Origin of the sequence: Natronococcus pandeyae, from assembly GCF_008122205.1 — an archaeon.
GTDB lineage: Archaea > Halobacteriota > Halobacteria > Halobacteriales > Natrialbaceae > Natronococcus > Natronococcus pandeyae.
The window spans coordinates 1-115343 of the sequence record NZ_PHNJ01000010.1; the positions used below are offsets into that span (position 1 = coordinate 1).

A 115343-nucleotide genomic window follows, 5' to 3' on the forward strand; every position below is an offset into this window, starting at 1 on the left:
TGAGAATATTGCGTTCGTCCGCTCGATAAATTCCCGTATTCCCACTTTTTAGGCGATAAGAAGGCTTATACTGGCAGAGTTGGATGGTCAAAGTATGCAAGATGGAAACGAACTGACAAATATCGTCACAATCATTGGCAAAGGAGTTCCAGCGAATTACGAAATCAGTGTTGATGGCGACATTGAAATGGTAGACGCTGATCCACTCGAGAAGACAACAATCGTCTCAGAGCATGCCGTAGAGGGAGCGATTGAAACCGGGGTACAACGATTCCGGTTTTCCGGCCAGATGGCGAACGTGCACCTTGTCGATTGGAACGGGGTCGCCGCGCCAGAGTCATCGAGCACACCGGAAGTCCACATCGATTACGGTGTATCTGGCCGGAAGAATAGCCGCTAGACCGGCAACGCGGTCTCGGTTCACTGAACTTCTGCAATCGCGGTGATGAATCAACTGTTATTGTTGGTTTTGAGTTCGAACTGGTTATTTTCAGCAACGGCGTTGAGAACGATGCTCGTATTTGACTGGTTGATGTTGGGGTCGGTGATCAGAGCTTTAATCTGATCGTTCATGTCATCGGTATCTTTGAATTTCCCGATCGCAATTACATCGTAGTCACCAGTCACCTCGTAGACCGAGGTCATCTGCCGGTGATCTTTCAGTGTCTCCGTGATTTCGGGGAGCGCATTCCCTTCGGCTTTGAGTTGTATCACCGCGGTGACATCGTATCCGGCAGCATCGTAGTTGACTACTGGTGTGTATTCTTTGATTACCCCGTCTTCCTCGAGATCAGAGAGGTGGTTTGAGACGGTCGTAACGGAGACATCGAGTTCTTCAGCGAGACTCCGCAGACTCGCACGTCCATCGCCAAGCAGTTCGTTCACTAAGTCTTCGTCCAAGTTCTCGTAGGCCATTATGCGATGTGATAATCTCCGAGTAGATATCATTTGTGGATGTTCAATTTTATCGTTTCGAATAACCCGCTGTGCGGTCTGATACGGCACTGTCTGGTCAAACCGGTATTGCGAGCGGCGACGACGAGGACGCGATCTTCGCGGCCACTCACGAGGTCTTCTTTGTAGAGAAAGCAAACGAGTTCTCGAAGGAGGAATGCCTCTCGTTCGGTGGGGATCTCAAGTGATTGTTCGGCGCTGCCGTGATCCCGCGCTAAAATTGATTCAGCCGAATCAACGAGCTGGTCAAAGTTCGTCCAAACGAGGCGATCAACTCGACGCTGCAAACGACTGCAGCATAGATCAACAACGGCACCAAGAGCAAGTGTCAGCACGAAATTTCCCCGCGTGTGCAATGGGGTTCGGAGCCCTAGCGGAGCGACTCATATGGGTTCCTCGTTCGGGAGTTCGCTTTCGGCGACCTCTCCAGTCAGGGCGTCGTCTGATTTCTCGGCTTCGGCGTTGGCTACGAGTTCCTCGAACTTCTTCGAACGATTCGCGATGAAGTCCATCGTCTCGCTGTCGGGAGTTGCGTCCCTGGATTCGACGAGGAACGTCGTAATCACGACCGTTTTGACCCACGGTCTGAGCACGCCCAGGTAGACCGTCAACGCAATCCCACCGACGACGACCCAGCCGAGCACCTCGAACGTCGGCGAGAAGCCGCCAAAGACGGCTGCCAGCGGGGTCAACGCCAGTAACATCGCGAACGCAACCGCATACATCCCGAGGACGATGATGAGAGTCGACGCCAACACCGGTTTCCAGGTCTTTCCGTAGAGCACCACCCCGTCACGAGCGGCCCGCCAGTTGTTCTGGTCCTCGTTGAGGAAGACGTGTGCGAGGATTGCCTCGTCGATGTAGGAGGCGGCGAGTGCGATCGCTCTGCGAAGAACCGTGAGGATGTTCCCGAGCGTCGGGACGAAACTCACGAGATTCGACAGCGAAATTACCGTACTATTGAACTGCCTGATGACGGATTTCACCAACTGATCGACGACGAACAGCGCGCTCGCACCTGCGAAGTTCTCCTTGACTTTGTTCGTCCCGAACGCGATCTGATTCGATGGCGTCTCGCCGGTATCGACGATATAGGCAATGACGGCGATGTGGCCGGCAGCGACCAGGTAGAGGACGTATCGTCTCGCGAGTCGCATCACACCGAGGAAGATGAGCGTCGCAATAACCAGTCCAACCCCGGCGATTGGCCCGGAGAGGGTCCCCGCCTCGAGCAGCGTGAGCACCAGCCAGCCGATGACCCCGAAGTAGAGGACCGTGAGTATGCCGAATAGTGCCCCGACAGCGATTCGGAGCGCAACGAACGGCAGCGTCCGAAGGAAGACGCCTGTCGCCTTGACGAAGTGTAATTTCATTGGTTTTGTTTAGCCGCAAGTAATGGCGACCAACGTCTCGCCGTAGTCAGTGCTCTCGATGTCGGAGAGATCCAACTCGATGCCGCCGTACCAGGTTCCGTTCTCTCGGATAACGAACGCCGAACGTCCGTCGGCACCCTCTTCGGGTTTGATCGGCCAGAGACTCCGAGGGACTTCGGCCTCCTCGAACTGGCTGTCTTCGTCGGGATTTGGGACCGTGAGGGTGATTGTGTTTCGAATACCATCGGTATCATCGATCCTGCTCAGTTCAACGCCGAACGCCTCGCCGTCCTCGAACTCAAAAAAGCCTTCCGAGCCGCCCTTTTCGGGGTCGTCGGGATCGGACGAGTCCTCGCTACACTCGACGTCTTCGGTATGATACTCGCCGTCGTTCTCGAAGACGACGGTTGCACTCCCCGGCTCCGGAGCGTCGAGGGTTTCGATCGCGTTTTCCAGTTCCTCGCGGAGATATGGGTCGCCGTCCTCGTCGTCGGTGTCGGTTTCCGAGTCCTCTACTGCCGGGGCCTCGTCGTCCCCTGCGTCATCGCTCGCGTCGTCGCCGTTGTTGTCAGCGACATCACCAGTTCCGTTCACACCGTCGTCTCCGTCCAGACAGCCCGCCATCCCGGCGACTCCTGTAACGCAAAGCAGCTGAAGGAGTGTTCGTCGATCGATTCGATTCGTGCGTTTCGTGGGTCGGTTGGTTTCCATTTCGACGTGTTTCCGTTGATCGTGTCTCGTCCGGTCGGTTGCTCTCATGGGCGGTGTTTTCATCTCACCGGAGAGCCGCCGTCTGTAATGCCGTCGGCCGTTTCCTTTCCCACCGTTGTCGCTAATCGACCGCTCAGCGTCTGCGTCGGTTTCCAGAGAGAAGGTCCTCTCGTAGGTGAGGCTCAAGCCACCTGCACCGACGGGGGTTGGATGGCAGTCTCCGTCCTCCGTGATTCGAACAGCAGAACCCATCGTCACCCTCCACCGAGTACGACGGTTGTCTCGGACGGTCCGACATGCTCGTGGGTGACTTCCGTCCGCTCGTAGTCATCGTGACTCACCTCGATGAAGTAGGTGTCCTCACGGACCGTCTCGGTGAAGACCCCCTCAGCGTCGGTCTCGCCGGTCGCTATCGAATCGTACACCGGGTCGTCGTCCGGTCCGATGAGCCTGACCAGTGCACCCTCGATGGGGTCGGTTTCCGAATCCACGACGGTTACCGTGAGATCCGCCCGTTCCCGGAACGGCTCCAACTCGATGGTGAGTTGGGTATCGCGGGGGATATTGATGACCCACCCTTCCGGTTCGTAGTCGGGGTGCTCCACGTGGATCGTATAGTCGATCTCGTCGAGTGACGCCGTAAAGACGCCGTCGACGTTTGTTTCGCCGCTCGCCCCCTCCCCTTCTTCGACGTAGGCCTGAAGCTCGACTGTGGCACCCTCGATCGGGACCCCGTCTTCGTCGGTCACGGTGACCGTGATCGACGGCTCTCCAGCACCAGCCTCGAGTGTGATCGTTATCTCGTCCGGCCCGTTGTGGATGTATTCCCTCCGGTAGTCTCCGTGATCGGGATGAGCCACTTCGAGCATGTAGACTCGTTCCTCGATCGTCTCGGTGTAGACACCGTCCCCGTCAGTTTCACCCTCGATTATCGGGAGATCGGAAACGTAGGGAATGAGGGAGACTGCTGCACCCTCTATCGGGGTGTCCTCGGCGTCGACGACGGTAATCGATACGGACGATGCATCCGTCGTGTCCGGGTCGCCCACGAGCTTCAGCGGAACCGTCACCTCGCCGGGGCCATCGTGGGTGTACTCTCCCACTCTGAACTCGTAGTCGGGATGTTCGACCTCGATCGTGTACACGTGGTGCTCGAGAACGTCGGTGTAGACGCCATCGACGTCGGTTTCTCCGTGTTCTATCGGATGGTCCGGCGCCTCAACTTCCTCGAGATGGGGAACGAGGGTGAGAGATGCCCCATCGACCGGGTTGTCGGCGTCGTCAATGACTCTGACAGTCAGCTCTGCGGTCTCCGGGTCCGAGCGGTCCTGCCCCGCGTCCTCGGTTTCGTCGGCCTCATCGTCACTCGACTCGTCGTCGATCGTGGGAGCGTCGTCAGTGTCCTGCTCACCAGATTCCGTGTCGCTTGGCTCGTCGTCAGTCGTGGAATCGTCTTCGTTCCCAATGTCATCGGTCTCGTCGTCTTGTTCCTCGCTTACGTCGTTCTGGTCACTGTCATTACTCCCGTCGTCTCGTCTCTCGTTCGAGTCGATATCCTCGCCGTCAGCGTCATCACTCTCGTCATCGTCGCCACTGTCGATCTCCTCGAGAGTGCCTGTACAGCCAGCGACCCCTGCAAGGCCGGCAGTAGCCAGGATACGGAGGGTTCGCCTTCTCGTGGGGCCGGATACTCGGCCTATCGTCGACTTCTCCGCAGTCCGTTTCAACATGAGATGTCCCACTCCACCTCGCCGCCGTCGGGGTCGTGTTCCACGTCGTCGTTCATGTGGCTCGATGGATCGAGGTGGAGCGATCCCGACGTGCCGGTCCCGAGTTCGAACTCGACGGCGTCGACCGTCGTTTCCCCGCCGTATGCCTCGATCTCGCCGATCGTTTCGTCCGAGCCGCCGGTCGGGAAACTCAGATTGACTTCGATGGCGTCCGACTCCTCCGGATCGTACCGCTCGACCCAGAATTCGACCCCCTCGTCGACATCGCGATGGCGAATCTGCTCGTTTTCCGGTGGAAACGTCCTGCTTCCCTCACACGAGGCGTCATCGAAAGTGTAGGTTTCACCTAGAAACCTGATCTCAGCGGTCCCGGCGCTCTCGTCGGTATCGCCGCCGTTGCCGTTCTCACTGTCGCCTTCATCGCCACTACCTAGACAGCCAGCACCTCCAAGGACACCCACACCACCCAGCGTCCGAAGAACCCGACGTCGCTCGGTTCGGGTCGTCCGTCCCGTACCGTGATCGTGTTCTCTCACAGTCGCTTCGCCCGTGATTCGGCCAGTTCCGTCCGTTCCACGATCTGTTCTCTCCCGTTCGCTTTGTCGGTCGTTTTCATGGTCTCTCAGCTCCCGTCTTCGTACCGCTCCGTCCATGCGTCATGACAGCGCGCGCCGAACTCGAACTCCCCTATGGGGGCCTCCTCGACCTCGGGATCGATCCCGGATTCGACGCGTTCGAGTTTGCCGACCGCAGTGATCACGCCCGAGGGATCGACCCGGACGAACGGCTCGTCGGCCTCGGTGACCCCGTCGTCCTCGACGAGTTCGGGCTCACCGTCGGCATAAGCCAGAAACTGATAACTTGCACCGCTATCCTCATTGCCCAGCGCGAACTGGTCGAACTCCTCGACCGTCCGCGACCGATCACTGATTCCGGCGATTCGTCCGATTCCGAGGACTCGTGAGATATAGGCGGATAGCTCCCCACCGTCAGTGTGAAATCCGGAGAAAGACGTGAAATGGCCGTGTTCGGCACGCAACTCGCGTTGTTCGTCCTCGTCCTCGGCGTGAACCTCCCCACCCGGGTTACAGCCTCCCTCGAGTTCGAAACGCTCGCCGTCGACCATGAGCACCGCACGTCCCGGCTCATCGGGGATCTCGACACCATCGTGGGGTTCGGCCCACCCGTCTGCGGGGTCGATATCTAGATCAGCGGGATGGACCGCCTCGTCTTCGTCAGCGAGGGTCTCGTCATCCGTTTCCGCTTCGTCGTCTACGTCGTCCGGTTCACCCACCGATTGGTCGCCGGTCTCATCGCCGTTTGGGTCACCTGGACTACATCGTACCTCGAACTCCACCTCGACTCCATCGGGGTTGGCGTCTTCGGCAAGCTCGTTGTTGGGCTCGAGATGAACCATGCCCGAGGTGTGGTTCGGATCGCCCTCGATGTCGAATTCCACCTCGTCGTATCCAACGTCTGCTTGGTAGTGTTCGGAGTCCTCTTCCATGTCATAGTCATCAGCAAAAAAATCTTCGACCTCCTCGATCTCCTTGTGGACATTTATGTCCGCATAGTCGTCGTAGAAAGAAGTGAAAAGACGTAGCCCCACATCGAGGTCCGGTGTTTCGAACGACGCGTCAAAGTGGTGTACGTCTGAAACCCCTGCCCCACCACACATGACTCTCAATCCATCAGCGGTATGGGTCTCACCCTGAAATGTGATCTCCGCTGTGCTGTCATCTCCGTCGCCGTTACCGGCGTCGTCTCCATCCTCGTCGGAATCATCGGTCTCGCCGAGACATCCGGCAATGCCCATAACCCCTGCAGCGCTCAGTCCCTGCACGACCTGCCGCCGGCTAAACCGCTTTTTGCGTTCAACAACCGAATGGTCCCCACTCGTCGTTCTCCGCTCTACTGGACTCGATTCGGATGCATCCACAGCTCTCGAGCCTGCATTCACCGTTTTTTTAGATCGGTCGGCTTCGATTTTCGTGTCTCGTGGTGGCATTTGTATCATCCCCCCAACTATTACTCATCCGCTCTGTATTCGACTAACTCCATCTCGAGGAGGACATCCCCTGTTTCCTCGTCGTAGTAGGCGACGTATGCTGGAAACGCCAACTCGGGAGCGAGACAGCTCTCGTGGACGACCGTGTCGTCGATCTCGGTGACGGCAACGTAGCACTCGCGTCCGACGTAGGATGCAGTGTCCTCGACTGCGTACCGCAGGCTCCCCTCCTCAGTAGCGAAGCGCCACTCGTAGCCGACGTACACGCCCTCGTTGGCCTCGACGTGGGGTGAGTGAAGCCCGGATCCGATGAAGATCGCTGCAGGAGTCGCCATCAGTTCCGAGAACACCTCGTCTTCGGTGCCGGTCACCGTCCGGGCGAACTCCTCACCGTCCTCGAATGCCAGTTCGGTTTCGACGGTAAGACGGCCATCACCGGCGTCTTCGACGGTCCAGAGAAAAACGCCATCCCCATCCTCGTCGCTCTCGATACGATACTCGTAGTACTCGCCTGCTGTGAACTCGTACAGTCGCCACTCATCGTCGTCCGTCTCCGGCGGGTCGTCGGGAATCTCGATATCGACATCGGTCCGGTCACTGAGCTCGTCACCCGCCCGATCCGTGGCTTCTTCTCTGACCCTGTCCGTGATCGCGTCGGTACTGAGACAGCCGCTTAGCGCGGCGAGTCCGCCGACAGCTACAACGACAGACCGGCGTTGCACTCTCATCAGACCCAGCCCTCTGCTATGTTGCCGACGACGGGTAGCCCGTAGCGCTGGCCTCTGTAGGCCTTGATGAGCAAGACGAGCCAGAGGACGAACCCGATTGGCAGTATCAGCAGCGAGAGCAGAGCCAGTCCAAGCGACATCATCCAGCCGACGACAGGAATCATCTCCAGGAAGATCTGCAGAAACGTAACGCCGAAACTGAACGCAATAAGCCCCCCGAAAACGATCATACTCTGGGCGGCATGAAATCGGACAAACTCGTTGTCGTCCTCGACGAGATAAAATATCAACCCGGTCACGAACCCGAAGAGGTACGCCAGCGCTCCGGCGACGTTTTTGTCAAGCCCGCCGACGATCTCCGAGTCCGTGTCCGCTGGGCCTGTCTCTGGCGCCCCCGTCTCCGTCTGTGATTGTTCGGTAGCCAGTTCCGTGTCGACGTTCGTATCTTCAGTTACCATTGGTGTCTCCTCGATGTGGGGGTGGGACGGTCTTGATCGGTGAGAAGCCGCGTATATACTGTAATATGACGCGAAGTGGGGCTCGCTCGCACCCGTACCGTAGACCGCGAGCTCGAGAAGCCCCCTGCTACCGGGGTCGGTACCGTCCGACTGTCTGCTGGCCCCGATTTCACCGATCGTCGGAAACGGGCCGATGCCCCAGATTCACCGGCACAGGATCGGCGTAGCCGACCCCGTTTTCGCAATCGAGCCAGCGACGCGGTAGTGTACCCAATAGACCGATATCTCGGTGGGTAGCTGACCTCCCGTCGAGTTGATAGCGCGGGTTCCGTCGAGTTACGTCCCTTCCCTCCACGTTTCGTTGCTACCCACTCGGCCCATCTCACTGCCGTCGCGTTCGTGGGTGGGACAGTCATGCTGCATTACATTCTCAATCGTGTACTACCAGAAGCTCTACCACTACATATGACGTCTTTCAGCCTCACGAAATATCGGCGAACGCACACGCGGGCTTCCGAGAATCGTCATATGAAGGTATCCCCAGTTACCTGTGAGAATCGGATACTGCTCCTTCCTGACGGATGATTCACTCGGCGTAGAAGCCATCGAACACTTTCTGCTGGGCGGCACGGAGATGCTGGAGGTAGGTCGAGTGGGAGATATCCAACGTCTCAGCGATCTCGCTTGCAGACCGGCGTCGGGGCTGTTCGAAGTACCCATGACGGTAGGCCGCCTCGAGTGCAGTCGCCTGCTTGTCCGTGAGAGTGCTCGTTTCGGCCTCCAGGAGATCCTCCTGGTCGGTCAGATCGCCCTCGACACAGGACAGTACCGCCACGTGGCCGTACTGCTCTTCGAGCGTCCGGACCAATCCGCTGAGCTTCTTCCGCGACGGTAGTTCAATCCGTAGCACCACTCGATCGGCGGTGATACGTGTGGATCGTACGAAGGCGTTGAACGGGGTAAGGGTAGATTCTGGGGTCGGACAGTCGATCGTGAGATGGAACGACGGCTGGTCCGTAGTATGGATCGAAACGATACGCTGGACGGCCGGATGATCCATAGCTCCGTCGCGGAATCGTTCTGCCGACCCTTTCTCGAGGGAGACAAACTGGGTGAGACTGTCCGTACCCGTAGGATACGTACTGTGGACGACTGCTTCCAGTTCGGAGCCACCGGCTTCGGAATCGTTGGCGATCTTGCCCAGGTAATGTGCCTGCCCAGGGAGTTCCAGCCGGGCCTTAACACCGTGATTCGCGGTCAATGCTTTGCGGGCGTCCATATGATGGATCGCATAGCCAACGGTTGCCGCAAGGTCGGTGAGGAACTCGTGTTCGCCATCATCGATCATCCCTGCCTTTCCTCCGTATGCTGCGAGGAGTCCATAGGTGATCTTCCCGTATTGTATTGGAAGCGCAATAGCCGTTCGAAACCCCCAGTTGAGAGCACGATCTCGCCAGGCGGTCGGAAACAGGTCTGCTATATCAGTAAGCATCTGGGGCTTTCCGGTTCGTGCTGCCCAGGCGCTTGGCTCGCCTTCAGACATCGTTTGGTCGATGCTGAGGTCTACGCCATCGAGATACCCGGGGTCGCCTGCGACGACACGTGGCACCACCAGTGCCTCGGAAATGGTCCCGATCCAGACGAGATCGTATCCCTGCTCGGAGAGGGCGGTCACAACTGTCGTTTCGAGGTCGTCCCGGCTCCGTGCCGTCACCAGTGCGCGCTGGACACGCGTGTTGAGACGCCGTTCCCTGCGGAGTCGGTTCTCCCGGATTCGTTTCTCCGTCACATCTCTGATCGAGAGCATCGTGGCGGCACTTCCTTCGTATGTAATCGTTCGTCCCGTGTATTCGCAGTAATGAACTGTCCCATCAGGGGTCCGCAGCCGAACGTCATGAATTCCATCCGCGAGGGCCCCATGCTCGGCTCCATGGATGGTCTCCTCGAACTGGTCGCGGTCAGCGTCATGAACGAGTGTTGTGACGAATCTCGTCTGGGTGAGGTCGTCAATATGTATTCCGGTAAGTGCAGTAAGCTGCTCGTTGCCGAACACGATCCGCCCCTCGCGAAGAATGAGGATGGCATCTCGACTCTGTTCGGTCACTGTCCGATACCGCTGTTCGCCATCCGCAACCGCCTGCCTCAATAGCCGACGCTCAACGACGTTTCGAATCTTGCAAACCAAGTCAGGTATCTGATCGACTTTCGGATCCTTCGCCAAATAATCGGTGACACCAGCATCGATAGCCTGCGCTGCAACGTCTTCGCTTCCTTCACCAGTCACAAGAATACAGGGAAGCTCAGACCGTTCGCTTCGGATCCGTTCTACGAGTTGAACGCCGTTTACTTCTGGCATTTGATAATCCAACACGAGACAATCGGCCCCTGTTTCGGCGAGGACTGACAAAGCCTCGTTCGCACTCGAGGCGATCTCGACCTGTATTGTCGAGTCGTGGCGCTCCAGTTCCTCGGCTACAAACGCGGCCCACCGCTCGTTGTCGTCGACGAGGAGGACGTCTATCGTCTCGAGTTGTCTCTCTCTCTGGCCGGTATTCGGTGTGGTTTCAGTCATCTAGCCACCCGACCACCCAATAAATCCTGCCTGCCGATTGTCGTCGCCCGCTACAGGAATCTCGAACGGTCATGCGTTTCAATCCCACCCGATATCGATCAATCTTCGGTCCGACTATGTCGGGTGTGATCCGACCAATTCCCTCGTTAGGACACGCGTGGTGTGGTCCAGCCGTACTATGAAGCTGAAGAGTTCTCATGATGCGTCGTTGCAGCCTGCTCGGATTGGTTCATGTGAGTGGTGTCGCCGCGCTGAAATCGGACCGTGACGATCGTTCCAGTCGGCTGGTTTTCCGTGACTGAGAGCTCTGCCCCGTATCCGTCTGCTAACGACCGGACAATATAGAGTCCGTATCCAGACTCCCGATACTCCGTCAGCGGGGTTTCTCCAACGAGTAACCGTTTCGCTCGCTCGGGTAGACCGGGACCGTTATCCGCAATGGATACCGCAATCCAGCCAGTGGTTTCTCTCGTCGAGACGCTCACCGCTGGCATCGAATTGTCGTTGTGAACAATGGCGTTCGTCAACAAGTTGTAAAAAAGCGAGGACAACATCTCGTCGGCTCTTATTGTTACAGTGGGAATCTCCGATTTGGTCTCGATCGTTGCATCGTCAAAGGCAGCTGTCACAGCAGCGATTTCGTTCTCGAGAACCGGTACTAGCTCGATCGGGACTGGCTCGTGTTCGCGTTGCGCGATCGTTTGGAGGATTTCGCCGACCGTCTCGGTGAGGTCGACGACGTGCGTGCAGTTTTGTTCGATCCGTTCCGTCGATTTCGCGAGTTGCTCCTCGATATTGGAGTCCCCATTGTGAGGAGCCGCGATCTCGGAGTCGATTCGACGCAGTAGGCCCAGAACGACATCCATCTCGTTTCTGATATCGTGTCGAACGAGCCGGTTCAGTAACTCTCCCTGTTCAGTTCGCAATTCGAGTGATTGCTCGTAGCGCTTTTGGGCTGTGACGTCACGAAGGACGACCACGCGGCCGACCGTCGCCCCCTGGGACCGAAACGGCTGTGAACGCAGATCGAGAACCCGGGTCCCATCTGCAGTCGTGATCTCGATTGTCTGATCGTCCGCAGTCTCAGCGTTCACCTCTGGAAGAACGGAATCGACTGGGTGGCCGATAGAAGGTGAGGACGACCCGAGAAGCCGACGCACGCTCGCGTTCGTCTGCACGATCCGCTCATCAGCATCGAGGACGAGGATGCCGTCCGGCGAATCCCGTATTGCGGTCGTATATGCGAGCAGTGGCAGATCGAGCAATCGATACCGAAACGTCGCAACCCCGAGGGCAGCAACCGAAATCCCTGCCGTAGCAGGCACGAGATTGACGCCTTCCCGTCCGAATGGAGGGAGACCCAGCACTGTAAGAAAACTCGCTGCCATCGGCGCGATGACTGCAACGGTCATGAGAACAGCCTGCATATAATATGCCTTCCCAGTACGCACCGTTTTGTAGAGCACGATGGCAAGGGTGAGAACGGCCATAAGTGCGGCGTAGACGAAGCTAAGCGCGACGCGTGCAGGTCCACGCTCTGCACGGAAAACTACCAATCCGTTCGTTTCGACAACACGTGTCTCCAGGGTCGCAACGTCGTACGGATTCGTAAACAAGAGTATAATGAAAACGAAAGGAACGACGAACACACCGACCGAGACGGAACGGGTGAGCCAGCGGGTCCGATCGGTGTACGCGAGTGCAAAGAGTACCAGCAGAGGACCGACTGCAGCACTCCCGATGTGGAGTAATCGGTAGCTGTGGAACTTGAGAGTAGGATCAGTGCTGAGTAGTTTGAGCGCGGAGAAGGCAGTCCAAATCGCAATAGCCCCCGTCATCGCCGCAAACGTGAGTAGCGTGGTTGAACGTCCACGGCGTCGAATTTGGGCGATCGTATACACCCCCAAGACCAGCGAAAGTGCCGTCGCGAAGAGAATAGGGTACGCGTACGGGGTGTGTTGCCACGCCATATTCGGTCATTGAGAGATGCCGATATAACAATACCGGCGAATTTGAGTCCATCTCATCATATAGGAGATCGATCAATCGAAAGATCTTGAGCCCGACGAGGCTGCGCAAGAGCTGCTGTTGGAGCGCGATTCCGTTCCAGAACGCGGAGTGGTCAAAGCGTATCTGTGCGAGAAAGCGGGATGCGATGACCTCAGCGCTCCGCTCGAAATCGGTCCTGGGTGCAAAAAGCCGATCTATAGCCAACAACTGGAAACCAACCGGATCACGTTGCGCTCGACGAAACTGTGATCCAACTCCCCGATCAGCGCTATTGGCTGTACGCTGCTGTCGATCCCGATACAAACGAATTCCTCCACGTCAGACTCTATCCAACGCGTACAACCGCACTTACCGAGATGTTTCTACGTAAACTCAAAGAGAAACACGACGTCGAAAACGCCGTGTTTCTCGTTGATTCCGCACCCTGGATCAAAACAGCGCTCCATCATCTACGGCTCCGATTTCAATACGAAAAACACAGAAATCGGAACACTGTCGAACGTCTCTTCCAAGAAATAAAACGACGTACCTCACAGTTTGGAAACTGCTTCAGAAACGCCGATCCAGCAACCGCCGAAACATGGCTCCAGAGCTACGCATACTGCTGGAACCAGCTAATCTGAACAATGCCCACGTGTACCCTGTGCGTAGTCAGTCAGATCGAGAGTCGCCGACTGCATACCAGGGAAGTTTGTGATCCATGATAGTCGTAGCTGTGAACAAATAGGCCTCTCACACCAGAATGGGCCCACTGTATACGGACTCAGAGAGAGATGTCTTCCTCAATCGTCGTTTTGTACAGCCTATCGAGGGACCCGACCAGTTCAGGGTTCGAGACAACACCCTCAGTCATGGCACTGGCCAATGCAGCCAGATATGCCTCGAAGAACCCCTCGTGACCGTCACTTTTGATATCATACTCTCCACGGAGGACGTTTGATTTGTTGTCAGTGACGGTAAAGTTCGTTCCGTCTATCGCTGTCTCGATCTCATCCCGGGCGCCGGCAAACCGATCCGCAAAGCCGTTGTAGAAGTCCTTGTATCCGGATGGTGCATTTCTCACGTAGACGACGAGGGTTCGGTCTCGTACGGCCTCTGTCCGATCCCATTCTAACCGATGCAGAAATCCGATCCTCGCGTTCGGTTTCGTCGCATCCGACACTGGACGGTTCTCGTCTACCTTTCGCCACCACTCGCGTGGGAACATCCACGACCAGTCTGACTTTCCTTGCCGGAACGTCCACTCTCGTTGCTCCCCGTTTTTCATTTCTAGTTCGACGGCAGCGTACTCGTCTGGGACGTCCGGATTTTCAACCAATGTTGCAGTATCGAGCGTCTGTGCTAGTCGTGTTCCCCACGTGTCCTCGAGTGTTGACCACTCCTCCTCAAACGTAGCCTCTAAATTGGTGATAACGTCGTAGTTCTCAACGTACAGTTCGACCATCTCGTGCTGGTTCTCCTGATAGTCCGTCATTGTCAGTTCACTTCTGATCGTGTCGACGAAATCTTTCAATTGTGCGGTCGTCCGCGCTGGATATGCGTCATAGCTCTCTGCGAGAAACGTCTGGAGTTCCGAGGCTATCCACTCCCACGAAACCTGCACGAACTCGTCTGCGGCCGGCGGTGACGCATCTTCTGGAGCCAAATAGATGTAGTGCTGGCCATCCTCAGGAATCTCTGATTTCTCCAGCCCAATGCCGTCGAATGAATCCACGTCAACGTACCCGACAGTCTGATCTCGTCCTTCTGACGCGTGTATCTTCAACTCCCAGCAAATGAACCACTCCTCAGACGCCCACAGCACGATGTCCGGAATTCCTGCTGATGTCGATACCTCCTGTTCGATTTGGATATCCCCGATATCGAACCGAGAAAACGAATATTCTAGCTCGTTTCGATCAGCCAAGGCCAGTAGTAGGTGTTCTAGAACTGCATGACCAAGTCCATGTGCTGCGTCGGGTCTCAAGAAATGTACTAGAAACTGTTGCCAGTCCCGTTCCTGCTCGCTCCGGCCGAGCAACTGTAATGTCGTCGGCGGAGGCTCTTCTGACTCCGGAAGCATCTCAAGTCGCTGGCGCACCTCTGCCAGTCGTCCTTCGATACTTTCTGTCATACGTGTCACTCTCATGGAATAGACATCAAAGTATCCCATTTTTAGAGATGATCTGAGGGCAAGTACATCAGGTCGCTCGATGTAGTCCTGATCGAGCTCTTGCCACTGGCTGCGGAGCTTGTGCTTCAGGAACTCCGACCAATCGTACACGAATACTACGAAATCGAGGACTCGGGAGCGTCGCTTGATGCGATTAACATCAGTGACCACAGCATGAGGACGACGCGTGAGGACTCATCACCTCTCCAATACGTATTTATCAGTCTTGTGTACCGAACATTCATTTGAAAGGACACAAATTAGGAACGCATGCCACTAGATAACCGTTTAATTACAACTTCCGTCCAAGAACGAGATATTGACTTGCTATTCACTCAACTAATTGAAACATCATTGGAATTTCGTCAGTGGTTCTATCGGCAATTTTTCGGTAAGATGGGAATCCAGGATCTATTATCAGTGAGCCAGTCTGTTGATACCGGGAACGGAGAGTCTGATATCGAGATCGGGATTGAAACTGATACAGGCGACAAAGTGCTTCTCCTCGTTGAAAACAAGATCAACGCATCGCTCCAAGATAGACAAGCAGAACGTTACTATGAGCGAGGCACCCGGTACGTCGAAAAAGGTACTTGCGACGTATTTGGCGTCGGACTGATAGCCCCAGCCGGCTATATTGATGATAGAGATCGAGACGCATTCGAGAATGTAGTTACCTACGAGTCGATCATTGAGTACATCGACGATCTATCACATGATGCCGCACCATTCGTGTCGGCGTTTCTCAAACAGGCGATTGAAAAGCAAGCTAATAGCCATGACGGCCATTCCCCGGTCACGAAAAAGATACGACAACGCGTAGAAGAGCGGTCCAACGAGTTTCAAGATCTCGTAGCATATGATATCAGTAATAATCTCGTAAGATTCCGATCGACGCATCCTGAACATCCAGAATCAGTACGGTATGTTATCTGGATTATCGGATCTAGCGACGGTCGAGAAGCGATGGTTCGACTCAGCATTGAAAATGATATTCCCGACTCAGAGATAGAAATGATACAGGATTACGTCACAGAGGAGTTTAGGTCATTGAAAGAATTTGAGGTCAGGAACCACGTCACAATGGATACGGTCCGGGCCTATGTTACGACTGGCCGTGATGCTCCACCGACGAACGACGAATACATCGACGATGTCGTTTCCACATTACGACGGCTTGTTTCCTTCTCGCACCCTCGGTTTGTTGAGTCGGAACAGTTCCCTTCGTGAAGTGCTATTGTAACGACTACAGAAGTGATCCAGCAGTCAAGTTGCAGACCTACTGAGCGATTGGTTTTGTACAACACTAGTGAACGAACCTCTTGACGAACTCTACAACGACTCAATAAACCAGGTATACGGCGTGTCGGCCAGTTCGTAGTGAGACGTGCCCGAGGAGTTTCGAGAGTCGACTCAGCAGTTAGTTGTGCTTGGTTTGTAGAATACTATATTTAATATGGCGCTCAACCCAGTGGGTTGGTTTCACACATAGTGCATAACAGCCCTTCACTCGCAGCAACTATCGAATCACAGTTTTCGCTTGAGAACCTGTACTATAGTAGATGTTAAAAATAATTGCTCACTTTTGGGACTGAGATTTGATTAAGAGCGGTATCAGTCTCCGTTGTTAACTCGTCAAGTGAGTGGAAAAACCGATTACTGAGAATTGCTTGTAGCTGCCACCAACACTCTTCGACAGGGTTCAATTCCAGTGAATACGACGGGAACGTGATGACCGCACGGTCGTCACGGGCCGTTAGGACCGTGATGGCTGACGCCTGAAAACACGGCGCTCCAACCAGTACAATGATTAGATCATCACCAAATTCTTTGCATAACGAGAGAATGAAATGTTTCGCGTGCTCGGCGGTAACGTACTCTTCGGATCATGAGAAAAAGCGATCACCGTCTTCGGTGATCGCGCTGAGTAGATATGTCCAGTCACGTTATCCAGAAAGTTCGCCGATCGGCCGTGTGCCGTGCGGAAACCACGCGGTACGCGGCTCAAATTGCGCAGATTTCTTGGTTTGAGCGATACAGACTACTGTGGCGTCCATCTCCCGCCGCTTTTTTTGAGTTCTTTACGGAACGTTTCTTGTTCCTCAGACTCAGATTCGGCGGCTGTGCGGCGTGGTTTTTGATAGCTCAATCCCGCCTCTTTGAGCAACCGCCGGCAACTCGGGATTGAGTACTCGACATCGTAGGTCTCGTCGAGATACTGCTGGACGAGCGCCGGCGTCCACGCCGGTGCGTCTACCCCAACTTCTTCGGGAGATTCGTGGACTGTTTCTTCAAACTTTTGTTGCTCTTTTTCTGAGAGCTTTCGGTTTCTCCCAGATCGGTGATCATCAGTAACGGCCTGCTCAAGCGACTCGTCGGTGTCGAGTCGTTTGAGCCAACTGTAGATTGTTCGTCGGCCGGTGTTGTGCCACTCGGCAAGTTCGGTCTGCGTGACGCCGTTTTTGTACGCAATTGCCGCTAACAGCCGTTGTGTCGGCTTCTTTCCCTCCACATTGTTGAGAGCATCTTGCAATTCCTCGACAGGGATTTCGTCGAGATGATCCACTACATTCAGAAACGGAATATGAGTAGAAAATTCTAACGGTTACTATAATGGTGAACGCTACGAACAAGTTTCCGGCTATTCTATCTGACAACTCTATATTGATTAAGGGGTCAACACGATCTTAAATACTATCTCATGAACAAGGCATTCGCACAGTCCGGAAATGTTGTGAGTACACAATCACTTTTGCTCGAGGCTGCAACAAAAATACCATCAAATGGATATGCGAGTGTGATTGGTCGAATCCTACAGATAAGAGAACAGCCAGTAATATATGATCAAAATATTCTCTGAGGGTCTCAGTAATCGTCGTCCTTATTTGTATCCGAGAAGAACGAAGACTAATGAGCGAGTATGGGTGTAAAGTTTGCCGAGTACTGGATGACTATGGGATGAACCGATACGAGGACCAGTTGGTCGAACAATGGCAGGCAGACGGGGGACAGCGCAAGGGATATCGACAACTTTCCGAGTGGTTCAACGTACTTTTGCTCCGCCGGGAGATGGACCGTGCGGGACTCTCTACGCTCGGCGATGAGGCCGAATCGAAGTATGAACGGCTACGATCAGACGAAGCAATTGCCAAGGAGGTCGCAACCGAGTTAGCAAACGCGGGTCTGCCAATCAATCAGATACGCGATGATTTCGTCTCATATGGTGTTATCAGAACCCATTTAAAAAACTGCCTCGAGAAAGAGGTCTCAACCTCAAGTGGAGAGTGGGAACGTGATGCAATCGAAATCTCAAGAGAGCACGCACGTGGAAAGATCTCAGAAGCGTTTCGATCACTGCAGAACAAGGAAAAGGTAACAGCGGGCGGTGACGTTAGCGTTTCCGTCACCGCTGAGATTGAGTGTGAAAACTGTCATACCCGCGTCCCGATCGACCGTGCGATTCGCCGTGGATACGTTTGTACCTGTAATAAATAATACCATGAAAGGACCAATACATCTCGAACTGGAGAATATTGGAGGTATCGAAGAACGGGAATTAACCATCACTGAGGGGGCAACGCTCATTCAAGGGCCGAATGCGGCAAACAAGAGTTCTTTCCTCAAAGGATTGCTCTTCGTGCTCGGAGCAAGCACAGTTCCAATTCGAAGTGGGGCAGACGAGGCTCGTGTGACGCTTTCGTCGCGTGACCAGCAAATCGTGCGGGTAGCTCGTCGGACCGATACCGGCGTCGAAATGTCCGGTGAAGCGTGGATCGACGAGTCTGACGATGTCAATCTTCTCGAGCGATTCGCAGCCCTGTTGGAGACGAATCCACTTCGAAGTGCGGTTGCACGTAACGAGGACGTTGAGTCATTGCTCAAGGAGCCGATGGATATCGACGCTCTCGAAGAGAAGCGATCCACGAAGATGCGCCGAAAGCGAGAGCTAACGGAGGAAGTTGAGTCCATCGCTGACGTAGACGAGCAGCTGGCGACTCGTGAACGCGAACTCGAAGAGAAACGAAAACGGATTGACTCCCTTGAGGACCAACTCGAGGAATTGTACAACGAACAAGATGACACCATTGTCGACGACGACGTCATCCAGCAACTCCGAGACAACCGAGCCCAACTGCGATCCGAAGAGTCCGAACACGTAAATCAGATCGAACAGCTCGAAGATGCTATCGAACGGCTCGAGACACAGTTGAACGAAATTGACGACGACCTCGAAGAGGCGCGCGACGCTGTCGAGGGGACAGATATCGAGGCAATCAAACGTGAACGAGAAACCGTGCGTTCCGAGCTTGATGACGTGACAAAAAGGCTAGATATTCTGCAGTCAGTCCTGACCGCAAACCGGGAGATGATTAACTCGGAGTACACAGGCGCGCTCGGATATGATTCCGGACTGATGGGTGATGAGGTAACCTGTTGGGCCTGCGGCAACGCAGCGTCAATTGGCGAGTTTGAGGAGACGATTGACGAATTGACGGACCTAGTCGCAGAAGACAAACGCCGAAAGCGCGAACGAAAGCCTGAGATTGAAGAACTCACGGAAAAAATTGAGCGAATCAACCAGTCGAAGACTGAAATTCAGCGACTCGAATCCGAAAAACGAGACATTGAACAGAAACTCACGACTCGTCAGGAGTCGCTTGAGGAACGTCGGGCACAGCTGGAGTCTGCCCGAGAGCAGATTGACGAACTGGACAGTGAGATCACGGACCGTGAAACAGACCATGCCTCCGAGCAATCAGACCTCACGGATGAAATCGAGGAAACGCGGGTTGACATACAAACGCTTAGGCGCGAGGTCGAACGACTTGAAGACGCCTGTGCGTCACTTCGGGAAACTCGTAAAGAACGTGAACGGAAGAAGGAGCAGATTGAAGCTCTTTCTGATGAAATCAACGAATTGACCGATCGGATCGAGAATCTCGAGAGCGAACTTCGGAACGTGTTCAACGGGACAATGGACAACCTCTTAGACGTACTCGAGTTCGAGCGTATCGACCGCGTCTGGCTCGATGGGGAATTTGACGTTGTTATCGCCCGTGAAATCGACGGTCAAACTCGGAGGGACACACTTGAGCACTTAGCCGAGAGTGAGCGAGAAATGATTGGACTCGTTCTCGCATTGGCAGGGTTCGTAACATACGATGTGAACGAAGTAACGCCGGTACTCGTGCTCGACTCCCTCGGTGCCTTTGATGCGGAACGAACACGTCGACTCATCGACTATTTTGCAGACGAGACCAATTATCTTGTCGCCACGGTTCATCCGGAATCCGACGTTGAGGCTGAGTTCGAGACGGTCACGTTCGAGCCACCTGTTGGAAGCTAACGTCGTCGCTCAAACGGTTCTGGACATTTCAGTCCGAAATGGTGCCTTCATACGAGCTAACTCCGTATAGCCGCTGTACCGGATATTGCGAAGATTATTAATACATTGATGTGGTGTGCTATTGTATGGCAAGAGCTAGCGTCGTAGGTACCGGAATGACCGATTTCGGTGTCTACACGAAACCGATAGCCGAACTATTCGCCGATGCGGCGCTTCCGGCGATCGACGACGCCGGGATCGCGAATGACGAGATCGATGCGTTCTACTTCGGTAACGTACTCGGGGGGGCGACAACGAACGAGACTCACCTTGCACCTCAGGTCGCATCATATATTGGTCTTACACCTGAAACATCGGTACAGCGGTACGAAGACGCATGTGCGACCGGCTCACTTGCTCTGAAACACGGCGTTCGCGCTGTCGAGACGGGTGATCACGATGTTGTCCTCGTTGGCGGTGCGGAGCAATGTACGCCGAAGGGTACCGGTATCGAAACATCGGAGATGACTCGAATCTTCGGTAGCGGCGCGCACAAGCAGTACGAACAGGCACCTGGGATGACCACTGCGAGTGTGTTCGCGTTGCATACTCAGCGGCATATGCATGAATACGGAACGACCGAGAAGCATCTCGCGGAGGTCGCCGTAAAGAATCACTATCACGGCTCGATGAACTCGCGAGCGCAGTTTTCCGAGGAGAAGACGGTTGAAGAGGTACTCGACAGTCCAATCATCGCCTCGCCGTTCCGCCTGCTCGACTGCTGCCCGTTCTCTGACGGCGCATCGGCGGTCGTGATCGTCAGCGAGGACGCCGCCGAAAGTTACGGCGTCGACCCGATTGATATTACAGGTATTAGTCACCAAGCGAATCCGGTTCCGGTTGCCGACCAACCGAATCCCCCTTCGACGGATATGGTTCGTAGGGCTGCCCAGAACGTCTACGAACAAGCGGATATCGGACCGAACGATGTGGATGTTGCAGAGATTCATGACTGCTTCACTGGTGCTGAGATTCTCGCGCTCGAGGCACTCGGACTGTTCGAGGATGGTCAGGCTGGACCGGCGACAACGGAAGGCAGGACACGCCTCGACGGCGAAATGCCTATTAATCCGTCAGGAGGACTGAAGGCCAAGGGGCACCCGATTGGCGCAACCGGCACTGCCCAGATTGTCGAACTAACTGAACAGCTCAAGGGCGAGTCGGGTGACCGTCAGGTCGAAGATGCCAAGCAAGCGATCGCTCACAATGTCGGCGGTATGACTGCCACTGCGGTCGTGACAGCCATGGAGGCTCGAGCATGAGTAAAGAGTTCACCCGTGAGGATGTCAACGACGAGCAGAGCACCGAGGCCCTAGCCGAGATGGACCGACTCACTCACGAGAAGTGGGAGGCGGCACTTGAGGACGGCTCGCTCGTCGGCCTCGAATGCGAAGAGTGCGAATATGTAACCGCGACGCCGAATGCAGCTTGCGTCCACTGTGGCGATCGATCTGTGTCTCCAGTTCGACTGCCGAAGCAGGGTTCCGTCTACTCTAAAACGACGATCGAGGTCGCTCCGGAGGCACAGGGTAGCGGCTACCAGATCGCGCTCGTCGACGTCGGCGACGCGAGGGTTCTCGGTCGAATCACCGACGGCGAACGGGTCGATATCGATGACGAGGTCGAACTGAGCGGACCATACGAGTACGATGACGATCTCGCACCGCTGTTCGAGCCCATATAGTTCCGATTCGCCGTCGTTCACGTATTTGTTCTCGCTCGAAAATCAATGGTCCGACGCCTTCTCGTGGCGCGCCTCAAGATTGGCGCGCCTGATCTTCCCAGTTGCTGTCGTCGGCAGTTTGTCGATGAACTCTATCTGACGTGGATACTCGTACTTGGCGAGAGTATCCTTGACGTACTGCTGGAGTTCGCCGGCCAGCGACTCCGCAGGTTCAACCCCTTCTGCGAGTTGTACGTACGCTTTCGGGACTTCGCCTCGTTCATCGTCAGGGACACCGATAATACCAACGTCAGCGACTGCTTCGTGGCTCGAAAGGGTGTCCTCGATCTCTTCGGGACCGATCCGATAGCCAGCGGAGATGATCACGTCGTCTTTCCGACTCACGAACTCGAGGTAGTTAGCAAGTCGATTAGCAGCCGCTTGGATCTCGCCGAACGTATATTCGCCCTGTCCCGTGGACCCTTCTCTATGTAGAGGGCGACACGATCGGGGTCCGTCTCGGCCCACCGATCACAGGCGTACGCTGCAACGTTGAATTCCTCGGGAAGTTCCCACTCGAAGGACTCTTTCAACTGCTCGTAACTGTCCCACTCGCGTTCGTAGAGATGGTACGCATCGAGTTTCGGAACGTCTATCATGATATTCTCGTCACCTCATCCTATAAGAAAAAAGAGTCTTAATAAGTTTATTCCTCTCCGGTAGACTCGTGGGCTGCGATCCAATCGGCGGTCACCGGCACAGAACCGTCTCGCGGGATTCATTGTACCGTGTAGCCACCGTCGACCCGCACATTCTCCCCGGTAATGAAACTCGCTGAATCACTCACCAGGAACACGACCGTGTCCGCAACCTCTTCGGGGGTCCCAGTCCGTCGCATTGGCGTTTTCTTCTCAGCGTAGGACTCAGTGCCGTCGTGGGTGTCCTGGCGGAGCATCTCGGTGTCGGTGAACCCCGGTGAAACCGCGTTGACCCGAATACCGTCGGCAGCGTAATCGACGGCAACCTGCTGTGTCAACGCGATCACGCCGCCTTTGGCGGCACTGTAGGATGCGGAGTTAAGGAATCCGATGACTCCTGCCCCGCTGGCGATATTCACGATCGATCCGCCACCGTTTGCGAGCATCGACTCAACTGCGGTCAAACAGCCATGATAGACGCCTGTCAAGTTCGTCTCTATCGATCGCTCCCAGTTTTCGGCGTCGGTTTTCGTGAGTTCGTCCGTTGCGCCGTATCCGGCGTTATTCACCCACGCATCGAAGGTGCCGTCCAGTTCGGATGCCACCTCGGCTGCACGACGAAGGTCCTCGAGATCGGTGACGTCGGCGTTGACGAATTCGCTCTCCGAGCCGGTGTCGCGAACCGCTTCGGTTGTCGGTGTGCCGCCCTCCCGTGGTGATTGCTCGAGATCCGCGACGACGACGTTTGCGCCTCGCTCTGCGGCCGTGAGTGCGATCGATCGGCCGATACCTGAACTCCCGCCGGTAACCACTATCGTTCGTCCGCTACAATCCATACGCATGGTCTCCGCGTGGTCAACAAAAACTCTTTTTGTCATAACCGCAGTGTGCGAGCGGCCGCACGGTGGGGTCCTGGGATCGCCGATCGAGGAGGCCCGGTCCAGAGTCAGTGGGTCGCAGACGATATTCGAGATGCTTACCCGGTGATCGCCCGGTGGCGGATCGAGCGCCGACGAGAGGATATCAACTACCTGTGTTATTATATGGCACGAATTTGTGGCCTTGAGATCTACTACCATGGGGTGAACGAGTACTCGAAAATAACACCCTTAGTCTGTTATCGCCCAGCAACGAATGCAGACTGATAAAAGATCGTACCTGTGATTGCGACTAACGATAGCTTCTCGTTCGGAGCGCGTCGAACGACCTCGGATCGATCTCGATAGTCTTCGGCGAGCCGATTCTCGACGAAATAAACGGGTCGAACGGACGGTCGCGTTTTCGTTAGCGATGCGGTTGAACGGATTCCTTCCGCGGTGGTCCGTCGCAGTTCGCTGTCCGTGAGGGCTAAATCGTTATATTCACTGCAACCGATGCACGACATTACGAATAATGGATCCTCTGATACACGATCGATTCCTCGGGAGGCGGGCTTCTCTGTCGTCGATTCGATCGATAACGGCCGGTAGCGCGGGAGCGAAATGGCGTCCGACGGAACGTATCACTCCAACTCGAACTGATACGCGGGACCGTCGACAATGACGCTCTGTTCCCCGTCGCGATTCGTCGACGAGATCTACTATGGTTGGGTCGTCGTCGCCGCCTGTTTCCTCGGCTCGCTGGTCGTGTTCGGCTTGTCGTACTCGTTCGGCGTGTTTCTTGATCCGATGGTCGACGAGTTCGAACGGTCACGCAGCGTGACGACGATCGCGTTCAGCGTGCAAATGATCGTCCTCTCGGTCGGCGCCGTGATTGTTGGCATTCTCATTGACCGATACGGAAATCGGTCCATGCTCGCCGTCGGCGGCGTACTCCTTTGTGGCGGACTGGTGTGGTCCAGTCAGGCGTCGTCCATCGCGACGCTCATCCTCGCCTACGGGTTCGTAACCGGGCTCGGGTTGAGCATCATCTACGTGATTTCGTACGCGACTGTTCCGAAATGGTTCGACCGGCGCGTCGGCTTCGCTAGCGGCGTCGCTTCGACCGGCCTCGGGGTCGGGATGATCGTCTCCGCGCCGGCGTCGAACGTCCTCATCGAGCGGATCGGCTGGCGGTCGTCGTTACTGGTCCTCGCGGGCGTCGCGGCCGCGCTGCTCATGATAATGGGCGCGATAATCCGCGACGAACCTGCCGCCGACTCGGTTCCGAGCGCGGAGTTCAAGAGCGACGCCGCTCGATCGCGATCCGCCTCGCTTCGAAAGCGACTGGAAATCATCTCGTCGCTGGCCCGCACCCGGTCGTTCCGCTACGTCTTCGCGAGTTGGATGTTAATCTACGCGTCCCTCTACGTTATTCTCGCTCACATCGTCGCACACGCTACAGACCTCGGCCTCTCGCGAGCCACCGGAGCGGCGCTGATCGCGATCATCGGCGTCACGACGATACTCGGCCGGGTCGCCATCGGATTTCTCGCGGATCGAATCGACAGAACTCGCGTCTTCGCTGTCTGCTCGGCGCTGATGGGAGTTTCGACGCTTGCAGTACCGATCCTTGAGACGAAACTATCGCTCTTCGGCTTCGCGATCGGTTTTGGACTCGGATACGGCGGGAACGGTGCGTTGCTCGGTCCACTCACCGCGGATCATTTCGGCCGATCCAACCTTAATGCCGTCTTCGGACTCGTTTCGGCGTCGATCGGACTGTCCGGACTCGGCGCTCCGTACCTCGCTGCCGTCGGTTACGAAACGATGGCCAGTTACGCGCCGGCGTTCGCCGCCGCCGGAATCGCTGCGATCGCCGGCGCCGGATTGCTTTTAGTGGTCGGCGAGGAACGCGAGTCCTGAACGCGACGTGGGCAAACCGGCATACATTTATCAGTAATCAATTTGAACCATGAACTATGGTTTCGGCACAACCGCACGAGGACTACGACGTTACCACCGTTTCCCAGTTAGTTTCCGAGCGCGCCGCGAGCCACGGCGATCGCCTGCTGCTCTTGTATCAGGACGAGGAGTACACCTACGGCGAAATCGACGAGATGGCGAACCGCATAGCCGGTGCGTTGGCCGAAGACGGCGTCGAGAAAGGCGATACGATAGCGACGTTTCTGTACAACAGTCCTGAGTATCTCGCGCTCTGGTTCGGCATCGCGAAACTCGGCGCGGTGATGGTCCCAATCAACGTCAGCCTCAAGGCGGACGGCCTCAGCTACATGGTCAACGACTCACAGGCCGAGATCACCGTACTCGAGTCCGAAACACGGGAGAACTACGAAACGGCCCGCGACGACTTGGACGACGTCACACGGGAGTACCTCCTCGGCGAGGACAGCGACGAGTATCGATCGTTTGACGAACTCCTTTTCGGCGACCCAGACGAGTTCGAGACGCCCGAGATCGACGTGGACGATCCGATGTGTATCATCTATACGAGCGGGACGACCGGCTTGCCGAAGGGGGTTGTGTTGCCCCACTACTCGTATATCAACACGGGGAGCGAATTCGTTCGAATGACGGATCTCGATACCGACGACCGGCCGTTCACGACGCTACCCCTGTTTCACTGCAACGCACAGCAGCTTACGGTGATGGGGTCGATGCTGGAGGGAACGAGTTTCGCCCTCGAGCGGTGGTTCAGCGCCTCGAGCTACTGGGATCAAATACGGAAGTACGACGCGACGATCTTCAACTACCTTGGAACGATGATTTCGGTGCTTAACAATCAGGAACCCGCACCCGACGACGCGGACAATCCGGCGGTGTACGGCGTGGGTGCGGCGGCGCCGGCCGAAATCGTCGACGAGTTCGAGGAACGATTCGATGTCGAACTGGTCGAAGGCTATGGTCTCACCGAAACGGGGACGGTCGCGATTTTCAACGAGCGAGGCGAGGAAAACCGAACGAACGAAGGGAGCATCGGCGTTCCGGTGAGTTACGCTGACGTCACCATCGTCGACGAGAAAGACAGGCCGGTGCCCGTCGGAGAGGTCGGAGAGATCGTCGTCCGTCCGACCCGACCGAACTGTTTCATGCTCGGGTACTTCGAAAAGCCAGACAAGACCGTCGAGGACTGGCAGAACCTTTGGTTCCACACCGGAGACCTCGGCTATCAGGACGAGAACGGGTACTTCTACTTCGTGGATCGGAAAGCGTACAGCATCCGGCGGCGGGGCGAAAATATCGCGACCCAGGAGGTCGAGCAGGTGATCAATGATCATCCGGCGGTCGATGAATCGGCCGTCGTCGGCGTCCCGAGCGAACTCGGCGAGGAGGACGTGAAAGCATACGCGATTTTGCAACCGGATCGATCGATGGACTCGGTCGACGTCGTCGAACAGTGCGAGAGTCGGCTGGCGTACTTCAAGGTGCCGCGGTACGTCGAGTTTGTTGACAGCTTTCCCAAAACGGCGACGGAACGCGTCGAAAAGTACAAACTAAAAGAGCGGGGGATCGATGGCGCTTGGGACCGAAAAGAAGCCGGATACGAACTGGATCGGTAGAATCGGGACCGGCAGTTCCTGTGCTGGTTTTCGCCGTTCGCTGTGAGCGGGCCGGGCGTTTGTCGTGAAAATTCCAGGAAAGGGGACTGCCTAGATCAATCCAGCCGCCGGGAAGACGAGGAGGATTGTGCCGGCCACGAGACCCCACATGATGACGCCCATCATCACGTACCCCCAAATATTTCGGATCTGCAGTCCCGCCATCCCGATCACTGGCAGCGCCCAGAACGGTTGGAGCATATTGGTCCAGCCGTCACCGAACGTATACGCGGAAACGACCACTGAGTGCGGAGTTCCGATGCTCTCGCCGGCACCGTGCAGTATCTCTCCGGTCACAATGTACTGGCCGCCCGCGGAGGGAACGAAGATGTTGAGGATACCGGTCCCGATGAATATGAGGGCCGGGTACGTCGTCGCCGTCGCTACGGCAATCACGCTGTCCATGATTATCGTCGCGAGGCCGGTACCGATCAGGATACCCTGAATGCCGCCGTAGAACGGGAACTGCAGGATAACCTGTGCGGCTTTCTCGACACCGTCCGTGATCGCGTTCACGTAACTGATTGGACTCCCGTGAAGTGCAAGTCCGGTCATCAGGAGGATGAAGTTCATCGAGTTGAGTCCGAGCGTGGCGATAAGCCCCTCGTAAACTGACAGGTACGTGATGAACACGAGGCCGAGGATGACCATGATCGCCGAAAACAGAGGGTTTTGGTTCAGACGCTCGGCGAGCGTCGGTTTTCCGCCGTCGGCCGTGGTTTCTCCGTACTTCGGAATGAGCGACTCGAGCCGATCGGTCTGGAGCGGTTCGACCTCATCCTCGGGAGGTCGCATTAGGTAGATCAGCAGCAGCGACGCGAGGAACGTACAGATCACCACCGTCAGGTGCAGCGGACTGAAGATCGTTTCCGCCAGCGAAATGATGCCGATCTGTTCTTCGAGGAAGTGGCCCGGGGTGTTGACGAGCAGTGGCGCAGTGATCGATAACGAACCGAGGACGCCGGGCCAGAGACCGATGTACGCGGTCGCGATTAGGTACCCGAAGTCCACATCGTCTCGGATAGCCCCCAGCGTGATCGCGTAGAACGTCGCTGCCACCATGCCGAGCCCCCAGTTGAAGTAGGCCAATCCGGTACCGACGGCGACGACGGAAAGGTACGCTTGAGTGCTGGAATTCGGGAGTGTAGCTAACTTCTCAATGAACTTCCGCATGATCGGGGCCGTCGCGATTCCGTACCCTGCGACGATGATCAACGTCATCTGCATCCCGAATTCGAGAAAGCCCCAGAATTGACCGTACCACTCGTTGACGATCTCGATTGGGCCGGTCGGCGTCACAGCCAGCGCCGTGATGTACGCGATGACCGTGAGCACGACCACGAAAATGAACGAGTGAGGCATGTACCGTTCGACGCCGATATTCAACCGATTTGCCGCTTGTCGTACTGGATTAGTCATGGTATACCATAACGTTCAATTTCACTTATAGTATAAATATCTAACGGGCAATCCGAGACGACAGTAGGGCGATTTCCCGAACCCAGCCGGTCGATTCGATCGGTCCGCACCGGAGGTTACCATGAGAAAGAACTTTAGCCCGACCACTGGATGTACGATCGCATGTCACGAGCAAGTATTGTCGGCGCGGGGATGACTACGTTCGGCAGTCACGGGGCAGTCGCGTTACACGAGTTGTTCGCGCAGGCGGCGCTTCCGGCGCTCGACGACGCCGGCGTTTCACAGGCCGACGTCGACGCATTGTACCTCGGAAACACGTCCGCTGCGGTGAGCGAGAACGATACACACCTCGGTCCGAAGGCGGCGGCCCAGATCGGTCTGACCGGCGTCCCGACCCAGCGGTTCGAAGACGCGTGTGCGACGTCCGCGATGGCGACGAAACACGCAGTACACGCGATCGAAGCGGGGATACACGACGTCGTACTCGTCGGTGGCGTCGAGCGGTGCACCCCGCAGTCGGGACTTTCGACCCCGGAAATGACGAAGGTGTTCGCGAGTGCCGCGAGTAGACAGTACGAACAGCCAGTCGGGCTGACGTTTCCCGGTGTCTTCGCACTCATGACAAAGCGCCACATGCACGAGTACGGGACCACGAAGGAACACCTCGCCGATGTTGCCGTTAAAAACCACTACCACGGAAGCCTAAATCCTCGCGCCCAGCACGGCGAGGAAATCACGAGAGAGACGGTGTTCGAAGGGCCACTCATCGCCGATCCGTTTCACCTGTACGATTGTTGTCCGTTCTCCGACGGCGCGAGCGCAATCGTTCTCGTCAGCGACGAATATGCGGATTCGTTTGATCAGCCGGTCGACATCAACGGTATCGGGCACGCGTCCGGCGGCGTTCCGCTGGCCGAACAGGCGAGCGTCACCATGACGCAGGCCGCGCGAGACGCTGCAGGGCAAGCCTATGACCAGGCCGATCTGACGGCCGAAGACGTCGACTTCTGTGAGGTCCACGACTGTTTCACCGGGGCTGAAATCCTCGCCACGGAAGCGGTCGGGTTGTTCGAGGACGGCGACGGCGGGCCCGCGGCGTCCGAGGGACGAACGCGTCTCGGTGGCGAGGTCCCGGTGAATCCCTCTGGCGGGCTGAAGGCCAAGGGGCATCCGATAGGCGCGACCGGTACGGCTCAACTGGTCGAACTAACCGATCAATTGCGGGGCGAGGCGGGCGACCGACAGGTTGACTCACCGTCGGTAGGTCTCGCTCACAACCTCGGCGGAGAGGCAGCGACGACCGTCGTTACGCTCATGGAGGCGCGCGCATGAGTTCAGAGCTCCCAGACGGATGGACTGATGATACCCTGACTCACGCCAAGTGGGCCGAGGCCGTTCGCGTCGGAACGCTGCTTGGCCAGCGATGTCGGTCGTGCGACCACGTTGTCGCGACGCCAAAGTCCGTCTGCGTCGACTGCACGGGCCGCGAACTCTCGACGATCGAGTTACCGACGACGGGCACCGTCTACTCGGAAACGACAATCGAAGTGACGCCGGTCGGTCAGGACGACCGATACCAGGTTGCCATCGTCGACCTCGGCGAGACGCGGGTGCTCGGTCAAATTTCGGGCGACGTAGAGATCGACGACGAGGTTTCGCTGAGCGGTCACGTAGAGTACGAGGGGATGCCCGGACCGACGTTCTCACCGGTCGAGTGAGCGTATCGGACGGGCGACGAACACCGATGTCGAACGCCCGCTTTCGAAGGAACGCTGACCGCGTCCGGATGCCGTTACCGAAGTTGGTCCTTGATGACTTTCCCGGTCGGATTCCGCGGGAGTTCGTCGCGGATTTTGACTTCTCGCGGCTTCTTGTATCCGGCGAGGTGTCGAGCAACGTGGTCGACGACCTCGTCAGCGTCGATCGAGGCTCCCCGTTCGGGAACGACGACAGCTTTCACCCGTTCACCCCACGTCTCGTCGGGAACGCCGAGGACGGCGGCGGAGTCGACGGCTGGGTGCTCGTGTAACACTTCCTCAATTTCCGCGGGATGGATGTTCTCCCCGCCGCTGATGATCATGTCGTCGGCACGACCGAGGAACTCGTAGAACCCGTCTTCGTCCTCGCGCATGAGATCGCTCGAGACGAACCACTCACCGTCGAACACTTTCTCGTTCTCCTCCGGACGGCCGTGGTACCCCTCGAAGACTGTGGGACCGGCGTAGGCGATCCGTCCGGGTTCGCCCTGCTTGACTTCCACCCCGTCCTTGTCGACTAATTTCACGCTTACGTTGAACAGCGGCCGACCCACCGTATTGATCTTATCGAAGGCGTGTTCGGGGGTGAGGACGAGGGTTAGCGGCGAGAGTTCCGTTTGACCGAACATCTCGGTCAGTTCACAGTCGAACGCGTCGATAATATCGCGTTTAAGTTGCGCCTCCGAGGGGGCCGTTCCGGTCCAGTACCGCCGGAACGACGAGAGATCGTACGCGCCGATCCTGTCCACGTCGAGCAGCGCCCGGCTCTGCGTCGGAACGATGAATGAACCGGTCACGCGCTCGTCTTCGATGACCTCGAGGATGCGACGCGGCTCGAAATCCGCAATCACGAGCGTCTTCGCGCCGACGTAGAACGAATCGAGAAATAACGAAAACGCAGCCACGTGAAATAGCGGCGTCATGACGAGAAATCGCTCGTCCGGATCGAGGCCGATGTCGTAAACTGTATTCTCGACGTTCTGGAGGAGGTTGTCGTGGCTAAACAGGCACCCCTTCGGTTTCCCAGTCGTACCGCTCGTGTAGAGCATCGCCGCGAGGTCCAGCCGAGTCGATTCCACCGGGGGTCGGGATGAGTCCGCTCGATCGCGCACGTTCCGATACGACGACGCGAATTCAGGGGCGTTGTTACCGACGAACAGGAACTCTTCGGCAGGAATGTCCCGATCGACGATCTCACCGACAACGTCCGCCGAGTTCGAATCGAAGAGCAACAGCGAGGCGTTGCTATCGCGCAGAACGTAGGCGACTTCCTCGTTTTTGAATCGGTGATTGATCGGCACCGGGAGAACGCCCGCTTTCGCAGCACCCACGAAGATTTCCAGTGTTTCGATGGAGTTCCGCAGATACATCGCAACCGCGTCTCCTTTCTCGAGACCATGGGCAAGGAGTACATTAGCGAGCCGATTCGTCCGCCGATCGAACTCCTCGAAGGTAACCGCGCGCCGGTCGCCGGTCGGTTCGACGATCGCTTCGGCATCCGGGTTGTCTCTGGCGTTTCGGCGGGCTATTGCACCCAGGGTCAGGCCCTTCATACTACTGTGGAGTGAGCGATACTATAAATTATTATGGTGTTCCTTATCACGCCGCGACCGGCCGAACGGTGGCTGCGTATTCACCCGGAAGAGTGCTCGAGGGTGCGAAGCTTATTCGTAGGGTCAAATCATGTGCCGTCAGGTCGAATCGAACTGGCAGGTCAGCGGCGAGTGATCACGAAGAGTCTAGAACGTCACGAAGTTGAGTGCCAAATCGCTCTTCACGCGCCTGCTGCAGGTGATCAGCCATCCGCTCTGGGCGCCACATCTTCTGGACGCTTTCGGTTATCTCGACTGCGTCTACCTCCTCGATTTTTAGTCCCTCCGCCTCTGCTTCGTCCATGATCTGAGCATGTACATATACATCGGCGTCGTCGGCAGGAGACGGATAGGGAGGGTAGTGGCGCGGACGCCAGCCCACCGACGTGCCTGCTGCATGCGAGTCAGCCGCTCGGACCACTTCTTTTGGCCGACGACGCGACCGGAGACAGCCGGCGCTTCACCTCGGACCGAAATCTGGAGGTTTCGAGAGCGGAAGCACGAGTTGCAGTCCATGACAGGGTGTGGCATGAAAATCTTTATATCCGGAACAGACAGTGTTTTCGATGAAGTGATGAGCCAGACAGATGACCTAACCGACCCTGAAGTAATCGACCAGCCGTACGAGTACTTCGGTCGACTCAGGGAAACAGAGCCAGTGTATAAGAACGAGATGTGGGACGGCTGGATCGTCACACGGTACGAGGACGTTCGTCAGTGTCTGCAGGACGACGAGCACCTCTCGGTTCAGGTGGAAGCTGACCGATTGCGCGACTCCTCACTGGACATCCCCCAGACCAAGGAGATGTTCCCAAAGTGGATTATCTACCTCGACCCACCGGACCACACGAAACTCCGGCGGATCATCGGTGAGGCGTTCAACCCGGAGATGGTCGCCAACCAGCGTGCGGAAGTCGAAGAAGTGACCAATTCCCTCATCGAGGAGATGGAGCAGCAGGCGCCGGGGGAAATCGAGTTCATCGAGCAGTTCGCCCATCAGCTCCCGGTCCACGTGATCTGCAAGATCATGGGTATCCCGCTGGAAGAGAGCGACGACCTCGGGAAGTGGTCGACCGACATCGGGCTCACGCTGTTCCACTACTACAACGCCGATAACCGGCACGAGCGAACCGAGCAGAGCATCCGGGAGTTCACCCAGTATCTACAGGAGGTGGTCAAGGACCGGCGTGAGAACCCACAGGACGACCTGATCAGCTACCTCAATCAAGCGGAGGCTGATGGCGAGCAGTTGACCGAGGACGAGGTCGTCGCGACGGCAGTCCTGCTGCTGTTCGCGGGCCACGAGACGACGACGAAGCTCCTGGCGAACGGCGTCCTGGAGCTCCAGCGTCACCCCGAACAGATGCAACTCCTCCGCGAGGACCCCTCGCTCGCGCCCAAAGCCGTCGAGGAGATACTCCGTTATCAGGGAACCTCGAAGTCACTCACCCGAGGGGTCGTGAAGGACTTCGAACTGCGGGGCAAGCAGATCGAGGCTGGCGACCGCATCCTGCTGAGCCAGGCAGCCGCAAACCGTGACCCCCGAAAGTTCGACGACCCAGATACGTTCGACATCACGCGCGGGTCGATGGAACACCTCGGATTCGGGCACGGCACCCACCACTGTCTCGGTGCGCCGCTGGCTCGGTTGGAGGCACGGGTCGCGTTCTCGCAACTCGTCCAGGCATTCCCCGAGATGAAACTCGCTACCGACGAAATCGAGTGGACGCGGTCGCCGCTCGTCCGCGGTCCCGAGGAACTACCCATCCAGCTCTGAGGCTACTCGTCTGCTACCTGCAGGTATCGGCCGATGGCGGTCGACCGTTCGATCTCGATGAAGTAGTCGACCGTTTCAGCTCCGTCGACCGCCCGAACTCCGTTGACCGGTTCGTCGATCTTGTTGACCGAGTTGACCGTCGCGACGCCGTAATTGTCGATCGTCCCGAACCCGCTCCTGACGAACCAGAAGTTCATCTCGGAGAGGACCTCGAACACGGCCTGCTTGGTTGCCGTCCCCCCATCGTCTGGACGGTGATGACCACGACCTCCCATTCGTGGCTCTCCGGGTGCAACAGGAAGAAGTTCGTCGTCAGCTCCAGTAAGGAGGAGACGCGCTGTCGGATCGCCTCGCTGCTCATGTTGAACTCCTCCTCGGCGATGTCGGCGTACAGGAGTCGCGGGTCCTTGGCCAAGGTCACCTCGACATCGTCGAGATGGGGCTGGTCGACACCATCAGCATCGATGGCGACCACGTAGAAGTACAGATGTTACTCACGACGCCGACTTGCCATATGGTCTCGGATTTTATCCGAGAGGTCGAGGAGCAGGTAGGCGACCTCTCGGGCGTCAGATCCGTCGAATTGCAGACGGATCACGGGTTGGAGTGGACGGAAGACATGATGCCAGACGAGGCCAAGGCGCGCCGAGAGGAGTTGTTCGCGTGCCAGGCGGCGAAGTATGAGCAGGAGCTTGGGCCCCGGTCCAGGCTGCCCAAGATGACTCGCACGCGGCGAACCAGCGCGGCGAGTCGTGACCCCCCGATGTCGTCGGTCAGTCGGCGCCGCAGGGCTCGAACGGGGCCCTGCTCGGAGCGTGCAGTGCCTGTCGGGTCACGATGGCCGCGAGTGAGCCGGCTGCCGGACTGGACTGCGGGACGCCGACGAACAGCCGATACTCGAACCGTACGGTCTCCTGCCCGACCGCACCTGCGCGCAACTGTGGCTCACGGTTCGTGGACCTCCAGGTCACACCCGCCGGCGGGTAGCTGGTCGTTCGAGCAACCGCTCGGTCGGTGATTCGCCGGTCCGCGGGCACGGTCCCGGACGGCGCCGCAGCGTGGACTGCGGCCAGCAGCGCATCCGACGCAGTCGTTCGTGTCACTTCGAGTGGGGTGGTTCCCGCTCCCGTACGCCCAAGATAGTTTGGCAGATCATTTATGAAATGATTTATTATTAGAGGCTCACAAGAGAGCGTGTGGCAAGATAGCAATGTACAATGATGTACTGATCGGCGACGGCGTCATGCACGCGTACAACAACGAATTCGCTAACGCGCGAAGCGAGACCGGCGAGCAGGTGCTCGAAGACATCCACGGCCTCTCGACCGGTGCTTCGGCGCCGGGGACCGAGCACTCCGAGGAGCAGTGGTTCAGGGACTTCACCGCGAACGACATCGAGGAAGCGAGCTTCCTGGAGAGCGACGTCGACTTCGGTGTGTACCACTCGACACCGATCTTCGACTACTTCAAAGACGGGTACTCCGCCCTCGGGAAAGGTGTCAAGGTTCGGGACAATAACCCGGAGCGGGTGAAACTACTCGGGTGCGTCGACCCACTCAGTTCGGATGCGACGGACGAGATGGAACGGCAGGTTGAGGAACTCGACGTGGACGGGTTCAAGATGTACCCCACGTTCTACCGCGGTGGGAAAGTCAAGCCCCTCCGGTTGGACGACGACCTCCTGCCGCTAGTCGAGAAAGCACATGAGTTGGGCATCGAACACATCGGAACGCACAAAGTCTTCCCGCTGGGACCAGTAGGCCAGCATCACGTGGACGTCGGTGACGTCGCCGACATCGCCGCGCAGTACCCGGATATCAAGTTCGAGTTGCTTCACACCGATCTCGCGTTCCTCGACGAGATCAAGCTCATGCTGAGCACTCACGACAACGTCTACGCGAACCTTGAATTCACGACTGCCTTCCTGTACCTGCAACCAAAGCGGTTCAGGGAGATCCTCGGAGAACTCCTCATGTGGGGTGGCCCCGAGAAGATCATCTGGGCGACGGGGGTTCCGCTGGTCCACCCGCAGAGCTACATCGAGGCGATGTGGGACCTCGAATTCACGCAAGAGGAACGTGAAGAGTACAACTACCCGGAGCTGACCGACGACATCAAAAAGAAAATCCTGGGTGAGAACCTCGCAGAGCTATACGGCTGGGATACGGACGAACTCCGCTCGAAGGTCCAGTCGGACAAGTGGGCCGAGCAGCGTGCGGAGGAGGGACGCCCCAAGCCGTGGTCGACCATCGAGATGGATGCCGTTTCAGCGGACGACTGAATCATGTCCATAGAATCCAACGCCGAAATCGTTCAACGGCTCGATGACGTGCTCGACCCGTGTAGCTGTATGACTGATAATCCGGTCAGTATCGTCGAACTGGGGCTCGTCGAGGAGATCGAGAGGGACGACGAGACGGTGAGAATCGAACTGTTGCCCACCACGCCGATGTGCATGTATATGACCCAGATCATCGACGAAGCCGAGGCCGAGGTGGTGAAGATCGACGGCATAGAGGACGTGGACGTCTCGCAGAATGTCGAGGACATGTGGCGGCCTGAGCGGATGAGCGACGAACTCCGGCAGGCCAAAGAGGAGCAGTTCGGGTCGCAGCTACGGGAGGGTCCGGACTCTTCGGAGCCAGTGTCTCATTCGTAATCCTACGCGCTCGACACCCGGTCTTTCCCACCTTTCCTCGCAGTTACTCGGTCTCCGCGGTCGCGTCAGTGTCGACGCCAGTTGAAACCGAGCGATGTCACTGAACCGTTCGAGAGGAGGTTACCGTATACCCCCCCATCGATGAACAGAATCTGTCCGTTAATCATCTCCGTCTCCGGCGACGACAGCCACGCGACGGCCTCCGTGATGTCCTCGAACCCCTCTGAGGACCACTTCCCCGCCGAATCGCTTGGCGACGAACTGAAGGGCCATATGAAGGATCGGCTGGCAAAATACGAGTACCCACGAGAGTTGGAGTTCGTCGATGAACTGCCGAGGACCGCAACCGGGAAGATCAAACGAATTGCTCTCAGGGAGGAGTCCGAGACCGCTCCCTTGGAATGACGACGTTCCGTGGCGATTCGATTCGGTGACACTCTGGTACCTGGTTCGTTTTGAGGGGGGCCGCCTCTCGGGACGATCTCGAGATCAGCTGATTCCATGCCGAGGCCGAGGCTTGGGACTGTATTTTGCTGGTCTCGGCGTCGTCGTGGCCGAAACGATTCCCTCGAACTGATTGGATCGGCAGTGTCCCGTCGTCGACTTGGGTCCGACCTTGTCATCCTTGTCTCCAGGGTCGTCCCAGCGTACGCTATCATGTGCACGGTCGACAGTCTCCCGGAGCACCACACGTTAAAACAATATTTTAGTTTACTTATGTAAGGTGATAACCAAATAGTGAGATATTATATGCTTGGAAGTAACACACTAGGTATGCCATCTCGAGTCGACCCCGTAGACCCCGACCAACTCTCCGACGATGACGTCGCGACGCGCCTGCGCGAGGCGACGGCGGTTTACGACGATGCCGCATACTTCGGTGCGATCGCCCATCAACCGACGCACCTCAACAACCTGCTTACTCTCTTCGAAGAGTTCCCGCGCAGCGACGCGCTAACCAACGAACTGCTGGAATTAGTTCGGTTGAAGGTCGCGGATACAAATCAGTGTGCGTACTGTGCGACCGTCCGAACGAGTTCCGTCGACGTCGTTGAAGCGAAAGAAACCGCGATTTTTGGCCAGATTGACGAGGATCAGCTAACAGAACGAGAGTACCTCGCAGTCGCGCTCGCCGAACACCTTTCTGATAACCCACACCGGATAACGGACGAATTCATCGAGCGCCTCAAGCACGCCTTCGGTGAAGCAGGGTTCATCGAACTTCTCCTGTTCACGAGCCTCGAGGTCGGCCTCGACCGATTCACGATTGCTCTGGAACTCGACACGACCGAGGAGAGCCCGTACCCGTCCGGACTCTCCTATCCCTTCGATTCCGGGCAGGATTCGGACCAGTGAATGTGGTGGGGTGCTCGTTTTCCGTGGCTACCGCTCCCACCGCGGTGTCTCGTCCTCGATGAATGCTTCCAGGCCGTGTCGGCCCTCGTCACTCATGAGCCGTTCGGCGAGTTCGTCGGTCGCGGTCGCTAGCCAATCGTCGACTAGATCGTCCTCGACGCCGTTCCAGATCGTTTTGATAGATTCGATCGATCCCGGTGCACTCGCCGTCGTCGATCGAGCTAGTTCGCGCGCGACATCAGGCGCTTGCTCCGAATCCACGGCGTAGTTGAGCAGCCCCATCTCGTGTGCTTCGGTGGCCGTAAAGAGGTCGCCCGTTGTGGCAAGTTCGAGGAGTTTTTTCTTTCCGACAGAGGTGGTGCCGTGAGCCAGCCAGATGGGCGGCAGAGCGCCGATCGTTCCCTCCGGCTGTCCGAACCGGCTCCCATCACCGGCGACGGCCAGGTCGCTCAAGAGGACCAGTTCGCAGCCTGCACCGGTGGCGATACCGTCGACCAGTGCGATCGTCGGCTTGGGGTGGGCTCGGAACGCCTTGATCGCCGGGAGTAGCACCTCGTCGAGATACTCCTGGCACTCATCGCTGCTCTCCCACCCCGCCATTTCGGGGATATCGTCGCCGGCAGAGAACGCGCGTCCAGATCCTTCGACAATGGTCGCCCGAATGTCGTCATCCCCCCTCGCCTGTTCGAGTGCAGCCCGCAGCCCGCGCCAGGCTGATTCGTCCATCGCATTCAATTTGTCGGGCCGGTCTAACACGATACGCGCCACGAACTCCCGGCGTTCGTACTCGACGCTTCCAAACGATGTCGTCTCGTGATCGTACTCGTAGAATCCCTCGCCTGTCTTCCAGCCGAGTCGACCTTGTTCGACCATCCGCTCGAGCAACGGATGTGGGTCGTACTGTTCCCGACCGGTCTCTTCGTGGAGTCGCTCGAGCAGTTCGATGATTCGGTCGATGCCGTACTCGTCGGCGAATTCTAACGGACCGCGCGGCCAGCTCATTCCGGTCCGCATCGCGGTGTCGACGTCCTCCATCGTGGTGACGTCGTTATCGAGCAACCACGCGGCGGCGTTCACCGCGCTGGCGATCATCTGGTACGGATTGTACTCGTGTCGGCGCTCTCTCGGGATATCAACGCGCGCGTACTCGCCGGGACTGGGATAGTCGTAGAATCCTTCGCCGGTTTTCATTCCGTACGCATCGGCCTCGACCAGGTTCTCGTGGGTCTCCGAAATCACGACCGGGACATCGCGATCCTGTAACGCCTGGCACACCATATAGAACACGTCGATACCGGCGAAGTCGAGCACCTCGAACGGTCCCATCGGGAAGCCGAGACGCCGAATCGATGCGTCGATAGCTTCGGCGTCGTGGCGCCCATCGTCGAGGTGTCGCAGCCCTTCACTCCAGAAGGCGTAGTTGATCCGGTTGAGCAGGAAGCCCGGCACGTCCTTCTCGAGGATAACCGGTGTCTTGCCGACGTCCTCCGAGAGTGCCACTGTCAGTTCGATGACGCTGTCGCTCGTCTGCTCGCCGCTGATCACCTCGACGAGGTCGATGAGAGGAACTGGATTCGAGAAGTGCATCCCGACGACTTGTTCCGGTCGATCGGTTGCGTCGGCCATCTCCGTCACGGGAAGGGTGCTCGTGTTGGTCGCCAGGATTGCGTGTTCGGGCGCTGCTTCGTCTGCGGCGGCGAACACGTCCCGCTTCAGGTCGATATCCTCAGGGGTGGCCTCGACCATCAAATCGGTGTCGGAGAGGCCAGAATTCCGGTCGGTCGTCGTCGTGATCCGGTCGAGTACGGGTCCCGGCTCCTCGCCCAAGCGTTCGAGGCTCTGTTCGATGTTCTCGAGGGCAGTCGAGAGGGGCTCTTCCTCGATGTCAACCAACGTGACGTCGTATCGGTGCATCGCGAACACTTGTGCGATCCCGTGACCCATGCTCCCGGCGCCGATGACGGTAACTGTCTCTATGTCTTCGAGACTCGGTGCGGCCATGAAATTGAAAGCGCACCTCAGATATAAAATATTTCGGTCGACTGTCCAGTGTGCCCGGTCGATTCTTGCGCCGGACCCGAGCGTCCGTGTGACCGATCGATAGTCGGTACCCTCGAACAAACCGGTGCCGAGACCGTTCTGTCTGGTCAGAATAGCTCACCTTCGAGTTTTATTTGTATCCCAGTCCGTCATGAGGGGAGTTTGACGACTGAGAGTAGCGGTCTCCGTTCATCGTGTCAATTCATGACTCGCCGAGAGCCTCAGCGAGCGATCCGTTCTCGACCAGTTCCGATTTGGGGTTGCAAACAAGGGTTCGGACGACCGCAGGAAGAACGACGAACCAGGGGAGTAGAAGGGTGGATTTTTAGTGGTATGTGACGACACATCAAGTGTCATGATGGACGTCGAGCTTACAATTCCAAAGTTGCTCAACCGGTCGGTCGATCTATTCCCGGAAAAGGAACTTGTCACAACTTCACCCAACGGATCGGCTGACCGATATACGTATCAGGACGCACACGATCGTATCTGCCAGCTCGCCCATGCCCTCGACGATCTCGGCGTCGATCACGGAGAACGGGTCGCTACGATGGCCGCGAACCACTACCGTCACTTCGAACTGTACTTCGGCCCGGCATGCAGCGGCCGAAGCATGCACATGGTCAATCACCGCTTGCCTGACGAACACCTCGAGTACCTGTTTGCGGACGCGGAAGACCGCGTCGTGTTCGTTGATCCGGAGTTCGTCGAACTCCTCGAGCCATTGTCGGATCGGTTGGAGACTGTCGAGCAGTACGTCGTACTCGACGATAAACTACCGGAGACTGATCTCGAACCCGTCTGTACGTACGAGGAGTTGCTTGAGGGACAACCTACGGAGTACGAGTGGCCCGATATCGACGAGAATGCCGAATGTGGAATCTGTTATACCTCCGGAACGACCGGGAAACCGAAGGGGGTCCAGTACACCCACCGAGCGGTCTACCTCCACAGTCTCATGTGTGGTCACGTCGATACAAACAGCATCGGCGAGCGTGACGTGATTCTCGTGGCTGTGCCGATGTTCCACGCGAACGCATGGGGCTTTCCGTACGCGGCGACGTTCAGCGGGAGCAAGCTCGTCTTCCCGAATGGCGACCTCTCACCGGAGAACGTCGCTGCGTTGATTGAAGACGAGGGAGTAACCGCCTCCGCTGGTGTGCCGACGATTTGGATTGATCTGGACGAGTACCTTGACGACCACCCTGATGCGGATATCTCGAGCATTGACCGGCTCGTCGTAGGCGGTAGCGCGCCACCGAAATCGCTCATTAGGAAGTACGATGAAGAGTATGATGCCCCCCTGTTGCAGGGATACGGAATGACCGAGACGACGCCACTGCAAACGATCAGCTCGTTGACCTCGGAGACGGAGCAGCTTCCACCCGAAGAACAGTACGAATACCGTGCCAAGGCCGGCATTCCGGTTCCAGGCATTGAGATGCGAATTCGGAACGAGGATGGCAAGGACGTTCCCCGTGACGGTGAATCGTTCGGAGAGATCCAGGTACAGGGCCCTTGGGTCGCCGATCATTACCACAACCGTCCCGAAGCGAACGACGAGTCGTTCACCGATGACGGGTGGCTCAGAACCGGTGACGTTGCCACGTGGGACCAACATGGCTACATCGACATCGTCGACAGAACGAGTGACATCATCAAGAGCGGTGGCGAATGGATCTCATCAGTCGAGCTGGAGAACGAGCTCATGGCCCATGACGCGGTCAAAGAAGCCACAGTCGTCGGTGTCCCTCACGAACGGTGGCAGGAACGACCGATCGCCTTTGCTGTGACGCATGATGACGATGCCGTCGAATCCGAAGCACTGGTCGATCATCTTGGCGAACGTTTCCCGAAGTGGTGGCTTCCCGACGAGATCCGAGTCGTCTCCGATATTCCGCGGACAAGCACGGGGAAGTTCGACAAGAAGGCGCTTCGCGAGCAGTACGTCGAATCAGACACTGAGTAGCCGACTCGGTTGCTGTCACTCCCGATTTGAGTTTGTTACATATTCTGTGAACCTGCCTCTATATTATTGCCAATTTCCGATTTTTGGAAGTGAATCCACGGTATCGGGGCTTCAGATGAAAACGCTCCAGATATAGAACCGAACGAGCGCTTAGTTAGGAACTCGTGATGCTGAGCAGGGTGTTGTTCGGAATGGATTATCGGCTCACGAAGCGACGTTTGTGTGATCGTCCACATGCCACTGATCGCACGCGAAAAAGAACGAGAAACGAGAGCTGTGCTGGACCCCAGCTTACACCAGCGGATACCAGATGACCGCCATGAGGTATCCGTAGACGGTTACGCCGAGGACGAGGATTGTGATCGCAATGTACTTTGTGCGGTTGTAGTACTTGCGAAGCGACTGCGGCGAGTGGTTCTCGAGTGTCGATGCGGCTAGCGACGTTTGGTCGAGTTCGCGGTAGAACTCACGCTCCGCCTGGGTCGTTTCGGTGACCAAGGAGACAACGACCATCAGCGTGACGGCGATGATGATGGCGGGGATAATCGGATCGAGCATGAACGGAATCTGGTACGTTCCCCAGATTTCGTGCAGTTGGTAGAGGACGACATACGAGCCAAATCCGCCAAGCATCGAAGCTAGTGCACCGTACTTGTTTGCCTCCTCCCATTCGAGACCGATGATAATCATCGGTGCCCATGCGGCTGCGAAGATTGCGCCAGCCCAAGCGCCGAGCCAGTAGATGCCGAGCGGCTCGAAGAGCGCGATGCCAGTAACGGTGATGACAACAATGATCTGTGCGATTCGGGCGGCGACCAGCCGCTGACTTTCGTCTAGAATATTCCCGCCGACCCGCTCGAACAAGTCTCGAGAGAGGCCGAACCCAGCATAAATAAAGATGGTCGATGTCGTCGAAAGGATGCCAGCCATCACGCCCGCGATGGCGAGTCCGCCGATAGTTGGACCAGCCAGTTCCTGAGCCATCCAGATAACAACGACGTCCGCGGGTTCGATCCCAGGATTAAGAATGTACGTGACCGTCACGCCGAGGAACAGGAACGTGATGACGATCGTACCGAGCATCGTCGCGATCGTCGTTCCAGAGAGAACCGCGAAATCATCGCGGGCTGGAAACGATCGTGTAACGATCCACGGCGCAACCATCATGAAGAAGAACCAGAGCACCCATTGACCAAGGAGCCAGCCAAAGGGCATTTCCATGTTTGCTCCGCCGGCAGTCCAAGCCCCCGGATTCTCCTGGGGAAGTGCCGTCACGAGTGCGTCGAGTCCGCCTGCCGTTTGGATCGCGATCGGTGCGAGGACGAGCCCAGTGATCATCATCGTGACGCCCATCAGCGTATCGGTCACGACCACACTGTACATCCCGCCGGCGACCGTGAAAATGAGCAACGCCGCTGCAAAGAGGATAACGATAGTCGCATAGTCGACTCCGACAACGTCCGCGAGGAGGTACCCTGCGCCGATGAGTTGGATGACACCGAATCCGATCAGACCGACCATCATGATGAGCGTCGCGACGAGGCGAATAAACTCACTCTGATAACGGTCTCCGATGTAATCGGGCATCGTCAGTTCGTCGTTTGCGCGGAATCTCCGCCCGATATACAACATCCCGAGGACTAACCCGGGCCAGCTACCGTAGATGACGAGCCACATGACTGCACCGTCCGTGTAAACGATACCCGCAATTCCCATCATCGTGCTCGCGCTCATGTACGACGCAAAGAGCGTCCCGGCGATCAGGATGCCCCCGGCGGACTGCCCCATGACGTAGAAGTCCTCCGGAACGTCGATAACCCGGAACAAGACGGCGCCGACGAACACGTACACTAAGAGTACAGTGAAGAAGACGATATCGACCGTTCCGAGTCCGCCGAGTTGCATCGGTACCGCAGCGTCAATTTCCATCTTTCACACCCCTTCTGAGCTTTCTACCGACGGTACTTCTTCTTCTTCTCCTGTTTCCTCTGGAGCAACGGTTTCTTCCGACAAATGCGGCTTATACTGGGTTCGTAGTATCCATAGCGTCCACAAACACGCTAGGGCAATCGTTGCTAACGGATGCAGGAAGGCAACGGCCGTGTCTAATGCAACCATACATCATCCCAGTGTGGTATAACATTATAAATGTTACTAGGAAATCGAACCGTTTCCAGACCCACTATTTATAATACAGTTTATATAGTGTTTTAATTTATGGATCGAGCCACAGGCGTAACTGTAGTCGAAAACAGAAAGCATCCACAGTGCCCCTCGAGGCGCATGGTTTTCCTTTGAACGGTATCTTACTCGGAAAATCGTTGCGAGTGACTCCAGGTTGCGACTTTCGACAGACTTGTGATAGGACTCATCGAACATCGTTTAACCCACGGAGTTCCTCGATCTCCTCGGGATCGTACCCGACTTCGCTGAGATACTTAGAGGTGTGTTCACCGAGTTCAGGCACTGATTCCCTGGCAGATTCTGACGACTCGCTGCGGCAAGCTGGAAAGCCGATCCGTGGAGGCCTGTCATCCGGCCGCTCAACAATTCCCCGTTCGGAAATTTGGGGGTGATCAACCATCTCGCTGGGTGCGTAGACGCCACTGAACGCGGCGTCGACCCCATCCAACACTGTCTCCCATTCTTCTCGTGTTCGCTCTTGGAACAGGTCGCTGAGCGCGGACCTAAGAGCTTCGAGTTCGGCCGAGTTACGAGAACCGTGTATTTCAATCAGGTCGCCCCTGTCGACGGCTTCACAGAATGCCCGCCAGAACTTTTTCTCGAGGGCAGCGAGGGCCACCCACTTGCCGTCGGCTGCTTCATAAGTGTCATACCACGGCAGCTCCCCGGAGAGGTGTGTCTCACCCGGTCGCGGTTCGGCGGGATTATCCGTGAGCGCTTGGTATGCAACCGACTGCGAGAACGAAGCGACGACGTCGGCCATCGCGACATCGATGTACGATCCCTCGGCATTCCCGAGTTCTCGGGCGAGGAGAGCCTCCACGATGGCGAAGGCTGCGAACAACCCGCCGGCCATATCCGCCACTGGATAGCCCGGCATCTGAGGCTTCGCGGTCGGTGATTCCCGCGTCATATCAAGTAATCCGGCGAGACCAACGTAGTTCAGGTCGTGGCCCGCGCGATTCGACCATGGACCGTTCTGTCCGTAACCGGTGAGCGAACAGTAAATTAGCGAGTCGTTGTACGTTGTGAGTGTCTCGTAATCAATGCCGAGTCGATCACTAACACCAGGACGAAACTGCTCAAAGACAACGTCGGCTTGCTCGACAAGGCGATAGAACGCGGACCGACCGCGTTCGCTCTTCAGGTCGATTGCCACGCTCTGCTTTCCACGGTTTACCATCTCGAAGACCGATCCGGTTCCGTGTGGTGTGAACGGACCGATACTTCGAGCGGCGTCGCCACCGTCTATTGGCTCCACCTTCACGACCTCGGCACCGGAGTCGGCGAGTAGTTGGGTGGCGTACGGTCCCGGAAGGAGGTGTGAGAGATCAAGTACTCGAATGCCATCCAGTCGCATACTTGTCGTTCGAGATAACAGCATTTCAACCTACGGAAGTCGGAGAACTACTTCAAAAACGAAATGCACACTATAGGCGGAGCAGGGCGAGAACCCCAACCACAAGGGTCGGGGTTGTTCACCAGTTATCACACTGGCCGGAAGTAAGACAGTTGACGTCGCTGTACACTCCTCTATCCGGGTTTGTCACATACGCCATGGACGAAGAGATCATCAGGTTTGATCCGCAGAGAGCCCCTGAAACACGGGTTTCGGTAAACTCAGTGGAGTCGGGCAACTGACGTGCGAACCTCGGAAAATAACGACGACTCAACCGCAACGGGACGCGGAGAATCGGGGACCGAACGGCCTGATCAGTACACCGGGAGGTATTTTTGGATGTTCACAGCCCGATCCGTCTCGATGAAGTAGTCCATTTCTGCAACCGACTCCAAACTTCGGACCTTGGTGAGCAGTTCATCAACCTCCTGATTCGTTCGGGTAGTTGCGATTCCGTAGAGATCGAACGTTCCGAATCCGTCTGCAACGAACCAGAAGTTCATCTTTGCCATCGACTCGAATACCGTTTGTTTTGCGTTCGGTTCGTTTGTCACTTGAGCCGTCACCAAGATCACATCCCAGTTGTTTCGGTCCGGTCGTGGCAGGAAGAAGCTCGTCATATTTTCGAGCAGCGACGTAACGCGACGACGGACGCCCTCACTGCTCATATCGATGTCGTAGGTGGTGAGTTCGTCTGCGATATCGGCGTACGGCCGTCGCGGATCGTCCGCCAGTAACTCGAGGATTCGCCGATCTATTTCGTCGATTTCGATCCCGCCGTCGGTGTCTTCGTTGGACATGCGCGAGTACTATACCCGCACCTGTTTAAATCCACAATATTCCAAAGAGCCCACTCCATCCGTCACGAGGTATTTGAATCGACGTGACCGGCCGTTCCCAATAACTGCGCGGGACTCCGTCACTGAGACTCCAAAAGCCCATGTTGCTTGGCGATGGTATTGAGCTGGAGTTCGTCGGTCCCCTCGACGATCCGGAGCAACCGAGCGTAGTTCAGGTGTTCCATGAATCCGTAGTCCTCGCTGAGGCCGTTGCCACCGTGGATTTGGACGGCGGAATCGGCGGCCTCCCAGTAGGTTTGCGTTGCGAACCACTTGAAGATGGACGTATCCTCGACGACGGACTCATCTTGGTCCATCTTCCAGGCGCATCGAAGTCCCGACGAATCCGCAGCGTACTGTTTCGCTCGCCCGCGGGCGATCTGCGACGAAATCTGCTGAAAGTCGCCGATCGGCCGGTCGAACGCTTCCCGCTCGCGGGCGTACTCGGTTGCTCGGTCGAGCACGTAATCCGCGAGTCCGACCGCCTGAGCGCCTAGCTCCAGACGACCTAGCGAAAGGAAGTCCATTGCGGCATAGAAGGCCTTGCCGACGTCCCCAAGGACACGGTCGGCTGGTAGTCGAACATCGTCGAAGCGGAGTTCGGCTTGCATGCCAACCGCCGCAGGCGTATTATTGAACGACCCGAGTTCCCACTTATCGCGTTCTACGATAAAGCACGTAATACCGCCATACCGTCCGGCCTCCTCCTGAGGAGTGGTCCGGGCGAATACCTGTGCAAAGTCCGCGTATGGGGCGTTCGTGATCCACTGCTTTTGTCCATTCAAGATCCACTCGTCGCCATCCTTTTCGGCCGTTGTTTCCATTGCCGGTGAGTCGGAGCCAGCAACTGGTTCGGTCTGAGCGAATGCGGTCGATTTCTCGCCGCGAACGACGGGCTCGACATATGTCTCGCGTTGGTCCTCGTCTGCGAGTAACAAGAGGGGTTTCGGTCCCTCCGGTCCAGCCAGCACGTGCTCGTTCAAACCGAGCCCTTTCGAGAAGACGTGGGTAATTGCTCGGTACCAGGTCACGTTCGAGACGCCGGAGCCGCCGACCTCGGCTGGCATGTTCATCGCGTAGAATCCCGCGTCGGCGGATTTCTTGCGGACTGTCTCGATCGCTGCGAGGTAGTCGTCCGTGAGCCGACCGTTGTCCTCGTGGCCAACGCGCGGATTCTCGAGCACGTCATCGAGGTCTGCCTCGAGCGGTCGGATCTCCTGCTCGATGAACCTGTCGAGGTTCTCGAGAATCAGTTCGGTTTCAGAATCAATTTCAAAGGATACGCCGTTCTCTGTATCGGACGAACTCATTACGTTAGTTCGATGACGACCGGCCGTGGACAAATAGTTTCGGATGGAAGAAGAATGGACTCGAAAACGGTGGCGAACATAACGGGGGAGAAAACGAACCGAATCAAGGATCTCGGCGGGCGAAAAGTAACGAAATTCATGCCCGTAGGAGGTGACCTTTGGGGCAGGATCGATGCAAATGGGAATTCCGGCCCACTGTTCAGTTGAGGACTCTCTGCCCTTCGTTCTAGCAGTCAATCATTATCAAAGTCCAGTACAAATCTTTGTAGCTCAAAGACACTGGTATGTGTTGGCGTGGGTCGGTGGATGGTTATCTGGAGAGAAATAACACCCTAAGGGTGTTAATAAAATGGTGTAGCGTGGCCGCTTCTCCTACTGTAGACTGATGATATCCCAACGTATGGCGGGTCATTAAGTAGCGTTGCTCGCGAGAATTCCCTTCGATAAACCCGCCTCCTGAAAGGCGTATAATCCTGCTAGAGCGGAAATTCCCTAAACGGCCGATCCACATTGCCTTTCCGTTTGAGTAGGAAATCCTCTACTCCGGGCGCCTCTTGCGACCGTCCGACATGTACGAAGATTCGAAATCTGACGAGCCTTTCCCTAGATGTATATTGGTCTAGCCGACAATGACCGAAGCGAGGTATCTCATGAACGTAGCAGTCATCGGAACCGGCTCTATGGGTCGCGGAATCGCTCACGTCAGTGCTCTCGGCGGTCATTCTGTCGTCGTCCGTGACATCGAACAGGAATTGGTCGACCAAGGACTGGAACAGATCGAGACAAACCTCGAGGGCGGCGTCGAACGCGAGAAAATCTCGACCGCTGAAAAGGAAGACGCTCTCGACCGCATCACTGGAACGACTTCCCTTGAGGAGGCTGTCGAGGACGCTGACCTCGTGATCGAGGCAGTTCCCGAACAGCTCGAATTGAAGAAGGAACTCTTCGAGGACGTGGACGAACTCGCACCCGACGATGCGGTCGTCGCAACGAACACCTCGTCGCTGTCGGTGACCGAGATCGCGAGCACGCTGGAAGACTCGTCCCGGTGTCTCGGTCTTCACTTTTTCAACCCGGCTCACATCATGCCGCTGGTGGAGATCGTCGTCGCCGAGCAGACGAGCGACGAGACGAAATCATTCGCGGACGAGTACGTCGAGAGTATCGAAAAGACGCCAATTACGGTCCAGGATTTCCCAGGCTTCGCTTCGTCCCGACTGGGTGCGATGTTCAGTCTCGAAGCTATTCGAATGGCCCAAGAGGGTGTTGCGAGCATCGAGGATATCGATGAGACGATGCGATTGGGATACAACCTCCCCATGGGTCCCATCGAGCTGGTCGACCACACTGGCGTCGACGTCAATCTCGAGGTGATGGAGTATCTGCGCGAAGAGCTCGGTGAGCGTTTCAAGCCGCCACAGCTTCTCAAGCGCAAGTACCGCGCCGGAAAGCTCGGAAAGAAGACCGGCGAAGGATTTTACGTCTGGGAAGACGGTGAGATCGTCGGTGTGAGCGGTGAAGAGTAGTCCCTTGGCCGTTTGAACGCACAACTCCGCTTTGTCTTTCAGCCGACCTGTGAGAATCACCCTCTGGTTTAATCACTCCAGTCTGCCTATTATACCCCTATGACAGAGCGAATACTCGTCCCTGTCGACGGTTCGAAACAGGCTCGGAAGGCACTGGAACGAGCAGTCGAAACGTTCCCTGAGGCGACGTTCACGGCGCTCCACGTCAATCAGATCCCAACGTACAACGCCGAAGAACTCAGAGTGATCGCAGAAGGAAACTGGGAAGACCGCAAGGAAAAGCGAGCAGCAGAAGCGTTCGAAGACGTCGAAGAGATCGCTGAAGCGAACGATGTCGAAATCGAGACGGCCGTCGCCGATGGTGAAGTTTCCCGGACGATCGTCGAACACGCCGACGACTACGATTGGATCTTCATCGGCAGCCACGGCCGGGAGGGTATCTCACGCATTTTGCTGGGAAGCGTCGCGGAAAACGTTGTTCGCCGCGCGACGGTTCCGGTAACGGTCGTTCGGTGATCCCGTCCGTCGGCCGACCTCAGATTACAGTCGGGATCGACACTACTCACCACGCTCGGTCGACATCTAACCTCTTTTATTAGGGCTTCAGAACCACTTTTCCGGTGCTCTCTCTGTCCTCGATGTGCTGGTGAGCGGTAGCTGCATCCTCGAGCGAGAACGTTTCCCCGATAATCACCTCGAGATCGTCTGCTGCGAACGCCTCAGTCAGTTCTGGAATCGCTCTCGTGATCGTACTTGGATCGTGTGCGAGAGCCTGGCCGAGATGGAAGCCGATAACGCGCTGGTTTTCGAAAAAGAGACGCTTGTTTTCGACCTCGGCTGGAACACCGCTTGCGACGCCGTACGTGACCAGGCGACCGAAGTGGGCGAGGGCGTCGAGACTTCGGGAGAATACGTCTCCTCCGACACTCTCGAGAACGAGATCGATACCCTTCCCATCGGTCCGTTCGTCGACGACGGATCGAAAGTCCGTTTCGGTGTACTTGATCGGATGATCGCAACCCAACTCTTCCGCGAGATCGAGTTTTTCTCGCGTGCTTGCTGTACCGAAGACCTCGGCCCCGGCGTTTGTGGCAAGCTGGACTGCTGCCGTTCCAACGCCGCCAGCGGCGGCTTGAATTAGTACGGTTTCGTCCGCTTCCAGCTCGCCCCAGCCGAACAGACAGGAGTGTGCCGTGAGGAATTGGACGGGAAATCCCGCCGCCTCTACGAAGGTCATCCCCTCCGGAATGGGAAATGTTAGCTTGGCATTCGCCGTGGCGTACTCTGCGTACCCAGCACCGCCAGTCAACGCGACGACCCGATCTCCCTCGGCGAAATCAACATCGTCGCCAGCAGCATCGATGGTACCCGCGGCCTCTGCTCCCGGGACAAACGGGGCGTTCGGCCCCCCCGGATAGGTACCTCTTCGTTGCATGATATCGGCGAAATTGATGCCAGCGGCTTCGACCTTGATCCGGATCTCTCCATCGCCGACATCTGGAATCGGTTTCTCGGCCGCTTCGAGTTCGTCACTTTCACCGTATGACCGGGCCTCAATCGCTTTCATCACCGGTCGTTTGTCACCAGTTATAATAAATGTCCGTAGAGCACCGGTGGGCGATTGAGGGAAACACTGAGGCTGGAATCACGTCTTACTACCGCTCTCAGGGCCCGAATATACTACAACCGGGTTCTGCGCTCTCGTCAGATGGTCGTTCAGTATTGCTGGCGACAATCGAAATCGATCAGAGGTCCGAAGTAGCGACTCGGTTGGTCTCCGCGAATCTGGCGGCAATTTCGCGCCAATCTTCGAATCCGGACAGTGATCGGTTTCCAGTCACTTCCGTCAAAAAAAGTTCTTGTTCGGCTTCGGTACGCGATTAGCTGCTCTCTTCGTGTTTTTTCTCGAGATCGGCGCGTCTGATTTTTCCGGTCGCCGTCTTCGGTAGTTCGTCGATAAACTCCAGTTGTCGGGGGTATTCGTATTTGGCGAGTCTCTCTTTCACATGCTGCTGGAGTTCTTCAGCAAGCGACTCTGACGATTCATACCCCTCAGAAAGTTTGACATACGCTTTCGGGACTTCGCCCCGTTTGTCGTCCGGAACACCAATGATGCCGGCGTCAGCAACTGCTTCGTGCCCTGCGAGGCTATCCTCAATTTCCTCGGGTCCGATTCGATACCCTGACGAAATGATCACATCGTCTTTCCGACTCACGAACTCTAAATATCCGTCTTCGTCCATCTTTCCCAGGTCTTCCGTGAGGAGCCAGCCGTTCTGGACCTTTGCATCGGTCTTCTCGGGCTTGTTCCAGTACTCCTTGAGGCAAACTGGGTTGTTCTCGTACCAAATTCCGATTTCGCCCACTTCGCCGGGTTCGACCGTCGGTTCGGCAGTATCGGGATCGAGGATCTGCACCTCTTGTCCCGGTGCAGCCTTGCCGATCTTCCCTTGCCGGACGGCGTCGAGCGGTTCGCAGCCGCCAACTACCATGTTCGCCTCGGTCTGTCCGTACCCCTCGTGAATGGCTGCTCCCTCGAACGTCTCCTTCACCCAGTCGACGATCGTTTTTCCGAGCGATTCTCCACCGCTGGTGATCGCTCTGACGCTGCTGACGTCGTGGCGCTCGGCTGCCTCCTTTTCCTCCATCATCATCCGCAGTGCCGTCGGCGGAATCCAGTAGTTCGTGATCTCGTAGGTCTCGATGAGCTCGAACACGTCTTTACCGTCGAACTGCTCGTTCCAGCCGACTGTCGGCACGCCGTAGAACATCGCGGGCAAGACGACGATACCCAATCCGCCCATCCACGTCCACGAAGCGGGCGTCCAGTAGACGTCGTCATCGGTCAACTCGAGATTCATGAACCACGATGAAAACAGTGGTAGATGGCCGAGGAGCATCCGATGAGCGTGACGGACGCCTTTTGGCTCGCCCGTCGTACCGCTCGTGTAGAAAATCGTCAGATCGTCATCGGATGCCGTCGTCCTCGTTTCGAACTCCTCGGAGTGACCCTCTTGTGCCGCCCAGAAATCCACTTCGCCGTCGTTCTGGTCGACGTCGCCGACGGTGAGGGCCGTCGTGAGGTCGTCGATTTCGTCTCGGACGGACCGGTAGACGTCGACCGTCGACTCGTCGATTATACAGGCTGTCGCGGAACAGTCGTTGAGCCGATATCGAAGCGCGTCCGGACCAAATAGCGTGCTCAGCGGAACGGACACCGCTCCAAGTTTCCAGGCTGCGAGGTGTCCGACTACGGCTTCGGGTTTCTGTGGAACGTTTACGCCGATCCGATCGCCGCGTTCCACTCCCTCCTCCTCGAGATAATTCGCGAGCCGATTGGCGGCTGCCTGAATCTCGCCGAACGTGTATTCCCCCTGTCCTCGCGGATCGTCCTTGATGTGGAGCGCAACTCGATCGGGCTCCGCTTCGGCCCACCGGTCACAGATATACGTCGCTACGTTGAATTCCTCGGGAATTTCCCACTCGAAAGAGTCGACCAATTGCTCATAGCTATCCCAGTCCTGCTCGTGGAAATGATACGTCTCGAGCTTCGGTGCATCGGGTGCTTCTGGCACGTCATATGTTGGCATTTTATCCCCTCACCCGATGGTGGATTCCCACTCAATTAAATGTACTGTCCCCCCTTCCCCCAGGAACATCCGTCTTTAGACCGGACTGAGCTTTTCCTGGTACGAACCGTGGTGGTCTTCGAGCACTTGCATAATCTCTCCCATCGTCGCGTAGGCCTTCACGGCAGTAATGATATACGGCATGATGTTCTCGTTGTTCTCGATGGCCGTTGATAGTGCCTCCAACGTCGAATTGACGGCTTCATCGTCGCGTTCGTCTTTGACACGCTCGAGTCGCTCGAGCTGTCGCTCACGTGTTGTATCATCGACTTTCAAGATCTCAGGTGAGGTGTCTTCCTCGATCGTGTACTTGTTAACACCGACGACAACCTCTTCGCCGCGTTCGACGCGCTGTTGATACTCGTAACTTGCATCACCGATTTCGCGTTGGAAGTAGCCTTGGTCGATGCCGTCAAGGACACCATCGCGGATTGAACCGTCACCGATCTCTCGGATCTCTTCGATATAGGACATTATCTCGGCTTCCATCTCGTTGGTAAGTTTCTCGATTGCGAAACTGCCGCCCATTGGATCGACAATATCAGCAGCCCCCGACTCATCAGCGATGATCTGTTGAGTACGAAGGGCGACGCGAACTGCCTTCTCACTGGGAAGTGCTAGTGCTTCGTCGAAGCTGTTGGTATGCAGTGACTGCGTGCCGCCGAGAACACCCGCAAGAGCCTGAATCGTGACACGGACGATATTGTTAAGCGGTTGCTGAGCAGTCAACGACTGGCCCGCCGTCTGGGTGTGGAACTTCAGACGCTTCGACTGGGGGTGGTCCGCGTCGTACCACTCGTCCATCACACGAGCATAGATGCGCCGTGCGGCGCGGAACTTTGCAACCTCTTCGAAGATACTGTTATGCGAATTAAAGAAAAAGGACAGCAGAGGTGCGAATTCGTCGACATCGAGTCCGCGGTCGAGGCAATCCTCGACGTATGCGAAGCCGTCAGCGAGCGTGAAGGCTGCCTCTTGGGCCGCCGTCGAACCGGCCTCGCGAATGTGGTACCCCGAGATGGAGACGGGGTGGAAGTTCGGCGTCTCTTCGACGGCAAACTCGATCGTATCGGTGACGACATCGAGTGACGGACCCGGTGGGATGACCCATTCTTTTTGCGCGATAAACTCCTTGAGCATGTCGTTTTGGAGGGTTCCCCGAACCTCGCTCCGCGCAATTCCCTGCTGGTCGGCCAGTGCGATGTACATCGCGTAGATAACTGCTGCAGAGGGGTTGATCGTAAACGAGGTAGAAACCTCGCTGATGTCGATACCGTCGAAGAGAACTTCCATATCCGCGAGCGTGTCGACTGCAACGCCCTCTTTCCCGACCTCTCCCTCGCTCATCTTGTGATCCGAGTCGATGCCCATCAGCGACGGCATGTCGAACGCCGTCGAAAGGCCGGTCTGGCCCTGATCGATCAGGTAGTGAAACCGTTCGTTCGTCTCTTCGGCAGTTCCGAACCCGGCGAACTGACGCATCGTCCACGTGCGTCCACGGTACATCGTCGGATACGGGCCTCGCGTGTACGGTGGTTCGCCGGGAAATCCAATGTCGTCATCAAAATCGAGATCCGCGATGTCGTCTGGCGTATAGAGCCTGTCGACTTCGTGGTTCGAGACTGTTGCGAATTGGTCCTGCCGTTCACCGTGAGCTTCGAGAACGGGGTTGAGTGTCTCTGCTTCCCACTGCTCCTGTTGGTCTCGAATAGCATCGAGTTCCGTCTCGTCGTACATTGGTATGTTCATGAATGGCAATATTCTAAAGTCTTGTTATTGGCTCCCAACTCGTCCCCCTGAGAGGCGTCCAATCTTAGCAGTGGAATCGCGCTATACGCGTTCGATTGTTGTTGCGATTCCCTGCCCGAATCCGATACACATCGTAACGAGCCCGTAGTCTTGTCCCGTGCGCTCGAGACCGTGAGCGAGTTTCGTCAGTAACATCGAGCCAGTTGCACCGAGTGGGTGTCCGTGAGCGATTGCCCCGCCGTTAACATTGGTGTCCTCCCAGGATGGGCCAGTCGCCGTGAGCCATGCGGCGACGACGGATGCAAACGCCTCGTTGACTTCGAAGAGGTCGTTGTCCTCGATTTCCATCTCTGCCTGCTCGAGGGCCTGTTCGGTCGCTGGGATAGGGCCCTTGAGCATCGTGATGTCGATTGTCCGGTTGCGTTGGACGACATCTCGCTCGCACGCGATGTCTTCGATAAGCGCTGCTGGAAAGAGAGAGGTCAGTCGCCGTCGAATGAGGCCTGGGGAGAGTTCGGTTAGCACAACCTCTCCCCACGCGGTCTACAACGATAACTTCGTCAGCAGAGCGCAGTGTCTCGGTTTCTCAGCTTAACCGAACACTGATGATCTCGGGCGTAACTCCGCTTACACCTCCAGTAGCGTTGCCTGCGCTACCGGTCATCGATCTCTTCGTCCGCGAGCGAGTGTGGATCGAGGCCGGGATCTTCGACCGGCGGCGCGCCGAGCGCGAGGACGGCACCGCCGTCTTCGCTGATACAACGATGTCCGTGACCGATCTTCGGTGCGGCGACCCAGAAGGCACCCTCATCGACCTCGATGTACTCTTCCTCGCCCGACTGGCCGAGCTTCAACGAAAACGTCCCTTCGAGAACGTAGAAGAGTTCCTCCTGCTCGGAGTGAGCGTGGTACTTGATCTCCTCGCCCTCGTCGAAATACCAGATCTTGGTCGCGATGTTCTGACACTCGAGGGTCTCGTCGATGGCACGGATATCGAGGTCCGGCGGCATCTCGTCGACTGTAGACAGGTCGGTGACTGGTACGTCTTCGGTATCGACAACGTTGTACTCCATACGAATCAGGTGCGCTAGAGAGACTATAACGTTCCGCTTTTTTGTCGCACGTCACATGAACAATACTCCTGTCCGTTCAATGACATCCTCCGCGCCGTAAACGGCGCGGTTTCCTCCGTGGGAGTCTCAGCCGGTCTAGGCGTCCCCGGAAGCAACATTCCCGTCACGGTGGACGGTACTCGGGTCTGTGCGCTGTTCTTTGGGACTTTCGTGAGAGCGTGGTAACTCCGACCAGTTGTGGTCGTCCCACTCGAACCGCACGGGCGGTGCCATCCGCCTGACTGCTTGTTCTGTCTGCCGCTTCAGGAACGTTTCTGACGCCGTGAGGTCAGCGTGCCCTTCGAAGCCACACGGACAGACGAGCGTGTCCTGATGCCGTGTCGTCCTGTCTGTCGAGCCGCACTGCGGACACTCTTGGCTGGTCCACGCCTCTGACCGAACCTCTACCGAGATACCGTATTCCTCGGCGGTACACGCCAGTCGCTCGGTAAACTGCTTGAACGCCCAGAAGTTGTGGGTCTTGGCATTGGTTTCGACCGACCAGTGCGTGTCCAGCACGTCGGTCAATCCACCTATATACACCGTATCTATCCCCTCAGCGTACAGTCGTTCCAGCAGGTCACGACACAGTGCCTCTTGGGCATGGTCCCGGCGACGGGTTCGCTTGCAGTACAGTCGCCGGATACGCTCGCTACTGTATTGGCCTTCTTCGAGTTTCGACTGTAACCGGGCGATTTCTCGTGTCGTCTCACGGAATCGCTGGAACAGTTCGCGCCCTTCGTGCAGGTATTGCTCGCCGGTCGTCGTGGTACAGGCGACGAGATTGTTCGCACCGATATCCAGAGCGGCCTTCTCTGAGGCCAGTGGAGTGTCCCGTGCATCGTCAGAAACAGTCACGGGTTGCGAAGCCCTGAACGTGCAATCAGTCTCGTCATACCACAGGTCCAACCGGCCCTGTTTGTCGTAGTCGGGCCAGTTCGGGTCGCCAGCAATCTCTAAGCGGAGGCGTCCAGTGTGGTCGTATCGGTCTTTCAACTCACTTCCGACCAGTATCTCGAGGCGGGAGCGGTCGCCCCATTCAACGGTGTACGACGTGTTTCGAATGACGCCTTTGAGAACACGTCCATCGTCGTTATTCCCGCGGAAGCCCGGCGGTTTCGGGTGTTCCGTGACCGACGTGTCTGACTCATCGTGAAACTTCTTCTTGTTCTTGAAGAAGCCGCGCCACGCTTCGCTGTTCTTGCGAATTATCTGTTGGGCGGTGGACGCACCGAGAACACCTTTGTACTTGCCTTCGAGACTGCCGGTGTCGGCGTCCCACACATCGCCCTCGAAGCCGTCTTCGTCGTTGTCAAGCAAATCGTAGATTTGCGGACATCGCGGAGCTTTGCTCCGCTCAGTACCGCATGAGGCGTTGATAGTTGACTTCGTTCCAGAGAGCGGCGGAAGCGTCCAATAAGTCCCGTAGCAGTTGCTCCCCATCGTCGGAGAGCGGTCGCACGGCGAACGTATTGGTGCGCTTCATCTGCCAACTGCTGGTAGGGGCCGTGGGAACGTAAATGCCAGTCAACCAGAGTGAAAGTGAAGCTGGTGGGTACCGTTTGAGACTCACGGCCAGCTGTAACATGGCGATTCCTCACAAGAGTTTACGCGATTCACGCCCGTTGAGCAAACCGAAGGTTTGCGATGCCCATCAGAACGCTCCGCGTTCTGAGGACGCCGTGAACGGCGGGACTCTCTCGCTGTTGAAAGGTAGATAGGGCACGTAATCCGTTTCGCTTGAGCGATCAGAATAGAACTCTCGAGCGAGGTACAGAGTTTAGAATAATAGGCAAAAGGTTGGATCAACGAGACACCTTGACGCCGATTCGGCTGAGGAAACGAACCGGTCTGTCGCTGACGAGCTACTGGAGCTGTCGCCGCCGTACGATCCGATCCTCGAGTCGTTCTTCGCGAAGCTCCTCAGCGGAGGATATCTCAAGCACCACGACATTTACGAACCGATGACCGTCCGAGATTACTTATATAGAGGTATAGAAGCATAATCCATGACACGCCAGCCGAATACACGGGAGGAATGGCTATGAAATTCACCGGTATCGATCACCTCGTTCTCACCGTGGAAGACGTTGACGCAAGTTGTGCCTTCTACGAGGATCTCGGGGCTGAAGTCGTGACATTCGGTGATGGCCGGAAGGCCGTGCGCTTCGGCGAACAGAAAATCAATCTCCACCCGGTGGACAACGACTACGATCCGGACCTCGTTGCGGCGGAGCCAGTATCCGGGGGAGGTGACTTCTGCCTGATAACTGAAACACCCCTTGAGGGGGTCGAACGACAACTCCGCGACCGTGGCATCGAAATCATCACCGGACCGGTCGAGCGCGCGGGTGCCGTCGGAACGATAACATCAGTGTACTTTCGCGATCCCGACGACAATCTCGTCGAGATCGGGACGTACGAGTGAAGCATTTCTCCACCCGCACCGTTCGAAGAGTAAACGGAACAGTACCAATTCGTTCCGGGCAGTGCTATTGCTCGGGACGTTTGCGCGAACCGATTCATATTGAGTCAACACCGAGAGGATACGTACTGGAATTGGGCCACACCAAACTTATTTAGCAACATTTCGCTTACTTACTGAGAACATGGAGCACACTGACCAGAACGGTGATCCACGTGACAGATGAACGATCGTATCTCGACCGTCTTGTTGACGAAGCGACATTAGAGTCATATCTCGAGACGCACCTCGGTTCGGCGGAATCAGTAACCATCACCAGACATGACGAGGGTCACTCAAACGAAACCCTGTTCCTAGAGTGGGACGATCAGGAATTCGTGTTGCGGCGGCCACCTGCCGGAAAGACAGCAGAATCTGCTCATGACGTCCTCCGGGAGTACCGGACGATCGATGCACTTCAGGATACCGACGTCCCGGTTCCAAAGACAGTTCTCTCGTGCGACGATACATCGGTTATCGGGAGCGAGTTTTACGTGATGGTTCTCGAGGAAGGAGACGTTCTCCGCGATGAGGAACCTGACCGGTTTGCCGCTCCTGAGCACCGGTCTCGAATCGGCCGCGAGTTGGTCGATTCGCTTGCAGAAATTCACTCGGTCGAGTACGAAGCCGTTGGACTGGCCGATTTCGGACGTCCGGAAGGCTTTACGGAGCGTCAGGTGAACCGCTGGCAGCAACAACTCGAGTGGGCGTTCGAAGTAACCCGGAACGAGCGAGAAATCCCGGAACTCGATTCGATCGGCGAGTGGCTGCAGGCAAACGTTCCGACAGACCACGAACATACGCTGGTTCACGGCGATTACAAACTGGACAACGTCTTGTTCGAGCCGGGCACTCCGCCGACGTTAGGCGCTATCTTCGACTGGGAGTTGTCGACGCTCGGAGATCCACTGACTGATCTCGGATGGATGTTACTCTTTTGGCACGACGAGGGAGATCCCGACCCCGCCATGCCGGACCTGATGAGTACGTTCATGAAACGAGATGGATACCCGACTCGAGACGAACTCGTCAACCGATACGAACGGCATACTGGTATCGAATTCCAGAACCGGCGTTTCTATCAAGTGCTCGCTGCGTACAAGATGGCCGGACTCGGAGAGATGTTCTTCCGAAGATATCTCGAGGGGAACTCTGCGGATTCACTCTATCCACAGATGGAAGAGGGAGTTCCAAAGCTAGCGGAACAGACGCTCGCGATTATCGAAGGCGATCAGGAGCTCTGATCGACCCTACCGAAAACGGATCCTGTTCTCGCACCGTCGGAACGTGGAGTCAGTGCGCTGTCGTCACCGAGCGGTCCATCCGCCGTCGACGACGAGGCTAGATCCAGTGACGTAGCTCGCGGCATCGCTCGCCAAAAAGACCGCAGGCCCAGCGATCTCTTCGGGATCGGCGAACCGATCGAGCGGTGTCCGGTCGAGAATCGACCTCCGGAGATCGTCGTCTTCTCGAAGGTCGTCCGTTAGATCTGTCCGAACGTATCCCGGCACGAGAGCGTTCACTCTCACGTCCGGCGCCCAGTCGAGAGACATGCTCTTCGTCATGCCGACGAGACCGTGCTTTGACGCGACATAGGGATGCTGCCGAGGGAGACCGACCAATCCGCCGACACTGGCAACGTTGATGACGTTCCCCCCGTCAGTTTCGTGTAACTCCTTTGCGGCAGCTTGTGCGCATCTAAACGCGCCTTTGAGATTGACATCGAGTGTTACTTCGAGCCCGTCGGATTGGATCGATTCGGGCGGTCCAAGTGCCGGGTCCGGATTGATACCGGCGTTGTTGACGACGACGTCAACCCCACCCAACTCTGCGGCCGTCTCCTCGATCAACGATTCGACTTCGTCCTGGATGGTTACGTCGGTCGTGATCTCGAGCGACTTGCTGCCGTGTGACCGGACGGCGGATGCAGCCGCTTCGACGTCTTCGCGCGTCCGTGCGGTCGGAACGACGTCAGCACCCGCGATTGCGAGACCTTCTGCGATCGCGCGACCGATACCCCGACCGCCACCAGTGACGACGGCCGTCTTATTCGATAGGTTGAACTGATCTGTACTCATGGAGTCATTCAACGTGTACAGAGTGAACTAAATTAGTAGTATTGATTCACCCATATGTGCGTATTCTCACTTTCCAGACAGCGCCGATGTGGCAACCGGTTCTGGGATATCCTGGTATCTGGTCCATGACTACAATCATGAACCTGTAGATTTACACGCTCTGAACTGAATGGTCTGGTATGGAGTACCAAGACTCCGAGAAAGCAGTAGAGGTCGCAACCCGAGTTGAAGCGTTTATGGATGAGGTCGTCTTGCCACGAGAACGAGAAGCGCTGGCAAACGACGAGGTTATCACAAACGACGAAATCGAGGCAATGTGGGAAATGGCAAAGGACCGAGATCTCTTCGCACCACAGATGCCTGAAAAGTATGGCGGCCAGGGACTCGATTTCAGCGATATGCTCCCTTCTTTTGAACAGGTTGGTCGATCACTCATCGGAGCACTGTCAATCCGAGCTAACGCCCCACAAGAGGGCAATATGCACACCCTCGAAATGGTTGGAACGGATGAGCAGAAAGAGCAATGGCTTCGCCCGCTCGTTCAAGGAGAGATCTCTTCGGGTTTCTCAATGACGGAACCGATGCAGGGCGGTGGCTCGGATCCGAAAATGCTCCGGACCACCGCAGAAAAAGATGGAGATGAATGGGTAATCAACGGTCACAAATGGTGGACAACAGATGGACTGACGGCGGATTTCCTGCTCGTAATGGCTCGGACCAATATGGATGCCCACCCCTACTCAGGAACATCGATTATTCTTGTTCCGACTGACACCGACGGCGTGAATATCGTTCGAAACATTCCTCACATGGGTGGACACAGTATAACCGAGCGAGAAGGAGGTCACGCCGAGATTAAGTTTGAAAACGTTCGTGTTCCGGTCGAAAACACAGTTGGGGAAGAAAACGAGGGATTCCAAATCGCCCAAATGCGCCTTGGTGGCGGCCGACTTACACACTGCATGCGATATTCTGGTATGGCAGAACGATCACTCGATATCGCAAAGGCGTACCTCAGTAAGCGTGAAGCGTTCGGCGACCCGCTCGCTGAAAAGCAATCGTTGCGTCATAAAATCGCGGATGCCGAAACGAAACTTCATGCTGCACGAGCGATAGTTCGTCACGCTGCACGTGAACTGGACCGCAGTGAGGCTCGCATCGAAGTTGCGATGTCAAAGACGTATACTGCAAACGTCACAAACGAAATTATCGATCTTGCGGTACAGTGTTGTGGTGCAAACGGTATCGGCCGTGACCTTCCACTGGCGCACTTTTACGAGGATGTTCGCACATTCCGTATCGTTGACGGTGCTGATGAAGTACACCGCCGGTCCATCGCTCGCGAGGCATTCGAAGACATTAAAGAAGAGGAGCTAGAGTATATTTGTCGGTTCGATACAAATAGACAGATGCATTAGTTCTCATAGTATTATTGTAGTATTGTAAACACTACAATCTACTTCGGGAGGAAAAGTGGAGAAAACCTATCGTCTGTTCTATAATGCTAAATATATAATTAAAAATTCAACTAAGCTATACAATCATATTTCGAGTTCTAACCAGAATAGTATCCAAACTATGACAATAGTATTAATTTATTGTATATCTATGTCAATAACGCATGTCAAGGAGCACGGAGCTATCTCAAGTCCTTAGATCGAAAAAAGAGGAGTTGGTAACACTCACCGAGGAACTGGTCAAAGCGAAGTCTGTGACCGGACACGAACAACCGGCTCAGGATGTCGTTATAGATCGCCTCAAAGCAACTGGACTTGAACCTGATGTCTGGGAACCTGATCCGAAGAACCTCCAAGACCATGAGGCGTTTTTTGAAACCTCCTCATACGAAAAGTATGGCTATGACGGTCGTCCGAACGTTGCGACGTATCTTGAAGGAGGTGACGGACCGACACTCACCGTCGGCGGTCATGTTGACGTCGTAGACGTCACAGATTCGGAGTGGGAGTATGAGCCATGGGAACTGAGACAGGAGGGCGACAAGTTGTACGGCCGCGGAGTCGCCGACATGAAAGGTGGGATCGCCGCCGTACTAATCGCAATAGAGGCTCTCCAAGAAGTAGGAATCGAACTTGGTGGAGACCTCATCTTCCAGAGCGTCATAGAAGAGGAAGATGGTGGAGTCGGCGGGACGCTCTCGGCTCTTGAGCGAGGGTACGTTCCCGATGCGGCGATTATCGCCGAACCATTCAACGTCCCAAATCTTTGTGTCGCCAGCGCGGGCGTAATGTATTTCCGCGTAACAGTGCCTGGAAAGAGCATCCATGCCGCATGGGGGCACGAAGGAGTCAACGCGATCGGAAAGGCCACTAAGATTTACGAGGCTCTCGAAGAACTGGACGCTGAACGCAAGATGCGCATTGATTACCCGCCAGCATACCGTGCTGATTCATCCCTTGAGGGGAACGTCACGAACCTCAATATCGGGACTATCGGAGCCGGCGATTGGCCATCGACTGTGCCAAGCGAGGCCGTTTTGGAGGGGAGAATCGGCTGGCCGCCGGGCGAAAGCCGTGCCGAGGTGCGTGATCAAATTGAGTCGGTGATCCAGTCGGTCGCCGCTGAGGACGAATGGCTCATTGAGCACCCGCCTGAGCTTGATTGGTTTGGCTGGCAGGCTGAGCCCCACGAGACCGACACCGACGCGGAGATTGTTCAAGTTGCGAGGACAAACGCAGAGGAGGTTACAGGTGAGACAGGGATGTTTGTCGGGGGCAATGCTGGCCTTGACGAGCGGTTCTTTGAACTTTATTACGATGTGCCTGCAGTCTCCATCGGTCCTGAAGGACACAACCTTCATGGCGCCGACGAACATACTACCGTCTCTTCTCTACTCGAGACTAGTGAGACGATCGCCCACAGTATTGTTGACTATCTCGGCACTGCCAATTGAGTCACAACACATCTTTCGAATTAGGCGAAGAAATGATCGGTCAATAGGTCTGATTTTGGTTGAATCAATCTGATCAGTTCACTACTTTGATCTTGATAGGGGGCAGGAGAGTCTATCAAGGGAGCGACACGATTAGGTCCGTTATACAGGTCTAACTAGTACAGCTATTCGTCCATTCCGAACGGAATGTATACTGCTGTGATGTTACTGGTACTGATAAAGCGGTGGTATGTGAATTCCGAAACGGCATCTCGATATGTTCACTAATGGTGTTCATTCCTGAACACAATCTATGAAGAAGAATGTGCGCGACGTGATGTCGAACGCCAGTACACCGAGACGATCCTCGAGTATCTCGCCAAATTCGAGAACGCGTCTCGGGTTCACGTCACACTCACGCTTGACTGACACACGTTGCTGCGCTGCGGGACCGTGTGGGGGTTGGACCTCCGTTGATGCTGGTCTTGATCAGCGTCGGGAAAGTGTGTCTGGCGTACCTCAATGGATTCGGGCGCTGATTCAGAGTGGATACTCACAAGTCTGCAGTCAGTCGAGCGTCTGCGGATGGCTTGAACAATACTACAACCGTCAAAAACCGTATCAAGCTCTCGATGGAAAGACGCCGATTGAGAAGGTTCAGAACTAGACAGTACCGATAGTAGGCACCGTCTAGTTAGCGCGGTTAGAGAAACGAGCAGATCGTAGAGCTAATTAGGCTATGACGCCCGCAAACCTCCTCAGAGAGTGCTACGCGGCGGAATTTGATGAAACTTGGGAGCGTGAGCGGACGGCGACACGCGACTGGGTGTTCGCTTCGAGAGACACAAGCAATTCTTCGCTTGATAGGCGTAGAACGCTCTCATCAAGCCATCTGGGAATGGGTACATCGGCTGGCTGATAGCGTTTCAGATCCGCCGACGGCGAAGCCGTCGCGGGCCGACACTGGTCAGACAACTGTCAGGATTAACGGTGGTTGGTCTTGGGTAAATGCTGCAATAGACCTTGACTCACGGTTGATTCTCGATGTTGCAGTCTTTGGACTACGAAGTACCGATCCAGCTGCTGCGTTCTTGCATCGATTAACGAAAAACACGATCTCGACGACACGGTATTTCTTGTCGATGGCTACGAACATTTGACTGCCCTCTCCCGGTTCGGGTTGAGCGTTCAGCTCGACCATGTCGAGAAAAATCTGATCGAAAAGTGGTTTCATACCCTCAAAATGCGAGTTGACCGCTTCCATAACTCGTGAGTGGGCAGTCGGGCGCCCGTCGGAGAATATCTTGAATAATTTGTACATTACTACACCACACAACGACCACATCAGTCACTTAACGGACAGACACCAGCGGAGGTACTAAACTAGACAGTTCCGGCGCCACCGACTTATCACTACCAGTTATATGACCTCAATTGAGACGGGTTAGGACCGGTACTCTTCGGTGAAATTATCGATCGAATCTTCCAGTGCTACGAAGGTCTCTAGCCCGGTCTTCATTTCCTCTATCGTCTTATCTGGTCTATCGAAGTCGACCTCTACGATCTTCGAGAACATATGGAACTTATTGTAGGATGCATCTGACTCCAACTCTTCTAACCACTCACCGGTATGTCTAAAACCAGCCTCTTCTAACGCTTCCCTCTCTTCATCGTCAAGATAATCGAGATACTGTGTTCGGCGGGTCTGGTCTTTCGAGTCATCGTTCAATGCAACGGACATCTCAAAATGTGGTTTCCTCGGGCGATAATCTCCATCAGAACCACAGCCGTCATACCAGCTCAAACGGTTCTCAGTCCCCAGAATCTCCAACGTGAATTCTGGTCTACCGCTACCATCTGTGCTCAGATGCCATTCGTTCTTGTGAAGTCGTACGTATCTCGTGCTCTTGCTAAACTTCTGAGAACGGTCAAACTGCCCATCCCAGGTCTCGTAGTTCTCCTCGAACCAATTCCAGAGGCAATTGTAGACGTCTTTGCGATCGTTTCTGAAACTGCCTGGACCGACATCGATCTGGAAGTCCTCCAGATAGTCCTTGTACATCAGGTAGAGCTTTGTTTTCTTGGAGAACGATTCCTTCTTGATCACGTTGTCCTCAATATTCGTTTTGAAGTCATCGAACAGCGCGATCTCATGCGGTGTTTTCAGCTCTCCCCGATGTTCCTCAAGGGCGGAAAGAACCGCTCTCCAGGTCGCAATACGGTCAGCAAATTTCGCTTTGCGCTTCTCCGATTCGAGATGCGGGAGATAGAGCATCTCTACAGCTTGCTTGTCGTTTTCTTCGGCGTATTCTTCGAGGGCTACCGCCTCTTCGTTAAACTTCTGAGGGCGCTCGGTGTGCGTCGTCTTGATCTCGACGCCGATTACTTGCGTCGCAGTCTCGATGACCAGGTCAATTTCCTTCTGGCCAACAGTACTGTCGAAGACTTCCAAATACCGGATTTTAACGTCTGAGGAGTTGTCCAGTTGAAGACTAAAGCAACTCAAGAACGACTCCAGAAAGACAGTATCCACGTCATGGCTTGCTTTAGGATTCACCAGCCACGCCAAGTATCGAGTTAGTCGCTTCTCGTGGTCCTCGAGGTCCAATATTTCGAATATGTTTGTATTATTCTCTCGTACTTCTTGGAGCAGACCCAGCATCTCTGACGAACTCCGGATATCTCCGCTCATGCGAGGTCCTAGTATGGTTGGTCTTTAATCATATCGATAAGTATGAATTATAGGGAAAGAAGAACTGGTCTTATTCGGCAAGGCCTATTGGTTCCCGAATAGCTTACCCTTAGATCGTTGAAAGCCACAGGGTCTCTTGACCCGAGGAACTATCCGCGTAGTCTTGGTTTCCTGACCAAGGATTAGTAGAGTGAATTTTGTTGAATACGTGTGTGCGAGCACGGGTGCTTGTAGCACCCTGCCGCAGCACGAGCAATACTCACCACCTAGTAGAGTAGATGGAGTTCACTTCATCTACTCGAGGCTGAACAGTTCAGTCGGCGATCGTTTTCCTGACCCTTCCGCTCTGGAACAGATGTAACCCCTTCTAGGAGCCTCGAATTGAGGACTGTTGAAGTTGGCAGTTCACCCTACCGTAGTGCAAGTACGAGTACCGACCCTCTCTTGATGAGTGGGATTCTCTATGGCCTCGCGCTGAAACAGTGCTCCCGTCCATCGGGTACTTCCGGTTGGTACCGCTGCACTCGTTCGCGATAGTTGACAGTGTGGAATGGCCCGACATTGTACTCAAGGAAGCGGGCCAAGAGACGACCGTTACGGATCTCGATAGCGTCGTTATAGCAGGGTTCTACGGCGCAAACGACGACCTTGTCGATACGATTGATCCGGCTGGCGACGCCATCTACCAGGTCGGCGACGTTGTCGCACCGCGGACGGTCGTGGAAGCGGTCCATGAGAGTGGGTCGTCGCCCGAGAGTTGTGAGTGATCATCGGGTCTCGGCGCAGTCGTCGCGGTCGGTAGTAGAAGCGGCTGAGAAACAGTGATAGTCACCATTGACACCGAAGACTCAAAAGACGTCATGAATAATAGTTCCAGTACTCCTCGTAAGTTGTTGATTTTCATTTGGGCTACTGCTGACTAAGTGGTTGCAACGAGCCGCTGGTGGTCAGGTTTCATACAACGTTCTTGAACAACTCGCAGTCCAGCATCCTCTGCCCGAGACACGGCATCGTCGTCGTGAATTCCGAGCTGGAGCCAGATGACATCGACATCGTCACGCGTGAGTACCTCGTCGACAATACCGGATACCTCAGGACTTGGCCGGAACACATCCACAATATCGATTTCCTCCTCCACTTCAGATAGCGAGTCGTAAGCTGGCCTCCCAAGTACTTTGTCAGCATTCGGATTAACCGGGATCACTTCGTAGCCTTGTTCTTGGAGGTATTTTGGTATCTGATGAGCGTCTTTGCCGGGTGTCGATGAACAACCGACGACTGCGACTGTGTTTAGACCGAGGATTTCCCGAACTTCATCGTCTGTCTCTACAGGCATACTGTTTGCTAGGTCCTACGGAGCAAAAAAGCGTGTGTCGGTGGCTTCTCGACTGTGTACTCGGGAACGAGGACTAGCAGTCGTCTTCTTCGGGCTCTGGTTCAGGTTCTTCTTCAGGACAGTCGTCTTCTTCGGCTTCTTCAGCTTCGACTTCTTCTTCCTCTTCCTCGGGGCAATCGTCGTCTTCAGTCTCGGTTTCTTCGGTGTCCTCGTACTCCCCTTCGGTATCTTCCTCAGGCTCTTCGCCGTCCTCTTCTTCTTCTTCGCTCACCTCAGGCTCCGTCTCTTCTTCGTCTTCTTCGGGTTCCTCGTCTGCAGATTCTTCCTCATCGTCTGCAGGTATTTCATCCTCTGACTCGTCGTCTGCAGGCGCATCTTCGGAGGGATCGTCGTCGACCGGATCGCTGGGTTCAGTCTCTCCGGTCGAGGTATCGTAGACGGAGACTTCGTATTCTTCGCTCGGTGTGAGCAACGCAATCACGTTCGTGCCATCGTTGTTGATCCGTCCGGCCCCGTAGCCGTAATCGATGTCGGCTTCGGTATCGTAGTATCCGGATGTGATACGAAGTTCCTCTCCAGGTGCAATCTGCGTTCCACCCGGAATCTCGTCTCGCTGACGATAGTCTGGGTTGTTGTACAACCATTTGAGAACGTAGCCAGAGAGATCGACCTCCGAATCTCCCTCGTTTCGGAGGATGATGAGATCCTGTTCAGGCGTGACCGACTCGATCACGACTGGGATATCGTGTCCGTCAGCCGAGACCTGTGTCCCAACACCGAGAAGTCCAGCAACTGCTACCCCTGTCCCTGCCAGCACTGATCGACGTGATCGGTTACGTGTCATTGTCCATTAAACTCATGGGCCTGATAGTACAAATAACTCACATATATTCTCAATTAATTCATTCAGTGAATCATATATCTTATACTTATATTCAATGGGCTACGAAACTCTAAGCTGGAAGATCATCAGTAGAAGTGGTTCAATTGAACGGTGTACGCTGGTAGTACAAACAATCCAACTGTAACCTCCTCCCTCGCCGGAAACGGCGAGGCTTCCCACGGCACCGCACCGCTGAGTTGGGGATATTTGTTGGTTTCGTCCAGACGAGGTCACGGAGAAGAGCGTTTGCAGCCCTTGTGAAACTTCAATACCGGGTGTTATATAAATAAACTGTAGCTGTCAGTAGGAGTAGGGCGAATAGCCACGATCCCACTGTAGTTGATACTCGTTGCATCCCGGTCAGTTCGGTACTGAACCAGGCTGCGGCGGCCAACATGGTTACAAGGACGAAAATGAATCCGACCTCTTCTTTTGTGCTGTTAAGTACCATAATTTTATTTGTCCTATGCTATGTTGTTGCAAGTAGGCCAGCATGTTCCTGCAACGACAGCAGCGCATATAACTCCACATCCTGGTGAGATGGGAATGCCAGCGACAGTGGCGGTGCATGCGGCTTTGCAACCAAGTCCAGATAGTCCAGCTAATGCTGTACACAGCGTGTCGCAAGCATTCATACAGACCGGACCAGCACACCCTGTACTTTGGACTGAGACTCCGTCTTGAGATTCGAGCCTTCCGACAGATGCACTTACCGAGGAATCGAGTGAAACCACAGAAGAAGACCAATCGAGAACACAGAGTGACCGTCTTGAAATAAGGGCCGCTACTCCAAACCCCGGTGCGGACTACACCGACTGATCGTCCTCGGGCCCGTCCATCGTCCGCGCAACAGCGAGCAGTTCGTCGTGAATCCGGCCGTTCGAAGCGACGAGGCCGGGACTGTCGATTGTCCAGGGCTCGCCGTTGGGAGCGGTAACCTGCCCGCCCGCTATCCGAATGGCGTGGACGCCTGCGGCAGTGTCCCAAGGAGCCAGCCCCGTCGTCGTGATCGCGCCGTCGATCGTCCCCTCGGCCACACGCGCGAGTGTGAGTTGGGCGCTGCCGTAGCGTCGAAGGTTGCCAAAGGTCGTGAGGAGGGAGGCGACGGCTCGAGCGTAGGGCTTTCGATCACCGTACGGTGGGATTGCTATGGGGGCGACGGTGCAGTACTCGGGTGCCGAGCGATCGCTGACGGAGACGACAGCCCCGTTGTGACGAACCTGCTCGGTCGTGACGTAGACGTCCTCGAGGGCGGGTACCGATGTGGCCGAAACGACCGGGCGGCGGTCTTGGAGGCCGGCGAGGCTGGTCGTCCAATTCGGTGCGCCGCGGGCGTAGTTGTACGTGCCGTCGATGGGATCGAGCACCCAAGCGAACCCTTCGTCAGGAATCGTCTTCTGAGCGCCGGCTTCCTCTGCGACGACAACTGTCTCAGGGTCGACGCGCTCAAGATATTCGAGGACTCGTCTTTGGGCCAGTCGATCGCCCTCTGTGACGACGTCACCGGGATTGACGACGTGCGCGGCAGGATCGCTCTTGTTCTCGGCCTCGAGTTCCCCTCGGAACCGCGTGTTGGCGGCTTCACCTCCGACTCGAGCGGCGCACTCGGCGACCGCCACACGGGATACCGGCGGACTCATCGGTCGGTCAACTCGTCGAGCAGCGGCGATGAGGCTAGGCGAATCGCAGCGAACGCGGTCAGTCCCTGGGATGTATCCCCGCCCGTTCGGCGGGCGGCGTGGGCCTCGGTCATCCCCTCGGAGGTCGTTACGGGTGCGTAGCGAGCGGCTGTTCCCTCAGGCCCGATGTCGACCAGTACGTACCCTTGCGGGTAACTGCAGGTCGCAGGGACTGTCACCTCACGCGTCGGGCCGAAGGCGGCCACGCCGAGTATGTGAAGGTGACCGGTGAGAACCAGCGGAACGTCGTGAGTTTCGAACAGCTCGCACAGCCGTTCGGGCTCTCTAGTTGTCGGCGGCATGCTCATTTCGGGGTGCGCCGAGTCGATGTACTCGCGCAACTGGTCGTACATGGAGGGCGTGTTGTGGTGCATGATGACGACGGGGTTCGATAGGTCGGGAAGGGTTCGCTCAAGCCACTCGAGTTGGTCTGCCGAGACCATGCCGTCGTGAGTACGCCGTAGGTCGCCGTCGGGCGTTGACGCGGTGTTGATGCCGACCAGTTCGAGGTCACCGACGCGCGCGACGTAGGGCAGTTCGCCGGGCGTGTACCGCTCAACGAACCGGTCGATCGGCGGGGTTTCGTGGTCGTCGCCGTGCTCGTAGACATTCGTGGGGTCTTTGGGCACGTCATGGTTGCCGGGGACGGCGAGAAACGGCAGGTTGAGGTCGGCGAGGCAGTCGTCGACGCACTCGTACTCTGCGGGTACCCCGTCTTTGGTGAGGTCGCCGACGGAGACAACGGCGTCGGCACCGCGGGCCTCGGCATCCGCGAAAGCCGCTCGAAGTCGGTCGGCGCTTCGGTGGAACAGCTTCGGGGTACCCTCGGCCGTCGGTGAGACGTGCGGGTCCGCGACAACAGCGAGCCGTATTCGCTCTGGGGCGGTCGGTCGCTCGAGGCGCGCGAGCGTCGGCAGTCCGGCTACGGTCTCGATCGACGGGGCGGTGCTTCGACTTCGCTCGGTTTGTTCCGTGGAGTTGTTTGTTGGGGTCATGATTGCGGTAAGTTCGCTCAGGGAGTGGATTTCGTAGGTCGGTTCGGGGGCTGTCTCGGGGAGCCGCTCCTCCGTTCTGTTCAAATAAGCGCTGTCGAATCCGGCCCGACGTGCGGCCAACATGTCCGACGGGCGATCGCCGACGTACAGCGGACGCTCGAGATCCAGCCTATCGGCCATTTGCTCGAGGTACCACGGGTCAGGTTTGGCGCGAGTTGCCCCATCGACCGTCGGCTCGACGCCGGACCAGGCCGACGCCCAAGCGTCGAACCCGTGGTAGTCGACGACGGCGTTGACAGTTCGATGCTGGTTGTTACTCACAATCGCTTTGGTAACGCCGATCGCCGCGAGCGCCGAGACGTCGGCATAAGCGGATTTGCCACCGTCGCGTAGGGTTCGGAGCTGGTTTTCAGCCGCTCGCTCCTCCCGGCGCGTCCAGAGCCCGCCGATGTCGACCGTCTCGGCCGATCGAAGCTCGCACAGCCGCTTGTCGGTGATACCGGCCAGCGTTCGGAAGGCTTCCCGCAGTTCGGGCGTCGGCTCATTTATTTCGAAATCGGCGAAGGCGTCCTCGACGGCCCCCTCGAAGTCGGCGCTGGGAGAGTTCTCCACCAGGACGCCGTCCATATCGAGGAGGAGGCAGTCGTACCCGATGTCTGAATCCGCGCTCATCGCGCTGGCCTCCCCTCTATCGAATGAGTTCGAACACCAGAATCGGCGTCAGTCCCGAACAGTCCAGCGTGGTAGATCGCCTCTCCAGTATCTCGGTCGAACAGATGGATTCGATCGGTCTCGTAGGTGACGGAGACCCGATCGCCTTCCTCAACCGGTAGGTGGGCGTCATAACTGAGGGCACGCAGGTGGTCGGTCCCGGCCCGTCCGTGGACGACCAGCGTATCGCCCATCGACTCAACGAGGTCCACCTCGAGGTCCACGGTATCGCCGTCGACTGAATCGCCGTCACCGACTACTGAGAGGTACTTCGGGCGGATCCCAAGGGTAGCCCGTGATTGTCCGAGGGCATCTAGCTCCGGACCATCCCGAAGGGAGATCGAGGCCGCGTCAGTAACGGCGTGAGGGTGATCGCCACGCTCTTCGATTTCTACGGGAAGCAGGTTCATGGCCGGACTGCCGATGAACTCAGCGACGAATTGTGTCGCAGGGTAGTCATACAGCCGCTGGGGCGCATCGATCTGTTCGATTCGACCGTTGTTCATTACGGCGACTCGGTCGCCCAGCGTCATCGCCTCGGTCTGGTCGTGGGTAACGTAAACGGTCGTGGTCCCGAACTCCTCGTGAAGTGCGGTCAGTTCACGTCGCATCTCGACACGGAGTTTAGCGTCAAGGTTGCTCAGCGGTTCGTCCATCAGGAACACCTCCGGGTCGCGAACTAGCGAGCGCCCCATTGCGACTCGCTGTTTTTCGCCGCCGGAAAGTTCGGCTGGTTTGCGATCGAGGAGCCCCTCGATGTCTAGAGTTGCTGCAGCATCGTCGACCAGTCGGCCGATCTCGCCGTTCGCGTACGATCCCGACGCGGTCATCCCGAAGGTGATGTTCTCACGAGCAGTCATGTGGGGGAACAGTGCGTAATTCTGGAACACCATCGAGACGTTTCGCTCGCTGGGATCGCGATCGGTGACGTCTGTATCGCCGATTGCTACACTACCCGAGGTAGCCGTCTCGAGCCCAGCAATGAGTCGCAGGGTCGTGCTCTTCCCGCAGCCGGAGGGGCCGACGAAGACGAGAAACTCGCCGTCGGTAACTGAAAGGTCGATACCGTCAACCGCCGTGACGTCGTCGAAGCGTTTCGTGACGTTTTCAAGTGCAATTGAAGCCATGGTTAGTTCACCTTGAGACCCATCGTTGTGAGCAGGTACTTTCTGAGAGCGATCAGAAGCGCCAGCGACGGCAGCAGTGAGAGGATCGCCCCCGTCATCATCAGGTTGTACGCCGTGAGAGTCCCGACCTGAGCGCTCTGGAGGAACTGCAGCCCTACCTGTGCTACTTGTCGGTGTTCGGTGTTGATCGCAATTAGAGGCCAGAAGTAAGCGTTCCAGGTCGAAATAAAGAGGATCACTGACAGCCCAGCTATCATTCCTTTAGTCATCGGGATCAACACTTTCCAGAGGAACGCGATCGAACTGACACCATCGAGCTGGGTCGTCTCCACGAGTTCGATAGGAACCGATTTGAAATGCTGCCTGAACAGGAATACGCCAGTCGCACTCGCAAGGAACGGTACCGTCAGTCCCCAGTAGGTATCGTGCCAGCCGATGCTGACAACGAGTTCGTACAGCGGGACGACTCGAATGACGAACGGTACCATCAGCGTCAGAAGAATAAAAAAGAACATGAGACGTTTCAGCGGGAAGTCATAGAACACGAGCGCGAGCGCTGCTAAAAGCGAGATGGTGATTGCCCCGATGGTCGAGACACCCGCAACAAAAAACGAGTTCAGCATGAGCCGCCAGAACCCGTACTCGACCAGTACATGATAGTAGTTCTCGTAGGCAGTGGCCAGTCCGCCAGGGCCGAGGTGATTTAGATCGTACACCTGGGCTGTGGTCTGGGTGGTCAGTAAGAGAGTCAGTGCGATCGGCGTAAACAACACAAGACTCGAAAGCACCAGCGCGAGGTGCGAGCCGGGGTGTTGAAGGAAGTCACGTTTCCACGCCGTCCACGCGTCGATCGACTGTTGCTGTGCGCGGTCGATGTCGAATTTATCGCTGGTTGCCATCTTTTAGCCTCCGTAGTGAATCCGTTTGTCCGAGATGACGATCTGGGCGATTGCGAGAACGACCGCGATGACGAACAGGTACACCGACTGAACGGCCGCAGAGCCAATGTTGAACTGCTGGAATCCGCTCTGATAGAGCTGGTAGACCATCAGGTTCGTCGCCTGTGTCGGCCCGCCGTTGGTGACCAGATCGACTATCGCGAAGCCGCCAAAAAACCCGCCCAGCGTGTTTAACACGAGCAGGAACAACAGCGTGGGAGCGATAATCGGCAGGTATACTTTGTACAGCATTCGCCACTGGGGGACGCCGTCGAGGCTCGCAGCTTCGTTAAGCGAGTCAGGGATGCTGTGAAACGCGGCCAGCAGGAAGATGATGTCGAACCCAAGAGTGTACCATAACACGCCGAGGGAGACGACCCAGAACGCCTGAGTTCCGTTGACGCGCCAATCCCACTCGAACGGCATCACGGCCTCGATGGGGGCGCTGATAAGCCCGATCTCCGGGTGGAGCAACACTAGTAACACGGTGCCCGCGACTGCACCGGGCATGGCGTAGGGCCAAATCGTCGCCACCATATAAACGGTTTTGAACCGATCGACGGTGTAGATCCAGTAAGAAATCAGGATCGAGATGACAAGGGTGCCAACGATCGTGACGAGCGCGAATTTTAGCGTCACCACGACGCTGTTGTGATACCGATCCCACTGTAGGACCTCGAGGTACTGGTCGATGCCGACCCAAGTCCCACCCTGCCCGAAGAACTGCGTCTCGTAGAACCCCAGCCAGATAGTCCGTGCGGCAGGCCAATAGAGGAAGACCGCAAAGATGGCGATGGTGGGCAATAGAAGCAGTATCGCCTGCAGGGTACTGCCGTATGCTTCTCGTTGTGACATAATATGTGATGGATACGAGTAACTCTTTGACAGATATTACGCGTCAGGGTGGCCGTCCTGAAGGATGTCGTCAATCCGGCCCTTATATGTCTCCAGAGTGTCGTCAAGGTCTTCGCCCTGTCTCAACTCCGTCCAGATATCCATAATTTCAGGATTGATTTCGGGTCCATCGGGAAGAATACTCAGACGAGTGTATTCACTGGTCTCACTCTCCTCGAGGGACTCGAAGCCGGCGGTCCATGCGGGGTTCTCGTCGAACCAACCTTCCTCCTCGAGGATTTCTCTGGAGCCGACATTGATCGGGAAGTAACCGGTGCGTTTGTGCCACTCCGCCTGGGGTTCGGGACCGGTAATCCAGTCGAAGAAGTCGACAACCGCCTCTCTCTCTTCCGAGGAGTCGACGGCCATCTCCGGGACCCAGAGAGAACCTCCGCCGATCCGACAACCGTGGCGATCATCGTGTGGACTGAACAACGGTGCGGCTCCGAGTTCGAACGGCTGTTCTGCTTCCTCGGCGAGTTGGGCCGTTCGACCGAGTCCCGCCGTCGAGCCGAGCGTAATTCCGACTCGCCAGCTTTGAAGCGCAGCCCCGGAGGCGTCACCCCAGCCCTGCTGGGTCGCCATGTAGAGCCCGTCGTCGTACATCTCCTTCCACCAACCGTAGATCCGCTTGGCGGTCCCTTCGTGGAGATTGATTTCGGTTGGTCCGTGTTCCGGATTCCCTCGCCCGTTCTGTTCGTTGTACTGGAAGGCTTCAGCCCACCCGTGCCACTGTGCGGGAAACCACCCGACGTTTGCCCAAGCGCACCCCTCCTCAGCCTGAGTGTCGTCGACGAGCGCCTCGGAAACCTGACGGACCTCGCCGAACGACTGTGGAGGATCCTCTGGATCCAGCCCGGCCTCTGCGAACATATCCTTGTTGTAGCTCATGATCGCTGTCGAGTTGTTCACAGGGAGTGAAAAGTACCGATCGTCATTCGGGACTGAAAAGTAGTCGAGAACAGGCTCCATGAACCTATCGTCGAAGTCGATTCGATCTTCGAGGAGATCGCTGACCGGAACGAATTGTCCCGATTCCATCGCAGCGATGTTAGCATCGGTGGCGAGAAGCGTAATATGAGGGGCATTTCCGGCATTGAGTGACGACATCGTTGCCTGGAAATTGTCGCCGTATGATCCCTGAGAGGTGAGGTTGACGTGGACGCCATTATCCTTCTCGTTGTACTCCTCAACGATTTCCTCTAGATGGCCACCCAGTTCGCTGCCAAAGATGTGCCAGAATTCAAGTTCGACGTCGCCGGCGCTTCCGGTGCTGCCGGCGACAGAATCGTCGGTGTCACCACCAAGACAACCGGCGAGGGTGGTTATACCGATGCCTGAGGCACCGATGAGCGTTTGACGTCGTGACACGAACTGGTTGTGTTTGGTATGGCTTGGAGCCATTACCAGACCCTTAGTCAGTTACTACATGAACGGTTATATGTGTAATAAATATCGGGGTCTACCGTTACTACCGTCACACACAGCTATCTCTCAATATGGAGGCGATAATAGAAAGAGTACAGGCTACATTACGGACAGCGATTTCTGAGGCCCTCGAGAGCCAGGTACTGTTATAGAAATTTTCACCGATTAATATAAATAAAACTAGTACAACTTAGGCCAATATCTACGAGAGCCATGTTGTAACAGCGATTCGTAGCTTACACTCTATTAAGAGATCTCGATAATTAAAAGCCCAACCATTTTTACCACGATATGTTCGGGCAAAGGTTGGGAACGACTTTGTTTTCTGGCAGAAGTCGATTGATACTGCGGCTTTCATCGGTGATCATCATCCAGGGAAGGTTCCGGGTGCTCCCCGAATCTACGGCCGAGTAAGGTCGGATCAGCACTGGATAATACCACAACTAGTAGCGGTTTTTACGAGGCCGTGACTTCCCGCACTTACGGCGTCTTCGCCTCGAATTGCTTGACGAACTATTAGGCGACCGGTTCACTAATCAGCGGGAACTGCCAAAATGAACGATATAGAATACACCGATAGTGAACTCGAAATCGACGAAGAGACGGTCATGCTCCCGGGCCCGATTCAGAACATCGTGACGATCGATGACCTGATACTAGTACTATTTTGCCCACCTGATGCCGAGACAAGCGGTAGAAATATCAGAGCTTTCGATCGATCCGAAACGGAACGGTGATCGGTAGAACCTGCAACGATGCCAACGGGAAAATCGTACCGCTATATGGGACTCAGAATGGAAGGCGATGAACTCTGGGCATACAATTGGAAAGGAAGCGACTATCGCATCGACCCTTCTACGGGGGAAATAGAGGATAGCAAACTCTCGAAATGACCGGGCGACAGCGAATCTGACTGCGAGACTAATCGATCCGTGAACGTCCACAATCAACGCGAACTGCTACAATGACCACCGTAGAAATTCATTAATGACGAGTCAGTGGTGCCCGACTCCACTCGTTCTTTAAGTGGTTCTGGCTACAAGATAGAGCCATGACGGGAAGTTGTTCTCTCGTATCTTCACACTCAGTAGCTTGGTCTGGCGGCACTGCCCCCGGATAGCGAGTCGTAGGATTATATCCGAAGCTGAGGCTAACGCCGGCCGATGCATACGACTTCATTATCTCCCCGGCCTATTGGAAACGCAAAAAAGTGATGACTCTCACCGGACCTGGGAAACGATCTCCAATTCAGATCTAGTAGGAACACTCACTGTTCGCCCAAAGAGATATCCCATCATCAGGGTCGCTATGCTAACCATCTCTGGTGTGAGATCCATGATCCCGAATCCAGTGAGTACAAACGTTATTATAACGGCTACTACAAACACGATAGCCAAGATAGCTCCCGGGTCACCGGTGCCGTAGGTCACCTCGCCGGTTCGTGTCCTAGTTCTGGCCATCGTCCTACACCTCCTCCTGCTGCTGATCTTCTGGGCGTTCCCCTGCGTCCTCGGCTTCTGCTTCTTCTTCGAGTTCCCTCATTATTCTCTCTTCGTACCAAGGATCAAATGTTGCTATTAGTCGTTCTTTGATGTCCATACCACTAATGTATATAATCCACGTTCTTGTATATATAGCTACCACTTGGATAAGAATATAAACAACATAGTGAATTATCGATCTATCGCCCCGATCGGTGGGGTGAACTACCCGACCCTACCGCTCGCCTGACTGCTCGGGCTTGAGGGTAGCGCGGGACCTTCGGTCCCGCTGACCATGCGAACGGGCGCTTCGCGCCCGTGAGCAGATGGGCTTCCTGCTTCCACGACGCGCTTTGCAGGAACCGAATGGGTTCCCGTAGGGAGCGCAGTCTCCACAGGCGGTGATTCGGAGCGTCCCGCTCCTAACTGCTTGATACCGCGAGAAAGAATGTTCCAGGCCGCGTTCCAGTCTCTATCAGCGATGATTCCGCATGAGGGACACGAGTGTTCGCGGACCCACAACGGCTTGTCCGTCTCGGCATCACACGCCGCACACTCTTTGCTCGTCCCTGCTGGATCGACAGGGACCACGAACAAGCCGTTCCACCCAGACCCGAAGCACTCCTCGGTATCGCCCCGAAGACGTACTCCTCGTTGATTTTGACCGCTTCCAATCAGGGCTAGACTCGGTCGGTGAGCCGCTACTCACGACGGTATTGAAGGCCAATTCAGTTGCTCGTCAAAAGGATTATTTTGTCTCGATACCAGCGAAGTGGTCCAAACACTCCTTACTGTTTCGCTGTAAACTGTAATTAGAACCGGAACCATGTCACGCACCTCGAATCGGACTGACGGTGATATCGTCCGCGATTTTCTCTCGGTCGCCGACCTCCTCGAAGAGCCACAACTGGCCCAGATTTACGCGTACGTTGCTCGCGAGGGTGAGGCGACCGTCCAAGAGGTTATCGACGAACTCGAGTTCGCATAGGGAACGGCATACACCTACGTCAACCGGCTCGTCCACGGTGGTGTCCTTGAGATGACGCGAGACGAACAGCCCCGGCAGTATGCCGCCCGTGAGATCGACCTAACCGTGACGGCAGCCGGCGGCGATCGCAAGTACACGATTACGCCGGCGCTGATCGACACTGTTGGCCGCCGCGAGACCAATGGTGACATCGATACCTACATCGACCGCCACGGTGTCGCCGGGCTCGCGACGGCACTCACCTATGCCGTCGCACGAGAACGTGGAGAGGTAACTCATCGGCTGATGGCTCAGGATCTCGAAATCTCGCCGCTTGCTGCGGAGATTGTGCTTCAGGCACTCCGAACCATTGTGCACGAATACTACGAAATCGAGGACTCGGGAGCGTCGCTTGATGCGATTGACGCCAACGATCACAACGTGACGGACGAGGCATGAGTACCCGTCATATCGCCGACACTAGTCTGTTCGTCGCTATGGGGAAGCCATCAAATAAGAGCGGCGAAGGGCCACAGGCGGAACTTCGAGTATCTCTCACCCGACTGCTCAAGAACGTTCAGTGCTATTGCTAAGCTCACCGAACACATCATCACCGAGCATCCAGGAAAGTACTAATGCGACAGCTGGTCGGATACTGAAGCAAAAAACGGTGCGACGTTGTCGCGGATGATTAGCGGTTGGTGGCGAGAATCGATGATTGATCGGGCTGACTGGTCTCGGCGTGGCCCGCCTCGGAGTCAATGCCGGCGATTGCGAGTACGTCAGCGAGATCGACGACCCCGTCCCCATTGACGTCGAGTTCCTCGGTCAGGGTGTCGTCAGCCGGGCCGAGATACTCGAGAGCGAGATACGCATCGCGAGTATTTTTTGGACCGCGCTGACAGATCTGTCGTTCCCACTGCGCTCGCTCGTCCTCGTTAATTTGGTCGACGCCGCCAAAGATCATAAGCGCGCTAACCGTCGCTGAGAGGTCCGCGAGATGGAACCAGTTCCCCGCCGTCGCGTTAACTCCGGGGCCTGATGCGACAGCAAGCTGGGAGGGACCGGTGTGGCTCGTGATGTAATCGTCAGGCATCTTCCCACCCCAGTCGATGCCGACATGGGGCGAGACCGCTCGTCCGATAACCGAATCGAGCCCCCAGTCGGCTTCGCCCTCGTCATACGTCGTCTGGATCTCTTCGAGGTCACTATCGTCGAGTTCGCCCTCGAACTCGACATACTCCTCGATCCGTGCTTCGAGGTCGGGGTTATCACTTTCCTGGAGCTCGATAGCGAGCGATTCGAGGCTTCCCTCAATCCCACTCTCGAGACTGTCGAGATCGAGGACGTTCCCATAGTCGTTACCACACGTAAAGCCGCCACACTCGTGGTCGGACGTAACAACAACGAGCGTGTCGTCACGGTCCTCTGCGTAGTCGAGCGCGACCTGGACTGCGTCGTCGAACTCTTTGGTCTCGGAGATACTCGTCCACGGGTCGCACTGGTGGTTGGCGTGGTCAATGCGCCCACCTTCGACCATCATGAAGAAGCCATCTTCGCCTTCGAGGCGGTCGATCGCTTCGGCAGTCATCGTATCGAGCCATGGGATGGTGTCGTCACGATCGAGGGTGTAAGTCATTTGGCCCTCGTCGAACAGCCCGAGCAATTTCCCATCGCCGGCGGCCTCGAGATCGTCAGCCTCGTAGAGCAGCTCGTAGCCCAGCTCTTCAGCGACTTCGATCTGGTCGTCTGACCAGATATCGACGCCGGCGCCGAGCAAGACATCGATCTCGTTCTCGAGGTAGTGGTCGGCAATTTCCGGCTGCATATCGCGGTCGGGAACATTCGCGCCCCATGAGCCAGGGGTCGCGTGTGTCATCGTCGTCGTCGTAACCAGTCCGGTATTTTTCCCGACGGCTGCGGCAGCCTGGAGCTGCGTCATGATCGGCGTGAAATCGTCTTCCTCCTCAGCATCTTCGGGTCCGAAGACGCTGATCTGGGAGTCGTGTGCTTTCAGCCCAGTCGCAAGCGCTGTTCCGGCCGCACCGGAGTCGGTGACCTGACCGGCACGTGGTTCAGTCTGGACCTTTCCGACGGAGGTCATCGACTGCATCGCGAGATCGCCGTGGACAAAGCGCGTTGCCTCAACCGGATCGAAACCCATTCCGTCTCCGACAAGGACAATGACGTTATTGATCTCACTCCCGGACAAATTGCGTTCTGAATTGGGTTCGGCACTGGCTGTGTTGCCGAGGGCAGTGAGAACTCCGGACGCGCCGAGTGCTGCAATAAAGTTACGCCGTTTCATTTGTCTTCTACGCTGCCACAAACATTAATGATGTATATAGTATTGACGATTATTATAAAAATACTGAATTAAATATAAAGTCCGAGTGAAAAGAGGAACCAATGAGGGGACACCGATCTCAACGCATGTGACCGTCTAGCACGGTAAAAAGATCGACTCTTAGGGATAGTGTTCATCGCTTCCCGCAATCACCCCTCAAGACACGAATTAGAAATATGACCTTCGAAAGGACGATCGACTGGGACGCATTCTGGTGTGAAGCCAGCGACCATGAGCAAATGAAAGCCTCAGCTAGTGGTGAACACGTTCTCGAAATTCTGCCCCCATTCTTTGCAGCTAAGGGCATTCCGAGTTCATTCGCCGATATTGGCTGTGGATCAGGTATGGTTACGTTCGAAATGGCGCAGCGGTATCCGGAAATGACGGTCATCGGCTACGATGCCGCTGAGTCAGCCCTTGAGTCGAACCGCGAGCGGGCTCGGGTCGGCGGTCGAGCCGAACGCGAAGACAGCGAGGCGACACGTACTCGAGAGCCAGTAGCGAATGTCGGTTTCGAGCAAACCGTTCTCCCCGAGTTCGATCCAGGCCGCGAGTTCGAGGTGGTGTTTTCTTACTGCACGCTCTGTTATGTCGCAGAGACGGATCGTGCCTTACGAAACCTCTACGAGGCGGTTGAAGACGGCGGGTACCTCATCCTTGGCTACGTTAGCCACCACGCACGCCGACATTTCCAGGAGCGCTTCGGCGATTCAACGCCGGGATCGTCGCTCGGTCAGTTTGACCCCGTCGAACGGTTCGAGCTGGTGCTCGACGGCGAAAGCGTCCTGTCGTATCGGCGCATCCACGACGTCCTTGGCACCTGGCCGCGAAGCATCTGGTCGGTGGTCGAGAAACCTGACATGCAGTGGGCCTGGGAGAACGTCCCGCTCGTTTGGGTGCCAAAGTGAGGTCGGGCGCGTTTCGGCACCAATTCCTCGAGTGTAGCCGTCCCTTCGGGAAGGTCCTGTACAACGAGCAAGCCGTTCCAGCCGCTTCCGAAGTAGTCTTCATCGTCTTTACTCCAAAGACGAACTCATCGTTACAGAGGAGGAAGCAAGATATTCTAACGCTTCTTTGATGCCGGTCCGGACTAGAGGAATTTTGCGTTCCGTCGTTCTGCTTTCGCCATTAGCTTCTGGTTGAACGCATCACCATCGCGCCCTTGATGCACTCGTCGATGGCAGTTTGGACACAGAGCGATGACGTTCTCCGGTGCATCTGGCCCACCGTCGCTCTGTCGTGTAAGGTGATGGACCTCGAGAAACGGCTCACCCGTGCTCGTTACGAAGGGCGCGTCTTGCTCACAGCCTTGGCAGATGCCGTCCGCCATCCGAAGCGCAAACTCGCGGACATACTCTGATCGAGGATACGAGCGACCACCAGAACGACTCGAGGAAGTGGGCGATCCTGTTGGCGAACTCTGTTTTGCCTTCTCGAAAAGCTTCGCATCCGAAAGCGATGCCGGCGTACCCTCCTCGAGTTCGATCTCTGTGCCGCCTACAGGTGCTAACCGAAACTGGAACGCGTCACGAGGATCATCGTTCTCGTCTTCGAGTGTCCTGCTCTCATACCCGATGTATTCGTATTCACCGAGGTAGGTGACGATCCACGGCAGGTCTGTGCTCTCGAAGAGATGAAGGGATTTGTCGTTCTCCTTGTGGTCACGAATGGCTTTATTCCCGCCGTCCATCGTCATGTCACCTTCTGTCCCTTCGCCGGTGTAGAGAAAGGTGTCGTTCTCGAGGAATTTGTCTTCGTACCCGTAGGCGTCTCCCGAGTCGCCGGTAAATATGAGAACGAGAGGAAGGGCACTCGGTTTGGCGATTCCTTTGTATCGTTCTCCTTTGAGCACATCGTGAATGAACCAGCGATTATACGCTGCACCAACTTCGAACTCGCCGTCTTCGATCGGGATCGAATAGATACCATCGTTTTCAGTAACCAACTCGAGCGATTTGAGCCAATCCAGGTGCTTCGTTACGACCCCCTTTGGTAACTCGTGATCAGGATAGGCATTACGGAGGTGTGCCTGTATTTCGTCGACCGTTCGATGACCATTCGGAATGATCCTGGCGATCTCTCGGAATCCGTCGACAGCCTTCTCGAGGCCCTCGTACATGACCAGCGGCTCGTTGTGCCGCCAGAAGGTCTCCCCCTTGTTCGTGGTGTGATAGCCGTCTGGAGTGCTGTCGAGTAGGTCGATGGACTCGAGGAATGAGATGTTTCGGCGAACGGTTTGTTCTTGACCGGACCGTCTGGTTGCTTTCGAACCGGCTGGTGTGTGCTCTAGAATCCAGTCGATGAGGTCTGCCTCAGTCGGCTCTTGTTCTGAGACAAACTCGAGGGTCGAATGGAGATACTGGATCCGACCGTCAACCCCACCGAAAAAGCGCTCGGTCGTCATTCGGCTCATAGAAACCGACTTTCATGCCAGCTGTATATTCCTATGGGAAATCATCCAGGTGGTTGGTAGAACTTCATCCTTCAGACGTGCTACGCGTCGTCTGGAGACCACTAATGAGGTCGAAAGAAGGAAGAGGCGAGCAGCTCACATTGGCCGATAAGTAAGAGAACATATATCCCCGGCAGCAGAGGGCCTAAACGATAATGGCAGCAGAACAGACATTGACTGGGGAACTCGCAGAGTCTCTTGCCGATGTCATCCACGATGTCGATCACACTATTGGTGAAAATAAGACCTATGGTGCTGGAATTGGCCCACACGACGAGAACGATCAGGTCGACGCTCTGGTCATGGAGGCCCGTCGTCAGAACAATCTCCCAGGGGATGTGTCCACTGCGAAGTCCAACCCATCAGACGTCAAATATCCTGGCGGCCAGTCCGCTGATCTAATACTTGAGACTTCTGAGTTGACGGAATACTGTGAGGCAAAGCTATTTCGATTTGTCAAGGCGAACGGGTACCCATCGCCACAAGGCTATAGTAAAGTCTTCAGCCCCTATCAGTCCCACAGTCCACGCTCGTTCATCCACGATGTAGATAAGCTCGCCGACGCTGATATCAGGGTCGCAAAAACGCTCTTAGGAATATACTATAGGCCTGTTGAAGATGCCGGCTCTCAGATCACTGGTGAGGACATTGCCGAGAAGTTTGTGTCCGACGTTGGGCTATGGACTGACCACGAGATAAGCATCGACACAGTCGCCCCTTTCTCAGGACTCCAGCATAATGTTCACCAACGGGGAGCAGTACTCGCTTGGAAGGTTGACGATCAGCCCGAACGATTCTTCTGAGGCGTACCGTTCCAATGATGAATTAGCTACCTCCTCATAGTCAAGCCAATGTATTTATTTTGTCGAGAACGCCCTCGCTCTTTCGGCGGAACATCCAGTTGATGGTGCGTATCGACGGTAATTCAATCGTTCCAGTCAGTCAACTTTCCTTGTGGGTTTTTTCAAGGACAACCCAATCAATGTCTGATCCATATTTATAATTGATACTGGGATTGTACTTTGTCAGTGGGTCGAATTCACTGATTTTGGACTCAGTCCCTGCGTTTTCATCAATAGTTGGGTATAGTGACTTGATATTCGGATCGTCAAGGATACTAGAGTATAATGATCCAATCCCTGCCGATTGTTCATGGTCGTCCTTTTGGCTAATACGCTGTTTAGCCATCTGCCATATTATCCCTGTCGTGGTCTCCGAAGAGGTATGTTCTGTTTGTGGACGTTCATTATTTCGGACTGCCCATTTCGCTCGACCTTCGCTCATGTCCTCTTCTGTTTTCAGTCGATCTTTTGTGTTCGCATCATTATATAATCGCCCTAGTGGGGAATTCCCCGTTGCAAGGAGGAAAACGTTTGGTTTAACCTGATCTGAGTCAATAAAATACGACGTTTTGTCACATTCGTAGTCCCACCAATATTGAACAATCTGTGCTGCTCCTCGATACACTTGCGAACCATCGGTACCAGCTTTTACTTCGCAGACTAGTATTCCCAAGTTAGGATGCGTGACCAGAAGGTCCGGTTTTGTTGCACCAGAGGTTTCGAAGATATCACGGCCCTCAGAGTTGTCTTCCTTCTCCCAATACACATCTGCATTATATCGTTCAAACCACTCTGATAACCGTCTTTTTGCTTGATCTTCCCGTGGAATGTCCACATTTTCATTAGGTGACCAGCCTTCGACTATCTTCATATAAATAAACTATTTCTATACAGTCACATAATTCTTTGACACCATTGACAATAAGTTGTCATATCTCACCAATTTACTGGATTCGTCTCATGCACGAAGAAGTGCATGAGCTCGAGCAGATTCAGGATATGGCCATCTCCGTAGACATTCACATCGTTGGAATGACGAATCAACTTCGGCCCGATGACGGAGAGTTTGACCCACACGATGACGAAGACAAGGAAACAATTCGCCGGTACTGGGATGTGATCTTCGAACGCAACGATCTCGTCCCTGTACAGGTGGACAAGCCGCTATGGTTGCTGAACAAATATTGAGGTGAAGGTGGTCGGGTCTACATCGCGAAAACGCTGCGACAAATTCGAAGGGAGGTCCGGCCAAGGTTCCATCTTTTGATGACTACGTTTTGGCTGGTAGTCAGAGTAGCCGACTACGATCTCAGCTTTAGCGTTGATCAGCAGCCAGTACGTATATTTATATTGGATACCGCGGCCAGAACCTCTAATGTCATATATCGTTGGGGACCCAGTCCGCGTAGATATTCCAGATGAGACCAATCCCTATCATCTTCTCCATGGCGAAGAAGGCTTTGTCCTGGACTCTATGGAAGACGGTTATCGAATTGGATTGATTGAAGTCCCTGTTACATTTTTTGCGTATCCCAGAGAAGTCCGTCCCTCTCTCAGGATGTACTGAGTGATATCTAGTACAGCTCTAATGGGATCATCTGGTGTTACGAGATATCGAAGTAATCCGTTACTCCGAGAAGGGATCTCCCTATTCGGATTCAAGTATCTTCTCGAGATCCTCTTCTAAGATCTCTTGGTTGCAGTGCGGACATCGATCGATCTTCCCCCGAGCAGCCTCGATGAACCCGGATGCGAGAATCGATGCTGGAAGTGCAAAGAGTCCAATCCCGGTGATTGCAATTACCGCGCCAAGCACTTGGCCTACTGGTGTAACTGGTGTGACGTCGCCATACCCAACCGTTGTTAGCGTAATCACCCCCCACCAGAGCGACGCAGGGATCGATGAGAAGGCCTCTGGCTGCGCACCACGCTCAGCGAAGTACATCAGACTCGAGGACATCAGTAGGACAATCGCTCCCACGACCGACGTGATGACTAGCTCTTCGCGCTTGAGGTGGAGCACTCTAACGAAGAGCTGGATGGATTCTGAGTAGCGGGCAAGCTTGAACAGCCGCAGGAACCGGAGCAAGCGCAGTGCTCGAAGGAATCGCAGGTCGAGGATTGCACCGAAGAAGAACGGCAGAATGGCTAACAGGTCGATCATCATGTACGGCGAAATTGCGTATCGCAGTCGGCCCCATATCGGATGTTGATACTCCGGGTGTTCTGTTGCAGACCAGAGTCGACTGAGATATTCCATTGAGAAGATCGCGACTGAGATCGCTTCGAACCAGAGGAATTCGGTGGCATACGAAGCATAGAGTGAATCAACGGTCTCGAGCATGACTGCAATGACATTCAGAACGATCAGTCCCATGATGACGTGATCAATGTAGCCTCCAGTTCGGCCACCAGCACCCACTTTGAACAGCCCATGCACCCAGCTTCGGGTCTTACGATACTCCATGAAAATCACTGGAAACAGACTTGTAATAGATCTGCCGACATCCGATTTTATCATCTGTAAAATTGAGTCCAAAACTCAAATGTATATCATGAAAATAGGCTCAAAATAAAATAATTTCAGATATATTGATTGATCGGTTCCGGAGTGTTAAATGGTTAAAATCTATATTCCGAGTGTCTTGTACCGCCGATAATAGTACAGCGGAATAGCAATATACGGAACGACCAAACCACCAGCTAAGTAAGCGAAGGCATTTGGCTTCCAGTCGGTTTTCGAGCGCACATAGCGCATGTCAAGGTACCACATTACTGGTAGAAGAACCATCAACGGAAGGACAATAGTAAAACCAATCACATCAGCTAAACCAGCGAGGATGCCAATTCCTGTTGAGTCAAGCATACCGGCAGCTAAGACCCCTATAAACCAGATTCCAAGACCTTTTGGGAAAAGGCGATGCCAGGGACGGCTCTGCTCAAGCGACTGAAGCCACTCTGGACTTTGGTCCGGTGTAATCGTCTCAGCGTTGGTACTCTGCTGCGTTCCGGTTTGAATTTCGGTTTCAGTTGAAACACTGGAAGCTGATGTTGTGTCAGGATCCGTTTTCACATCAGTTTTTTCTGTAACATGAGGGGCGTATTCACGAACCGTATCGTAGGCATCTAGTTTGTGTACCAACTGCTCAAGACTATCTCCATCGACAAGCTTCACGTTTAGATCCCTAGCACGTTCTTCTGCGGAGTTTGTGAACCGGTTCGAGGTTACGACGACTACAGAATCCGCATCCGGCTGTTGGTGTTTGAGGCTTGCATATTGTTGGATGTCGGGTCCACCGACGGTAGTATTTGGGCCGTAGCGTTTTGCCTGTATCAGCTTTTTTTGCGCATACGGGCTGGATTTTGTCGCAGTTACGTCGATGCCAGCATCCATCGAGGCCTGGGAGACGTTACAATTCCACCCCTGCTTTTCCCAGAGATCGGCGACAAAGTATTCGAAGTCATAGTCATCCATTCCCTGCAGTATCCTCTTGATATCCGCCTCCTCCAGATTCTGGATCTCTCTTTGCTGTGGATTGGAATTCGAACCAGTGAGATTGCTTCCGGTCTCGCCTTGCGTCTGTGATGGAGCTAATTCCTGTGCTCGGTTGAGCCGCTCTTTCATTCTGTCCTTTGGAGTGGTACCGATGCTTTCGCAGGCATCGATGTACCGATTGAGGATCTCCACTTCATCTCTATATCGATCGTCCTTTCGATAGATAATCGCGAGATGTCGATAATACGCGGGTGCAATTACAGCAGAACCATAGGGTTGGTTTTGTTCCCATTCCGCTTCTGCTTCCACGAAATCGATGCACCACAGGAGTAAGCTCTCAGCTTCAGTATGATTTTGCTCTCGTTTTAATTTCTTGACCTCTTCTATCGCCTCAGTATAGTGGTCGTGCGGATATTCGTCAGCTCGATCCCAAACCCAATCATCAGCAGATAGTCCACTTGAGTTTCTGCTCTGTCCGGTAGCATCCGTAGAAGAGGTGGTGTCTCCCCCACCACCAGAGCCGCTGAAAAATTTTCGCAGCTTGTCCACCATAGGCGTGCTTATCGACCATACGATAATAGATGTGCTGGTATTCAGAGAAGAATCGTTTGCTAACCATTCACCACTGAGTATCCGTCGCTTCTCGACATCCCGATTGATTGGAGCGCGGTGACGTGTTCTCACGACTTTGACGGTGGGTAGCTGACGAACTGTCCACACGTGGAGCCACGGTGTATAGCTCCCGAAACGGTAGCCTACTGTGTTCACTAATGATGTTCACTCTTGAACACAACTTCTGAAGACGAATGAAAGAATAGAACAATCGGAAGGGGGTCAAGCAGGCAATCGAGATCGTCTTACTCCGATAGCGTTTCGAATTGATGGTCTTTGGATTTGATTGGGGCGTCATCCGGGGCACCCGAATAATTGAGGAGTTCAGACGGGTATGCATCCTGTGCGAGGCCGATAAGAAGCGGCTCCGCCTCCGCGAGATAGGCATCATACCCGTACGGGCCTCGATACGCGTCCGAATCCCATGCTCGAATCCAGAGGTAGGTCTGTCGCTTAAGTGTTCGTGACCCCTGCTCGAACAGTTCGCTTGCCCACGCGAGTTTTTTCTCCTCTCTTCCGAACACAGTATTTGAGAGCTCGCCGATATGCCAGTAATCCCCATCTCCCCACCGTGCGAAGCTTCCCGTTCGATCCCGATCGAAGGCAATCTCTGTGAAGTTCGCGCTGAGCTCATTTTTCTTTCCGTAGGCCTCCGCCTTTCCGATATAACGTGGGATCACGTCCGCCGGCTCGAGATCGTCGCTCCCCGGTGCAAGCTGATACATGACGTATAAAAGCCCGTCCGGACAATTCGGCGGGACACCATCTTTAGATACGCATCGTTTTCCTTCGCGACGAATTTGCTCATCAATAGCGTCGCTTCGTTTGAGCCCCTCCTTCGGCGTTAGCTTCACTTTTAGCTCTTCGTTCGTCTCAAACAGGGGAATCGGATCAGCTTCTGATGGATCTTGGATATCATGCAGAATGGTTTCTTCGACCCAGTCGTGCCAGAGGTCGGTCTTCGATTTCCCTGTCAACGGTCCGTCAGCGGTAAGCGAGATCGATGTCGGCTCGTAGCTCTCGGCACCGGTGAGCCACTTCGGACCTACTTTCCCCATTTCGTGGACGACACGATTTGGAACAAATTCACGATTTGCGAACTCCCGTTCGAATCGCGATTGTGAATGCACGAGCCCGACGAGTTTTGCCTCGAGCTCTTGGCGGTATGAGGAGTGACCGTACGGGCCTGCATCGAGCTCTTCAACATCGAGAATCCAGGCATAGAGAGGACTATCGGCGTGTTCATAGACGGCGGCCATATGATCGTATTTCGACCAGCTCCCCCATGATCCATCATCTTCCCAGTCCTCGGTTGGGAGCGCATCGCGGATTTTCTTAAAGTGCTGATAGAGTCGTGAGGTAATGCTGTTTGTCTCACCGATGTAGACCGGGATAACATCGCTTGCTTGCTCCATCGGCTCGTCTATGAGATAGAGGAGATAGAGATACTGCCCATCACCACGTCCATACCGATAGCTATCGAACTCGTCGATCGTCTCGAGTTCTCCGCCGGATGTCTCGATCATCGGGACGGGATCCGGTGTCTCAGACGAGGAAATATCCGTGAGAAGCGATCGCTCGATCCAGTCATCCCAGAGTTCCGCTTTCGTAGTCATCAATCAAACTAAGATACTAGATCGCTTCACTAACGCCTTTGGATGCAATAGACAACTGTCAATCTATTTTCATAAAATCTCAGTAGAATAGACTTCGATATCGAAACTCGCCTCCGCAGATCGATTCCCGTTAATATTTTTATTGCTTGTCGTACGTTTTCTGGGAGTGCTTCGTGCTTCAGCAATTCACGGAGATTAGCAAATGCGTCCGATGGTGATTACTACCATTGTTTCTCCTATCCCTCCCATCACAACCAGCTACCAAGAGAAATCATTTGTAGAGAAGGTCAGTCAATCACAGATCTCGACTTCTTCTTCGTATTCGCGTTCAATAGTAAGCTCTACAGTTGCTGGAATTGGGGTCTCTTCCACGCGTTCAAAAACATAGTCCCATGTTCCTGTCGTCATCAAAGCTGTATTTTCCACAATGAAATAATACCGATCATCTTCTGGTGCAGTAAAACTATCGCCAATAGCCTCGGATTTCGAGTGTTCTCTGTGAATATTTCCAGCTGAATCCTCAATACGTAGCTTAGGACGAGCACCATCGACCATTCGGATGTAGTAATTCAATCGACTCTCTTCCCGAAGTTCGACCCAGGGATCAAGTTGATTACCGGCCCCAACGTCTACTCGGTCCTCCATTAGTTTCTCACGCTCTTCTTCGGTTTTCTTGCCAAGGTTTGTGATCCGTACCTCGCCTTTGCCATCGCTATCAAACTGGTGTGTTATAGTGGAAGGAAGGCTAGTTTGACTGTATATGATTTGTCCTTGCGGAGAAACAATCTCTACCTCTACATCTTGCTCATTTGAGACCGAAATGTCGAAATGTAGCGTGTCACCATCTTCACATTGATATTCCTGAGTCCAGTCGTCGTCACCATCAATATCCTGTGACTGAGTGATTATGTCCTCACTCTTTGAGTTCGGTTCGGTACGACAATCTTCTTCCAAACTTTGATTTTCAGTTGAATCAGAAGCCCCATCTTCAGAATCACTACTTTGCTCAATATCCTGATCGCTAACACTATCCTCCTCAAGACATCCTGCAAGGGATCCAATACTACCAATGCTACTGGTTGCTACCAGCATCTCTCTACGATTCATATCCATCGAAAAATACTCGTCTGGTAAATGTTTTCTTCTTTACCCACCTCCAGAGTGCATTCTGTCAAATATATTGTCTAATAGAGAGACATTCGCTAATTCGGAAGATTTTATAGTTTTAGTATTTCTTGGTGTTCCTTTTGTTCCACTCTTATTCATTGTAGACTGGCTTTTGTCGTATAATGTAACAAAACAGAGAGGGACTGTAGGGAATCTGCGAGGACATCATCAATAGAGCTTTCAAAAAATCGCTTAAGTTGATTTGTTCTCGAGCTTATTATCTGCTCGCCGCTTAAATGCCCAGCCGATTGCAGCGACGACGATCGCGCCGACAGTAAAGACAATGCCCCAGATGATGAGGCCGAGAATGCCGCCGACGAACGTCCCGGCCGCTTCAGCGCTTTCGCCCGCTCCGTCACCAAGAATCACGGGGAGGTAGAATAAGACGGGTGTGAGTAACATCACGAGCGCCGTTATCCAGAGGCCGGAGCCGATCGCCGCGCTTGGAATCGGTTTCTGATAGAGGTAGTAGGTCGCACCCGCCCAGAGAGCGAGAAATGCAAGGATGGCAATGCCGAGATTACTCGTCGCCCAGGCACCGAAGCCCCCGATAATGAGGCCCATCACGGCGGCTGTGATTCCCATCTTCCAGGAGATCCCGCTTTCATCGGTCTCCGTCGAGTCGTCGTATTCCTCTACCCCTGTTTCCCCGTAATCGTGTGGCGTAGGCTCGCTCGCCATACCATCTCTCACTCCTTTATATACCAAAAGTATAGTTAGAGTACAGACATGATATGGGAGTGCTACGCCTTAATGTGGTCTGTTATAGGCCAGAAACCATCAATAGAAGGGCTCTGAGCGTATCTTGTTTCGAAATCTGGCTCGTTCAATTATCGGAGCTGAAGATGCGATAAGACCGATCAGTGATCGGAGCTCTGCTTCGGGTGAGTCGGATCACTGACCCGGCTGTCCTCGCTCAGCACCGCTCATTGACCACAGCTGATCTCGAGCGCTGCTCGAGACAAGCTCATTCCTTGGACTAACCCTCGTCTTCCGTTCCTCGAACTGGGCTCGATCGCTGATGACATCTGAATGAGGGTTTAGAGGGACGAACAGGTGGTGGCGAGAAGTATCCATGCAACTCGCCAACCTACTCAGAGAGACCTCCTGAACATTGACAAACGGGCTAGCGAGATCGTGGCCGCCGACGTGAACGACGACCCGCCGATGGCCAACGGCCTCGACACGGTGCTCCCCTACCTGATCGAGACTGAGGAGAACATCCAGGCCGTGCGCGACAAGTACGTCTGAGACGATCCAGGTGCTGTGCAACACGAACATCGACGGCTACGGCACCAGACGAGCGTCGAGAGTCGGTGGCAGTAGTTACAGACCTTTCACGATTTCAGTGACTTTCGACTGAATCTCGTCGGTGAGTTGTTCCTCAAATGTTTCGTAGGAAGCAGCGTCTGTGGTGTTCACCTCGAACACATCGAAGCTCGTCTCGTCGGTGTCACGAAGATAGGAGTATTTCTGCTGAAGACGTCCGTCGAGGTCGGGATAGATCAGTAGGACCGGCGCATCTACCTTGGCCTGGTACGCCGTCAGCTGATAGAGGTCGGAGGAGCTTGGTCGATTCGAATCCGGATCTTTCCACTTCGCGTCTCCGACTAGGACGGTCACGTCGGACGAGCGCGGCGTCACGTACACATCAGGATAGAGTTTCTGAATACGGTCGTCGGTGGACGCTGCGGTCAGGAGATACCCGATATTGGTTTCGGCTTCGCCTCTCGGATCACCATCTCCAGCGACCCTAAACTCACCTGGACCGAGGGCTCGCTCGATGGCGCGGAAGACGATGTTTTCGAAGAGATCGGCCGTCGAGAGCAGGATTGACTGGAACTCCCGGTGGCCGGCCCCGAGATTGTCGATGTACGTCTCGTCGAGGATCAATTCGCACAGGGTCAGGATGCGTTCGTAGTAGTTCGTTTGCCGCGTCAGGACGATCTCCGATGGATCAATTCGGATGGCAGGTTCGTAGTCGAGGTACTGGCGGAGTCGCTCCCGGCCTTGCCAGAGATCGCTCTCCAGGTCCGGTGAGGAGACGAGCGGGCGAAGCTTCTCCAGCGCCGTCACCAGTACGTGGTTGATCGGGAGGTCGTAGGTGAGTTCGTCGTACTCGCAGGCGAATCGCGTCGCGACCGGGCCCTGGGTAGTGATCTGTCTGGTCACGTCGAACCGGCCCCGGATGTACTCCTCCATGTCCTCTTCTGTGCGGTACTCCTGATAGAGACCCCGCCGGAGGACCCGGTCGAGTTCCGACACGAATAGTTGAGCGACAAGGTCAACGAACGAGTCACCAGCCGAGATACCGACGTCCCGCCCTTGTGCGAGGGACTCGTCGATACGCCCCGAGTAGGCGAGGTAGTAGAGCAAGTTGAACTCGACTTTTGGAGTCACTTCGAGGACACGGCCACTCGGCAGGCCAACGAGCCCGATCTTCCGGCCGGGGTTTACAGTCACACGCCCGTCAGAGTCGAGTGAGACTGAGAGGTCCTCGGCTGCTTCAAGCGCCTCGATGTCCTTCGGTGGAAGACCGATATCAAGCTCACTGTCGACGTCCTCCTCGATCGAGATCGTATCAGTTCCAAACGCCGACGACATGAGCGTCAGGAGGACCCTCCAAGATCGAGCCGGTCCAGGTTCTGTTCGACCAGGTCGATGAGCGATTGCTGGAGCGTGGCGGGATCGAAGTTCCCGATGTCCTGGGTGCGTTCGTCGAAGAGTGGCGACTGATCCGTATCGAACATGTCCCGCATCAGCCGGGAGAACTCCCCGAAGTAGTACTCCTCGAGGAGCGGCAGAATATCGTACCGCCAGACGTCGGTCAGCGCACGCTCCTTGCGCATCCCGGGTTGCTGCCACGCCTCCGGCAGCAGGTACGAGTGACCGATCCGCTTCCCACGGTCAAGGTTCGAGTCGTGGATGATCTTCAGGTTGATCACTTCGAGCGCGAGGACGGAGGCTGCCAGCAGCGGCTCGAACCCGCTCCGGCCAGTCTGGACGAGGTCGTAGGCTTCCTGCCGCGAATCGAACGGGTACGCCTCATGGTCGTAGAGAACCTCGTAGTTTGGCGGGACTGGAATCGTTGCGAACCGTCGTCGGAGGGCGGCATCCACGAGCGCGATCGATTGGTCGGCCGTGTTCATCGTCCCAATGAGGTAGACGTTCGGGGGGACGGTGAACTCGTCCCCGGAGTGGGCGAGTTCGGCCGGACGTCCGCGCTTACTCTTCTCAATCAGCGTGATCAACTCACCGAAGACCTTCGCGAGGTTCCCACGGTTAATCTCATCAACCAGGAAGAGATAGCTCGGGGGTGAACCAGGTCTCCCGGCCTCCAGCCACTCCCCGTACGCTCTGTTCGCTCGCTCGCAGAAGTCCTTGAACACGCCGGCTTTTAGCTCGAAGGGGCTGCCGGATTCGGTCTCCGTTGTCGTCTCCGATCCGGAGAAGTCACCGAGGGTGGTCGAGCCGTTTTCCGTGCCGTCACTATCTTCGGAGACGGTGTAGCCCTCAATGAAGTCCTCGTAGGAGAACGAGGGGTGAAACGTGACCATCTTGATCCGGTCGCCTGGATCAAGCGCCCGAGACTCTCGGCCCACTGCCCACTCCGCGAATATATCTGCTGTATAGGACTTGCCAGTCCCGGGCGGCCCGTAGAGGATTACCTGTCCTTTCCGCTCGAGCTGATTGTTGAGCCGCTTCGAGAACGCTAAGTCAAGTGGCCATTCCGAGAGATCCCAGTAATCGTACTCGAGGGCAGCAGTGGCCGAATCGATGAACTCGCCGAGCGAGCCGTACTCTGCGGCGATGGCCTCTCGGTGGGTGTCTAACGCCGTCCAGCCGTCGTAGGGATGCCCGGAGTATCCAATGACATCGTCGTCCCAAAAGCGATCGATATCGATATCGGCGGTGTAGACCCGCGAGAGGTAGACGATATAGTTGAACGGGTCATCGGCGTCGTACGTGGGCCAGACCTCCTCGCAGAAGTCCATTGCGCGCTCATCGTTGAGTTTCTCCGTCCCTGCGACTTCTGCGACAGCAACGTACCTGTCGCTGATGAAAAAGAGCAGCCAGTCACCCTCCGAGACCTCCTGATCCGAGACGGTACTCTGGCGGTTGCCCCACAGGCGGACCTCGTCCCGAAGGAAGTCCCGATCCGTGAAACGGGCGACCGTCTCCGCCGGGACATCCGACAGGACTGTCTCCTGGAAGTGCTGTCGCATCCCACCGGACTGGGAGACGCGAATGGTGACGAACCGAGTGTCCTCTATCGAGTACTGTTGTTTCGGTCGGCCCAGTCGATTCTCCGCAGTTGGTTCTGGTGTTTCAGCGGTCTCATTGCTCATCTTTTGATCGGACCGGCTGGTCCATGCTTGGTCGATCTGCTCGAGTGCAGCGTCGAAGTGATCGCGGTGGTAGTCGTCTCCGTCCGAAACGTGGTCCTCCCACGTCTCCCGGCCACACTTGCTCTGGACAGTGTTTATTTCGATTCCTTCTTCGTCCGCGACCTGTCGTTGAGCCTCTAATCGGCGCTCTTCGGTGTCTCGATCAGAATCCGATTCGAGAAACAACTCGACGACACGGGTGATCTGCCGCTCACGGGAGTCACTATTGTCCCAGTGTTCGGGAAGATATCGATCAATGAGATCGGTGAGTGTATCGTCGTCCATACTGTTCGAGTGGTTGACCCGTTCGCTTAAATTGCATCATCGTAACTGGACGTGTTTTCTCGGTTCTGAGCAACGAAACGAATCGGTGTTGATTTGTTGAATTGAGTGTTGACTTCCTCCGCGGGGGCAAGCCCCGTGACATCCGCCTCGCAATTCTGTGAACCGCCTCGGGCTCAATGGTCCGAGAGCGTCGCTCTCTCGTTATCAAGCAAAACCGGCGGTATCACGACCATCTCGAATCTCCGATTCGTTCAGTCACGAAAACCTGTCTTCTGAACGACCCCGAAGCACTCGGGTGCTTTTTACTGCAGTTGCAACCAGCCGCGGTATATCCCGTGTCTACAGAGGTTTATTCCGTCTCACGGCCACTCTTCGAACATGGACGAACGGATCCAGGACCGAAGGCGGACACCGACGAGTGAGCCGAGTCACCGAATTTCGACGCGCTAACGCCACCCGAAGAGCTCGTTCGCGATGACCGTACACGCGACGATTTCTTCGATGCAGTCCTCGCACTGGATAGTCCAGCCACCGCGAGTGAAGTTGCCGATCTTGCTGGCCATTGAGTGGATGCTGCGAGGGAGTATCTCGAGTGGTTCGGCCGGATGGGAATCGTCACGCAGGTCACCGAGTCGCCGGCGACGTACAGGCGAAACCAGGAGTCCCTGACCTACAGAGCTCTTTAGGGCGGATTGCTCCCTGCGTTCAAGGGAGAGATCGATTCGGCGTGGTAGGCGACTCGCCATAGCTTAAGGACTGCCCGCGCAACCAGCTTCTCCGGTGATTGGGTAATACAGGAATCCTCGACCTCGCTCGGATCGGAGGATGCATTTGGCGGCGGGTGGTAATGTTCGAGCCCACGGACGTTGACGTAATCGTTATTGTGTGGATGTTTGCCCCACCGTAGATTCACGCCGCATGAATCTGTATAATGGAACTTGTAGTCGTCTTGTGTCGTCCATTGGACGTCGATGCGCGCCGTGTCGGCTCCGCAAAGGCCATCATCGTACGTGACTTCGAGCCTCTTCGGATTCAGATAGTCGTCTAACTCCGCGGTCGCTAGCGGCTCGTCAGCGTTGAACACCTCTCGAATGGCGAGAAGAGTTGCCCGGTCAATCGGACCTCTAAGCGAGTGTCCTTCCTCCGCCGTACTATGCTCTCCCATCTGTTACTGGGCGAGTGCGCTTCCATTCGGTCGTGACTCCTCGCCAACGAACCGTTCAGCGTTGGCGATCGAGAGCGCAGCGTTGGCGAAGGCGAGGTTCCGACGCGTCGTCTGCCACTCCTGGATCGTCTCGGGGTCGAGATCGTCATGGGTTGTGTCCGCCTCGGACAGGGTTTGGTTTGTTCGTTCGATAAGTAACTCCTCTGGTGATTCGACGCCGTATTCAGCTTGAAAGTTGCTAATGCGCTCTCGCATTTTCGCGACGCGGGCGATCAACTCCTCTGTCGAGACGTGCTCTCGGATGTCTGCCGCTTGCTCGACAACGAGTGACTCCGGTGAGCGTCGGTAGGTCGTACCCCCGTTCTCGCCGGTATCAGTCGTGACGAATCCTTCATCATCGAGGGCGTTGAGGTGTTTTCGTGCTGTCTTCGGCGACGTGCGTGCAGTGTCGGCGACAGCGTCTGCGGAAACTGGGGTATAGGCACGACTGATGATTTCGCGAACGCGCTCGTAGGGGGTGGTCTCGTCTTCCCACTCCGCGCCAACTGCCTCGTTGACATCGTCGAACTCTTCGGGGCCAGTAGAACCAGTCATATGCTCACTTCGTATTGGGGTAACATAGTCCTTTGGCAGGGTACTATATTCCTTCAAACTGGGCGAAGTAATCTTGCCTCAATTCGTGGCTTCGTGTCACGTGTCGAACACGAGTTACGAATTTCTGAAATGGTACCGAGGACTAGTACGCTCTATTCCCTCTATTTTGCCAAATCTTGCTACTCGAACTGTTATTGTATTACTCTCACAAAATTAATACATAATCCCGGTCTGGGCTTGATACGATTCCTGCAGTTCCCCAATAACTCTCAAGTTCAGGATGTGGATTTCTACAAACCACTAGAATGCATACAAGTTATGTGACAACAGCGGTTGAAACTAGTGATATCTCCATTTAGAACGCTATTGGAGTAAAACACCAGTCATTACACGTGCAAATTGAGTAAAACAATATAGTACAAGGTATCTCATCAGTGTGAGTCCGCAGATCGCCTTATCAAGGACCCGGACACGTGAAAGACTTCGGGACGGACAGACCATCAACCCACGAATGTTGGCCAGTTCGTCCACAGAGTATGGTGATGAACCGGTTGTAGCCTCAACTTGATCGATCGCTCGGTACGGTCTTCAAGTCGGATCAAGTCGATGAATCAGCCGGACCTATGTGCTGAATCGGCTTACAGATCAAGTTTCCCTACGAGTACCTTTGCGGCGGTGAGAATTGGATCCCAGACAGGACTGAACGGGGGCGCGTACGCAAGATCAAGATTCTGGAGTTCGGAGACGGTTAGCCCGGTAGTCAGGGCGGTTACAACCGTGTCGATTCGCTTTGTACCCTCATGGCCGACGAGGCTCGCACCCAGCACACGCTCGCTCTCCCGATCGGCAACCAGCGTCACGGTGAGGTCGGTCGCACCGGGATAGTAGTGTGGCCGCGTCGGCGCTTCGATCGTAACGTGAACTGGGTCGAACCCAGCCTCACGGGCTCGCTCCGGATCAATTACCCCGGTGCGTGCCGCACCGAGGTCGAACGCTTTGACGATCGCGGTGCCGGCCGTTTCGCCGGTCGGTGTCGGGTCGTCGGAGATCGTCGACCCGATCGCTCGGCCGGCCCGGTTTGCAGTCAGCGCTAACGGGACGTGATCGGGTTCGCCGGTCACGGCATTCGTCGCTTCAGCGCAGTCGCCAGCGGCGTAGACGTCCGCAACGTTGGTGCGGCCGTACTCGTCGGTCGCGATCGCACCCGTCGGACCGAGTTCGATCCCGGCTTCTTCCGCGAGTTCGACGTTCGGCGCGACGCCGACACCGACGATGACGAGATCCGCCGGCACCGCCCCCTCGTCCGCGAGTTCGACTGACTCGACCGCGTCGCCCCCGGCAAACCCCTCGACCGCTGTCTCGAGGTGGAGATCGACGCCCTGCTCGCGGAGGTGGTCCTCGACGACGCGGGCCGTCTCCTCGCCGAACGGCTGGAGGATGTGCGGGAGCATCTCGAAGATGGAAACGTCGACGCCGCGTTCGACGAGCGCCTCGGCCATCTCGACGCCGACGTAGCCGCCGCCGACGATCGTCGCCGTCTCCGGATCGACCGCGGTCACATAGTCCTCGATCGCGTCCGCTTCGTCCATGCTCCGGAGGGTGAACACACCCTCGAGGTCGATCCCATCGAATGGCGGTTCGATCGCACGAGCGCCAGTCGCGAGCAGAAGATCGCCGTAGGGCTGATCGAACCGTTCACCGTTTGCCTCGACGGTGACGGTCTTCGCCTGAGGATCGATCGCGACGACCTCGTGGCCCGTTCGGAGGTCGACGTCGCGCTCCTGGCGGAACTCCTCGGGCGTCACGGCGACGAGATCCTCGAGGTCCTCGACAGTGCCTTTCACGTAGTAGGGCATCCCGCAGGCCGCATACGAGACCCACTCGCCCTTCTCCAAGACGATCACGTCCCGGTCTGGGCCCTCGCGCTTTGCCTTGCTCGCGGCGCTCATTCCGGCCGCGTCTCCGCCAACGATGACGAACGGTGCTGTCATGGGCGACGGTACGACCGCGAGTACATAAAGTATTCCGTGGATCACCCAATATTGGGAACAGCCAGCTAGAGCTACCGAACGGGGCCTCGATCGGCGGTTCGGTCCGTTGGCGGGCCGGGGGCTCTCGATCGGGGTCGCTCGCGTTCGACCGCGAAAAACTCGCCAGATTCGTTACTCGAGGGTGACGCGGCCGTCCGGGCGGATCGTCACGTCGTACCCGCAGTAGCGAAACGAGACGCTGCCGCGGCGGATGGCGTCGTCGCGTCCGGTCGGTTCGAACAGCCGATCGAGCGCGCTTGCGTCCACGACGTCGCCAAGCGGGGGTTTCAGTTCGGCTGGGTCGGCCCCCTCCGCCTCGGCGATCCGTTCGACGACGCGCAGGCTCGGTTTCATCTTCGGTTCCGGCGGGTCGTCGTACGGTTCGGATTCGATCATGCGTCAGACCAGTAGCTGGACATCGGAATCGGTCATGTGTTGGAGTGCGGTCGCCGCGCCGACGCCGGTCGTCACGCCGTCGTAGAAGTCGTCCTCGTCGTACTCCATCAGCTCGATCGTCATCTGGCAGGCCTGTAGGTCGACGCCCTGGTCGAGCGAGAGTTCGATCAGTTCCTCGATCGTGGCCGTGCCGTTCTCGTCGATCTTCTTCTGCATCATCTTCGTCGCCATCGCGTCCATGCCGGGGACCGCGGCAAGCGCGTTCGGCAACGGCATGTTCGGGTTGCCGACGGCGGAGAGCTTGAGGTTCCTCGACTTCTCCTCGTGGAGGATGTCGAGCCCCCAGAACGTGTGGAAGACGACGACGTCCCAGTCGAACGCCGCGGCCGTGCTCGCGAGGATCAGCGGCGGGTACGCCATGTCGAAGCTACCCTGGGTCGCGATGATCGTCATCTTCTGCTGGTCGTCGCCCGCGTCGACGTCGGCGATCGACTCCTCGAGTTCGTCGACGCGCTCGCGCAGCGCCTGCAGTTCGGCGGCGTCGAACTCGTCGTCGATCGGTGCGGAAGGGTTGTCCGTACTCATCTTACGCGGTCTTCTCGACGTAGTGGACGTAGCGGTCGCCGTCCTCGACTTGGTCGAGGAGTTCGACGCCGTCGGTCCCCTCGGCCCAGCCTTCGATGTCGCTCATGCTCCCCGAGTCGGTCGCGACGACTTCGAGGACGTCGCCGGCCTCGAGGTCGTCGACGGCCTGCTTGGTCTTGACAACGGGCATCGGGCAGGACTGTCCTTTCACGTCGAGCGTCTCCGTGGTGTCGTATTGCGAACTCATGTGTTCTCTGTGCTCTGTATTGGAGCTATCGTACAATATTGGCCCTTGGTATAAAAGGATGTCGATTATTGCACCCAATACGAACACCCGCCATTTCGCGGAGAGGGATTTATACCCAACCGGCTGCCAGAAGGGGCGCGTCACGGCCTTTATCCACATCATCGGAAACTACTGTATTGTGGAGTTTAGGAAATACTATGCAAACTCTTATGTGCGAGTGGTCTGTACTGGGCAGTGTACGACATGGACGACATGGACTTTCCAACGCCGGACGTCGAGATCGAATCGGTGACGCCGGACGAGCTGAAAGCACGCATCGACGCGGGAGAGGTGGTCACGCTCCTCGACGCGCGAATGGAATCGGACTACGAGGAGTGGCATATCGACGGCGAGAACGTCGAGCCGATCAACGTCCCCTACTTCGAATTCCTCGAGGACGACATCGACGCCCACGTCCTCCAGAAGATCCCCGAGGACCGCGAGGTCACCGTCCTCTGTGCGAAAGGGGGCGCAAGCGAGTACGTCGCGGGCACGCTGAAAGAACACGGCTACGACGTGAACCACCTCGAAGAGGGGATGAACGGCTGGGCGCGCATCTACGAAGCCGTCGAGGTCGAGCGCTACGACGGCGCGGGGACGCTCCTGCAGTACCAGCGTCCCTCCTCGGGCTGCCTTGGCTACCTCGTCTACGACGACGGCGAGGCAGCCGTGGTCGACCCGCTGCGGGCGTTCACGGATCGCTACCTCACCGACGCCGACGAACTCGGCGTCGACCTGCAGTACGCGATCGACACGCACATTCACGCGGACCACATCTCGGGCGTCCGCGCGCTCGACGCGGTCGGCGTCGAGGGCGTCATCCCCGAAGCCTCGGTCGATCGCGGCGTCACCTACGCCGACGAGATGACGCTGGCCGCAGACGGCGACGAGTTCCAGGTCGGCGACGCAACGATCGAGACGGTCTACACGCCCGGACACACCTCCGGGATGACCTCGTATCTGATCGATGATGAGTTGCTTGCGACGGGTGACGGCCTCTTCGTCGAGAGCGTCGCCCGCCCCGACCTCGAAGAGGGTGATGACGGCGCGCCCGAGGCAGCCAGTCAGCTCTACGAGTCGCTGCAGGAGCGCGTGCTGACCCTGCCCGACGAGACGCTGATCGGCGGCGCTCACTTCAGCGACGCTGCCGAACCCGCCGATGACGGCACCTACACGGCTCCGATCGGCCAACTCAAGGATGAAATGGACGCCCTAACGATGGACAAAGACGAGTTCGTCGAGTTGATCCTCTCGGATATGCCGCCCCGTCCGGCCAACTACGAGGACATCATCCCGACGAACCTCGGTCAACAGGAGGCAGACGACGAGGAGGCGTTCGAACTCGAGCTTGGCCCGAACAACTGCGCCGCCAGCCAGGAATCGCTGGCCGGTGACTAACCACATCCAGCAGCCGAATGGTATCTGAACTCTTCGCTCCCGCGCTGTACGAGTCGCTGTTCCCTGCGGGGATCAGCCGCTACGCCGTCGGCGGACTGCTCGTCGGCCTCGGCGCCGTCGTCATCTATCTCGGGACCGGCATTCCAGCCGGGGCGAGTACGTTCCTCGAGTCGACGCTATCGTACGTCTCGGGCCAATCGCGGTTCCAGCAGTACGTCAGTTCGCGCGACTGGCGGGTCGTCTTCACGCTCGGCATCGTCGCGGGTGCGTTCGTCTACGCGCTGACCTTCCAGTCCGGACTGGTCTCGAGCGGGCTCTACGAGCCGGGGACGACCGGTCAGCTGTACGACGTCGGCGGGTTCTCGCTCTGGCTGACCGACGTCCAGCCGTGGCGGCTGTTCCTCGGCGGGATCCTCGTCGGAATCGGCACCCGGATCGGCAAGGGCTGCACGTCCGGCCACGGCGTCTGTGGCGTCGGCTCGGCCTCGAAGACGTCGATCGTCGGCGTGATCACGTTCCTGATCGTGGCGATCGGGACGGCTCAGATCGTGATGGCACTGGGGGTGAGTCCGTGATATGAGTCGAAATCGACACCCTCTGTTCATGCCGCTGATCTTCGTCGGCGGCCTGATCTTCGGCTTCGGGCTCGGCTTCAGCCACATGGCCCGTCCCGAAGTCGTCCTGAACTTCCTCCAGTTCGAGGACTTCGGGTTGCTGTTCGTGATGGGCGGCGCGGCGGTCGTCACCGGGATCGCCTTCGCGCTGGTGCCGCGACTCCGTGATCGCGCCCCGCTGACGGGCGACACCTACGGCCGACGGCTGAAATCGTTCGACCGCAACGTCCTGATCGGCGGCGCGATCTTCGGCGTCGGCTGGGGCCTGTCGGGGATCTGTCCTGGCGCGGCCTACGCCAGCCTCGGCGTCGGCAACGTCACGATCCTCTGGGCACTCGCCGGCATGTTCGTCGGTGCGTACGTCCAGGGCTACTGGCGCAGTCAGCGCGCCGCGTCGGAGACGGCGGCCGCAAGGGCTGACTAACGCTTTTACACGTTTCGACCACCGATGGAACTCGCAACGATACTCCTGTTTGTCCTCGCCGCGCTCTCGAGTCTGTTCATGGCCTGGGTCATCGGTGCCGGCTCGAGCGGCGCGACGCCGTTCGCTCCGGCCGTCGGCGCGAACGCGATCGGGACGATGCGGGCGGCGTTTCTCGTCGGCATCCTCGGGTTCGCCGGCGCGGTGACCCAGGGAGCGAGCGTCTCCGAAGCCGTCGGCGAGGATCTCGTCGTCGGCATCTCGTTGCCAGTCACGGGCGTCATCGTTGTCCTCCTGATTGGGGCGGGATTGATGGCGATCGGAATCTCCACGGGCTACCCGATCGCGACGGCGTTTACGGTCACGGGCGCAGTCATCGGCGTCGGCTTCGCTCTCGGCGGTGATCCGGCCTGGGGGAAGTACCTCGAGATCGCGTCGATGTGGATCTTGACGCCGTTCGTCGGGGGCGGACTCGCATACGCCATCGCCCGCGTGCTTCCTAGACCGGACGTTCCCGAACGGATCAGCGTCCCGTTACTGGCCGGTGTCGTCGGGATCGTCGTCGCGAACCTCGAGTTCGTTTTTCTCGAGGACGTCGGCGGGACGCTCGCTGCTGTCGGCGCTGCAATCCTTCCGCTCGGTGACGTCGCCGTTGCCGTCGTTTCGATCGGTGCCGGGACGATCGCGGCGCTTTTCGTTCGCTGGGACGTCGGACGGGACGAGACAGGCGGACTGCGTCGATTCCTCCTCGTTCTCGGCGGGCTCGTCGCCTTCTCCGCGGGCGCGAGTCAGGTCGGTCTCGCCGTCGGACCGCTATTCCCGTTGATCGACGATATCTCGGTCGTCTCGCCGCTCGCGGTGTTGCTCGGTGGCGGATTCGGGATACTCGTCGGTTCCTGGACGGGAGCACCGCGGATGATCAAGGCAGTCTCACAGGAGTACGCGTCGCTGGGACCGCGTCGATCGATCGCGACGCTGGTCCCGTCGTTTCTCATCGCCCAGACGGCAGTCCTGCTCGGCGTCCCGATTTCGTTCAACGAAATCATCGTCAGCGCCGTCATCGGAGCCGGGATCGCCGTCGGCGGAACCGGCGGTTTCAGTCCTCGAAAACTCGGGATTACCGTATTGGCCTGGATCGGATCGTTCGTCCTCGCGTTCGGGCTCGGTTACGGCGCGATGGCTGTGGTTCGTCTTTAATTCGACTCCAGCAACGAAAATCTAGCTGTGCTGTTCAATCAGCCCCTCGAGAGTTCCCTGATCCTGGACGCCGACCATCCGTTCGACGGGTTCCCCGTCGGCGTAGAGAACGAGCGTCGGAACGCCACGGGCGCCGAGTTGCTGAGCCAGCCGCTGGTGGGCGTCAACGTCGACCTTCGCGACCGCCGCGTCGGTTTCCTCAGCCAGCGCTTCGATCGTCGGCTCGAGCATCTGGCAGGGGCCACACCAGTCAGCGTAGCAATCGACGAGGACGACGTCGTGTTCGCCGACGACCTCGTTCAGGTGTTTCTCTCCCTCGATCACGATGGGGTCGGACGGGGTCTCCGAAGCGATGGCGTTATCGCCCAGTTCGCCGCCGTTTTCGAGACGCTGTTGCAACTCCTGTCGTTTTTGCTCGCGGATCCGTTCTCGTTCGTCCTCCAGTGGATCGGTCATCGCCCGACAGTACGGACTCGAGGAGCATAAATTGGGCTAACAGAACAATACTGGTCTGTCAGCGGATCCGATACCGCCGGGACGTACTTCTCGAGTGAGCAGGGCTGTAGTGTCCGCATATATTATCATCGTGGTTGGAGTGACGTACCTCGAGACGCGGTTCCCGGTCCGTACCGATTACGCGAACGCTTATCCATCCCATACGACAAGTTTCCGTATGGAGTGGCTCTCGAGTTTCGCTTCCGCCGCTGCTGGTCCTGTCTCGGCGCTGCGGGAGCGACCGGAGATTCGACGACAGGCGGCGTTCGTGGTCGTCACGTTCGTCGGGATGGTCGGCGGGCTCCTCGGGAGCTGGTTCGACGCGCCGCTGTCGGTCGTCTGGGGATGTTACGCGGCCGCGTACGTGTTCGGCGGCTGGTACGGGCTCAAGGAGAGCATTGCAGCGATCCAGGTGCCCGAAGTGGAGATCGACCTCCTGATGATCATCGCCGCCCTCGGCGCCCTCTACATAGGCGCTCCTTTCGAAGGGGCGATGTTGCTGTTCCTGTTCTCGCTGTCGGGTGTCCTCGAGGAGTACGCGATCGGTCGGTCACGAACCGCGATCAAGTCACTGGTCGAGATGCGACCGGAGTCAGCGCAGATCCTCCGTGATGGGACGGAAGTAACGACCCCACTTGAGGACGTCGAGGTCGGAGACGTGTTCGTCGTTCGCCCCGGCGAACGGCTGCCCCTCGACGGCGTCGTCGAGGCCGGCGAGAGTACGGTCGATCAGTCGTCGCTCACCGGGGAGTCCGTTCCCGTGGCAAAAGCACCCGGCGATGAGGTGTTCAGCGGGACGATCAACGAGACGGGCAGTCTCGAGGTGCGGGTGACGCGGGAGGCCACAGAATCGGCGATCTCTCGACTAATTACCATGGTCGAGGAGGCACAGGAGAAGCGCGCGCCGACCCAGCAACTCATCGACCGCTTCGAGCAGCCCTACGTGCTGGGGGTCTTCGCGATGACGGCGATCGCGATCATACTGCCGCTCTGGCTTCTCAATCACGCGTTTGAACCGACGTTCTACCGCGCGATGACGCTCATGGTCGCTGCCTCACCCTGTGCGGTCATCATCTCGACGCCGGCGGCCGTCCTCTCAGCGATTTCGGCCGGCGGCCGGCAGGGCGTCCTGTTCAAAGGCGGCGAACACATCGAGACCGCCGGGAACGTCGACGCCATCGCCTTCGACAAGACGGGGACGTTGACCGAAGGCAACACGCGGTTGACCGACGTCCGCGCTCGCGAGGACGCCCTGTCCACCGACGGCGGTGCGGTCGGCGGCGACCTGCTCGCAGACACCGCCATCGAGCACAACTCGCAGGCCGACGATCGTTTGCTCTCAATTGCGGCGGCCGTCCAGACCCGGTCGGAACACCACCTCGCCGAGGCGACCGTCGAGGCTGCCACAGAGCGCGGCCTCGAGGTCCCTGATGCCAGCGACTTCGAGGCGGTCGTCGGCAAGGGCGTCCACGCGACGGTCGAGGGGGAGACGATCCACATCGGGAATCCACGGTACGTCGAGACCGTCCTGGGTGATCGGTCGATCGACGGCCGCGAGGTTGGGCTCGACGCCGTCCGCGACCTCGAGGCTAACGGAAAGACGAGCGTCCTCGTTGTCAGCGAGACTGCCGAGGGCCTGCAGGTTCTCGGCTGGCTGGCCTTCACCGACACGATCCGTCCCGACGCAGCCGAGATGATCGCGAAACTCCGCGAGCGCGGCGTCGAACAGATCGTCATGCTCACGGGCGACAACGAACGGGTCGCTCAGTACATCGCCGAGGAACTCGGGATCGACGAGGTGTACGCGGAGTTGCTCCCCGAGGAGAAGGTCGACCACATCGAGGCGCTCCAGGAGCGCCATGAGGCCGTCGCGATGGTCGGCGACGGCGTCAACGACGCCCCCGCCCTTGCAACGGCCGATATCAGCGTCGGCATGGGCGGGGCTGGAACCGACGTGGCGCTCGAGACGGCCGATATCGTCCTTATGTCAGACAAACTCGATCGACTCCCCTACGCGTTCGCGCTCAGCAAGGAGACGCGCCGAACGCTGTACATCAACTTCGCCATCGCGTTTGGTGCCATCGCGATCATGGTGATCGCGATTCTCACCGCGGGGATCCCGCTCCCGGTCGCCGTGGTCGGCCACGAGGGATCGACAGTCCTCGTCAGCCTGATCGGGTTGCGACTGCTCCGGTTTGACGGCTGACCGTCGGTTGTGACGTCGTCAATCGACGTGTCACTCCGTTAGCTGTCGTCTTACGAACTACACAAGTCGCGCTCAGGATGCCGGCGCGTCCGTGCGTACCGACCTCCGGTGGCCGACGATTCTGACCAAGTAATACCCCCAAATACCGAGCAAGACGGCGTATCCGGGGCCGTGCAGCAGTGCTGACCATAACTGGTCCTGATAGAAGAACCCGATCCCGACGGCGAGCACCGCGAGGTTCCAGGCGAGAACGGTCCACGGCCCGATCACTGCGGGAACTCCCTCCGCGGGGACGAGCCCATGGCCACGAGGATGGTCGGTACCCGGCCACTCGAGGGAACGAGCGACGAGCAACGAGCCTGCGAGTGCGATCGGGAGCGCCCAGCCCATGAAGAAGAAGTGCAGCGCGCCCGCCTCAATCCACTGTTCGGGGATCCCGAGCGGAACGCCGAAGAGAATGAACGGGGCGAAGCCGGCCGGCCCGAGGATCCACACCTGCGCGACGAGCACCGAGAGGGCCGTCCCGTTCGGCGTGCCGGACCGGTACGTACGGAAGAGCGTGTAGACGTACAGCACATAGCCGGCGGCGTACAACACCAGACCGACCGCGGTCACCGTCTTCCCCATATCGAGCACTGGCCCGACGACGAGCGGGAAGATACCAAGTGCGAACAGCGGGAACGAGTAGCGCTTCAGCCGCTCACTGTACAGTTCCGTGTCGACGAGGCGGGGAAAGAGATCGTACAGTGTGCCGATCGCCGCGAGTCCCAAGAACCCCCATGCGTTGGCGTGGACGTGTGCCTCGCGAAGTCCCCACCATCCGCCAGGGACGTCCAAACTGTGGCTGAACAGTCCGAACGCGAAGCCGAGCCCGATTAGGTAGACGAACGGCGAGAGGACGTAGAACCCGACCGTCGGATCCCGCGCTCGCCCGTCGCTGCTCCGGACTACCATCCCGACCACGAGGGCGAACAGCCAGCCCGTCAGCAGCCAGATCGTAGCGAGGCCGACGTCGAACCACAGTGGCTCGCCGTACGCGCGGCCATACCATGCGAGCAGTAGCGCCCCGTTCAATCCGAAGAAGACCGCACCCGTCGTTCGCGACGACGGCACCGGCCGCTCGAGTTTTCGGGCCGTCAACTGTGGCAGCGTCCCGTAGAGTAGCTGGGTGAACGCGCCGACTGTGACGAAGTGGATATGCGTCCACGTGATCCACGACACCGCGGAAACGAGGCCGAACTCTTGAAGCCCCTGATAGAGCGCGAGCACGAGCCCGATGAGCAAAAAGGCGACGCCCGCAACGTGAAACGATGTCAGCGCGAGTGACGGCCCATCGGTCGGTTGAGGGATGCGGTCACGTTCGGCGGTGGCGTGATGCGTATCGCTAGACTGCGCGGGCGGTCCGGACATACGCGTTCGATCGAACGGCGGTCGGGTATCGCTTCTCGCGAACGACTCCGACACCTTCGAACATGTTCGAAGTCGCGCTGACGTTGACGGACCGTCAAACGACGAACAAATGCCTCACGCGAAACTCACCGTCAGTATTCCCGAGTCCCTCTGGATTCATGGCGTTTCGACGACACACCCCGACGTCACGTTTCGTGTCAGTTCGGTGCTACCGGGTTCGGATGCCGTCGTCGGCGTACTCGAGTTGGCGGCGTCGAATCCGATTCCGGTACTCGCGGACATCGACGGACGAGACGACGTTCGCGAACTCGAGTTACTGTGGAAACACGACGAGACGGCCCTGCTCCAGGTCGAGACATCGAATCCCTCGCTGATTACCCCGATGCAGCAGGCAGGCGTTCCGATGGAGACGCCGTTCGAAGTCGAAGACGGCACGGTGAGCTGGGAGCTGACGACGAGCGCGGACAGGCTATCGGCTCTCGGCGAGTCGCTCGACGAGAGCGGGATTGGGTACGATATCGAGTACGTCCACAGCACCAACTCGAGTCGGGGGACACAACTATTGACCGACCGTCAGCTCGAGGTGTTCTTGACCGCTATCGACAGCGGATACTACGACGTTCCGCGCGAAGCGACGCTCACGGACGTCGCATCGACCCTCGGGATATCGAAATCGACCTGTAGCGATGTCCTGCACCGTGCCGAAGGAGCGATCGCGCACTGGTTCGCCGCGGAGTACGTAGATTAGTTAGAATTTTTATTGTGTCAACTAGTTATGTCAACTGTAAAGATCTGGTCTTTTACGCTTCTTCCTGAGAAGTTGGATACAGCACGCTACTTCATTTTATTTCAGACTTCCTCATATTGTCGGATGTCTCCCATTGTTCACCAGAAACGACTAGCGCTACAGGAGACACTCGCTACCGCAATACAACCGATATCTCAGGCTTAGCTAAGGACGAATGTTTCTGCCTTTTTAGTTCAGGCTCGTGATAGTCCTCTGGACTGTGGGAGAGATTTAATAGTTCATTCAATGCGCTCTCTTCGTGTGGATATGTCAACACATCCTTCCAGACGAAGACTGTTACAGATCACTGGTGGCTCAGGTATCGCGCTCCTCGCTGGTTGCCCCGACGACAACGACGATGACGACGTAAACGACGACGACGTAAACGACGATGTCGAAGAGGACTGGGAAGACGTCGAGGAGTTCTACTTCGAGGGCGTCATCGAAGAGTGGACGGGAATCGAGCCGGAGTTCATCGAAGGTGAATCGAATCCGACGATCACGCTCATCGAGGGACAGGAGTATGATTTCAGATGGGTCAACGGCGACGGCGTCACGCACAACCTCGAAATCCGCGACGAGGACGACGAGATAATCGAGGACTATCAGAGCGAAGACGTCGGCGAAGAGGGTGAGGAGACGATTCTGGAAGGGGTCGTCGCCACCGAAGAGATGGACGTCTACATCTGTACGTACCACGAAGGTACGCAGGTCGGGGATATCGAGATTGAAACCGAATAGCACTCGCTGCGTCCGGGGCCGTTCGCCGGATCACGACCCACTGACCATAGGACTGTGAATGTTAATTTCGTTTGCGAGTGACCGCGTTTCGCGTGCCACCTGCGAACGGCGCGTTTCTCGCATCGAAACCCGCGGGCCGGTTTAAGATGTTGGATGGCGCAGGTAGCCGTATGAAGATGCACGGCGACGCGTTCGACCTCCTCGTGATCGGCTCGGGATCGGGCCTCGACGTCGCTAGCGCCGCGGCCCGCCGGGGCCAGTCGGTCGCGGTCGTCGAGAAAGGACCGCTCGGAGGCACCTGCCTCAACCGGGGCTGTATTCCCTCGAAGAAGTTGCTCTACCACGCCGAGGTGATGGAAACCGTTGAGCGCGCCGACGAGTTCGGAATCCACGCCGACGTGACCGACGTCGACTTCGCCGACATCATCCGCGAGGTGAACGCAGACGTCTCCGAGAGCGCCGAGTCGATCCACCACGGGCTCCGAACGTCGAGCCAGCACACGCTCCTCGAAGGCGAAGGCCGGTTCGTCGACGATCGGACAGTCGAGATCGTCGACGGCCCCGATGCCGGCAAGCGCGCGTCGGGGAACACCGTCCTGATCGCGGCCGGAACGCGCCCGGCGATCCCGCCGATCGACGGCGTCGAGGAGGTCGACTACCTCACCAGCACGGAGGCGCTGCAACTCGAGGCGCCGCCAGATCACCTCGTGGTCGTCGGCGGCGGCTACATCGCGGCCGAACTCGCGCACTTTTTCGGCACGTTCGGGAGCGATGTCTCGATCGTGGGTCGTCGCCCGCACCTCCTGCCGCAGGCCGACGAGGAGGTCGCCACAGCGTTCACCGAGCGCTATGCCGACCGGTTCGACGTCTACACGGGCTACGAAGCCGTCAGTGCGTCCGAATCCAACGGCGAGGTCGCGGTCGAAGCGCGGCCGTATCCGCCCGCCTGGCCCGACCCGTCCGAGCACGAGGACGTGACCGTCACTGGCGACACGCTGTTGATCGCGGCTGGTCGTCGACCAAACACCGATCTGCTGAACCTCGAGGCGACCGGCGTCGAGACCGACGAACGAGGGTTCGTTGCAACAGACAAGTATCTCCGTACGACAGCCGAGGGAATCTGGGCGCTCGGCGATATCGTCGGCGAATACCTGCTGAAACACAACGCGAACCACGAGGCCGGCACCGTCGTCCGGAATCTGTTCAGCGACGACCTCGAACCGGTCGACTACACGGCGATGCCCTTCGCGGTCTTCGGCTCGCCGGAGGTGGCTGGCGTCGGCGTCACGGAGCAAGAATTGCAAGCGGACGGCCGCGAGTACGCTACACGGACGTACCGGTACGAGGATACCGCCCGCGGGAGCGCGATGAAGGTCGAGGGATTCGTGAAGGTGCTCATCGAGCCGAACGGGGAGATTCTCGGCTGTCACATCCTCGGTCCCGAGGCGTCGAACCTCCTCGAGGAGGTCGTCGTCGCGATGAAGGCCGGGACGGGGACCGTCTGGGACATCCGCGAGTCGGTTCACGTCCATCCCGCGCTCTCGGAGGTTGTCGATCGGGCCTTTGCGGGACAGTTCGTCCGTCGTGGGCCCGAGGCACACGACCATCATCACGGTCACGACCACGACCATCACGACTGAGCGCAGTTCGCGTTCTCGTCTCCACGCATCGTGAGCAATCGAGAGTGTTTAACACACCCAAAGAATGCAGGGATCGACGATGACCGCGTTTTCGGTAGCGTTCTACTGGATTGGGACGTTTGCCATCGTCGCTGCGGTAGTGAACAGCGCAGGAATCGTCGCAATATTTCGCCACCGGGAGTGGGCAGAACGATAGACCGCGTCGGGACACCGATCGGCTCGCGGCCGTGATACGATATGTTCCGTTTGACCGGTTGTCGTCAGTAGACGACGAGCGCCAGGTAGAGCTGGCCGGCTCCGGCGACGATCATCACGGCACCGGCGAGTCGCTTCAGATGGCCAGTGTACGCTGCGAGGCGTCCCGCACTCGCCACCAGTCCCATCCCGGTCGCGACGGTCATCCCGAGCATCAACACTACGACGCTGCCCACGTACGTCGCTACCACGACTGCCGCTACGTCGGCCGGAAGCGACAGCGCGCGGGCGACCACGGCGAGAAACACGGGAGCGACACATCCAGCCGCGGCGAGCGCGTAGCCCGCCCCGAATACTCCGAATCCGAGCACGCTCGAGCGGCGTGCTGGAAGGGGGATCGACAGCGATGGGACCCAGCCCAGTAGGACGAACACTCCGAAACCCACCAGCAGCCCGCCGACGAGCGACTCGAAGAACGTGAGTCGTGAGACCGTCGACTGGCCGAGCCAGAACGTCACTCCCAGAAGGACAGTAAGCGTCCCCAGCACACCGATGCCGGCGACCCCACCGCGCAGTAGTGCACCACCGAGCGAGGCGTCGTCGCCGTCCGTCTGACTGACGTAGAACCCGACGTACCCCGGCAGTAATGGATACGCACACGGACTGAAGAAGGTTGCAAGACCAGCGGTAAGTCCGAATCCGATCGCCGAGAGGAACGCGGCGTCGAGCATCGGTTACGTCCCAGCCTCCGCCTCGAGCGCTCGTTCGATCCCTGCGACGAGTTCGTCTGCGGTTTTGACACCGGAATCGGACCACTGAACGCGTCCATCCGTATCGATCGCGACGGCGGAGGGGTAGTCGCCCGCGAGATACCGCGCGGTCAGTTCGGCGGTCGGGTCGAGGCCGAGCAGCCAGTCGCCGTCGTGTTCGTCCCACCAGTCGACCAGTTCGTCTTCGGTGACGGACGAGCCGACCGCCTCGTTCGTAACCGAGAGAAACAGCACGTCCGATCCAATACGATCGTTCGCCTCGGCCAGTGCGGGCATCTGCTCGATACACGGCGGACACCACGTCCCGAAGAAATCGACGAACGTCACCCGCTCGGGCGCCGGAATCCGAACCTCGCCTGCCTCGCTGCCAGGCGCCTCGACCGTTTCTATCGTGATCGGATCGGGAGCCGTCGCCCCCGCTCCATCCGTCGCTTCCGGGTCGTCGCTCCCGGTTTCGAACGAAGGGACGCCACGGAACGCCAGTACGCCACCACCACCGACGACCCCGACACTGGCGAGACCAGCGAGGACGTCTCGCCGTCGCATCTACGCCGTCACCACCGTTTCGAAGTCGTCGACTACCTGTGACGGGTCGACAGTTGCCCCGTCCGGGTATACTCGCTCGATGCGTCCCTGCTCGTTGACGAGGAAGATATAGTTGTAGTGGGGGAACATATACTCGAGATTGTCGTACTCGTCAGCGTCTCGCTTCTCGAGTGGCAGCCCGAACTGTTCTGTGAGGCTCGCTTTTGCGTCCTCGTACTCCTTTGGGCGAAGGAAGTGCCAGTTTCCAGCGTCGAGATTGACGCCCTGCTGGTCGGCATACGCTCGTAACTCGTCTTCGGTGTCGCGTTCGGGGTCGAAGGTCATCCCGAGAAAGGCAGCGTCGTCCCCGTAGCCTTCTTCAGCCGCGACCTCCTGCGCTCGTCGCAACCGCAGGAGAAGCGCGGGACACGCGCCGTCCGGACACGACGTATAAAAGAACGTCATCAGCGTCGTCCGCTCGCCGACGAACTGCTCAGTCGAGACGGTCTCGCCCGTCAACGGGTCAGGGAACTCGACCGTTGGAAACTCCTCACCGTAGCTCGGATGCGACGCCTCGCTCAAATCCTGTTCCGGTGGCCCGAGCGTGACGCCATCCGCGCGTGAACGAGTTGGCTCCTCGTCATCAGGTGACAGCGCATCGAGACAGCCTGCAGTGGCGATGAAACTCGAGGCGACAACTGATCGGAAGTATGTACGCCGATTCATAGATCGGTATTTCGATTCGGTTGATAAACGTTACCCGACGATTCCCTGTCTTGGAAAAATTGCAGCGTGCCAGAGTGAAAATATCTCCGGCGAAACTCGTGTCACTGTCTCTTGAGTGACAGAATTACAAGCACCATGCCGCTCGAGACGATGATCCCCTGGACGAGTGCTGCGGACGCGATCGTCGTCCCAAACACCTGGTAGATGAGTCCCTCACAGATCGCACCGACGCCGATGAAAACGAATCCGCCGGAGACGTACAGCATCGGCGTCTGCCCGCTTCGACGGTAGCCGTGATAGGCCAGATACGCGACTACGAGACTCAAGACGAGCGTGATTAGCTTGGCCATCAGAAACGACACTTCCACTAGTCATCACCCCGAAGATCGCTCCACAGCGACGTGAAGTTGTCCGCGAGTTCGTCGCGAGTTTCGACCGTCAAGGAGAGTTGTCCATCGGAGATGTCGACGTGGAGTTCCTCGAGTGCCGTCTCGAACTCGCTTCGGTGAGAACCGTCCGAGTCGACAGTGTGGCGTTCCTCGATGAGACCGTGTTCTTGCAGCGTCGAGACGCGGCGATAAATCGTCGTCAGTGAGGCATCACACTCCTCACTGAGGGTTTTTGCGGTCTTCGGCCCGTTATCCGCGGCGAGGAGAATTTTCCGTGCGTAGTCGTCCGCGAGAATCTGAAAGATGTCCGTCGACGCTGCGGTCCCTCCGTGTGGCACGACAGTTGTTCCATCGTTCAGCGTCATATAGACCACGGTTTGCTGGTTCAGCAAATCACCGAGACCGTCTTATACGTGCGTCCGCGTTGCTTCTCGGCGTTTCGTCAGCCCTCATATCGAGTCCTGTGATACTCAACGAACTGCTGACATGGTTATTTGGGATCAGTCGGAATACATCGAGTCATGGATCCGACGGTCGAACGGCGATGTCACCTCTTGTTCGGTCTCTCGTTAGTACTCCTGACGTTCGGGATCGGATACTGTGTTATCGTCGGTACGTGTCTGGCCGACTTCATCGTCGTCATTGCGGGTCTTTTCGTCGGTTGGGTGGCGTTGTTTTACTGTCTCGGTAACGCCTCGTTCTGGGGATAATTGCGGAGGCCAACTCCCATATGATCTGTCACTGGACATTGCCACGACATTCGTTCGATTCGGCTCCACAATGTCTATCCGTATCATCCACATAGAGTGTCCACATGGATGCAAAGACTGCGTCACGACGGTCGCTATTCGGCCTTGCAGGCGCGGCGAGCCTCTGCTGTCTGGCGCTTGCTCCTGGCGCTGTTGGACTGGCAGGCGGTGGCGCTGCGGCTGGACTAGGCGCCGGTCTCGGACAGATCATCGTGACGGTGCTGACGCTGGGAGTCATCGGATTCGTCGTCCGCTGGCGAACCAGCTGTTCGGACTGCAAGCACTAGCGATCGATACCGCGGACCGTTCTCGTCGGTCACGTACACCGACTGCAGTTGGTGGGTGCTCTCCCGTCACAAACCGCGCGTCGGCGCCGTCTCCGTCCTCAGGTATATAGCCAGCGTTTTGCTGGTCCAGCAAAACCCCACTGGTGATTTACCTGTCGTTGCAGTTGCTCCGAATCGCGGATCTTTCAGGAACCATGACTACCTATCGACTCGCGTTCAAGCCCTCGATCGGACTCTACGGACAACACGATCCGAGCGCCGTGCTCTTCGAGGACCGAACACCCGTCTTCGGGGTCGAAGAGGAACGGTATACACGAACCAAACACGCGACTGAGACCTTCCCCGAGCGAGCGATCCAGGCCTGTCTCGACTACCGTAACCTCGAGCTCTCGGACCTCGAACGTATCTTGCTGCCCTACGACCCGAGCCTCCGTAGCGAACTCACCGGCCACTACGTTACGGATGCGCTTCGTGCCCCCGGACTGGGCCGAAAGCTCTCTGCGCTGGAGAATACGATCGTCAGTCAGGCTCGAGCTCGGTTCGTACCAACGCGACAGATCGAAAACCGCCTCGAATCGATCGGGTCGCCACTCCCACCGATCGAGACGATCTCTCACCACCGCTGTCACGCGGCGAGCGCGTTCCACCCGTCCGGCTTCGACGAGGCGGTCGTCCTCACCGTCGACGCGAAAGGCGAGTACGACTCGACGGTCGTCTGGCGTGGCGACGAGG

104 protein-coding genes and 10 pseudogenes (1 of these 114 running past the window's edge) are annotated in these 115343 nt (G+C 56.8%); 44 read left to right on the top strand and 70 right to left on the bottom strand.

The window, feature by feature from the left end; genetic code table 11:
• Nucleotides 1–94: 94 nt before the first annotated feature.
• Nucleotides 95–400 (top strand): hypothetical protein, encoded by a 306-nt coding sequence (locus tag CV102_RS16785; RefSeq protein ID WP_148859167.1) that lies wholly within the window; start codon nt 95–97, stop codon nt 398–400.
• Nucleotides 401–450: 50 nt separating this feature from the next.
• Here CV102_RS16785 and lrp read toward each other — a convergent pair whose 3' ends face one another.
• Nucleotides 451–915: an HTH-type transcriptional regulator Lrp gene (gene lrp, locus CV102_RS16790; RefSeq protein ID WP_148859168.1), complete on the bottom strand. Its 465-nt coding sequence runs from the start codon at nt 913–915 to the stop codon at nt 451–453.
• A 71-nt stretch (nt 916–986) separates the two neighbouring features.
• On the opposite strand from lrp, the gene CV102_RS26085 reads away from it, so the two are divergent.
• The gene (locus tag CV102_RS26085; protein ID WP_187433010.1) at nt 987–1142 is read left to right on the top strand and encodes a hypothetical protein; all 156 of its coding nucleotides are present in this window, start codon (nt 987–989) and stop codon (nt 1140–1142) included.
• 195 nt (nt 1143–1337) lie between these two features.
• Here CV102_RS26085 and CV102_RS16800 read toward each other — a convergent pair whose 3' ends face one another.
• From CV102_RS16800 to CV102_RS16840, 9 genes are all read right to left on the bottom strand, one after another.
• Nucleotides 1338–2327 carry a hypothetical protein gene (locus CV102_RS16800; RefSeq protein WP_148859169.1) on the bottom strand — a complete coding sequence of 330 codons (990 nt, stop codon included), beginning with the start codon at nt 2325–2327 and terminating at the stop codon, nt 1338–1340.
• A gap of 9 nt (nt 2328–2336) precedes the next feature.
• Entirely contained in the window at nt 2337–2921 is a 585-nt protein-coding gene (locus CV102_RS16805; RefSeq protein ID WP_148859170.1) for a hypothetical protein, read from the bottom strand.
• Nucleotides 2922–3292: 371 nt separating this feature from the next.
• Nucleotides 3293–4768: a carboxypeptidase-like regulatory domain-containing protein gene (locus tag CV102_RS16810; protein WP_148859171.1), complete on the bottom strand. Its 1476-nt coding sequence runs from the start codon at nt 4766–4768 to the stop codon at nt 3293–3295.
• On the bottom strand, nt 4762–5229 hold the full coding sequence (locus CV102_RS16815; protein WP_233710717.1) for a hypothetical protein: 468 nt from the start codon (nt 5227–5229) through the stop codon (nt 4762–4764). Before CV102_RS16815 ends, CV102_RS16810 begins: the two co-directional genes overlap by 7 nt.
• A gap of 161 nt (nt 5230–5390) precedes the next feature.
• Complete coding sequence (locus tag CV102_RS16820) at nt 5391–6776, bottom strand: hypothetical protein (RefSeq protein ID WP_148859172.1); 1386 nt, start codon at nt 6774–6776, stop codon at nt 5391–5393.
• 20 nt (nt 6777–6796) lie between these two features.
• A complete protein-coding gene (locus tag CV102_RS16825; protein ID WP_148859173.1) occupies nt 6797–7504 on the bottom strand; it encodes a hypothetical protein in 708 nt (235 codons plus the stop codon).
• Nucleotides 7504–7962, bottom strand: a complete 459-nt coding sequence (locus tag CV102_RS16830; protein WP_148859174.1) for a DUF4870 domain-containing protein — start codon at nt 7960–7962, stop codon at nt 7504–7506. The genes CV102_RS16825 and CV102_RS16830 overlap by 1 nt, the downstream gene beginning before the upstream one ends.
• A gap of 586 nt (nt 7963–8548) precedes the next feature.
• A complete protein-coding gene (locus CV102_RS16835) occupies nt 8549–10534 on the bottom strand; it encodes a response regulator (protein WP_148859175.1) in 1986 nt (661 codons plus the stop codon).
• Nucleotides 10535–10710: 176 nt separating this feature from the next.
• A complete protein-coding gene (locus CV102_RS16840) occupies nt 10711–12504 on the bottom strand; it encodes a histidine kinase N-terminal 7TM domain-containing protein (RefSeq protein ID WP_148859176.1) in 1794 nt (597 codons plus the stop codon).
• 216 nt (nt 12505–12720) lie between these two features.
• On the opposite strand from CV102_RS16840, the pseudogene CV102_RS16845 reads away from it, so the two are divergent.
• Nucleotides 12721–13167 (top strand): annotated as a pseudogene (locus CV102_RS16845) (IS6 family transposase); the annotation flags it as partial.
• Nucleotides 13168–13307: 140 nt separating this feature from the next.
• Here the strand turns inward: CV102_RS16845 and CV102_RS16850 are convergent.
• Nucleotides 13308–14867 (bottom strand): PD-(D/E)XK nuclease family protein, encoded by a 1560-nt coding sequence (locus CV102_RS16850; RefSeq protein ID WP_148859178.1) that lies wholly within the window; start codon nt 14865–14867, stop codon nt 13308–13310.
• Between the two features lie 99 nt (nt 14868–14966).
• Between CV102_RS16850 and CV102_RS16855 the strand changes: the two genes are divergently transcribed.
• A complete protein-coding gene (locus CV102_RS16855; RefSeq protein ID WP_148859179.1) occupies nt 14967–15926 on the top strand; it encodes a PD-(D/E)XK nuclease family protein in 960 nt (319 codons plus the stop codon).
• Nucleotides 15927–16261: 335 nt separating this feature from the next.
• On the opposite strand, the pseudogene CV102_RS16860 reads toward CV102_RS16855, so the two are convergent.
• Nucleotides 16262–17262: pseudogene (locus CV102_RS16860) on the bottom strand (IS630 family transposase).
• Between the two features lie 344 nt (nt 17263–17606).
• Here CV102_RS16860 and rdfA point away from each other — a divergent pair.
• From rdfA to CV102_RS16880, 4 genes are all read left to right on the top strand, one after another.
• Nucleotides 17607–18191 carry a rod-determining factor RdfA gene (gene rdfA, locus CV102_RS16865; RefSeq protein ID WP_148859180.1) on the top strand — a complete coding sequence of 195 codons (585 nt, stop codon included), beginning with the start codon at nt 17607–17609 and terminating at the stop codon, nt 18189–18191.
• A gap of 4 nt (nt 18192–18195) precedes the next feature.
• Nucleotides 18196–20043 carry an archaea-specific SMC-related protein gene (locus tag CV102_RS16870; protein WP_148859181.1) on the top strand — a complete coding sequence of 616 codons (1848 nt, stop codon included), beginning with the start codon at nt 18196–18198 and terminating at the stop codon, nt 20041–20043.
• Between the two features lie 125 nt (nt 20044–20168).
• The gene (locus CV102_RS16875) at nt 20169–21344 is read left to right on the top strand and encodes a thiolase family protein (protein WP_233710718.1); all 1176 of its coding nucleotides are present in this window, start codon (nt 20169–20171) and stop codon (nt 21342–21344) included.
• Nucleotides 21341–21766 (top strand): Zn-ribbon domain-containing OB-fold protein, encoded by a 426-nt coding sequence (locus tag CV102_RS16880; RefSeq protein ID WP_222863705.1) that lies wholly within the window; start codon nt 21341–21343, stop codon nt 21764–21766. Before CV102_RS16875 ends, CV102_RS16880 begins: the two co-directional genes overlap by 4 nt.
• A gap of 42 nt (nt 21767–21808) precedes the next feature.
• On the opposite strand, the gene CV102_RS16885 is transcribed toward CV102_RS16880, so the two are convergent.
• The 3 genes from CV102_RS16885 to CV102_RS16890 form a co-directional block, all read right to left on the bottom strand.
• Nucleotides 21809–22150, bottom strand: a complete 342-nt coding sequence (locus tag CV102_RS16885; protein WP_233710719.1) for an AMP-binding enzyme — start codon at nt 22148–22150, stop codon at nt 21809–21811.
• Nucleotides 22147–22404, bottom strand: coding sequence for a hypothetical protein (locus CV102_RS26675; protein ID WP_233710720.1), 258 nt, complete (start codon nt 22402–22404; stop codon nt 22147–22149). The genes CV102_RS16885 and CV102_RS26675 overlap by 4 nt, the downstream gene beginning before the upstream one ends.
• A gap of 119 nt (nt 22405–22523) precedes the next feature.
• Nucleotides 22524–23522, bottom strand: a complete 999-nt coding sequence (locus CV102_RS16890; protein ID WP_222863706.1) for an SDR family NAD(P)-dependent oxidoreductase — start codon at nt 23520–23522, stop codon at nt 22524–22526.
• Between the two features lie 459 nt (nt 23523–23981).
• Here CV102_RS16890 and CV102_RS16895 point away from each other — a divergent pair, with 459 nt between their 5' ends.
• On the top strand, nt 23982–25226 hold the full coding sequence (locus CV102_RS16895; RefSeq protein WP_148859183.1) for an MFS transporter: 1245 nt from the start codon (nt 23982–23984) through the stop codon (nt 25224–25226).
• A gap of 56 nt (nt 25227–25282) precedes the next feature.
• The gene (locus CV102_RS16900) at nt 25283–26881 is read left to right on the top strand and encodes an ATP-dependent acyl-CoA ligase (protein WP_148859184.1); all 1599 of its coding nucleotides are present in this window, start codon (nt 25283–25285) and stop codon (nt 26879–26881) included.
• Nucleotides 26882–26971: 90 nt separating this feature from the next.
• Here CV102_RS16900 and CV102_RS16905 read toward each other — a convergent pair whose 3' ends face one another.
• Nucleotides 26972–28339, bottom strand: coding sequence for a short-chain fatty acid transporter (locus CV102_RS16905; protein WP_148859185.1), 1368 nt, complete (start codon nt 28337–28339; stop codon nt 26972–26974).
• Between the two features lie 162 nt (nt 28340–28501).
• Between CV102_RS16905 and CV102_RS16910 the strand changes: the two genes are divergently transcribed.
• Nucleotides 28502–29671: a thiolase domain-containing protein gene (locus CV102_RS16910; protein ID WP_148859186.1), complete on the top strand. Its 1170-nt coding sequence runs from the start codon at nt 28502–28504 to the stop codon at nt 29669–29671.
• Nucleotides 29668–30057 carry a Zn-ribbon domain-containing OB-fold protein gene (locus tag CV102_RS16915; protein WP_148859187.1) on the top strand — a complete coding sequence of 130 codons (390 nt, stop codon included), beginning with the start codon at nt 29668–29670 and terminating at the stop codon, nt 30055–30057. Before CV102_RS16910 ends, CV102_RS16915 begins: the two co-directional genes overlap by 4 nt.
• Nucleotides 30058–30131: 74 nt before the next feature.
• On the opposite strand, the gene CV102_RS16920 is transcribed toward CV102_RS16915, so the two are convergent.
• Nucleotides 30132–31649 carry a class I adenylate-forming enzyme family protein gene (locus CV102_RS16920; RefSeq protein ID WP_148859188.1) on the bottom strand — a complete coding sequence of 506 codons (1518 nt, stop codon included), beginning with the start codon at nt 31647–31649 and terminating at the stop codon, nt 30132–30134.
• A 175-nt stretch (nt 31650–31824) separates the two neighbouring features.
• Entirely contained in the window at nt 31825–31992 is a 168-nt protein-coding gene (locus CV102_RS26090) for a hypothetical protein (protein ID WP_187433012.1), read from the bottom strand.
• Nucleotides 31993–32262: 270 nt separating this feature from the next.
• On the opposite strand from CV102_RS26090, the gene CV102_RS16925 reads away from it, so the two are divergent.
• A complete protein-coding gene (locus tag CV102_RS16925) occupies nt 32263–33465 on the top strand; it encodes a cytochrome P450 (protein ID WP_187433013.1) in 1203 nt (400 codons plus the stop codon).
• Between the two features lie 2 nt (nt 33466–33467).
• Here CV102_RS16925 and CV102_RS16930 read toward each other — a convergent pair whose 3' ends face one another.
• Both CV102_RS16930 and CV102_RS16935 read right to left on the bottom strand, forming a co-directional pair.
• Entirely contained in the window at nt 33468–33662 is a 195-nt protein-coding gene (locus tag CV102_RS16930) for a hypothetical protein (protein WP_148859190.1), read from the bottom strand.
• The gene (locus CV102_RS16935) at nt 33659–33940 is read right to left on the bottom strand and encodes a hypothetical protein (protein ID WP_187433025.1); all 282 of its coding nucleotides are present in this window, start codon (nt 33938–33940) and stop codon (nt 33659–33661) included. Before CV102_RS16935 ends, CV102_RS16930 begins: the two co-directional genes overlap by 4 nt.
• Between CV102_RS16935 and CV102_RS27245 the strand changes: the two are divergent.
• Nucleotides 33902–33988, top strand: a pseudogene (locus CV102_RS27245) (iron-sulfur cluster assembly protein); the annotation flags it as partial. The gene CV102_RS16935 and the pseudogene CV102_RS27245 overlap by 39 nt on opposite strands.
• 250 nt (nt 33989–34238) lie before the next feature.
• Here the strand turns inward: CV102_RS27245 and CV102_RS26680 are convergent.
• A complete protein-coding gene (locus tag CV102_RS26680; protein WP_233710721.1) occupies nt 34239–34568 on the bottom strand; it encodes a hypothetical protein in 330 nt (109 codons plus the stop codon).
• 107 nt (nt 34569–34675) lie between these two features.
• Here CV102_RS26680 and CV102_RS16945 point away from each other — a divergent pair, with 107 nt between their 5' ends.
• The 4 genes from CV102_RS16945 to CV102_RS16960 all read left to right on the top strand — a co-directional run bounded on the left by CV102_RS16945 (nt 34676) and on the right by CV102_RS16960 (nt 37480).
• On the top strand, nt 34676–35746 hold the full coding sequence (locus CV102_RS16945) for an amidohydrolase family protein (protein WP_148859193.1): 1071 nt from the start codon (nt 34676–34678) through the stop codon (nt 35744–35746).
• 3 nt (nt 35747–35749) lie between these two features.
• Nucleotides 35750–36124, top strand: coding sequence for a metal-sulfur cluster assembly factor (locus CV102_RS16950; protein ID WP_148859194.1), 375 nt, complete (start codon nt 35750–35752; stop codon nt 36122–36124).
• Between the two features lie 141 nt (nt 36125–36265).
• Nucleotides 36266–36529, top strand: coding sequence for an AMP-binding enzyme (locus tag CV102_RS16955; protein ID WP_148859195.1), 264 nt, complete (start codon nt 36266–36268; stop codon nt 36527–36529).
• Nucleotides 36530–36898: 369 nt separating this feature from the next.
• Nucleotides 36899–37480 (top strand): carboxymuconolactone decarboxylase family protein, encoded by a 582-nt coding sequence (locus tag CV102_RS16960; RefSeq protein WP_148859196.1) that lies wholly within the window; start codon nt 36899–36901, stop codon nt 37478–37480.
• 27 nt (nt 37481–37507) lie between these two features.
• Here the strand turns inward: CV102_RS16960 and CV102_RS16965 are convergent, their stop codons facing one another.
• Nucleotides 37508–39481, bottom strand: coding sequence for a 3-hydroxyacyl-CoA dehydrogenase/enoyl-CoA hydratase family protein (locus tag CV102_RS16965; RefSeq protein ID WP_148859197.1), 1974 nt, complete (start codon nt 39479–39481; stop codon nt 37508–37510).
• 397 nt (nt 39482–39878) lie between these two features.
• Between CV102_RS16965 and CV102_RS16970 the strand changes: the two genes are divergently transcribed.
• A complete protein-coding gene (locus CV102_RS16970) occupies nt 39879–41489 on the top strand; it encodes a long-chain fatty acid--CoA ligase (protein WP_187433024.1) in 1611 nt (536 codons plus the stop codon).
• Between the two features lie 291 nt (nt 41490–41780).
• Here CV102_RS16970 and CV102_RS16975 read toward each other — a convergent pair whose 3' ends face one another.
• From CV102_RS16975 to CV102_RS16995, 5 genes are all read right to left on the bottom strand, one after another.
• The gene (locus tag CV102_RS16975) at nt 41781–43418 is read right to left on the bottom strand and encodes a sodium:solute symporter family protein (RefSeq protein WP_148859199.1); all 1638 of its coding nucleotides are present in this window, start codon (nt 43416–43418) and stop codon (nt 41781–41783) included.
• A 3-nt stretch (nt 43419–43421) separates the two neighbouring features.
• Entirely contained in the window at nt 43422–43607 is a 186-nt protein-coding gene (locus CV102_RS16980) for a hypothetical protein (protein ID WP_148859200.1), read from the bottom strand.
• 250 nt (nt 43608–43857) lie between these two features.
• Nucleotides 43858–45033, bottom strand: coding sequence for a CaiB/BaiF CoA transferase family protein (locus CV102_RS16985; protein ID WP_148859201.1), 1176 nt, complete (start codon nt 45031–45033; stop codon nt 43858–43860).
• Nucleotides 45034–45386: 353 nt separating this feature from the next.
• Nucleotides 45387–45872: an Lrp/AsnC family transcriptional regulator gene (locus CV102_RS16990; protein WP_148859202.1), complete on the bottom strand. Its 486-nt coding sequence runs from the start codon at nt 45870–45872 to the stop codon at nt 45387–45389.
• 119 nt (nt 45873–45991) lie between these two features.
• Nucleotides 45992–47221: an acyl-CoA dehydrogenase family protein gene (locus tag CV102_RS16995; RefSeq protein WP_148859311.1), complete on the bottom strand. Its 1230-nt coding sequence runs from the start codon at nt 47219–47221 to the stop codon at nt 45992–45994.
• A 650-nt stretch (nt 47222–47871) separates the two neighbouring features.
• Between CV102_RS16995 and CV102_RS17000 the strand changes: the two genes are divergently transcribed.
• Together CV102_RS17000 and CV102_RS17005 are read left to right on the top strand one after the other, a co-directional pair.
• Nucleotides 47872–48747: a 3-hydroxyacyl-CoA dehydrogenase family protein gene (locus CV102_RS17000; protein WP_148859203.1), complete on the top strand. Its 876-nt coding sequence runs from the start codon at nt 47872–47874 to the stop codon at nt 48745–48747.
• Between the two features lie 99 nt (nt 48748–48846).
• A complete protein-coding gene (locus tag CV102_RS17005) occupies nt 48847–49263 on the top strand; it encodes a universal stress protein (RefSeq protein ID WP_148859204.1) in 417 nt (138 codons plus the stop codon).
• A 79-nt stretch (nt 49264–49342) separates the two neighbouring features.
• Here CV102_RS17005 and CV102_RS17010 read toward each other — a convergent pair whose 3' ends face one another.
• The 7 genes and pseudogenes from CV102_RS17010 to CV102_RS17035 all read right to left on the bottom strand — a co-directional run bounded on the left by CV102_RS17010 (nt 49343) and on the right by CV102_RS17035 (nt 56723).
• On the bottom strand, nt 49343–50314 hold the full coding sequence (locus CV102_RS17010) for a quinone oxidoreductase family protein (RefSeq protein WP_148859205.1): 972 nt from the start codon (nt 50312–50314) through the stop codon (nt 49343–49345).
• Between the two features lie 313 nt (nt 50315–50627).
• The gene (locus tag CV102_RS17015) at nt 50628–52337 is read right to left on the bottom strand and encodes an acyl-CoA synthetase (protein ID WP_148859206.1); all 1710 of its coding nucleotides are present in this window, start codon (nt 52335–52337) and stop codon (nt 50628–50630) included.
• A 75-nt stretch (nt 52338–52412) separates the two neighbouring features.
• On the bottom strand, nt 52413–54113 hold the full coding sequence (locus CV102_RS17020; protein WP_148859207.1) for an acyl-CoA mutase large subunit family protein: 1701 nt from the start codon (nt 54111–54113) through the stop codon (nt 52413–52415).
• 93 nt (nt 54114–54206) lie between these two features.
• A pseudogene (locus tag CV102_RS17025) lies at nt 54207–54530 on the bottom strand (steroid 3-ketoacyl-CoA thiolase); the annotation flags it as partial.
• Nucleotides 54519–54650: pseudogene (locus CV102_RS26685) on the bottom strand (IS4 family transposase); the annotation flags it as partial. The pseudogenes CV102_RS26685 and CV102_RS17025, both read right to left, overlap by 12 nt.
• A gap of 128 nt (nt 54651–54778) precedes the next feature.
• Complete coding sequence (locus CV102_RS17030; protein ID WP_148859209.1) at nt 54779–55198, bottom strand: cupin domain-containing protein; 420 nt, start codon at nt 55196–55198, stop codon at nt 54779–54781.
• Between the two features lie 135 nt (nt 55199–55333).
• Nucleotides 55334–56723, bottom strand: a pseudogene (locus CV102_RS17035) (RNA-guided endonuclease InsQ/TnpB family protein).
• A 558-nt stretch (nt 56724–57281) separates the two neighbouring features.
• Here CV102_RS17035 and CV102_RS17045 point away from each other — a divergent pair.
• Both CV102_RS17045 and CV102_RS17050 read left to right on the top strand, forming a co-directional pair.
• Nucleotides 57282–57665 (top strand): VOC family protein, encoded by a 384-nt coding sequence (locus tag CV102_RS17045; RefSeq protein ID WP_148859210.1) that lies wholly within the window; start codon nt 57282–57284, stop codon nt 57663–57665.
• Between the two features lie 212 nt (nt 57666–57877).
• Entirely contained in the window at nt 57878–58945 is a 1068-nt protein-coding gene (locus CV102_RS17050) for a phosphotransferase family protein (RefSeq protein ID WP_148859211.1), read from the top strand.
• 63 nt (nt 58946–59008) lie between these two features.
• Here the strand turns inward: CV102_RS17050 and CV102_RS17055 are convergent, their stop codons facing one another.
• Entirely contained in the window at nt 59009–59779 is a 771-nt protein-coding gene (locus CV102_RS17055) for an SDR family NAD(P)-dependent oxidoreductase (RefSeq protein WP_148859212.1), read from the bottom strand.
• 179 nt (nt 59780–59958) lie between these two features.
• Between CV102_RS17055 and CV102_RS17060 the strand changes: the two genes are divergently transcribed.
• The 3 genes and pseudogenes from CV102_RS17060 (at nt 59959) to CV102_RS17075 (ending at nt 64056) form a co-directional block, all read left to right on the top strand.
• On the top strand, nt 59959–61197 hold the full coding sequence (locus CV102_RS17060; RefSeq protein ID WP_148859213.1) for an acyl-CoA dehydrogenase family protein: 1239 nt from the start codon (nt 59959–59961) through the stop codon (nt 61195–61197).
• A 203-nt stretch (nt 61198–61400) separates the two neighbouring features.
• Nucleotides 61401–62690: an ArgE/DapE family deacylase gene (locus tag CV102_RS17065; RefSeq protein ID WP_148859214.1), complete on the top strand. Its 1290-nt coding sequence runs from the start codon at nt 61401–61403 to the stop codon at nt 62688–62690.
• A 718-nt stretch (nt 62691–63408) separates the two neighbouring features.
• Nucleotides 63409–64056, top strand: a pseudogene (locus CV102_RS17075) (IS6 family transposase).
• Between the two features lie 57 nt (nt 64057–64113).
• On the opposite strand, the gene CV102_RS17080 reads toward CV102_RS17075, so the two are convergent.
• On the bottom strand, nt 64114–65361 hold the full coding sequence (locus CV102_RS17080; RefSeq protein WP_148859215.1) for a PD-(D/E)XK nuclease family protein: 1248 nt from the start codon (nt 65359–65361) through the stop codon (nt 64114–64116).
• Between the two features lie 545 nt (nt 65362–65906).
• Here CV102_RS17080 and CV102_RS17085 point away from each other — a divergent pair.
• Nucleotides 65907–66128, top strand: coding sequence for a hypothetical protein (locus CV102_RS17085; protein ID WP_148859216.1), 222 nt, complete (start codon nt 65907–65909; stop codon nt 66126–66128).
• 152 nt (nt 66129–66280) lie between these two features.
• Here the strand turns inward: CV102_RS17085 and CV102_RS17090 are convergent, their stop codons facing one another.
• The 11 genes and pseudogenes from CV102_RS17090 to CV102_RS17135 form a co-directional block, all read right to left on the bottom strand.
• Complete coding sequence (locus tag CV102_RS17090; RefSeq protein ID WP_148859217.1) at nt 66281–66697, bottom strand: CoA-binding protein; 417 nt, start codon at nt 66695–66697, stop codon at nt 66281–66283.
• Nucleotides 66698–66770: 73 nt separating this feature from the next.
• The gene (locus CV102_RS17095; protein ID WP_148859218.1) at nt 66771–67430 is read right to left on the bottom strand and encodes a lamin tail domain-containing protein; all 660 of its coding nucleotides are present in this window, start codon (nt 67428–67430) and stop codon (nt 66771–66773) included.
• Nucleotides 67431–68386: 956 nt separating this feature from the next.
• Complete coding sequence (locus CV102_RS17100) at nt 68387–69220, bottom strand: inositol monophosphatase family protein (protein WP_148859219.1); 834 nt, start codon at nt 69218–69220, stop codon at nt 68387–68389.
• Complete coding sequence (locus CV102_RS17105) at nt 69217–70926, bottom strand: HAD-IA family hydrolase (protein WP_148859220.1); 1710 nt, start codon at nt 70924–70926, stop codon at nt 69217–69219. The genes CV102_RS17100 and CV102_RS17105 overlap by 4 nt, the downstream gene beginning before the upstream one ends.
• Complete coding sequence (locus tag CV102_RS17110; RefSeq protein WP_148859221.1) at nt 70923–72092, bottom strand: ABC transporter ATP-binding protein; 1170 nt, start codon at nt 72090–72092, stop codon at nt 70923–70925. The genes CV102_RS17105 and CV102_RS17110 overlap by 4 nt, the downstream gene beginning before the upstream one ends.
• Before the next feature lie 2 nt (nt 72093–72094).
• On the bottom strand, nt 72095–72991 hold the full coding sequence (locus tag CV102_RS17115) for a carbohydrate ABC transporter permease (protein WP_148859222.1): 897 nt from the start codon (nt 72989–72991) through the stop codon (nt 72095–72097).
• A 3-nt stretch (nt 72992–72994) separates the two neighbouring features.
• Nucleotides 72995–73885 carry a carbohydrate ABC transporter permease gene (locus CV102_RS17120; RefSeq protein WP_148859223.1) on the bottom strand — a complete coding sequence of 297 codons (891 nt, stop codon included), beginning with the start codon at nt 73883–73885 and terminating at the stop codon, nt 72995–72997.
• A gap of 36 nt (nt 73886–73921) precedes the next feature.
• Nucleotides 73922–75328 carry an extracellular solute-binding protein gene (locus tag CV102_RS17125; RefSeq protein WP_148859224.1) on the bottom strand — a complete coding sequence of 469 codons (1407 nt, stop codon included), beginning with the start codon at nt 75326–75328 and terminating at the stop codon, nt 73922–73924.
• Between the two features lie 1244 nt (nt 75329–76572).
• Nucleotides 76573–76812, bottom strand: coding sequence for a hypothetical protein (locus tag CV102_RS17130; protein ID WP_148859225.1), 240 nt, complete (start codon nt 76810–76812; stop codon nt 76573–76575).
• Between the two features lie 4 nt (nt 76813–76816).
• Complete coding sequence (locus CV102_RS27045) at nt 76817–76951, bottom strand: hypothetical protein (RefSeq protein ID WP_267903129.1); 135 nt, start codon at nt 76949–76951, stop codon at nt 76817–76819.
• A gap of 188 nt (nt 76952–77139) precedes the next feature.
• Nucleotides 77140–77433: pseudogene (locus CV102_RS17135) on the bottom strand (zinc ribbon domain-containing protein); the annotation flags it as partial.
• Between the two features lie 226 nt (nt 77434–77659).
• On the opposite strand from CV102_RS17135, the pseudogene CV102_RS17140 reads away from it, so the two are divergent.
• Nucleotides 77660–78259: pseudogene (locus CV102_RS17140) on the top strand (DUF7437 domain-containing protein).
• 232 nt (nt 78260–78491) lie between these two features.
• Here CV102_RS17140 and CV102_RS17145 read toward each other — a convergent pair.
• Complete coding sequence (locus CV102_RS17145) at nt 78492–80108, bottom strand: alkaline phosphatase (protein ID WP_148859226.1); 1617 nt, start codon at nt 80106–80108, stop codon at nt 78492–78494.
• Nucleotides 80109–80323: 215 nt separating this feature from the next.
• On the opposite strand from CV102_RS17145, the gene CV102_RS17150 reads away from it, so the two are divergent.
• Nucleotides 80324–81055: a class I SAM-dependent methyltransferase gene (locus tag CV102_RS17150; protein ID WP_148859227.1), complete on the top strand. Its 732-nt coding sequence runs from the start codon at nt 80324–80326 to the stop codon at nt 81053–81055.
• A gap of 182 nt (nt 81056–81237) precedes the next feature.
• Here the strand turns inward: CV102_RS17150 and CV102_RS17155 are convergent, their stop codons facing one another.
• Nucleotides 81238–82560, bottom strand: coding sequence for an HNH endonuclease (locus tag CV102_RS17155; RefSeq protein WP_148859228.1), 1323 nt, complete (start codon nt 82558–82560; stop codon nt 81238–81240).
• Between the two features lie 194 nt (nt 82561–82754).
• Between CV102_RS17155 and CV102_RS17160 the strand changes: the two genes are divergently transcribed.
• Nucleotides 82755–83402 carry a hypothetical protein gene (locus CV102_RS17160; RefSeq protein ID WP_148859229.1) on the top strand — a complete coding sequence of 216 codons (648 nt, stop codon included), beginning with the start codon at nt 82755–82757 and terminating at the stop codon, nt 83400–83402.
• A 139-nt stretch (nt 83403–83541) separates the two neighbouring features.
• Here CV102_RS17160 and CV102_RS17165 read toward each other — a convergent pair whose 3' ends face one another.
• Entirely contained in the window at nt 83542–84312 is a 771-nt protein-coding gene (locus CV102_RS17165) for a hypothetical protein (protein ID WP_148859230.1), read from the bottom strand.
• Between the two features lie 89 nt (nt 84313–84401).
• On the opposite strand from CV102_RS17165, the gene CV102_RS17170 reads away from it, so the two are divergent.
• On the top strand, nt 84402–84629 hold the full coding sequence (locus CV102_RS17170; RefSeq protein WP_148859231.1) for a hypothetical protein: 228 nt from the start codon (nt 84402–84404) through the stop codon (nt 84627–84629).
• A gap of 460 nt (nt 84630–85089) precedes the next feature.
• Here CV102_RS17170 and CV102_RS17180 read toward each other — a convergent pair whose 3' ends face one another.
• From CV102_RS17180 to CV102_RS17200, 5 genes are all read right to left on the bottom strand, one after another.
• Nucleotides 85090–85908 carry an ion transporter gene (locus tag CV102_RS17180; RefSeq protein ID WP_222863707.1) on the bottom strand — a complete coding sequence of 273 codons (819 nt, stop codon included), beginning with the start codon at nt 85906–85908 and terminating at the stop codon, nt 85090–85092.
• Between the two features lie 162 nt (nt 85909–86070).
• Nucleotides 86071–87489, bottom strand: coding sequence for a restriction endonuclease (locus tag CV102_RS17185; RefSeq protein WP_148859233.1), 1419 nt, complete (start codon nt 87487–87489; stop codon nt 86071–86073).
• A 305-nt stretch (nt 87490–87794) separates the two neighbouring features.
• Entirely contained in the window at nt 87795–89165 is a 1371-nt protein-coding gene (locus CV102_RS17190; RefSeq protein WP_222863708.1) for a GIY-YIG nuclease family protein, read from the bottom strand.
• Between the two features lie 291 nt (nt 89166–89456).
• Nucleotides 89457–90272: a hypothetical protein gene (locus CV102_RS17195; protein WP_148859235.1), complete on the bottom strand. Its 816-nt coding sequence runs from the start codon at nt 90270–90272 to the stop codon at nt 89457–89459.
• Between the two features lie 252 nt (nt 90273–90524).
• Nucleotides 90525–91013: a hypothetical protein gene (locus tag CV102_RS17200; RefSeq protein ID WP_148859236.1), complete on the bottom strand. Its 489-nt coding sequence runs from the start codon at nt 91011–91013 to the stop codon at nt 90525–90527.
• Nucleotides 91014–91391: 378 nt separating this feature from the next.
• On the opposite strand from CV102_RS17200, the gene CV102_RS27410 reads away from it, so the two are divergent.
• The gene (locus CV102_RS27410; protein ID WP_449289633.1) at nt 91392–91583 is read left to right on the top strand and encodes a DUF7386 family protein; all 192 of its coding nucleotides are present in this window, start codon (nt 91392–91394) and stop codon (nt 91581–91583) included.
• Nucleotides 91584–91658: 75 nt separating this feature from the next.
• On the opposite strand, the gene CV102_RS17210 is transcribed toward CV102_RS27410, so the two are convergent.
• The gene (locus CV102_RS17210; protein WP_148859237.1) at nt 91659–92936 is read right to left on the bottom strand and encodes an McrC family protein; all 1278 of its coding nucleotides are present in this window, start codon (nt 92934–92936) and stop codon (nt 91659–91661) included.
• A gap of 5 nt (nt 92937–92941) precedes the next feature.
• Complete coding sequence (locus CV102_RS17215) at nt 92942–95005, bottom strand: McrB family protein (RefSeq protein ID WP_148859238.1); 2064 nt, start codon at nt 95003–95005, stop codon at nt 92942–92944.
• Nucleotides 95006–95340: 335 nt separating this feature from the next.
• Here CV102_RS17215 and CV102_RS27250 point away from each other — a divergent pair.
• Nucleotides 95341–95682 (top strand): annotated as a pseudogene (locus CV102_RS27250) (DUF7342 family protein); the annotation flags it as partial.
• Nucleotides 95683–95687: 5 nt separating this feature from the next.
• Here the strand turns inward: CV102_RS27250 and CV102_RS17225 are convergent.
• The 6 genes from CV102_RS17225 to CV102_RS17250 form a co-directional block, all read right to left on the bottom strand.
• Complete coding sequence (locus tag CV102_RS17225; RefSeq protein WP_148859239.1) at nt 95688–96170, bottom strand: hypothetical protein; 483 nt, start codon at nt 96168–96170, stop codon at nt 95688–95690.
• 3 nt (nt 96171–96173) lie between these two features.
• The gene (locus tag CV102_RS17230; RefSeq protein ID WP_148859240.1) at nt 96174–96764 is read right to left on the bottom strand and encodes a DUF7342 family protein; all 591 of its coding nucleotides are present in this window, start codon (nt 96762–96764) and stop codon (nt 96174–96176) included.
• A 638-nt stretch (nt 96765–97402) separates the two neighbouring features.
• Nucleotides 97403–98755, bottom strand: coding sequence for an FAD-dependent oxidoreductase (locus tag CV102_RS17235; RefSeq protein WP_148859241.1), 1353 nt, complete (start codon nt 98753–98755; stop codon nt 97403–97405).
• Nucleotides 98756–98926: 171 nt separating this feature from the next.
• Nucleotides 98927–99190 carry a HalOD1 output domain-containing protein gene (locus CV102_RS17240; RefSeq protein WP_187433016.1) on the bottom strand — a complete coding sequence of 88 codons (264 nt, stop codon included), beginning with the start codon at nt 99188–99190 and terminating at the stop codon, nt 98927–98929.
• Between the two features lie 3 nt (nt 99191–99193).
• Nucleotides 99194–99775 (bottom strand): DsrE/DsrF/DrsH-like family protein, encoded by a 582-nt coding sequence (locus CV102_RS17245; RefSeq protein WP_148859242.1) that lies wholly within the window; start codon nt 99773–99775, stop codon nt 99194–99196.
• 1 nt (nt 99776) lies between these two features.
• Nucleotides 99777–100022, bottom strand: a complete 246-nt coding sequence (locus CV102_RS17250) for a sulfurtransferase TusA family protein (RefSeq protein WP_148859243.1) — start codon at nt 100020–100022, stop codon at nt 99777–99779.
• Between the two features lie 243 nt (nt 100023–100265).
• Between CV102_RS17250 and CV102_RS17255 the strand changes: the two genes are divergently transcribed.
• The 4 genes from CV102_RS17255 to CV102_RS17270 are packed head-to-tail and all read left to right on the top strand — an operon-like array spanning nt 100266 to nt 103691.
• Nucleotides 100266–101459, top strand: a complete 1194-nt coding sequence (locus tag CV102_RS17255) for an MBL fold metallo-hydrolase (protein WP_148859314.1) — start codon at nt 100266–100268, stop codon at nt 101457–101459.
• A 17-nt stretch (nt 101460–101476) separates the two neighbouring features.
• The gene (locus tag CV102_RS17260) at nt 101477–102034 is read left to right on the top strand and encodes a YeeE/YedE family protein (RefSeq protein ID WP_148859244.1); all 558 of its coding nucleotides are present in this window, start codon (nt 101477–101479) and stop codon (nt 102032–102034) included.
• 1 nt (nt 102035) lies between these two features.
• Nucleotides 102036–102497 carry a YeeE/YedE family protein gene (locus CV102_RS17265; RefSeq protein WP_187433017.1) on the top strand — a complete coding sequence of 154 codons (462 nt, stop codon included), beginning with the start codon at nt 102036–102038 and terminating at the stop codon, nt 102495–102497.
• A gap of 24 nt (nt 102498–102521) precedes the next feature.
• Nucleotides 102522–103691: an inorganic phosphate transporter gene (locus CV102_RS17270; RefSeq protein ID WP_148859245.1), complete on the top strand. Its 1170-nt coding sequence runs from the start codon at nt 102522–102524 to the stop codon at nt 103689–103691.
• A gap of 21 nt (nt 103692–103712) precedes the next feature.
• On the opposite strand, the gene CV102_RS17275 is transcribed toward CV102_RS17270, so the two are convergent.
• A complete protein-coding gene (locus CV102_RS17275; protein ID WP_148859246.1) occupies nt 103713–104147 on the bottom strand; it encodes a thioredoxin family protein in 435 nt (144 codons plus the stop codon).
• 217 nt (nt 104148–104364) lie between these two features.
• Between CV102_RS17275 and CV102_RS17280 the strand changes: the two genes are divergently transcribed.
• Entirely contained in the window at nt 104365–106392 is a 2028-nt protein-coding gene (locus CV102_RS17280; protein WP_148859247.1) for a heavy metal translocating P-type ATPase, read from the top strand.
• Between the two features lie 72 nt (nt 106393–106464).
• Here the strand turns inward: CV102_RS17280 and CV102_RS17285 are convergent, their stop codons facing one another.
• Nucleotides 106465–107802, bottom strand: a complete 1338-nt coding sequence (locus CV102_RS17285; protein WP_148859248.1) for a hypothetical protein — start codon at nt 107800–107802, stop codon at nt 106465–106467.
• Between the two features lie 109 nt (nt 107803–107911).
• Between CV102_RS17285 and CV102_RS17290 the strand changes: the two genes are divergently transcribed.
• The 3 genes from CV102_RS17290 (at nt 107912) to CV102_RS17300 (ending at nt 110970) form a co-directional block, all read left to right on the top strand.
• Nucleotides 107912–108550 (top strand): helix-turn-helix domain-containing protein, encoded by a 639-nt coding sequence (locus CV102_RS17290; RefSeq protein WP_148859249.1) that lies wholly within the window; start codon nt 107912–107914, stop codon nt 108548–108550.
• 306 nt (nt 108551–108856) lie between these two features.
• Nucleotides 108857–109330 carry a PKD domain-containing protein gene (locus CV102_RS17295; protein WP_148859250.1) on the top strand — a complete coding sequence of 158 codons (474 nt, stop codon included), beginning with the start codon at nt 108857–108859 and terminating at the stop codon, nt 109328–109330.
• 170 nt (nt 109331–109500) lie between these two features.
• The gene (locus CV102_RS17300; RefSeq protein ID WP_148859251.1) at nt 109501–110970 is read left to right on the top strand and encodes a dihydrolipoyl dehydrogenase; all 1470 of its coding nucleotides are present in this window, start codon (nt 109501–109503) and stop codon (nt 110968–110970) included.
• 260 nt (nt 110971–111230) lie between these two features.
• Here CV102_RS17300 and CV102_RS17310 read toward each other — a convergent pair whose 3' ends face one another.
• The 5 genes from CV102_RS17310 to CV102_RS17330 form a co-directional block, all read right to left on the bottom strand.
• A complete protein-coding gene (locus CV102_RS17310) occupies nt 111231–111896 on the bottom strand; it encodes a cytochrome c biogenesis protein CcdA (RefSeq protein ID WP_148859252.1) in 666 nt (221 codons plus the stop codon).
• A 3-nt stretch (nt 111897–111899) separates the two neighbouring features.
• Nucleotides 111900–112481: a TlpA family protein disulfide reductase gene (locus CV102_RS17315; protein ID WP_148859253.1), complete on the bottom strand. Its 582-nt coding sequence runs from the start codon at nt 112479–112481 to the stop codon at nt 111900–111902.
• The gene (locus CV102_RS17320) at nt 112482–113186 is read right to left on the bottom strand and encodes an SCO family protein (protein WP_148859254.1); all 705 of its coding nucleotides are present in this window, start codon (nt 113184–113186) and stop codon (nt 112482–112484) included.
• 101 nt (nt 113187–113287) lie between these two features.
• Nucleotides 113288–113554, bottom strand: coding sequence for a DUF7521 family protein (locus CV102_RS17325; protein ID WP_148859255.1), 267 nt, complete (start codon nt 113552–113554; stop codon nt 113288–113290).
• Nucleotides 113554–113940 (bottom strand): ArsR/SmtB family transcription factor, encoded by a 387-nt coding sequence (locus CV102_RS17330; protein ID WP_233710724.1) that lies wholly within the window; start codon nt 113938–113940, stop codon nt 113554–113556. The genes CV102_RS17325 and CV102_RS17330 overlap by 1 nt, the downstream gene beginning before the upstream one ends.
• Nucleotides 113941–114096: 156 nt before the next feature.
• Here CV102_RS17330 and CV102_RS27255 point away from each other — a divergent pair, with 156 nt between their 5' ends.
• The 3 genes from CV102_RS27255 to CV102_RS17345 form a co-directional block, all read left to right on the top strand.
• On the top strand, nt 114097–114285 hold the full coding sequence (locus tag CV102_RS27255) for a hypothetical protein (protein WP_148859256.1): 189 nt from the start codon (nt 114097–114099) through the stop codon (nt 114283–114285).
• A 104-nt stretch (nt 114286–114389) separates the two neighbouring features.
• Complete coding sequence (locus CV102_RS17340; protein WP_148859257.1) at nt 114390–114611, top strand: hypothetical protein; 222 nt, start codon at nt 114390–114392, stop codon at nt 114609–114611.
• A 194-nt stretch (nt 114612–114805) separates the two neighbouring features.
• Nucleotides 114806–115343, top strand: partial view of a carbamoyltransferase family protein gene (locus tag CV102_RS17345; protein WP_148859258.1) — the 5' end (the start) only. It continues 1184 nt past the right edge of the window; the window shows 538 of its 1722 coding nt (coding positions 1–538); its start codon is at nt 114806–114808; the stop codon falls past the right edge of the window.

What these genes read in the sequence shown, in the direction of transcription:
- CV102_RS16785 (WP_148859167.1), top strand. Translation starts at nt 95, where the DNA reads ATGCAAGATGGAAACGAACTGACAAATATCGTCACAATCATTGGCAAA.
- lrp (WP_148859168.1), bottom strand. Translation starts at nt 915, where the DNA reads ATGGCCTACGAGAACTTGGACGAAGACTTAGTGAACGAACTGCTTGGC.
- CV102_RS16800 (WP_148859169.1), bottom strand. Translation starts at nt 2,327, where the DNA reads ATGAAATTACACTTCGTCAAGGCGACAGGCGTCTTCCTTCGGACGCTG.
- CV102_RS16810 (WP_148859171.1), bottom strand. Translation starts at nt 4,768, where the DNA reads ATGTTGAAACGGACTGCGGAGAAGTCGACGATAGGCCGAGTATCCGGC.
- CV102_RS16820 (WP_148859172.1), bottom strand. Translation starts at nt 6,776, where the DNA reads ATGCCACCACGAGACACGAAAATCGAAGCCGACCGATCTAAAAAAACG.
- CV102_RS16825 (WP_148859173.1), bottom strand. Translation starts at nt 7,504, where the DNA reads ATGAGAGTGCAACGCCGGTCTGTCGTTGTAGCTGTCGGCGGACTCGCC.
- CV102_RS16830 (WP_148859174.1), bottom strand. Translation starts at nt 7,962, where the DNA reads ATGGTAACTGAAGATACGAACGTCGACACGGAACTGGCTACCGAACAA.
- CV102_RS16835 (WP_148859175.1), bottom strand. Translation starts at nt 10,534, where the DNA reads ATGACTGAAACCACACCGAATACCGGCCAGAGAGAGAGACAACTCGAG.
- CV102_RS16840 (WP_148859176.1), bottom strand. Translation starts at nt 12,504, where the DNA reads ATGGCGTGGCAACACACCCCGTACGCGTACCCTATTCTCTTCGCGACG.
- CV102_RS16855 (WP_148859179.1), top strand. Translation starts at nt 14,967, where the DNA reads ATGCCACTAGATAACCGTTTAATTACAACTTCCGTCCAAGAACGAGAT.
- rdfA (WP_148859180.1), top strand. Translation starts at nt 17,607, where the DNA reads ATGAGCGAGTATGGGTGTAAAGTTTGCCGAGTACTGGATGACTATGGG.
- CV102_RS16870 (WP_148859181.1), top strand. Translation starts at nt 18,196, where the DNA reads ATGAAAGGACCAATACATCTCGAACTGGAGAATATTGGAGGTATCGAA.
- CV102_RS16875 (WP_233710718.1), top strand. Translation starts at nt 20,169, where the DNA reads ATGGCAAGAGCTAGCGTCGTAGGTACCGGAATGACCGATTTCGGTGTC.
- CV102_RS16880 (WP_222863705.1), top strand. Translation starts at nt 21,341, where the DNA reads ATGAGTAAAGAGTTCACCCGTGAGGATGTCAACGACGAGCAGAGCACC.
- CV102_RS26675 (WP_233710720.1), bottom strand. Translation starts at nt 22,404, where the DNA reads ATGATAGACGTTCCGAAACTCGATGCGTACCATCTCTACGAACGCGAG.
- CV102_RS16890 (WP_222863706.1), bottom strand. Translation starts at nt 23,522, where the DNA reads ATGGTAGTAGATCTCAAGGCCACAAATTCGTGCCATATAATAACACAG.
- CV102_RS16895 (WP_148859183.1), top strand. Translation starts at nt 23,982, where the DNA reads ATGACGCTCTGTTCCCCGTCGCGATTCGTCGACGAGATCTACTATGGT.
- CV102_RS16900 (WP_148859184.1), top strand. Translation starts at nt 25,283, where the DNA reads ATGGTTTCGGCACAACCGCACGAGGACTACGACGTTACCACCGTTTCC.
- CV102_RS16905 (WP_148859185.1), bottom strand. Translation starts at nt 28,339, where the DNA reads ATGACTAATCCAGTACGACAAGCGGCAAATCGGTTGAATATCGGCGTC.
- CV102_RS16910 (WP_148859186.1), top strand. Translation starts at nt 28,502, where the DNA reads ATGTCACGAGCAAGTATTGTCGGCGCGGGGATGACTACGTTCGGCAGT.
- CV102_RS16915 (WP_148859187.1), top strand. Translation starts at nt 29,668, where the DNA reads ATGAGTTCAGAGCTCCCAGACGGATGGACTGATGATACCCTGACTCAC.
- CV102_RS16920 (WP_148859188.1), bottom strand. Translation starts at nt 31,649, where the DNA reads ATGAAGGGCCTGACCCTGGGTGCAATAGCCCGCCGAAACGCCAGAGAC.
- CV102_RS26090 (WP_187433012.1), bottom strand. Translation starts at nt 31,992, where the DNA reads ATGGACGAAGCAGAGGCGGAGGGACTAAAAATCGAGGAGGTAGACGCA.
- CV102_RS16925 (WP_187433013.1), top strand. Translation starts at nt 32,263, where the DNA reads ATGAGCCAGACAGATGACCTAACCGACCCTGAAGTAATCGACCAGCCG.
- CV102_RS16930 (WP_148859190.1), bottom strand. Translation starts at nt 33,662, where the DNA reads ATGAACTTCTGGTTCGTCAGGAGCGGGTTCGGGACGATCGACAATTAC.
- CV102_RS16945 (WP_148859193.1), top strand. Translation starts at nt 34,676, where the DNA reads ATGTACAATGATGTACTGATCGGCGACGGCGTCATGCACGCGTACAAC.
- CV102_RS16950 (WP_148859194.1), top strand. Translation starts at nt 35,750, where the DNA reads ATGTCCATAGAATCCAACGCCGAAATCGTTCAACGGCTCGATGACGTG.
- CV102_RS16955 (WP_148859195.1), top strand. Translation starts at nt 36,266, where the DNA reads ATGAACAGAATCTGTCCGTTAATCATCTCCGTCTCCGGCGACGACAGC.
- CV102_RS16960 (WP_148859196.1), top strand. Translation starts at nt 36,899, where the DNA reads ATGCCATCTCGAGTCGACCCCGTAGACCCCGACCAACTCTCCGACGAT.
- CV102_RS16965 (WP_148859197.1), bottom strand. Translation starts at nt 39,481, where the DNA reads ATGGCCGCACCGAGTCTCGAAGACATAGAGACAGTTACCGTCATCGGC.
- CV102_RS16970 (WP_187433024.1), top strand. Translation starts at nt 39,879, where the DNA reads ATGGACGTCGAGCTTACAATTCCAAAGTTGCTCAACCGGTCGGTCGAT.
- CV102_RS16975 (WP_148859199.1), bottom strand. Translation starts at nt 43,418, where the DNA reads ATGGAAATTGACGCTGCGGTACCGATGCAACTCGGCGGACTCGGAACG.
- CV102_RS16980 (WP_148859200.1), bottom strand. Translation starts at nt 43,607, where the DNA reads ATGGTTGCATTAGACACGGCCGTTGCCTTCCTGCATCCGTTAGCAACG.
- CV102_RS16985 (WP_148859201.1), bottom strand. Translation starts at nt 45,033, where the DNA reads ATGCGACTGGATGGCATTCGAGTACTTGATCTCTCACACCTCCTTCCG.
- CV102_RS16990 (WP_148859202.1), bottom strand. Translation starts at nt 45,872, where the DNA reads ATGTCCAACGAAGACACCGACGGCGGGATCGAAATCGACGAAATAGAT.
- CV102_RS16995 (WP_148859311.1), bottom strand. Translation starts at nt 47,221, where the DNA reads ATGAGTTCGTCCGATACAGAGAACGGCGTATCCTTTGAAATTGATTCT.
- CV102_RS17000 (WP_148859203.1), top strand. Translation starts at nt 47,872, where the DNA reads ATGAACGTAGCAGTCATCGGAACCGGCTCTATGGGTCGCGGAATCGCT.
- CV102_RS17005 (WP_148859204.1), top strand. Translation starts at nt 48,847, where the DNA reads ATGACAGAGCGAATACTCGTCCCTGTCGACGGTTCGAAACAGGCTCGG.
- CV102_RS17010 (WP_148859205.1), bottom strand. Translation starts at nt 50,314, where the DNA reads ATGAAAGCGATTGAGGCCCGGTCATACGGTGAAAGTGACGAACTCGAA.
- CV102_RS17015 (WP_148859206.1), bottom strand. Translation starts at nt 52,337, where the DNA reads ATGCCAACATATGACGTGCCAGAAGCACCCGATGCACCGAAGCTCGAG.
- CV102_RS17020 (WP_148859207.1), bottom strand. Translation starts at nt 54,113, where the DNA reads ATGTACGACGAGACGGAACTCGATGCTATTCGAGACCAACAGGAGCAG.
- CV102_RS17030 (WP_148859209.1), bottom strand. Translation starts at nt 55,198, where the DNA reads ATGGAGTACAACGTTGTCGATACCGAAGACGTACCAGTCACCGACCTG.
- CV102_RS17045 (WP_148859210.1), top strand. Translation starts at nt 57,282, where the DNA reads ATGAAATTCACCGGTATCGATCACCTCGTTCTCACCGTGGAAGACGTT.
- CV102_RS17055 (WP_148859212.1), bottom strand. Translation starts at nt 59,779, where the DNA reads ATGAGTACAGATCAGTTCAACCTATCGAATAAGACGGCCGTCGTCACT.
- CV102_RS17060 (WP_148859213.1), top strand. Translation starts at nt 59,959, where the DNA reads ATGGAGTACCAAGACTCCGAGAAAGCAGTAGAGGTCGCAACCCGAGTT.
- CV102_RS17065 (WP_148859214.1), top strand. Translation starts at nt 61,401, where the DNA reads ATGTCAAGGAGCACGGAGCTATCTCAAGTCCTTAGATCGAAAAAAGAG.
- CV102_RS17080 (WP_148859215.1), bottom strand. Translation starts at nt 65,361, where the DNA reads ATGAGCGGAGATATCCGGAGTTCGTCAGAGATGCTGGGTCTGCTCCAA.
- CV102_RS17090 (WP_148859217.1), bottom strand. Translation starts at nt 66,697, where the DNA reads ATGCCTGTAGAGACAGACGATGAAGTTCGGGAAATCCTCGGTCTAAAC.
- CV102_RS17100 (WP_148859219.1), bottom strand. Translation starts at nt 69,220, where the DNA reads ATGAGTCCGCCGGTATCCCGTGTGGCGGTCGCCGAGTGCGCCGCTCGA.
- CV102_RS17105 (WP_148859220.1), bottom strand. Translation starts at nt 70,926, where the DNA reads ATGAGCGCGGATTCAGACATCGGGTACGACTGCCTCCTCCTCGATATG.
- CV102_RS17110 (WP_148859221.1), bottom strand. Translation starts at nt 72,092, where the DNA reads ATGGCTTCAATTGCACTTGAAAACGTCACGAAACGCTTCGACGACGTC.
- CV102_RS17115 (WP_148859222.1), bottom strand. Translation starts at nt 72,991, where the DNA reads ATGGCAACCAGCGATAAATTCGACATCGACCGCGCACAGCAACAGTCG.
- CV102_RS17120 (WP_148859223.1), bottom strand. Translation starts at nt 73,885, where the DNA reads ATGTCACAACGAGAAGCATACGGCAGTACCCTGCAGGCGATACTGCTT.
- CV102_RS17125 (WP_148859224.1), bottom strand. Translation starts at nt 75,328, where the DNA reads ATGGCTCCAAGCCATACCAAACACAACCAGTTCGTGTCACGACGTCAA.
- CV102_RS17130 (WP_148859225.1), bottom strand. Translation starts at nt 76,812, where the DNA reads ATGGCCAGAACTAGGACACGAACCGGCGAGGTGACCTACGGCACCGGT.
- CV102_RS27045 (WP_267903129.1), bottom strand. Translation starts at nt 76,951, where the DNA reads ATGGACATCAAAGAACGACTAATAGCAACATTTGATCCTTGGTACGAA.
- CV102_RS17145 (WP_148859226.1), bottom strand. Translation starts at nt 80,108, where the DNA reads ATGAAACGGCGTAACTTTATTGCAGCACTCGGCGCGTCCGGAGTTCTC.
- CV102_RS17150 (WP_148859227.1), top strand. Translation starts at nt 80,324, where the DNA reads ATGACCTTCGAAAGGACGATCGACTGGGACGCATTCTGGTGTGAAGCC.
- CV102_RS17155 (WP_148859228.1), bottom strand. Translation starts at nt 82,560, where the DNA reads ATGAGCCGAATGACGACCGAGCGCTTTTTCGGTGGGGTTGACGGTCGG.
- CV102_RS17160 (WP_148859229.1), top strand. Translation starts at nt 82,755, where the DNA reads ATGGCAGCAGAACAGACATTGACTGGGGAACTCGCAGAGTCTCTTGCC.
- CV102_RS17165 (WP_148859230.1), bottom strand. Translation starts at nt 84,312, where the DNA reads ATGAAGATAGTCGAAGGCTGGTCACCTAATGAAAATGTGGACATTCCA.
- CV102_RS17170 (WP_148859231.1), top strand. Translation starts at nt 84,402, where the DNA reads ATGCACGAAGAAGTGCATGAGCTCGAGCAGATTCAGGATATGGCCATC.
- CV102_RS17180 (WP_222863707.1), bottom strand. Translation starts at nt 85,908, where the DNA reads ATGGAGTATCGTAAGACCCGAAGCTGGGTGCATGGGCTGTTCAAAGTG.
- CV102_RS17185 (WP_148859233.1), bottom strand. Translation starts at nt 87,489, where the DNA reads ATGGTGGACAAGCTGCGAAAATTTTTCAGCGGCTCTGGTGGTGGGGGA.
- CV102_RS17190 (WP_222863708.1), bottom strand. Translation starts at nt 89,165, where the DNA reads ATGACTACGAAAGCGGAACTCTGGGATGACTGGATCGAGCGATCGCTT.
- CV102_RS17195 (WP_148859235.1), bottom strand. Translation starts at nt 90,272, where the DNA reads ATGAATCGTAGAGAGATGCTGGTAGCAACCAGTAGCATTGGTAGTATT.
- CV102_RS17200 (WP_148859236.1), bottom strand. Translation starts at nt 91,013, where the DNA reads ATGGCGAGCGAGCCTACGCCACACGATTACGGGGAAACAGGGGTAGAG.
- CV102_RS17210 (WP_148859237.1), bottom strand. Translation starts at nt 92,936, where the DNA reads ATGTCGTCGGCGTTTGGAACTGATACGATCTCGATCGAGGAGGACGTC.
- CV102_RS17215 (WP_148859238.1), bottom strand. Translation starts at nt 95,005, where the DNA reads ATGGACGACGATACACTCACCGATCTCATTGATCGATATCTTCCCGAA.
- CV102_RS17225 (WP_148859239.1), bottom strand. Translation starts at nt 96,170, where the DNA reads ATGGGAGAGCATAGTACGGCGGAGGAAGGACACTCGCTTAGAGGTCCG.
- CV102_RS17230 (WP_148859240.1), bottom strand. Translation starts at nt 96,764, where the DNA reads ATGACTGGTTCTACTGGCCCCGAAGAGTTCGACGATGTCAACGAGGCA.
- CV102_RS17235 (WP_148859241.1), bottom strand. Translation starts at nt 98,755, where the DNA reads ATGACAGCACCGTTCGTCATCGTTGGCGGAGACGCGGCCGGAATGAGC.
- CV102_RS17240 (WP_187433016.1), bottom strand. Translation starts at nt 99,190, where the DNA reads ATGATCGAATCCGAACCGTACGACGACCCGCCGGAACCGAAGATGAAA.
- CV102_RS17245 (WP_148859242.1), bottom strand. Translation starts at nt 99,775, where the DNA reads ATGAGTACGGACAACCCTTCCGCACCGATCGACGACGAGTTCGACGCC.
- CV102_RS17250 (WP_148859243.1), bottom strand. Translation starts at nt 100,022, where the DNA reads ATGAGTTCGCAATACGACACCACGGAGACGCTCGACGTGAAAGGACAG.
- CV102_RS17255 (WP_148859314.1), top strand. Translation starts at nt 100,266, where the DNA reads ATGGACGACATGGACTTTCCAACGCCGGACGTCGAGATCGAATCGGTG.
- CV102_RS17260 (WP_148859244.1), top strand. Translation starts at nt 101,477, where the DNA reads ATGGTATCTGAACTCTTCGCTCCCGCGCTGTACGAGTCGCTGTTCCCT.
- CV102_RS17265 (WP_187433017.1), top strand. Translation starts at nt 102,036, where the DNA reads ATGAGTCGAAATCGACACCCTCTGTTCATGCCGCTGATCTTCGTCGGC.
- CV102_RS17270 (WP_148859245.1), top strand. Translation starts at nt 102,522, where the DNA reads ATGGAACTCGCAACGATACTCCTGTTTGTCCTCGCCGCGCTCTCGAGT.
- CV102_RS17275 (WP_148859246.1), bottom strand. Translation starts at nt 104,147, where the DNA reads ATGACCGATCCACTGGAGGACGAACGAGAACGGATCCGCGAGCAAAAA.
- CV102_RS17280 (WP_148859247.1), top strand. Translation starts at nt 104,365, where the DNA reads ATGGAGTGGCTCTCGAGTTTCGCTTCCGCCGCTGCTGGTCCTGTCTCG.
- CV102_RS17285 (WP_148859248.1), bottom strand. Translation starts at nt 107,802, where the DNA reads ATGTCCGGACCGCCCGCGCAGTCTAGCGATACGCATCACGCCACCGCC.
- CV102_RS17290 (WP_148859249.1), top strand. Translation starts at nt 107,912, where the DNA reads ATGCCTCACGCGAAACTCACCGTCAGTATTCCCGAGTCCCTCTGGATT.
- CV102_RS17295 (WP_148859250.1), top strand. Translation starts at nt 108,857, where the DNA reads ATGTCAACACATCCTTCCAGACGAAGACTGTTACAGATCACTGGTGGC.
- CV102_RS17300 (WP_148859251.1), top strand. Translation starts at nt 109,501, where the DNA reads ATGAAGATGCACGGCGACGCGTTCGACCTCCTCGTGATCGGCTCGGGA.
- CV102_RS17310 (WP_148859252.1), bottom strand. Translation starts at nt 111,896, where the DNA reads ATGCTCGACGCCGCGTTCCTCTCGGCGATCGGATTCGGACTTACCGCT.
- CV102_RS17315 (WP_148859253.1), bottom strand. Translation starts at nt 112,481, where the DNA reads ATGCGACGGCGAGACGTCCTCGCTGGTCTCGCCAGTGTCGGGGTCGTC.
- CV102_RS17320 (WP_148859254.1), bottom strand. Translation starts at nt 113,186, where the DNA reads ATGAATCGGCGTACATACTTCCGATCAGTTGTCGCCTCGAGTTTCATC.
- CV102_RS17330 (WP_233710724.1), bottom strand. Translation starts at nt 113,940, where the DNA reads ATGACGCTGAACGATGGAACAACTGTCGTGCCACACGGAGGGACCGCA.
- CV102_RS27255 (WP_148859256.1), top strand. Translation starts at nt 114,097, where the DNA reads ATGGATCCGACGGTCGAACGGCGATGTCACCTCTTGTTCGGTCTCTCG.
- CV102_RS17340 (WP_148859257.1), top strand. Translation starts at nt 114,390, where the DNA reads ATGGATGCAAAGACTGCGTCACGACGGTCGCTATTCGGCCTTGCAGGC.